Annotated in this window: 84 protein-coding genes (1 of these 84 running past the window's edge); 38 read left to right on the top strand and 46 right to left on the bottom strand. The window is 60.0% G+C overall.

Features of this window, described 5'->3' with window-relative positions:
- Nucleotides 1-420: 420 nt before the first annotated feature.
- The gene (locus JOE34_RS06850; protein WP_209996835.1) at nt 421-1,644 is read right to left on the bottom strand and encodes a CaiB/BaiF CoA-transferase family protein; all 1,224 of its coding nucleotides are present in this window, start codon (nt 1,642-1,644) and stop codon (nt 421-423) included.
- 9 nt (nt 1,645-1,653) lie between these two features.
- Nucleotides 1,654-2,835, bottom strand: a complete 1,182-nt coding sequence (locus tag JOE34_RS06845) for an acyl-CoA dehydrogenase (protein ID WP_003340378.1) — start codon at nt 2,833-2,835, stop codon at nt 1,654-1,656.
- A gap of 153 nt (nt 2,836-2,988) precedes the next feature.
- Here JOE34_RS06845 and JOE34_RS06840 point away from each other — a divergent pair, with 153 nt between their 5' ends.
- The 10 genes from JOE34_RS06840 to JOE34_RS06795 all read left to right on the top strand — a co-directional run bounded on the left by JOE34_RS06840 (nt 2,989) and on the right by JOE34_RS06795 (nt 12,772).
- Nucleotides 2,989-3,912 carry a LysR family transcriptional regulator gene (locus tag JOE34_RS06840; protein WP_209995346.1) on the top strand — a complete coding sequence of 308 codons (924 nt, stop codon included), beginning with the start codon at nt 2,989-2,991 and terminating at the stop codon, nt 3,910-3,912.
- 405 nt (nt 3,913-4,317) lie between these two features.
- Complete coding sequence (locus tag JOE34_RS06835) at nt 4,318-5,439, top strand: Re/Si-specific NAD(P)(+) transhydrogenase subunit alpha (RefSeq protein WP_209995345.1); 1,122 nt, start codon at nt 4,318-4,320, stop codon at nt 5,437-5,439.
- Nucleotides 5,440-5,449: 10 nt separating this feature from the next.
- Nucleotides 5,450-5,773: an NAD(P) transhydrogenase subunit alpha gene (locus JOE34_RS06830; protein WP_002555867.1), complete on the top strand. Its 324-nt coding sequence runs from the start codon at nt 5,450-5,452 to the stop codon at nt 5,771-5,773.
- A complete protein-coding gene (locus JOE34_RS06825) occupies nt 5,770-7,224 on the top strand; it encodes an NAD(P)(+) transhydrogenase (Re/Si-specific) subunit beta (protein WP_209995333.1) in 1,455 nt (484 codons plus the stop codon). Before JOE34_RS06830 ends, JOE34_RS06825 begins: the two co-directional genes overlap by 4 nt.
- Before the next feature lie 179 nt (nt 7,225-7,403).
- The gene (locus tag JOE34_RS06820) at nt 7,404-8,897 is read left to right on the top strand and encodes an acetyl-CoA hydrolase/transferase family protein (RefSeq protein ID WP_003368016.1); all 1,494 of its coding nucleotides are present in this window, start codon (nt 7,404-7,406) and stop codon (nt 8,895-8,897) included.
- 320 nt (nt 8,898-9,217) lie between these two features.
- Nucleotides 9,218-9,433 (top strand): DUF1127 domain-containing protein, encoded by a 216-nt coding sequence (locus tag JOE34_RS06815; RefSeq protein ID WP_002555870.1) that lies wholly within the window; start codon nt 9,218-9,220, stop codon nt 9,431-9,433.
- A 312-nt stretch (nt 9,434-9,745) separates the two neighbouring features.
- Nucleotides 9,746-10,063: a DUF2388 domain-containing protein gene (locus tag JOE34_RS06810; RefSeq protein ID WP_003368015.1), complete on the top strand. Its 318-nt coding sequence runs from the start codon at nt 9,746-9,748 to the stop codon at nt 10,061-10,063.
- An 86-nt stretch (nt 10,064-10,149) separates the two neighbouring features.
- Nucleotides 10,150-10,455, top strand: coding sequence for a DUF2388 domain-containing protein (locus JOE34_RS06805; RefSeq protein ID WP_024649913.1), 306 nt, complete (start codon nt 10,150-10,152; stop codon nt 10,453-10,455).
- Nucleotides 10,456-10,493: 38 nt separating this feature from the next.
- Nucleotides 10,494-10,814 (top strand): DUF2388 domain-containing protein, encoded by a 321-nt coding sequence (locus JOE34_RS06800; protein WP_003316115.1) that lies wholly within the window; start codon nt 10,494-10,496, stop codon nt 10,812-10,814.
- Entirely contained in the window at nt 10,811-12,772 is a 1,962-nt protein-coding gene (locus JOE34_RS06795; RefSeq protein ID WP_024665739.1) for a DUF4105 domain-containing protein, read from the top strand. The genes JOE34_RS06800 and JOE34_RS06795 overlap by 4 nt, the downstream gene beginning before the upstream one ends.
- Here the strand turns inward: JOE34_RS06795 and JOE34_RS06790 are convergent, their stop codons facing one another.
- The 5 genes from JOE34_RS06790 to JOE34_RS06770 form a co-directional block, all read right to left on the bottom strand.
- A complete protein-coding gene (locus JOE34_RS06790; RefSeq protein WP_003421390.1) occupies nt 12,773-13,150 on the bottom strand; it encodes a hypothetical protein in 378 nt (125 codons plus the stop codon). It lies immediately after the preceding gene.
- 165 nt (nt 13,151-13,315) lie between these two features.
- Entirely contained in the window at nt 13,316-13,759 is a 444-nt protein-coding gene (locus JOE34_RS06785) for a hypothetical protein (protein ID WP_003316111.1), read from the bottom strand.
- 247 nt (nt 13,760-14,006) lie between these two features.
- Nucleotides 14,007-14,282, bottom strand: a complete 276-nt coding sequence (locus JOE34_RS06780; protein WP_003316110.1) for an HU family DNA-binding protein — start codon at nt 14,280-14,282, stop codon at nt 14,007-14,009.
- A gap of 191 nt (nt 14,283-14,473) precedes the next feature.
- A complete protein-coding gene (locus JOE34_RS06775) occupies nt 14,474-15,622 on the bottom strand; it encodes an FAD-dependent oxidoreductase (RefSeq protein ID WP_016569328.1) in 1,149 nt (382 codons plus the stop codon).
- Nucleotides 15,623-15,685: 63 nt separating this feature from the next.
- Complete coding sequence (locus JOE34_RS06770; RefSeq protein ID WP_003316106.1) at nt 15,686-15,853, bottom strand: rubredoxin; 168 nt, start codon at nt 15,851-15,853, stop codon at nt 15,686-15,688.
- A 187-nt stretch (nt 15,854-16,040) separates the two neighbouring features.
- Here JOE34_RS06770 and JOE34_RS06765 point away from each other — a divergent pair, with 187 nt between their 5' ends.
- From JOE34_RS06765 to JOE34_RS06745, 5 genes are all read left to right on the top strand, one after another.
- On the top strand, nt 16,041-16,601 hold the full coding sequence (locus JOE34_RS06765) for a chorismate lyase (protein ID WP_046720194.1): 561 nt from the start codon (nt 16,041-16,043) through the stop codon (nt 16,599-16,601).
- Nucleotides 16,601-17,491, top strand: a complete 891-nt coding sequence (gene ubiA / locus JOE34_RS06760) for a 4-hydroxybenzoate octaprenyltransferase (protein WP_074909327.1) — start codon at nt 16,601-16,603, stop codon at nt 17,489-17,491. The genes JOE34_RS06765 and ubiA overlap by 1 nt, the downstream gene beginning before the upstream one ends.
- A 167-nt stretch (nt 17,492-17,658) precedes the next feature.
- On the top strand, nt 17,659-18,348 hold the full coding sequence (gene phoB, locus JOE34_RS06755) for a phosphate regulon transcriptional regulator PhoB (protein WP_002555882.1): 690 nt from the start codon (nt 17,659-17,661) through the stop codon (nt 18,346-18,348).
- Between the two features lie 96 nt (nt 18,349-18,444).
- Nucleotides 18,445-19,731 carry a phosphate regulon sensor histidine kinase PhoR gene (gene phoR / locus JOE34_RS06750; RefSeq protein ID WP_003316098.1) on the top strand — a complete coding sequence of 429 codons (1,287 nt, stop codon included), beginning with the start codon at nt 18,445-18,447 and terminating at the stop codon, nt 19,729-19,731.
- 99 nt (nt 19,732-19,830) lie between these two features.
- Complete coding sequence (locus JOE34_RS06745; RefSeq protein ID WP_003316097.1) at nt 19,831-21,171, top strand: hemolysin family protein; 1,341 nt, start codon at nt 19,831-19,833, stop codon at nt 21,169-21,171.
- Nucleotides 21,172-21,231: 60 nt separating this feature from the next.
- Here the strand turns inward: JOE34_RS06745 and JOE34_RS06740 are convergent, their stop codons facing one another.
- From JOE34_RS06740 to JOE34_RS06705, 8 genes are all read right to left on the bottom strand, one after another.
- Nucleotides 21,232-22,134, bottom strand: coding sequence for a M23 family metallopeptidase (locus JOE34_RS06740; RefSeq protein ID WP_003316096.1), 903 nt, complete (start codon nt 22,132-22,134; stop codon nt 21,232-21,234).
- Nucleotides 22,135-22,324: 190 nt separating this feature from the next.
- Nucleotides 22,325-23,215 carry a response regulator gene (locus tag JOE34_RS06735; RefSeq protein ID WP_003316095.1) on the bottom strand — a complete coding sequence of 297 codons (891 nt, stop codon included), beginning with the start codon at nt 23,213-23,215 and terminating at the stop codon, nt 22,325-22,327.
- A 204-nt stretch (nt 23,216-23,419) separates the two neighbouring features.
- Nucleotides 23,420-24,181, bottom strand: a complete 762-nt coding sequence (gene phoU, locus JOE34_RS06730) for a phosphate signaling complex protein PhoU (RefSeq protein ID WP_003340338.1) — start codon at nt 24,179-24,181, stop codon at nt 23,420-23,422.
- Nucleotides 24,182-24,251: 70 nt separating this feature from the next.
- Complete coding sequence (pstB, locus tag JOE34_RS06725; RefSeq protein WP_024665742.1) at nt 24,252-25,085, bottom strand: phosphate ABC transporter ATP-binding protein PstB; 834 nt, start codon at nt 25,083-25,085, stop codon at nt 24,252-24,254.
- Between the two features lie 66 nt (nt 25,086-25,151).
- Complete coding sequence (gene pstA / locus JOE34_RS06720) at nt 25,152-26,768, bottom strand: phosphate ABC transporter permease PstA (RefSeq protein WP_170855963.1); 1,617 nt, start codon at nt 26,766-26,768, stop codon at nt 25,152-25,154.
- 69 nt (nt 26,769-26,837) lie between these two features.
- Entirely contained in the window at nt 26,838-29,123 is a 2,286-nt protein-coding gene (locus JOE34_RS06715) for an ABC transporter permease subunit (protein ID WP_017278869.1), read from the bottom strand.
- Nucleotides 29,124-29,266: 143 nt separating this feature from the next.
- Entirely contained in the window at nt 29,267-30,265 is a 999-nt protein-coding gene (locus JOE34_RS06710; protein WP_003316088.1) for a phosphate ABC transporter substrate-binding protein PstS, read from the bottom strand.
- A gap of 166 nt (nt 30,266-30,431) precedes the next feature.
- A complete protein-coding gene (locus JOE34_RS06705; protein WP_024663069.1) occupies nt 30,432-31,721 on the bottom strand; it encodes an MFS transporter in 1,290 nt (429 codons plus the stop codon).
- Nucleotides 31,722-32,151: 430 nt separating this feature from the next.
- Between JOE34_RS06705 and JOE34_RS06700 the strand changes: the two genes are divergently transcribed.
- Entirely contained in the window at nt 32,152-32,553 is a 402-nt protein-coding gene (locus JOE34_RS06700) for an acyl-CoA thioesterase (protein WP_003316086.1), read from the top strand.
- Nucleotides 32,554-32,644: 91 nt separating this feature from the next.
- Entirely contained in the window at nt 32,645-33,556 is a 912-nt protein-coding gene (locus JOE34_RS06695; protein ID WP_003316085.1) for a D-hexose-6-phosphate mutarotase, read from the top strand.
- 20 nt (nt 33,557-33,576) lie between these two features.
- Here the strand turns inward: JOE34_RS06695 and JOE34_RS06690 are convergent, their stop codons facing one another.
- The 4 genes from JOE34_RS06690 to purE all read right to left on the bottom strand — a co-directional run bounded on the left by JOE34_RS06690 (nt 33,577) and on the right by purE (nt 36,368).
- Nucleotides 33,577-34,119: a DUF3299 domain-containing protein gene (locus tag JOE34_RS06690; RefSeq protein ID WP_003367971.1), complete on the bottom strand. Its 543-nt coding sequence runs from the start codon at nt 34,117-34,119 to the stop codon at nt 33,577-33,579.
- An 83-nt stretch (nt 34,120-34,202) separates the two neighbouring features.
- Nucleotides 34,203-34,448 (bottom strand): GlsB/YeaQ/YmgE family stress response membrane protein, encoded by a 246-nt coding sequence (locus JOE34_RS06685; protein ID WP_002555896.1) that lies wholly within the window; start codon nt 34,446-34,448, stop codon nt 34,203-34,205.
- Nucleotides 34,449-34,784: 336 nt separating this feature from the next.
- A complete protein-coding gene (locus JOE34_RS06680; protein WP_016569335.1) occupies nt 34,785-35,867 on the bottom strand; it encodes a 5-(carboxyamino)imidazole ribonucleotide synthase in 1,083 nt (360 codons plus the stop codon).
- Between the two features lie 9 nt (nt 35,868-35,876).
- Nucleotides 35,877-36,368 (bottom strand): 5-(carboxyamino)imidazole ribonucleotide mutase, encoded by a 492-nt coding sequence (purE, locus tag JOE34_RS06675; RefSeq protein ID WP_003340324.1) that lies wholly within the window; start codon nt 36,366-36,368, stop codon nt 35,877-35,879.
- Nucleotides 36,369-36,721: 353 nt separating this feature from the next.
- Here purE and JOE34_RS06670 point away from each other — a divergent pair, with 353 nt between their 5' ends.
- The gene (locus JOE34_RS06670) at nt 36,722-37,357 is read left to right on the top strand and encodes a hypothetical protein (protein ID WP_004419251.1); all 636 of its coding nucleotides are present in this window, start codon (nt 36,722-36,724) and stop codon (nt 37,355-37,357) included.
- A gap of 43 nt (nt 37,358-37,400) precedes the next feature.
- On the opposite strand, the gene JOE34_RS06665 is transcribed toward JOE34_RS06670, so the two are convergent.
- Nucleotides 37,401-38,312 carry a LysR substrate-binding domain-containing protein gene (locus JOE34_RS06665; RefSeq protein WP_003316080.1) on the bottom strand — a complete coding sequence of 304 codons (912 nt, stop codon included), beginning with the start codon at nt 38,310-38,312 and terminating at the stop codon, nt 37,401-37,403.
- Between the two features lie 314 nt (nt 38,313-38,626).
- Here JOE34_RS06665 and aspA point away from each other — a divergent pair, with 314 nt between their 5' ends.
- From aspA to JOE34_RS06650, 3 genes are all read left to right on the top strand, one after another.
- The gene (gene aspA / locus JOE34_RS06660) at nt 38,627-40,051 is read left to right on the top strand and encodes an aspartate ammonia-lyase (RefSeq protein ID WP_003432831.1); all 1,425 of its coding nucleotides are present in this window, start codon (nt 38,627-38,629) and stop codon (nt 40,049-40,051) included.
- A gap of 281 nt (nt 40,052-40,332) precedes the next feature.
- Nucleotides 40,333-41,784: an alanine/glycine:cation symporter family protein gene (locus JOE34_RS06655; protein ID WP_024665744.1), complete on the top strand. Its 1,452-nt coding sequence runs from the start codon at nt 40,333-40,335 to the stop codon at nt 41,782-41,784.
- Between the two features lie 29 nt (nt 41,785-41,813).
- Nucleotides 41,814-42,818 (top strand): asparaginase, encoded by a 1,005-nt coding sequence (locus tag JOE34_RS06650; RefSeq protein WP_024665745.1) that lies wholly within the window; start codon nt 41,814-41,816, stop codon nt 42,816-42,818.
- Between the two features lie 55 nt (nt 42,819-42,873).
- Here JOE34_RS06650 and JOE34_RS06645 read toward each other — a convergent pair whose 3' ends face one another.
- The 3 genes from JOE34_RS06645 to JOE34_RS06635 form a co-directional block, all read right to left on the bottom strand.
- The gene (locus tag JOE34_RS06645; protein ID WP_003316074.1) at nt 42,874-43,761 is read right to left on the bottom strand and encodes a bestrophin family ion channel; all 888 of its coding nucleotides are present in this window, start codon (nt 43,759-43,761) and stop codon (nt 42,874-42,876) included.
- Between the two features lie 119 nt (nt 43,762-43,880).
- Nucleotides 43,881-45,092 (bottom strand): YeeE/YedE family protein, encoded by a 1,212-nt coding sequence (locus tag JOE34_RS06640; RefSeq protein WP_024665746.1) that lies wholly within the window; start codon nt 45,090-45,092, stop codon nt 43,881-43,883.
- 54 nt (nt 45,093-45,146) lie between these two features.
- Nucleotides 45,147-46,709, bottom strand: a complete 1,563-nt coding sequence (locus JOE34_RS06635; RefSeq protein WP_003316070.1) for a PLP-dependent aminotransferase family protein — start codon at nt 46,707-46,709, stop codon at nt 45,147-45,149.
- Between the two features lie 89 nt (nt 46,710-46,798).
- On the opposite strand from JOE34_RS06635, the gene JOE34_RS06630 reads away from it, so the two are divergent.
- The 3 genes from JOE34_RS06630 to JOE34_RS06620 are packed head-to-tail and all read left to right on the top strand — an operon-like array spanning nt 46,799 to nt 48,564.
- On the top strand, nt 46,799-47,437 hold the full coding sequence (locus JOE34_RS06630; RefSeq protein ID WP_003316069.1) for an FMN-binding negative transcriptional regulator: 639 nt from the start codon (nt 46,799-46,801) through the stop codon (nt 47,435-47,437).
- Nucleotides 47,434-47,880, top strand: coding sequence for a GNAT family N-acetyltransferase (locus tag JOE34_RS06625; RefSeq protein WP_003316068.1), 447 nt, complete (start codon nt 47,434-47,436; stop codon nt 47,878-47,880). Before JOE34_RS06630 ends, JOE34_RS06625 begins: the two co-directional genes overlap by 4 nt.
- A 15-nt stretch (nt 47,881-47,895) precedes the next feature.
- The gene (locus JOE34_RS06620) at nt 47,896-48,564 is read left to right on the top strand and encodes a GNAT family protein (RefSeq protein ID WP_003316067.1); all 669 of its coding nucleotides are present in this window, start codon (nt 47,896-47,898) and stop codon (nt 48,562-48,564) included.
- Between the two features lie 152 nt (nt 48,565-48,716).
- Here the strand turns inward: JOE34_RS06620 and oadA are convergent, their stop codons facing one another.
- Nucleotides 48,717-50,525, bottom strand: a complete 1,809-nt coding sequence (gene oadA / locus JOE34_RS06615) for a sodium-extruding oxaloacetate decarboxylase subunit alpha (RefSeq protein WP_010422736.1) — start codon at nt 50,523-50,525, stop codon at nt 48,717-48,719.
- A gap of 100 nt (nt 50,526-50,625) precedes the next feature.
- Nucleotides 50,626-52,041 (bottom strand): acetyl-CoA carboxylase biotin carboxylase subunit, encoded by a 1,416-nt coding sequence (locus tag JOE34_RS06610; protein WP_003401293.1) that lies wholly within the window; start codon nt 52,039-52,041, stop codon nt 50,626-50,628.
- A 160-nt stretch (nt 52,042-52,201) separates the two neighbouring features.
- Between JOE34_RS06610 and JOE34_RS06605 the strand changes: the two genes are divergently transcribed.
- The gene (locus JOE34_RS06605) at nt 52,202-53,152 is read left to right on the top strand and encodes a LysR family transcriptional regulator (protein WP_003421437.1); all 951 of its coding nucleotides are present in this window, start codon (nt 52,202-52,204) and stop codon (nt 53,150-53,152) included.
- Here the strand turns inward: JOE34_RS06605 and JOE34_RS06600 are convergent.
- Entirely contained in the window at nt 53,106-53,291 is a 186-nt protein-coding gene (locus tag JOE34_RS06600) for a hypothetical protein (protein ID WP_003316061.1), read from the bottom strand. The two genes, JOE34_RS06605 and JOE34_RS06600, sit on opposite strands and share 47 nt — an antisense overlap.
- Before the next feature lie 144 nt (nt 53,292-53,435).
- On the bottom strand, nt 53,436-54,302 hold the full coding sequence (gene hexR, locus JOE34_RS06595; protein ID WP_003316059.1) for a transcriptional regulator HexR: 867 nt from the start codon (nt 54,300-54,302) through the stop codon (nt 53,436-53,438).
- A gap of 313 nt (nt 54,303-54,615) precedes the next feature.
- Here hexR and uvrD point away from each other — a divergent pair, with 313 nt between their 5' ends.
- From uvrD to JOE34_RS06580, 3 genes are all read left to right on the top strand, one after another.
- A complete protein-coding gene (uvrD, locus tag JOE34_RS06590; protein WP_010422749.1) occupies nt 54,616-56,799 on the top strand; it encodes a DNA helicase II in 2,184 nt (727 codons plus the stop codon).
- Nucleotides 56,800-56,999: 200 nt separating this feature from the next.
- Complete coding sequence (locus JOE34_RS06585; RefSeq protein ID WP_003421439.1) at nt 57,000-57,845, top strand: Tim44 domain-containing protein; 846 nt, start codon at nt 57,000-57,002, stop codon at nt 57,843-57,845.
- A 131-nt stretch (nt 57,846-57,976) separates the two neighbouring features.
- Entirely contained in the window at nt 57,977-58,384 is a 408-nt protein-coding gene (locus tag JOE34_RS06580) for an SMI1/KNR4 family protein (protein ID WP_003316056.1), read from the top strand.
- A gap of 38 nt (nt 58,385-58,422) precedes the next feature.
- On the opposite strand, the gene JOE34_RS06575 is transcribed toward JOE34_RS06580, so the two are convergent.
- The gene (locus tag JOE34_RS06575; protein WP_003421442.1) at nt 58,423-60,186 is read right to left on the bottom strand and encodes a cation:proton antiporter; all 1,764 of its coding nucleotides are present in this window, start codon (nt 60,184-60,186) and stop codon (nt 58,423-58,425) included.
- Between the two features lie 291 nt (nt 60,187-60,477).
- Here JOE34_RS06575 and JOE34_RS06570 point away from each other — a divergent pair, with 291 nt between their 5' ends.
- Entirely contained in the window at nt 60,478-60,963 is a 486-nt protein-coding gene (locus tag JOE34_RS06570; RefSeq protein ID WP_003316052.1) for an acyl-CoA thioesterase, read from the top strand.
- Nucleotides 60,964-61,009: 46 nt separating this feature from the next.
- On the opposite strand, the gene pdxY is transcribed toward JOE34_RS06570, so the two are convergent.
- Nucleotides 61,010-61,876 (bottom strand): pyridoxal kinase PdxY, encoded by an 867-nt coding sequence (pdxY, locus tag JOE34_RS06565; RefSeq protein ID WP_003340274.1) that lies wholly within the window; start codon nt 61,874-61,876, stop codon nt 61,010-61,012.
- 118 nt (nt 61,877-61,994) lie between these two features.
- Between pdxY and JOE34_RS06560 the strand changes: the two genes are divergently transcribed.
- Nucleotides 61,995-62,387 (top strand): DUF3301 domain-containing protein, encoded by a 393-nt coding sequence (locus tag JOE34_RS06560; RefSeq protein WP_003316050.1) that lies wholly within the window; start codon nt 61,995-61,997, stop codon nt 62,385-62,387.
- A 129-nt stretch (nt 62,388-62,516) separates the two neighbouring features.
- On the opposite strand, the gene JOE34_RS06555 is transcribed toward JOE34_RS06560, so the two are convergent.
- Nucleotides 62,517-63,488: a CobW family GTP-binding protein gene (locus tag JOE34_RS06555; RefSeq protein ID WP_209995332.1), complete on the bottom strand. Its 972-nt coding sequence runs from the start codon at nt 63,486-63,488 to the stop codon at nt 62,517-62,519.
- 52 nt (nt 63,489-63,540) lie between these two features.
- Between JOE34_RS06555 and JOE34_RS06550 the strand changes: the two genes are divergently transcribed.
- Complete coding sequence (locus tag JOE34_RS06550) at nt 63,541-63,915, top strand: hypothetical protein (protein WP_010422769.1); 375 nt, start codon at nt 63,541-63,543, stop codon at nt 63,913-63,915.
- A 3-nt stretch (nt 63,916-63,918) separates the two neighbouring features.
- On the opposite strand, the gene JOE34_RS06545 is transcribed toward JOE34_RS06550, so the two are convergent.
- Nucleotides 63,919-64,569, bottom strand: coding sequence for a DUF1826 domain-containing protein (locus tag JOE34_RS06545; RefSeq protein ID WP_010422770.1), 651 nt, complete (start codon nt 64,567-64,569; stop codon nt 63,919-63,921).
- Nucleotides 64,569-65,777, bottom strand: coding sequence for a zinc metallochaperone GTPase ZigA (gene zigA, locus JOE34_RS06540; RefSeq protein ID WP_046266565.1), 1,209 nt, complete (start codon nt 65,775-65,777; stop codon nt 64,569-64,571). Before zigA ends, JOE34_RS06545 begins: the two co-directional genes overlap by 1 nt.
- A 140-nt stretch (nt 65,778-65,917) precedes the next feature.
- On the opposite strand from zigA, the gene JOE34_RS06535 reads away from it, so the two are divergent.
- Nucleotides 65,918-66,301, top strand: coding sequence for a hypothetical protein (locus JOE34_RS06535; RefSeq protein WP_057444958.1), 384 nt, complete (start codon nt 65,918-65,920; stop codon nt 66,299-66,301).
- A gap of 5 nt (nt 66,302-66,306) precedes the next feature.
- On the opposite strand, the gene JOE34_RS06530 is transcribed toward JOE34_RS06535, so the two are convergent.
- Both JOE34_RS06530 and JOE34_RS06525 read right to left on the bottom strand, forming a co-directional pair.
- Nucleotides 66,307-67,533, bottom strand: coding sequence for an N-acetylmuramoyl-L-alanine amidase (locus JOE34_RS06530; protein ID WP_209995329.1), 1,227 nt, complete (start codon nt 67,531-67,533; stop codon nt 66,307-66,309).
- A gap of 200 nt (nt 67,534-67,733) precedes the next feature.
- Nucleotides 67,734-68,255: a DUF3617 domain-containing protein gene (locus JOE34_RS06525; protein WP_003316040.1), complete on the bottom strand. Its 522-nt coding sequence runs from the start codon at nt 68,253-68,255 to the stop codon at nt 67,734-67,736.
- 169 nt (nt 68,256-68,424) lie between these two features.
- On the opposite strand from JOE34_RS06525, the gene cls reads away from it, so the two are divergent.
- The gene (cls, locus tag JOE34_RS06520) at nt 68,425-69,864 is read left to right on the top strand and encodes a cardiolipin synthase (protein ID WP_004403283.1); all 1,440 of its coding nucleotides are present in this window, start codon (nt 68,425-68,427) and stop codon (nt 69,862-69,864) included.
- 46 nt (nt 69,865-69,910) lie between these two features.
- On the opposite strand, the gene cfaB is transcribed toward cls, so the two are convergent.
- The 5 genes from cfaB to JOE34_RS06495 all read right to left on the bottom strand — a co-directional run bounded on the left by cfaB (nt 69,911) and on the right by JOE34_RS06495 (nt 77,358).
- Nucleotides 69,911-71,098 (bottom strand): C17 cyclopropane fatty acid synthase CfaB, encoded by a 1,188-nt coding sequence (cfaB, locus tag JOE34_RS06515; protein ID WP_096133870.1) that lies wholly within the window; start codon nt 71,096-71,098, stop codon nt 69,911-69,913.
- A 236-nt stretch (nt 71,099-71,334) separates the two neighbouring features.
- Nucleotides 71,335-73,299, bottom strand: a complete 1,965-nt coding sequence (locus JOE34_RS06510) for a heavy metal translocating P-type ATPase (protein WP_024693265.1) — start codon at nt 73,297-73,299, stop codon at nt 71,335-71,337.
- Nucleotides 73,296-74,366: a protease modulator HflK gene (locus JOE34_RS06505; RefSeq protein ID WP_016569356.1), complete on the bottom strand. Its 1,071-nt coding sequence runs from the start codon at nt 74,364-74,366 to the stop codon at nt 73,296-73,298. The genes JOE34_RS06510 and JOE34_RS06505 overlap by 4 nt, the downstream gene beginning before the upstream one ends.
- Nucleotides 74,363-75,400 carry a protease modulator HflC gene (locus tag JOE34_RS06500; RefSeq protein WP_011269416.1) on the bottom strand — a complete coding sequence of 346 codons (1,038 nt, stop codon included), beginning with the start codon at nt 75,398-75,400 and terminating at the stop codon, nt 74,363-74,365. Before JOE34_RS06500 ends, JOE34_RS06505 begins: the two co-directional genes overlap by 4 nt.
- 11 nt (nt 75,401-75,411) lie before the next feature.
- Nucleotides 75,412-77,358: a protease modulator HflK gene (locus tag JOE34_RS06495; protein ID WP_110768101.1), complete on the bottom strand. Its 1,947-nt coding sequence runs from the start codon at nt 77,356-77,358 to the stop codon at nt 75,412-75,414.
- Nucleotides 77,359-77,532: 174 nt separating this feature from the next.
- Between JOE34_RS06495 and JOE34_RS06490 the strand changes: the two genes are divergently transcribed.
- The 4 genes from JOE34_RS06490 (at nt 77,533) to JOE34_RS06475 (ending at nt 83,145) form a co-directional block, all read left to right on the top strand.
- Nucleotides 77,533-77,688: a hypothetical protein gene (locus tag JOE34_RS06490; RefSeq protein ID WP_209996896.1), complete on the top strand. Its 156-nt coding sequence runs from the start codon at nt 77,533-77,535 to the stop codon at nt 77,686-77,688.
- A 198-nt stretch (nt 77,689-77,886) separates the two neighbouring features.
- Nucleotides 77,887-79,506, top strand: coding sequence for a glucan biosynthesis protein D (locus tag JOE34_RS06485; protein WP_003316030.1), 1,620 nt, complete (start codon nt 77,887-77,889; stop codon nt 79,504-79,506).
- Between the two features lie 376 nt (nt 79,507-79,882).
- Complete coding sequence (locus tag JOE34_RS06480; protein ID WP_209995327.1) at nt 79,883-81,166, top strand: hypothetical protein; 1,284 nt, start codon at nt 79,883-79,885, stop codon at nt 81,164-81,166.
- Between the two features lie 95 nt (nt 81,167-81,261).
- Complete coding sequence (locus JOE34_RS06475; RefSeq protein WP_161421561.1) at nt 81,262-83,145, top strand: acyltransferase family protein; 1,884 nt, start codon at nt 81,262-81,264, stop codon at nt 83,143-83,145.
- A 99-nt stretch (nt 83,146-83,244) separates the two neighbouring features.
- Here JOE34_RS06475 and JOE34_RS06470 read toward each other — a convergent pair whose 3' ends face one another.
- The 7 genes from JOE34_RS06470 to JOE34_RS06440 form a co-directional block, all read right to left on the bottom strand.
- A complete protein-coding gene (locus JOE34_RS06470) occupies nt 83,245-83,883 on the bottom strand; it encodes a response regulator transcription factor (RefSeq protein WP_003316027.1) in 639 nt (212 codons plus the stop codon).
- The gene (locus tag JOE34_RS06465; RefSeq protein WP_024665760.1) at nt 83,883-84,950 is read right to left on the bottom strand and encodes a sensor histidine kinase; all 1,068 of its coding nucleotides are present in this window, start codon (nt 84,948-84,950) and stop codon (nt 83,883-83,885) included. The genes JOE34_RS06470 and JOE34_RS06465 overlap by 1 nt, the downstream gene beginning before the upstream one ends.
- Nucleotides 84,951-85,001: 51 nt before the next feature.
- Nucleotides 85,002-86,306, bottom strand: coding sequence for a nitrate/sulfonate/bicarbonate ABC transporter ATP-binding protein (locus tag JOE34_RS06460; protein WP_024649883.1), 1,305 nt, complete (start codon nt 86,304-86,306; stop codon nt 85,002-85,004).
- A 22-nt stretch (nt 86,307-86,328) separates the two neighbouring features.
- Complete coding sequence (locus tag JOE34_RS06455; protein WP_024683328.1) at nt 86,329-88,083, bottom strand: ABC transporter permease subunit; 1,755 nt, start codon at nt 88,081-88,083, stop codon at nt 86,329-86,331.
- Nucleotides 88,084-88,561: 478 nt separating this feature from the next.
- Complete coding sequence (locus JOE34_RS06450; RefSeq protein WP_209995325.1) at nt 88,562-90,484, bottom strand: methyl-accepting chemotaxis protein; 1,923 nt, start codon at nt 90,482-90,484, stop codon at nt 88,562-88,564.
- A 181-nt stretch (nt 90,485-90,665) separates the two neighbouring features.
- Nucleotides 90,666-92,696 (bottom strand): methyl-accepting chemotaxis protein, encoded by a 2,031-nt coding sequence (locus JOE34_RS06445; protein ID WP_209995322.1) that lies wholly within the window; start codon nt 92,694-92,696, stop codon nt 90,666-90,668.
- Between the two features lie 425 nt (nt 92,697-93,121).
- Complete coding sequence (locus tag JOE34_RS06440) at nt 93,122-93,346, bottom strand: DUF6555 family protein (protein ID WP_003316018.1); 225 nt, start codon at nt 93,344-93,346, stop codon at nt 93,122-93,124.
- A gap of 427 nt (nt 93,347-93,773) precedes the next feature.
- On the opposite strand from JOE34_RS06440, the gene JOE34_RS06435 reads away from it, so the two are divergent.
- Nucleotides 93,774-94,629: the 5' portion of a manganese catalase family protein gene (locus JOE34_RS06435; RefSeq protein ID WP_209995321.1), read on the top strand. The gene runs 26 nt beyond the window's last position; 856 of the gene's 882 nt are visible here — the first part of the coding sequence; the start codon lies at nt 93,774-93,776; the stop codon falls past the right edge of the window.

Genomic DNA, 94,629 nt, shown 5'->3' with positions numbered 1-94,629 from the left:
AAGATCTTTCGTCTCAACCGAGGCGCGCATTCTACAGCGTCCTCTGTATCTGTCAAGCGGTTATTTTAAGAAGTTTTCAAAGTTTCCTTTGCAACTTCAACCACTTGCGCTGCTATCAACTCTTGAGTTGCTCATCAGCGGGAGGCGAATTCTACAGCGTTACAACCGCGTGTCAAACTCTTTTTTCTCACCGCTGTCGATCAATCCAGACCCGACCTTTTTCCTCGCTGACTCTTCACTCTAAAGCCTTGCAAACTATTGATCTACAAGGCTTTTTCGTTTCCGTCTGCGCCGGAAGTGGGGCGAATTATAGACACCTGACAGAGGGCGTCAACCGTTAATTTCAAAATCCCCGAAATTAACCTTAAAGGCGCCTTGGCTATATAGAAGAGCCCGCCGCAAACGCTTTCTTCTATATAGCTACAGCACCCCTGCCTCGCGCAACAGAGTGAGCTCTTCCTCGCCAATCCCCAGCAGCGCCTGCAGCACTTGCGCCGTATGCTCTCCCAGCAATGGCGGCGCCCTTGTGTATTCGACTGGCGTCTCAGACAGCCGTATAGGGCTGGCCACCTGCGGAACACGCCCGGCCAGCGCATGAGGAAGCTCTATGGCCAGGCCCCGTGCCACCACGTGCGGATCGGCAAACACCTGGGCCAGGTCATTAACCGGCCCGCAAGGCACGCCGGCTGCCTCCAGCTCACTGACCCATTGCGCAGTGGTCTTGAACACCGTCACCTGGCGAATCAACGGAATCAGCTCGGCACGATGAGCCACTCGCAGCTTGTTGGTCAGGAAGCGCGGATCCTCCGCCCACTGCGGCTGCCCCGCCACAGCGGCAAACTTTCTGAACTGACTGTCATTGCCGACGGTAAGGATCAGGTCGCCATCAGCCGTGGGGAAGTCCTGATAGGGCACGATGTTGGGATGAGCATTTCCCAGACGCTTGGGCGCTACTCCCGTCGTCAGGTAGTTCATGGCCTGGTTGGCCAGACAGGCTACTTGTACATCCAGCAGCGCCATATCAATGTACTGGCCGATATCGCTTTGATCACGGTGCGCCAGAGCGGCGAGAATGGCCGTCGTCGAATACAGCCCCGTCAGAATGTCAGTCAATGCGACGCCGACCTTCACCGGCCCGGCACCCTCTTCACCATCCGGCAGACCGGTGAGGCTCATCAAGCCACCCAGCGCCTGGATCATGAAGTCGTAACCCGGACGCCGCGCATACGGCCCGCTTTGCCCAAAGCCGGTAATGGAGCAATAAATCAGCCTCGGGTTAACTGCCTTCAGCGACTCGTAATCCAGTCCGTAAGCCGCCAGCCCGTCGACCTTGAAGTTTTCGATCACGATGTCGGACTTCGCCGCCAGTTCGCGCACCAGCCTTTGCCCTTCAGGACGCGTGAAGTCGATAGTGACTGACTGCTTGTTACGATTGGCGGACAGGTAATAAGCCGCCTCGGTGGTGTTCTGGCCCGCAGCATCCTGAAGGAATGGCGGTCCCCACGAGCGAGTGTCATCGCCACACCCGGGGCGCTCGACCTTGATGACGTCAGCGCCGAGGTCAGCAAGGATCTGCCCGGCCCACGGCCCGGCCAGGACTCTCGACAGATCGAGCACCCGGATATGCGAAAGCGCCCCCATGATCAGCCCTCCTTAATAGAAAGCCTGAATGCCGGTCTGCGCACGCCCCAGAATCAACGCATGCACGTCGTGCGTGCCTTCGTAGGTATTCACAACCTCCAGGTTGACCAGATGCCTGGCGATGCCGAACTCGTCCGAGATGCCATTGCCGCCCAGCATGTCGCGAGCCAGGCGCGCGATATCCAGCGACTTGCCGCACGAGTTGCGCTTCATGATCGAGGTGATCTCCACGGCAGCCGTACCTTCGTCCTTCATGCGCCCCAGACGCAGGCAACCCTGCAAGGCCAGCGTGATTTCGGTCTGCATGTCTGCCAGCTTCTTCTGGATCAGCTGATTGGCCGCCAAAGGACGCCCGAATTGCTGGCGATCCAGGGTGTATTGCCGCGCGGTATGCCAGCAGAACTCTGCGGCACCCAGCGCGCCCCAGGAAATGCCATACCGTGCCGAGTTGAGGCAGGTGAACGGCCCTTTCAGACCGCGCACATCGGGGAAGATGTTCTCTTCGGGCACGAACACGTTATCCATGACGATCTCGCCGGTGATCGATGCGCGCAAACCGACCTTGCCGTGTATGGCCGGAGCGCTCAGGCCTGCCCAGCCTTTTTCGAGAACGAAACCGCGAATATCGCCGGCATCGTCCTTGGCCCACACCACAAACACATCGGCGATCGGGCTGTTGGTGATCCACATCTTGCTGCCGCTCAAGCGGTAACCACCCTCGACGCTCCGGGCACGGGTAATCATCGCTCCGGGGTCGGACCCATGATCGGGCTCGGTCAGGCCGAAGCAGCCGATCCACTCGCCCGAAGCCAGTTTGGGCAGGTACTTCTCTTTCTGGGCCTGCGTACCGAACTCGTTGATCGGTACCATGACCAGCGAGGACTGCACACTCATCATCGAACGGTAGCCCGAATCGATACGCTCGACTTCACGCGCGATCAGCCCATAACACACGTAATTCAGGCCGCTGCCACCGAACTCTTCCGGGATGGTCGCCCCCAACAGCCCCACCTCGCCCATCTCGCGAAAGATGGCCGGGTCGGTTTTCTCGTGACGGAATGCTTCCAGCACGCGCGGGGCCAGCTTGCTCTGGGCGAACTGCTCGGCCGTGTCGCGGACCATGCGCTCTTCTTCCGTGAGCTGTTGATCCAGCAACAAGGGGTCAATCCAGTTGAAGCTTGCCTTACCGCTCATGCCAGTTCCTCGCGTTCAGATGAAATCCTGCAGCGATCCTAGTCCTGGCCCATGCCAGCGACAAACGAGGTTTTATCAAGCATGTGTGCTAATTTCTCACTCCGTGACACAGAACTGCGCTCTAAAACAAAAATATCAGTGAGAAGAAAGTACATGAGACGCAAGATACCCAGCACCACTGCACTGGTCAGTTTCGAGGCAGCCGCCCGTCACGAGAGCTTCACCAAGGCCGCTAATGAGCTCTCCCTCACGCAAGGCGCTGTGTGTCGGCAAATCGGCGGGCTGGAAGAGTTTCTCGGCGTTGAGTTGTTCCGGCGTTCGCGCAGGGGCGTAAAGCTCACGGAAGCCGGGCTGTCCTATAGTCGTCGTGTGTCCCAGCAACTGGACGCGGTCGAGCGCGACACACTGTCGGTCATGGGCCAGCAAGGTGCCAACGCCATCGAACTCGCCGTGGTGCCGACCTTCGGCACTCAATGGCTGCTGCCGCGCCTGAAGGACTTCCAGCACAAGCACCCCGACGTCACGGTCCACCTGACCAACCGCACCCGCCCGTTCCTGTTTGCCGACACCGACTTCGACGCCGCCATCTATTTTGGCGATGCCGACTGGTCCGGCACCCAGTCGCATCGGCTGATGGGCGAAAACTCCATGCCGGTCTGCAGCCCCTCTTTTCTTGAAAGTCGCGACAGCCTGACAGCACGCGAGCTGGCCGAATTGCCGCTGCTGCAACAGACCACCCGGCCCTACGCCTGGCGCCAATGGTTCAATGCGCAGGATCTGGATGTCGCGCGTGACATGACCGGCCCGCGCTACGAACTGTTCTCCATGCTGGCGCAGGCGGCCATGCACGACATGGGCGTTGCTCTGATTCCCCCCTTCCTCATTCAACGCGAACTGCAGGAAAAGCGTCTGGTGATCGCAAAACCCCGCTCACTGCCCGGCAGCAAGGCCTATCACCTGATGATTCCGGAGCGCAAAGTGGAATCGGCATCGCTGACTGCGTTTCGTGACTGGCTGATCGAACAGGCCCGGGCTTACCAGTTGCCCCAGGAAAAATTCGACCAATATCTCAGGTAGCCCATAGCTGCTGACACCTACAGATATAACCTTATGTCGCCCTGAAGTAACTTCCGATCGCTCACAGAAAACGGGACATAACCCTTTATTTATAGGGCCTATGGGTCGATACAGCGCATTTATCGGATTTTCGGCAGAAAAACTTTTATCACCTGTTTTTCGTAAGGAATATCACCACAGCCCTTACAGATAAAGGGCTCTGTCGAATAAGTGCGACAATAGGTCACAGTGTGACTTGTAGTTCATCTATAGTTTCGTTACAGAATGTATTGAAGCCCGCAAACTTCGCCTGCAAAATGCCCCGCCCCTGCTGCAAAGGGGTGTGCTGATTGGCCAAGCCAGACGCACCAGCCGTAGTGCACTGGCCTACATACGAACGATAAAAAATCGCGCAGGAGATTTGTCGTGCACATTGGCGTTCCTCTCGAAACACAAGCGGGCGAAACCCGGGTAGCTGCTACCCCGGAAACCATCAAAAAGCTGATCAGCCAGGGTCACCGGGTTACGGTGCAAAGCGGCGCGGGCCTTCGTGCCAGCGTTCCGGACAGCGCTTACGAGGCAGCTGGCGCAGTGATCGGTGACACCAACGAGACCTACGCGGCCGAACTGATTCTCAAGGTTGTCGCACCTGACGATGAGGCGCTGAGCCTGATCAAAAGTGGCTCGGTCGTCGTCGGCATGCTCAACCCTTTCAACAACGAACTGATCGGCAAGATGGCCGCACGTGGCATTACCGCGTTCGCCCTGGAAGCCGCGCCGCGCACATCCCGGGCGCAAAGCCTTGATGTGCTGTCTTCGCAAGCCAACATTGCGGGCTATAAGGCAGTACTGCTCGCCGCGCATCACTACCCGCGCTTCATGCCCATGCTGATGACCGCTGCCGGTACCGTCAAAGCAGCACGGGTGCTGATCCTGGGCGCCGGCGTTGCCGGTCTGCAGGCCATTGCCACCGCCAAAAGGCTGGGCGCCGTGGTGGAAGCGTCGGATGTGCGTCCGGCAGTGAAGGAGCAGATCGAGTCGCTGGGCGCGAAATTCATCGACGTGCCCTACGAGACCGACGAAGAGCGCGAATGCGCCGAAGGCGTCGGCGGCTACGCGCGCCCTATGCCGGCCAGCTGGATGCAACGCCAGGCCGCAGCCGTGCATGAGCGCGCGAAGCTGTCGGACATCGTCATCACCACCGCGCTCATTCCTGGCCGCAAGGCCCCGGTGCTGCTCGGCGCAGAAACCGTGGCGCAGATGAAGCCCGGCTCGGTGGTGATCGACCTGGCCGCTGCACAGGGCGGCAACTGCCCGCTGACCGTTGCCGATCAAGTGGTTGTCGAGCACGGCGTGACAATCGTCGGCCACACCAACCTGCCCGCCCTGGTCGCAGCCGATGCATCGGCGCTCTACGCCCGCAACCTGCTGGACTTCATGAAGCTGCTGTTCGACAAGGACGGCACATTCTCGATCAACCTCGAAGACGACATCGTCGCCGCATGCCTGATGTGCCGCGACGGGCAAGTTGTCCGCAAGAACGGCTGAGGACACACCAATGGAAGAGCTGATTTCCCCCGGCGTCTACAACCTGATCATTTTCGTACTGGCGATTTATGTCGGCTACCACGTGGTCTGGAATGTCACGCCTGCGCTGCACACGCCGCTCATGGCGGTCACCAATGCCATCTCCGCCATCGTCATCGTCGGCGCCATGCTCGCCGCTGCGCTCACGGTCACCCCGCTGGGCAAGACCATGGGCACGCTGGCGGTCGCACTGGCGGCCGTGAACGTGTTTGGCGGATTTCTGGTCACTCGGCGGATGCTGGAAATGTTCAGGAAAAAGGCCCCCAAGGCAAAGGATGAGGCGCCCAAGTCATGAGCATGAATCTGGTTACCCTGCTGTACCTGATCGCATCGATCTGCTTCATCCAGGCACTCAAAGGCTTGTCGCACCCGACCACCTCGCGCCGTGGCAACCTGTTCGGCATGCTCGGCATGGGCCTGGCGGTCATCACCACGATCGGCCTGGTCTTCAAGCTCGCGGCACTGTCTACCGCTGAAGGGGCCAGCGCGGGGATCGGCTACATCGTAGTCGGCCTGCTGGTGGGCGGAACCGCTGGCTCGATCATGGCCAAGCGCGTCGAAATGACCAAAATGCCGGAGCTGGTGGCGTTCATGCACAGCATGATCGGCCTGGCAGCGGTATTCATCGCTATAGCAGCCGTGGTCGAGCCTCAATCACTGGGCATCGTTCGCAATCTGGGCGATGCGATTCCGGCCGGCAACCGTCTGGAGTTGTTCCTCGGGGCAGCCATTGGTGCGATTACCTTCTCGGGCTCGGTCATCGCGTTTGGCAAACTATCGGGCAAGTACAAATTTCGCCTCTTTCAAGGCGCACCGGTACAGTTTGCCGGCCAGCACACGCTCAATCTGGTCCTCGGCCTGGCCACGCTGTTCTTCGGCCTGACCTTTATGTTCACCGGCAGCCTCACTGCCTTTGCGATCATGCTGGCGCTGGCCTTCGTCATCGGTGTGTTGCTGATCATCCCGATTGGCGGGGCCGACATGCCGGTGGTGGTGTCGATGCTCAACAGCTATTCAGGCTGGGCAGCGGCCGGCATCGGCTTTTCGCTGAACAACTCGATGCTGATCATCGCGGGCTCACTGGTGGGTTCCTCGGGCGCGATCCTCTCCTACATCATGTGCAAGGCGATGAACCGCTCGTTCTTCAACGTGATCGGCGGTGGCTTCGGCGGCGCAACGGACTCGGCAGGCCCGGCGGGTGCGAAGGAAGCACGCCCGGTGAAATCCGGCTCGGCAGACGACGCCACCTTTTTGCTGACCAACGCCGACACCGTAATCATCGTGCCCGGTTACGGCCTGGCAGTGGCTCGTGCGCAGCATGCGCTCAAGGAACTGACCGAGAAGCTCGTCCACCGCGGCGTCACCGTGAAGTACGCCATTCACCCGGTGGCCGGACGCATGCCGGGGCACATGAACGTGCTGCTGGCCGAAGCCGAAGTGCCTTACGACCAGGTGTTCGAGATGGACGACATCAACTCCGAATTCGGTCAGGCCGATGTGGTGCTGGTGCTCGGTGCCAACGACGTGGTCAACCCGGCCGCCAAGAACGATCCGAAATCCCCTATCGCCGGGATGCCCATTCTGGAGGCGTTCAAGGCCAAGACCATCATCGTCAACAAACGCTCGATGGCCAGTGGTTACGCAGGTCTGGATAACGAATTGTTCTACCTGGATAAAACCATGATGGTCTTCGGAGACGCCAAAAAGGTGATCGAGGACATGGTGAAGGCCGTCGAAAACGCCTAGCCTGACCACGCTCCATTGAAGCCCCGGCTCGCTTGGCGACCGGGGCTTTTTACATTCCGCGTAACAGTGTTTTGCGCTGGAACCCGCTAATTAGAGCGTTCAAATGCGACCTTGGTAGCAGGACGAAGCTCGACCAAGGCTCTAGACTTGTCGTTCGCTTCTATCTACGAGACAGACCCATGTACCGTGACCGTATCCGCCGGCCCTCCCTGATGAGCAAGGTTATGAGCGCAGCCGACGCAGCCGCCTTGATTGAAGACGGCATGACCGTCGGCATGAGTGGCTTCACCCGTGCAGGCGAAGCCAAGGCCGTACCCCACGCGCTGGCCGAGCGCGCCAAAGTGACGCCGCTGAAAATCAGCCTGATGACCGGCGCCAGTCTGGGCAATGACCTGGACAAGCAACTGACCGAGTCCGGCGTACTGTCCCGGCGCATGCCCTTTCAGGTCGACAGCACGCTGCGCAAGGCGATCAACAACGGCACGGTGATGTTCATCGATCAGCATTTGTCCGATACGGTCGAGCTGCTGCGCAATCGGCAGATCAAGGCGGTGGACCTGGCCGTGATCGAATGCGTGGCGATCACCGAAGAGGGCCATCTGGTGCTGAGCACCTCCGTGGGTAACTCGGCCAGCTTCGCCATCCTGGCCAAACAGGTCATCGTGGAAATCAACCTGTCCCAGCCACTCGAGCTGGAAGGCCTGCACGATATCTATATACCCAGCTACAGACCGACACGCCTGCCGATTCCGGTCCTGGAGGCCGATTCGCGTATCGGCAGCCACGCGGTGAAGATCGACCCGGCAAAAATAGTCGGCATTGTCATCAGCAACCAGCCTGACTCGCCCTCCACGGTCACACCACCTGATGCGGACACACAGGCCATCGCCAATCATCTGGTGGAGTTCTTCAAGAAAGAAGTGCGCGAAGACCGGCTGACCGACAAGCTGATGCCACTGCAGGCCGGGATAGGCAACATTGCCAACGCGGTGATGCACGGTCTGCTGGCGTCGCCCTTCACGGACCTGACGATGTACTCCGAGGTGCTGCAGGACTCGACATTCGACCTGTTCGATGCAGGCAAACTGACCTTTGCCTCGGGCAGTTCCATGACCTTGTCGGCGGCCAAGCACGCCGAGGTCTTTGCCGACTTCAATCGCTACAAGTCCAGGCTGGTGCTGCGCCCGCAGGAAATCTCCAACCACCCCGAGGTGATCCGTCGCCTGGGTATCATCGGGATCAATACCGCGCTGGAGTTCGACCTGTACGGCAATGTGAACTCCACCCACATCTGCGGCACACGCATGATGAACGGCATTGGCGGCTCCGGAGACTTCTCGCGCAACGCGCACCTGGCAATCTTCGTCACCAAATCGATCGCCAAAGGTGGCGCGATCTCCAGCGTCGTGCCCATGGTCAGCCATGTCGACCACACCGAACACGACGTCGACATCCTGGTCACCGAGCAGGGCCTGGCGGACCTGCGCGGTCTGGCGCCTCGCGAACGCGCCAGAGTGATCATCGATAACTGCGTGCATCCGGATTATCGCGATGCGCTGAACACCTATTTCAGTGCCGCTTGCGCCGTGGGCGGGCATACCCCGCACATCCTGCGCGAAGCACTGAGTTGGCACATCAATCTGGAAGAAACCGGGCGCATGCTGCCAGCCTGAACAGGACAGTTGGAAGTGAGCAAGCGCTTTTCTGATTCACTTTCAGCTGGCACCCAAGGGCTTATGAAAAAACTGTACTGCTGTACCGGTCATAAAACTGCCTTGAAAGGTCAAAATCACCACAATCGATCACAAAATGCACCCTTAAAGTGCAGACCGGTACAGTTGCCCCATTTATGAACAAAACAGTGCCCAATCACAGTTAACTGAACCCTCACAATACAGGTGAACTGTGTCTATGGAAGCTGGACGCGCACGAGGAAAATGGGCACCAGTCAAGCAACTCACTTATCCCGCCACAAGCGGAAGGAAGTCACACCATGGAACGTACAATCAGTTCCGATCTGTTCAGCGAAAGCACCGTTACCACCGCAAAAGCCTCTCTGCCTCTGCGCGTATTCGCCAACCTGATGCTCTGGCAGCGTCGCCTGTCCAGCCGCCACCAGCTGGCCCGTCTGGATGCACGCCTGCTGGCTGACGCCGGTATCAGCGAATCCCAGCGTTACGAAGAGCTGAGCAAGCCGTTCTGGCGCTAAACAAGCGCCCGCTGGTCCTTGACCGTCAGGTCTCCTGCCAGCAACCCGAATTGCTTCATACAAGACCCGTCTCAGGCAGCTGAGACGGGTTTTGTCGTTTCAGGGGGCGGCTTCAGAGAGCCTTGGCTAAACCAGTACAGATTTAAAGAATACGAATATGGCAGGTACAGTTACCAAATATTGCAAACTGTGTAAGTCGAAGCCGTCGACCTTCATGACAACTGCAGTATGGGTGGGATAGTCTAGCGCTCTACCTCAGCCCTTCGGCTTCGCAGGCAGTCTGTGCCCACTTGTCCACAACGGAACTCGATCATGTCTCTGCTACGTAACCTTGGCGCTGTCTTTCTGTTGACCGCCGCAGCCGGTGCAAACGCCTCCAGCTTCATCGTCACCACCGACGCAGTGGTCGATGCCGTCAATGCATCGACCCGCGCGACCTCCAACGTGTCCTCTTCCCTGAAAGACGACAAGATCGTTCTTGCCGCCCGTGACGATGCCGCCAGCTTCGTGGCCAGCTCCGGCGACATCCGCAGCGCTCGCCTTGAAGGCGCGTTGCAGCATATCCGCCAGGTTTTGCCTGAACTGCAAGCCAGCGATAGCCAACTGGCTCAGGCCATTCTGGCCATCTGACCGCTGCGCCCCGGCTACGTGCCGGGGTAGCTCTGGCCCGCGCATTGCGCTAGCCTTGGAGCCTGTTTTGCCGGTTCGTGAAAGTCATGCGTCTAGTGCACCTTCTGTATATCGCTCCCTTTGCCAGCCTGATGTACGTCAGTCAGGTTCAAGCGCTCGATACGACCACGCAAGGCCTGGTCAAGACCGGCTATGCCACCAGTCAGGTCTCGACAGGACCGTTCGATAACAAACTGATCATGGCTGCCCGTGACGATGCTGCTGCATTCATCGCCAGCGGCGGACAAATGCGCGGTGCACGGCTTGAGTCAGCGCTGCACGCCCTGCGTCAGGCAGATGCAAAACTTCATGCCAGCGACCTTGAACTGGCGCAGGCAATCCTCGTCCAATAGCCACTTTCCCCTCTTCGCGTAACTGGAGACGTCACTACATGCGTACCCCGCTGATTGCTGCTTCCCTTGGCCTGCTATTGCTGGCCGATTTTGCCCAGGCCCAGACTGTTGTGGCTACGAGCAACATCATCGTTCGTGCGTTCGGCCGTACCATCGATTTCACTTCCGACACCACCACATCGATCCGCGACTCCAAGGTCGTTCTCCAGGCCAAGGACGATGCTGCCAGTTACGTTGCCACCGGTGGTGATATCCACGGAGCCCAACTGGATGCTGCTTTCGACACGCTGCGTACCCGCGTACCGGAAGCGCGCGGTGCAAGCGATCAGACCCTGGCTGAAGCAATCCTCGCATTGTGAGGCGGTTTCGCGCCTGGCTGCTTGCTGGCGCGCTGTCGCTGGTCGGTACGCATGCCTTTGCCAGCCTGAAGCTGGAACTGCACACCGACGGCCTCGATGCGCCGCAACAGCAAGCCAGCCAGGCGCTGCTCGACGAAGCCCTGCACGCACTACCGCCCAGCTTCGTCGAAGCACTGGACCGCACCGTCGAGGTGAACTGGTCCGCTGACATGCCGCAGAACGCCTACGGTCAGGCTGCAGGTCCCTATCAGCTGTACCTCAACAGCCACCTGCTGGCCTCGTTGACGGACGGCTCGGCAGCCACGGCCCAGACGGGCCGGCCACATGGTACGGTGCGTCGTGAGTTGCTTGCCACTGTCCTGCATGAGCTGACCCACGTCTACGACCGCGCCCGCCTGTGGTCGCCCAGCGAGCGAGCGGCGATTTTTCGCTGCACATCACGCAGCAGTTCGCTGGGCAAGGTCGGCCTGCCTGACAACTGCCGCGGCCAGACCGAGCGACGCTTCACCCTGAGTGATGATCCACGCCTGCTGGACCTGGCGGGCTGGCAGCAATATGTCGGACGTCGCGGCGACCGCGAGGAACATAACGGCCAGGTTGCCCGCAGCCCGGACATCTACGAAACCACCAGCCCGCTGGAATTCGTGGCGGTGAACATGGAGTACTTCCTCCTTGATCCGGCCTACGCCTGCCGTCGCCCTGCCCTGTATGCATATTACAAGGAGCGTTTTGGCTGGGCACCTGCAGCCCATAACGAATGCCCGAAGTTCTACCCCTACCTGAACGCCGGCAGCGACTTCGGCCGAGAGCCGTTGGGCAAGCTGGACCCGGAGCGGGTCTATGCGGTGGATTATCTGCTGGCCGAAGCGAACCAGAACTGGGCAAGCCGCTGGGGCCACAGCATGTTGCGCCTGGTGATCTGCAAACCCGGCCGCCCGCGTGGTCCGGATTGCCGACTGGACCTCGATCAGCACCTGGTGCTGTCGTACCGGGCGTTTGTTGGCGATGTACAGCTGTCCAGCTGGGACGGCCTGATGGGTGCCTACCCGTCGCGCCTGTTCGTTCTGCCACTGGCGCAGGTCATCGATGAATACACCAAGACCGAACTGCGCAGCCTGGCGTCGGTACCAATCAAGCTGTCGCGTCCGGAAATAGAAGGGCTGGTGCAGCACGCCGCCGAGATGCACTGGAGTTACGACGGCAACTATTACTTCCTCTCGAACAACTGCGCCGTTGAAAATCTCAAACTGCTGCGCGCCGGTACGCACAACCCCAAGCTCGTCGGCCTGGACAGCATTTTGCCTAACGGTTTGCTTGAAGTCCTCGAAGGCCGTGGGCTGGCTGACACCAGCGTACTGGACGATCCCAAGGAGGCGCTGCGTCTGGGCTATCGGTTCGACTCCTACCGCGACCGCTATCAGGCGATGTTCGAAGTGCTGAAGAAGCACCTGCCGATCAAACAGAACACCGTGGAAGACTGGATGGCGCTACCCGCCAGTGAGCGCAGCCAGTGGTTCGGCAAAGCCGATCTGCGCACCAGCGCTGCGATTCTGCTGCTGGAGCAGGCCAGCCTGCGCAGGCAACTGTTGTTGGCTCAGGACGAAGTGAAACAGAGCTACCTGGGTGCGCGGGAATTGAAAGACGGCAAAGTCTCCAACGCCACCAAAACGCTGCAGGAAATCCTCGCCAGCAGCGGGTTCCTCAGCCGGCCTGCCGAGCTGCTGGGCAGCGACGGGTACGGTTTGCCACAGGCGGGTGAATGGCAGCGTCTTGAAGCAGAAAGCAGTCAGCGCCAGAAACAGCTCAAGCGCCTGACCGGCGATCTCGACAAGGAAGTGCGAGCCCTGCTGGAGCCTGAGCGTGCCAAAGAGATTGCCGCCAACGAAGCCAATCTCAAACAGGTGTCGGAGCACCTCAGGGCGTTGCACAAGGCTGCAGGCGGGCTGCAGTTGCCGTGATCAGGCCGTTTTCTTTCTCGGTTTGAGATATTTGACCAGGCCCTGGAACCAGATCACCAGGGCCGGGTTGCCCTTGATCTGAATATCCTTGTCCTGAATGCCCTTCATGAACGCCAGCTGCTTGTTCTTCGCCTGAAGGGTATCAAAACCAAAGGCTGCATCACGAAACACGATGGCAAAGGCCGGCTCTGCAACCGTGCCACTTGCACTGCGGATCCGCTGATCGTTGACCACGAAGTGCCGCGCAACCTTGCCATCGGCGGTCTGCAGCTGAAAGGTCAGGTCTTTGCCAGCCAATTGCTGCTGGAACGCCGGGTTGTTACGACTGGCGCGGGCCATCAGCAGGCCCAGCATCCACAAAAGAAAACGAAATTTCATACACGGCCTCTGAACACGCGGTTTCCGACTCGGAATCAGCGTGGCAGTGTAGCGGGTTATCGGCGCAAAACCTGTAGGACAAGAAAGGATTTCGAGGGAGATCGGCACAAAACAGTTACCGAACAGAGGATGCTGCTCCGCGTGGGAAGCAGCATCACACTGACATCAACGAATGCTGCTGATGCTGCCTTTGTTACCCGTGACCTTTACATCGACCTTCTTGAAGATGAAGTAGTCTTTGACGCTGACTTCGTAGCGCGGCGCGACGATCAGATCGGCACCGGAGGATTTCACCGCCTTGAAGGCCGCTGCCGCTTTGGTCGTCGAGACAGGATCAGGCAACGCCAGACCCAGGCCGCCACCGCCACTTGCGCCACCGTAGGTCACGCCGTCGGCGAACTGATTATCGCCGCCGAAGCTCAGGAAATTGAACAGCACGTTGGTGGACGACTCGCCGCTGATGGTGCCGCCAACCTTGACGTCAGCTTTCAGGTCGGTTTTGACCGTGCCTTCCAGCGGCGCGCTTGGCTGGCTGACGTTGTAGCTCACACAACCGCTGGTCGTGGCGATCAGAGCCGCAACAGCAGCAAACTTCCATGGCTTTTTCATTCTGGATTTCCCAAGAGTAATTGAAGGGGTGCAGCAGGGGCGGCACTCTAAGGCAATCAACAGCAAGAAAAAGTCAGGCAAAGCTGGGGCTTTGGAAGGCAATTACACGGAATGGAGTAGGACAATTCTCACAGGAAGCGAGAGGCAGCATCGGCGTCATGCGACAGAAACGAAAAACGGGCACCCAATCCGATTGGTGTGCCCGCCTGTAGGTTGTGCGTCTCCCGCCGAGGCGCACAACAGGGTGTCAAGGATTGACGCTGTCTTTCAGGGCTTTCCCCGGTTTGAAGGCGACCGTGTTGCTTGCCTTGATTTTAACCGGCTCCCCGGTCTGTGGGTTCTTGCCAGTGCGGGCGCCGCGGTGGCGTTGCAGAAAAGTACCGAAACCTACCAGCGTGACACTGTCCTTGCGGTTCAGTGCGCCAGTAATCTCTTCAAGGATGGCATTGAGAACGCGATTGGATTGTTCTTTGGTGAGATCCGCCTTTTCAGCGATGGCGGCTGCAACTTCTGGTTTACGCATATGAAGCCTCTTTTACGGTTTTTTGTTTTTATGTCCCGCGCCGCTTTTGTAAAAAACGGCAACAAGGCGCCGCGACAGCTCTACGTAGCGGCAGACGAGGTCGAGAATGGCATGCCGAACTGACCCGCGCCAGTGCATGAATGCGGTTTATTGGCAGAAATGCAGGGTCAATCCGACAAAATGACGTGAAATCACGCCAATAACGCAGGTAGGACCTTGTTGAGTGCGAGTTTTTCCATAACCGCAGCGCCGGTCAGCGCATAGCCGAGCAGATGGCCGTCAGCGTCATGACACAGCGCCTTGATATCAGCGCCCTGCCCTTCGACGCTCCAGTGGCCATCGCTGCCACGCGGCGGCGGCGAAACCACCAGCGGGCAGGCGGGCGTCTTCACGGTGATCGGCATGGGCCCGTATTTGACGGAAGTCGGGTTTCCGGCCAGCGTCTGGGCCAACGCACGAGCGCAGCTCATCAATGGCATCACGTAGAGCAGGTTCAGGCCATCGACTTCAGCGCAATCACCCAGCGCGTGGATGTTGGCGTGGGAGGTTTGCAACAGGCGGTCGACCAGAATGCCGCGCCCGGTCTGCAAGCCGGCAGCAGCGGCCAGCTCAATGCGAGGACGCAGGCCGATGGCTGACACCACCAGATCGCAGTCCATCACCTGCCCATCCGACAAGTGCGCTTGCAGGCCCTCACCATTGCGGTTCAGGCGGGTCAGCACCGGCCCCAGATGGAAACGTGCGCCCAGGCTTTCCAGACCGGACTTCACCGCAGCCGCGGCCTCAGGGGGCAACAGGGTCGGCATGACCTGTTCGCACGGAGCCACCAGATCCACTTCATAGCCGCCCAGGATCAGGTCGTTGGCGAACTCACAGCCAATGAGCCCTGCGCCGAGAATCAACACCCGACGCTTGCCCGCCGCAGCCGCGCGGAAACGGGCGTAATCCTGAAGATCGTTGATCGGGAAAATCGCGTCGCCTGCGTCGCCTTCCACCGGTACACGAATGGTTTCGGCGCCCCAGGCCAGCACCAGATCACGGTAATACACCGCCTCTTCGCCGATCCACAGGCGTTTGTGGCCAGGATCAATGCCGCTGATCCGCGTATGCGTGCGGACCTCGGCCTTTAGCTGATCGGCCATGGCGCCGGCTTCAGCCATGCTCAGGCCGTCGGCTTCCTTGTTTTTGCCAAAGCCGGTAGAGAGCATCGGCTTGGAGTAGGAACGGCCATCGTCGGCCGTAATCAATAGCAGCGGCGTGTCAGCGTCCAGCTTGCGAAACTCTCGAGCGAGGTTATACCCCGCAAGGCCGGTGCCGATGATGACGACAGGTGCGCTCATTGTTCTTCCCTATTTCACTGTGCCTGGTGCCCGTTGTTGCCAGCTCTTGTTTGCGGGCAGCGATCAACCGATTTCGATCATTTCAAAGTCCATCTTGCCCACGCCGCAATCCGGGCACATCCAGTCTTCCGGCACATCCTGCCAAAGGGTGCCGGGCGCAATTCCGTCATCCGGCCAGCCATCGGCTTCGTTATAAATCAGGCCGCAGACGATGCATTGCCACTTCTTCATGTCAGGTTCTCTCGTTTATCAGGCTCAATAGCGTACGACGGTCAGTTGCCGTCTTCTGAAGGGCGTTGTACTGATCGGCAGGCGCGGATGCAAGTCTGATCTATGACCCGACGTTCTGCCGACCGTCGGTCGAGGCCGGCAATCATGCTAAGCTCGCGGCCTCGTTGGCTGCCGGAACTGGCTTACCGTGACCCAGCAATCCCCCGCATTCATTGGCCCTGCCTGGCTCGGGCGCGAGCAATTGATCGACGCGCCGGACCCGGTAATGCTCGACTGGTTGTTCAATAAGGAGTCCCTTACTCGTCGGTTGGACCGTTTGTCTGACGGTCGTTTCAGCGTATTTCCGCAGTTTGAAGGCTGGCAGCCCTTGCGCCCTGACGAGTGCCTGGCGCTGGGCCTGCCAGAGGCTGGCGAAGGCTGGGTGCGCGAGGTGTACCTGCGCGGTAACGGCAACAACTGGGTGTTCGCGCGCAGTGTCGCCGCCCGCAGCGCGCTGCTGGATGGCGGCCTGAATATGGATGAGTTGGGCACTCGGTCGCTGGGTGAATTGCTGTTCAGTGACCCGGCGTTCGTGCGCGGCACGCTTGAAGTGTGTCATTACCCCGAGGCCTGGCTGCCCGCTGCCGACGCAGCGCGCGGGCTGTGGGCCCGCCGCTCGCGATTCGATCGAGGCGCGTTGAGCGTGCTGGTCGCCGAAGTTTTCCTGCCCGCCCTGTGCACTGCGATCCACGACAAGGACCACGTCTGATGTACCTGTCCCTCCTCAAATCCCTCAATCGTCTGAACCCACGCGCCTGGGACTTCATCCAGCTGACACGCATCGACAAACCCATCGGCGTCTACCTGTTGCTGTGGCCGACCCTGTGGGCGGTCTGGATTGCAGGCAAGGGCGCGCCGTCGCTGCAGACCGTGTTCATTTTTGTGCTCGGCGTCTTTCTGATGCGGGCGGCAGGCTGTGTGATCAATGACTTCGCCGATCGCAAGGTGGACGGCCACGTCAAACGCACCGAGCAGCGTCCGCTGGTCAGCGGCAAAGTCAGCTCCCGGGAAGCGCTGGTGCTGTTTGCGGTGCTGGTCGGCCTGAGCTTTGTGCTGGTGCTGTTTACCAACGCGGCGACCATCTGGCTGTCGGTCGGCGGTCTCGCCCTGGCAGCCAGCTATCCGTTCATGAAGCGCTACACCTATTACCCGCAAGTGGTGCTGGGTGCTGCGTTCTCGTGGGGCATGCCGATGGCCTTCACTGCCGAAACCGGCGAGCTGCCCGCTGCAGCCTGGTTGCTGTACATCGCCAACCTGCTGTGGACTGTGGGCTACGACACCTACTACGCCATGGTCGATCGCGATGACGACCTGAAAATCGGCGTGAAATCCACGGCCGTCCTGTTCGGCGATGCCGACCGGGTCATCATCCTGACCCTGCAGGGACTGGCGCTGGGCTGTCTGATGCTGGCCGGTGCGCGCTTCGAACTGGGCGCGTGCTTCTACATCGGCCTGCTGGCAGCGGCGGGCTGCTTCACCTGGGAATTCTGGAGCACCCGTGAGCGCGAGCGAGACGCCTGCTTCAAGGCCTTTCTGCACAATCACTGGGCCGGACTGGCAATATTCCTGGGCATCGTCGCTGACTACGCGGTGCGCTGAGTACAGCCACCGCCAGCCTGCGCACGACTGAAATAAATTCCGGATCGCGAGGCTTGCGGGCCCCCGCGACCTGTCAGCGTGCTAGCCTCATTCAGACCTGTCACACGACTGCAATAATTCCGTTATCTAATGCGCTCCAAGACAGTTAAATGACAAGAGGTTCGAGCATGGCTGGCAGGAGCATCCTGATCGTTGACGACGAAGCGCCAATTCGCGAAATGATCGCCGTTGCGTTGGAAATGGCTGGATACGACTGTATTGAAGCCGAAAACTCTCAGCAGGCCCACGCGATCATCGTGGACCGCAAGCCTGACCTGATTCTGCTCGACTGGATGCTGCCTGGCACCTCCGGCATCGAACTGGCCCGGCGCCTCAAGCGTGATGAACTGACCGGGGACATCCCGATCATCATGCTCACCGCCAAGGGCGAAGAGGACAACAAGATCCAGGGTCTGGAAGTGGGCGCCGACGATTACATCACCAAGCCTTTCTCGCCGCGCGAGCTGGTGGCACGCCTCAAGGCCGTGCTGCGTCGCGCTGGCCCGACTGACGGCGAAGCGCCCATCGAAGTCGGCGGCCTGCTGCTCGACCCGATCAGCCACCGGGTCACCATCGACGGCAAACCGGCCGAAATGGGCCCGACCGAATACCGTCTGCTGCAGTTCTTCATGACCCACCAGGAGCGCGCCTACACTCGCGGTCAGTTGCTGGATCAGGTGTGGGGCGGCAACGTCTACGTCGAAGAACGCACCGTCGATGTTCACATCCGCCGCCTGCGCAAGGCTTTGGGGGATGCCTATGAAAATCTGGTACAAACCGTGCGCGGCACGGGCTATCGTTTCTCGACCAAGAGCTGAAAACCGCTGCGTCGACGCAGGGCAATGGCCAGTGCAGACCAGACAAGGATTTACCCCTAATTGAATCAAAATTGGCATGGCACTCTGATACGCCACATGTTGTTGCTGGTCACCGCCTGCCTGTTGGTCGGCCTGATCAGTGGGCAGTATGCCTGGAGCCTGGCCGCCGGGCTGGGGCTGTACCTGGCCTGGACCCTCAAGCAGCTGTTACGCCTGCACGACTGGCTGAGCAGCCACAAGGCCGACGAGCCGCCTCCGGACGGTTACGGTCTGTGGGGCGAAGTCTTCGACAGCATCTACCACCTGCAGCGCCGGGACCAGCGCGTTCGTGGTCGCCTTCAAGCCGTTATCGATCGCGTGCAGGAGTCCACCGCCGCGCTGCGTGATGCCGTGATCATGCTCGACAGCGACGGCAACCTGGAGTGGTGGAACCGTGCTGCCGAAACCCTGCTGGGTCTGAAGACGCCGCAGGACAGCGGGCAGCCGGTGACCAATCTGGTGCGGCATCCACGCTTCAAGGAATACTTTGCGTTGGGCGACTACAGCGAGCCGCTGGAAATCCCGTCGCCGACCAACGATCGCCTGCGCATTCAGTTGCTGATCACCCGTTATGGCAACAATGAGCATCTGATGCTGGTGCGCGATGTGACGCGCATTCATCAGCTGGAACAGATGCGCAAAGACTTCGTCGCCAACGTGTCTCACGAGCTGCGCACGCCGCTCACGGTGATCTTCGGCTACCTGGAAACGCTGCTCGATAACGTGGACGAGGTCAACCCGCGCTGGGTCCGTGCGCTGCAACAGATGCATCAGCAAGGCGGGCGCATGCAGACGCTGCTCAATGACCTGCTGTTGCTGGCCAAGCTCGAGGCCACCGATTACCCCTCGGACAACCACCCGGTGATCGTCAATTCCCTGCTCAAGACCATCACCGCCGATGCCAACGCGCTGTCGGGCAGCAAAAACCAGCAGATCCACCTCAGCCTGGAAAGCAACATGCGCCTCAAGGGCAGCGAAAGCGAGCTGCGCAGCGCGTTTTCCAACCTGATCTTCAATGCCGTCAAATACACCCCGGCCGAGGGCGTGATCCGTGTTCGCTGGTGGGCCGACGAACGGGGCGCGCACCTGAGCGTGCAGGATTCGGGGATCGGCATCGAGACCAAACACCTGCCGCGCCTGACCGAGCGCTTCTACCGGGTCGATACCAGCCGCGCCTCCAATACCGGCGGTACAGGGCTCGGGCTGGCCATCGTCAAACACGTGCTGCTGCGCCATCGCGGCAATCTCGAGATCAACAGTGTTCTTGGCAAGGGCAGTGTTTTTACCTGTCACTTTGCCAGCGGTCAGTTGTCCAAACCCGCGAGCGACGATTCAGACTACTAGGCAATCCTGCTTCGAGCCGCTACATTGCCGGGTTCATAGCGTCTTCTCTGGCGTGACACGACCCTCTTCCTGTTAATACGGACCCTGCAAAACCCCATCATGGACCCTTCCCCTAGCTTTAACCTGTCTTCACTCTTCGCCGATTTCGGCATGATTCTGTTTGCTTTGTTCCTGGTCCTGCTCAACGGTTTTTTCGTTGCGGCAGAGTTCGCCATGGTCAAACTGCGCTCGACCAAGGTTGAAGCCATTGCCGACAAGAACGGCTGGCGCGGGCACATTCTGCGCAAGGTCCATGGCCAGCTGGATGCCTACCTTTCGGCCTGCCAGTTGGGTATCACCCTCGCCTCTCTGGGCCTGGGCTGGGTTGGTGAACCGGCCTTCGCGCACCTGCTGGAGCCATTGCTCGCAGCGGTGGGCGTAGACACTCCGGAATTGATCAAGGGCGTGTCGTTCTTTACCGCCTTCTTCATCATTTCCTATCTGCACATCGTGATCGGCGAGCTGGCCCCAAAATCCTGGGCGATCCGCAAGCCGGAGCTGCTGTCGCTGTGGACAGCGGCGCCGTTGTACTTCTTCTATTGGTTGATGTACCCGGCCATCTACCTGCTCAATGCCAGTGCCAACGCCATTCTGCGCATCGCCGGCCAGGGTGAGCCCGGCCCGCACCATGAACACAGCTACAGCCGCGACGAACTGAAACTGATCCTGCACTCCAGCCGTGGCCAGGACCCCAGCGATCAGGGCATGCGCGTGCTGGCGTCGGCGGTGGAAATGGGCGAGCTGGAAGTGGTCGACTGGGCCAACTCCCGCGAAGACATGGTGTCGCTGGACTTCAATGCGCCGCTCAAGGAAATCCTTGCCTTGTTCCGCCGTCACAAATTCAGCCGTTATCCGCTGTATGACGCTGAACGTGGCGAGTTCGTCGGCCTGCTGCACATCAAGGACCTGCTGCTGGAGCTGGCAGCGCTGGACCATATTCCGGAGTCGTTCAACCTCGCCGAGCTGACCCGCCCGCTGGAACGTGTTTCCCGGCACATGCCGCTGTCGCAGTTGCTCGAGCAGTTCCGCAAGGGTGGCGCGCACTTCGCCGTGGTGGAAGAAGCCGACGGCAAGATCGTGGGCTACCTGACCATGGAAGACGTGCTCGAAGTACTGGTGGGCGACATCCAGGACGAACACCGCAAGGTGGAACGCGGCATTCTTGCCTATCAGCCGGGCAAACTGCTGGTACGCGGTGATACGCCATTGTTCAAGATCGAGCGCCTGCTGGGCATCGACCTGGATCACATTGAAGCCGAGACACTGGCCGGTTTGATCTACGACACGCTCAAGCGTGTGCCGGAAGAAGAGGAACAACTGGAAGTCGAAGGCCTGCGCATCATCATCAAAAAGATGAAAGGCCCGAAAATCGTCCTGGCCAAGGTGCTGAAGCTGGACTGACCGATCAGCGCCGCCTTTTCAGGATCGGACGCAGGGCGTGGAGCTATGAATGGCTCCCCCTCAATTCCCGCCGACGGCGAAGTTGGGCAGGCTCTGCACGGGGGTGGCGAATTCGTAGGGGATCGAGATCAGTTCATTGCCCGAGTTGCGCTGCACGACGAAGTGCAGGTGCGGGCCGGTGCTGTTGCCGGTGTTGCCCGACCGCGCCAGTGCTGTTCCGACGCTGACCCGTTGACCTTCCCTGACACTCACTGAGCCGCGCATCAGGTGCAGGTAGACGCCCATCGTGCCGTCCTCGTGCAGAATGCGCACAAAGTTGCCTGACGCATTCGAGCCCCGCCCTGACTGGCTGTTTTCGATCTTCACCACCGTACCGCCGCGCGCGGCAATGATCGGCGTCCCCTCCGGCATGGCGATGTCCATTGCATAGCGCCCCTTGACGCCGTAATGGCTGTATCTGCCATTCGGTCCCTGAGTCAGGCGAAACGGCCCGCCAATCCACGGCAGCGGGTATTTATAGGCCTGCACCGAGCCCTTGGGATCACCCAGGGTTGAACTCAGCACCGAGGCGTAGTTCATCGGCTTGCTCCCCACCTTGGGGCTCAAGACCACCACGCGCTGGTTGCTGCGCGCAGGGATCGTGCGGCGCAGCGTCGCTGACGAGCCAGACACCCCCAGCACGTTGGTCACACTGGAGAGCTTGAGTTCAACTTCGACCGGGGCGTACAGATCGTTGCGCACGTACAGGCTGTGTACGCCCTTTTCACGCCTGACACTCAAATGCACCTGGCCGTCGATACGCTCGACCATGCGGTCGCGAAACACCATGACCGATGCGCCGGGCGTCGGCCGGTCCGAGAAGGACACCACGCCATCGGCATCGGTGAACTTATAAATCGTGACAGCCCCGGCCGACTGCACAGTCAACATCAGGGCAAACAGGATAAGCAGGCGTTCAAGCATCGGGATGGGTCGGGTTCAAGGGCACTGGGTGCCAAGCCTAGCAGCCTTGCAGGCAGAAGAGGACGCAAGGGTATCAATCGGACATGAATGAAGCGTCAAGGAAGGCACGCCAGAGGCCCGGTACGCGGTGTCGAGTAACACCGCGCAAGGCTGACCCGCGTGGGCATGCCATTCAGCTCGCAGGCAGGTATCAGGCGCCCGGGATGAAGTGCTTCTGCGCCGTGCCACGAGCAATCAGACGCGACAGGTAATCGAGCTTCTGCGCGTCGTGATCGACAAAGCGGAAGGTCACTTGCAGCCATTCGCTGTCCGGCTTCTGCTCAAAGGCGGCGACGGAGTGCAGATAGCCGTTCAGGCGTGCAACCTCGTTGTCCTCGCCCTGCTCAAGGTCCAGCACCGCGCTGTCGAGTACCTGTGGCAGGTTTTCGCTGACGCGAATCACCAGTGTGGCGTCTTTCAGGGTGAGGGCCTTGATCACGCATGACTGAGTGCCGTTGGGCAGGCGCAACTGGCCCTGGCCGCGACCGGTCGGCTGTGCCGATCTGACGGGTGCAGGGGCGGGCTTGGGGGCTGCGGCCGCGGCTGCAGCAGGCGCGGCACGAACCACTTCGGCCTTGCCACCGGTCAATGCACTCAGTGAGTCATTGAGCGGCGAGTTCATGCGTGCCGGGGCTGTGGACATGACGGCGTCGAGCTTGCCGACTTTTGCCAGCGCTTTCTTGACCTTGGTCAGCAGCTGTTCATTGGTGAACGGCTTGCCGACAAAATCGGTCACACCGGCCTGAATGGCCTGCACGACGTTCTCCTTGTCGCCACGGCTGGTCACCATGATGAACGGGACGGTTCTCAGGTAATTGTCTTGCTCACGGCACCATGTCAACAGCTCCAGGCCGGACATTTCGGGCATTTCCCAGTCGCACAGAATCAGGTCGAACGCCTCTTTGCCCAGCAACGTCTGAGCCTTGCGACCATTGACCGCGTCCTCGGTATGAATCCCGGGGAAATAATTGCGCAGCCCTTTCTTGACCAAGTCGCGAATGAAAGTCGCGTCATCCACCACCAATACACTGACCTTACTCATCGACGCTCCTGCGGGCGTGTTCACCTGGAGGCGAACTGCGGTATGCCAACACGCCCTTTGTTTCGGCAAGCATAGCGTTGACTGATAGCCAACTGCCATATTGATTGACTGCGCCGCGGCATTTAATCCGCAGGCGACGGGAAATACTGATCTGCGCAACGAAAAACGCCCAGCGCGTGCTGGGCGTTTTTCTCGCAGGCAATCTTACTTATCGTCAGCGTTGCCCGGAACATTAGCGGTTTCGCTCGATATACCCTGCACTTCTTCCTTCATGCGCTTGAGACCCATGTGCCGCACGTCGGTCCCGCGCACCAGGTAGATCACCAGCTCGGAAATGTTGCGTGCATGGTCGCCGATTCGCTCCAGAGAGCGCAGCACCCAGATGACGTCCAGGACCCGGGAGATCGAGCGTGGATCTTCCATCATGTAGGTCGCCAGCTCGCGCAGGGCCGTCTTGTACTCGCGGTCGATGGTCTTGTCGTACTGCGCAACCGACAGGGCCAGCTCGGCGTCGAAACGGGCGAACGAGTCCAGCGCATCACGCACCATGTTGCGCACCTGATCGCCGATGTGACGCACTTCGACGTAGCCGCGTGGTGCCTCGCCCTCTTCGCAGAGCTTGATGGCACGGCGCGCGATCTTGGTCGCTTCATCACCAATGCGCTCCAGGTCGATCACCGACTTGGAAATGCTGATGATCAGGCGCAAGTCGGACGCTGCAGGCTGGCGACGCGCCAGAATGCGCAGACATTCTTCGTCGATGCTGCGCTCCATCTGATTGATCCGGTCGTCGACTTCGCGAACACGTTGGGCAAGGCCAGAGTCGGCCTCGATCAGCGCCGTGACCGAATCGTTCACCTGCTTCTCGACCAGGCCACCCATTTCGAGCAAATGGCTGCGAACGTCTTCGAGTTCAGCGTTGAACTGTTGGGAAATGTGATGCGTATGGCTGTCTTTGTGGATCATGCTGGGTGTCCTTGGAACGTCCGGTTAATTGCGAAAACGCAGCGGTGGTTCAGGGCTGACGAAGCACGTACTACCCGTAACGACCGGTGATGTAGTCTTCTGTCTGTTTTTTTGCCGGGTTGGTGAACAAGGTATCCGTATCACCGAACTCGACAAGTTTGCCCATGTACATAAACGCGGTGTAATCCGACACCCGAGCCGCCTGCTGCATGTTGTGGGTAACGATCACAATGGTGTATTTCGATTTCAGTTCGTAGATCAGTTCTTCGACTTTGAGGGTCGAAATCGGATCGAGTGCCGAACAGGGTTCGTCGAGCAGCAGGACTTCCGGCTCCACGGCGATCGTTCGGGCAATGACCAGACGCTGCTGCTGCCCCCCGGATAAACCCAATGCCGACTCATGCAGTCGATCCTTGACTTCATCCCAGAGCGCAGCGGCTTTCAGCGCCCACTCGACAGCTTCATCGAGCACGCGCTTCTTGTTGATCCCCTGAATGCGTAGCCCGTAGACCACGTTTTCATAAATCGTCTTGGGGAACGGATTGGGCTTCTGAAACACCATGCCGACGCGGCGACGCAACTCGGCGACTTCCTCGCCCTTGGTGTAGATGTTGTGCCCGTACAGGTTAATCGCGCCCTCGACCCGGCAACCATCGACCAGGTCGTTCATGCGGTTGAAGCAGCGCAACAACGTCGATTTGCCACACCCGGACGGACCGATGAATGAGGTCACCTTCTGCTTCGGGATATTCAGGGCGATATCAAACAGCGCCTGCTTGTCGCCATAGAACAGATTCAGGCCCGGCACTTCGATGGCCACGCTTTCGTCGGCCAGATCCAGGCTGTGCTTGTGCCGTCTCAGGGCCGACATGTTCATGCCACTCGTCGAGCTTTCATGCTGCATGGATTGCTCCTGTGCGAACGGTTCGCTTCATCGAACGGCCGCGTTTGCCAAAGGGCGAATTCGGGATCAATTGTCGAGCGCCTTGTACTTTTCCCGCAAATGATTACGGATGCTCACCGCTGACAGATTGAGCAAGGCGATGACCAGTACCAGCAGCAGCGCGGTGGCATACACCAGCGGGCGTGCGGCCTCGACGTTGGGGCTCTGGAAGCCGACGTCGTAAATGTGGAAGCCAAGGTGCATGATCTTTTGATCGAGGTGCAGATAAGGATAGTTGCCGTCCAGCGGCAGCGACGGCGCCAGCTTGACGACGCCCACCAGCATCAAAGGCGCAACCTCGCCGGCGGCACGCGCCACCGCGAGGATCAGCCCGGTCATCATCGCCGGGCTGGCCATCGGCAGTACGATTTTCCACAGCGTCTCGGCCTTGGTTGCACCCAGTGCCAGCGAACCTTCACGCAGGGTCAGCGGAATGCGCGCCAGCCCTTCTTCCGTCGCCACGATCACCACCGGTACGGCGAGCAGTGCCAGGGTCAGCGAAGCCCATAACAGGCCCGGCGTACCGAACGTCGGGGCAGGCAGCGCTTCAGGAAAGAACAGCCGATCCACCGAGCCGCCAAGTACATAGACGAAGAACCCCAGACCGAACACACCGTAGACAATCGCAGGCACACCGGCGAGGTTGTTCACCGCGATGCGAATCAACCGGGTAACCGGACCCTGGCGCGCGTACTCACGCAGGTAGACCGCCGCCAGCACGCCAAACGGCGTGACGATCACGGCCATGATCAGGGTCATCATCACCGTGCCGAAGATCGCCGGGAAGATACCGCCTTCGGTGTTGGCTTCGCGTGGATCGGCGCTGAGAAACTCCCACAGCTTCTCGAAGTAGAAGCCAAGCTTGGTCACCGTGCCCATCGCATTGGGCTGATAGGCACGCACCACTTTGCCCAGGCTGAGTTCGATCTCTTTGCCGTTGCCATCACGCGCGGTCAGGCTGTCGCGATCAAAGGCCTGGTGCAGCCCGTCAAGACGCGCCTCGATAACCTTGTAACGCGCATCCAGCTCGGCCCGCTCGGCAGCCATGTCCGCTTGCGCGGCGGCATCCAGCCGGCCATTGAGTTCCAGCTTGCGGGCCTGTAAACGCAAGCGCTCGATAGCGTGATTGATGGCACCAATGTCTTTCTTTTCCAGGGTGTAGAGTTCGTCAGCCAGCTTTTCGACGCGCTTGATGCGCTCTTGCAGGACCGGCCAGGCCGCGTCGCCTTCGGCCACGACACGCCCGCCTTCCTTGACGTTGACCAGATAGCCGTAGAAATTGCCCCACTCGCGACGCTCGAGCGTCATCAGGTCTGCAGGCCGGCTCTGCCCGGTCAGCCATTCGCCTACCACCCAGTTGAAGTCACTGGGGTTGAGATCGCGATTGCCGACCTTGAACAGCTCGCGGGTCATGAATTCCGGCCCTTGATCAGGCACCGGCAGGCCCGCGCTTTTCAGGCGCGCACGAGGTACTTGCTCCTGCTCGACCCGCTCACCGACCAGAACGCTCGACTCCTGATTGGGGACTGCATACTGTGCGCTCACCAGATCGGCGGGCCAGAAATGCCCAAGGCCACGCACGGCGATCACCGCCAACAGGCCGATGGTCATGATCACAGCGATGGATACGGCGCCCGCACTCATCCAGACGCCGGGGGCGCCACTTTTGAACCAGTTCCTGAGGGAGTTCCGCTTCACCAACGCCTACCTTCCTTACAGCGACGAGTATTGCTTGCGCAGACGCTGACGAATCAGCTCTGCGAGGGTGTTCATCACGAAGGTGAACATCAACAGCACCAACGCCGCCAGAAACAGCACCCGATAATGGCTGCCGCCCACTTCCGACTCCGGCATCTCCACCGCGACGTTGGCCGCCAGCGTACGCATGCCTTCAAACAGGTTCATGTCCATGATCGGCGTATTGCCGGTCGCCATCAGCACAATCATGGTTTCCCCCACGGCCCGGCCCATGCCGATCATCAAGGCAGAAAAGATGCCGGGGCTGGCAGTCAGGATCACCACCCGCGTCAGGGTCTGCCACGGCGTCGCGCCCAGTGCCAGCGAACCCAGCGTGAGGCTGCGCGGCACGCTGAACACGGCGTCTTCGGCAATCGAATAAATGTTGGGGATTACCGCGAACCCCATGGCGATGCCGACCACCAGCGCATTGCGCTGATCGTAGGTGATACCCAGGTGGTCGCGAATCCAGGTGCTCATGTCCCCGGCGAAGAACCAGCTCTCCAGGAGCGGGCTCATGCTCAGCGAGAACCAGCCCACCAACAGCACGACCGGAATCAGAATCGCGCCTTCCCAGCCATCGGGAATACGCAAGCGAAGCGAATCAGGCAGGCGGGTCCAGAAAAAGCCCGCCAGCAAAATGCCGATCGGCGTGAGCAGCAACAGGCTGAAGATGCCGGGCAGATGCCCTTCCAGATACGGGGCCAGGAACAGTCCGGCAAAAAAGCCGAGAATCACCGTCGGCATCGCTTCCATCAACTCGATCACCGGCTTGACCTTGCGGCGCATGCCAGGGGCCATGAAGTAGGCGGTATAGATCGCGGCAGCCACGGCCAGCGGCGCGGCCAACAGCATGGCGTAGAACGCCGCTTTCAGTGTGCCGTAGGTCAACGGTGCCAGGCTCAGCTTGGGCTCGAAATCGGAGTTGGACGCCGTGGACTGCCAGATGTACTTGGGCTCGTCGTAACTCTCGTACCAGACCTTGCCCCACAGCGAACTCCAGGAGACTTCCGGGTGCGGGTTATCCAGCGTCAGCGGCAGCAGTTTGCCAGCGCTTTCAATCAGAATCCTGTTGGCGCGTGGCGATAACGCCAGAATGCCGGGCCCCTCGGCGACCTTGTCGATCAGCAGAGTGCGGTGCGCTGTGCTGTGGAATACGCCCAACTTGCCGGAAGCATCCAGAGCGATGAAGCCCTTGCGGCGCTGCTCGGCCTTGATCTGCATGACAGGTGCGCTGCCCAGGCTGAAATCGCGGATGCGCATCAGGCGCTGCTCGCCGTCAGTGTCCCGGGCCATGAACCACTGGGACATACTGCCCTTGGAGTTGCCGATGATCAGCGAGATGCCGCCAACCAGTTGAGCGCTCGCCGTGATCTCGGCGTTGCCGTCTTCCAGCAATTTATAGCGGCCGTTGAGGCTACGATCGCGCAGGCTGAACACATCCGCCTGCGCGCGCCCGTTGATGACATACAACCATTGCTGGCGCGGGTCGATGTAGATCGCCTTGACCGCAGCGGACATCTGCGGCAACTCGACACGCGTCTGCTCGCGGGTCATCTCGCCGGTCATCATGTTTTCTTTCTGTTCGAGCGAGATGACGTGCAACTGAGTGCCGGTCGCCCCTGCCAGCTTCAGGCTGTCGCCATCGGAGCTGACGGTGACATGCTCGACCGCGCGCCCGGCCTGATCCAGTACCAAGGGTGCCTCGCCGTAGGGCCAGGCCACGCTCGGGGTGATGGTTTTTTGATCGTTAGGGTAGGTCGTCAAGTACGAGTGCCTGAACACCAGCACCTGACCGTTGGACAAGCCCAGGGCTATCAATGGCGCACCGGGCTGATCCTTGCCGATGGACGCGACGGAAACGCCAGCGGGGAGCGGCAAGGCAATGCGCTGCAGCTCTGCGCCGTCATCGATGTTGAAAAAGACCACTTCGCCCTTGTCGGAGATGCGCATGCCGATCTGGTTCTGCTCTTCGATGGTGATCATCATTGGCGCACCGGCGTCCGGCAGCCAGGCGGCATTCAGCGCAGGGTTGGCGGTCAGGCTGGCACCTTTGAAAAGCGGCGCAACCACATAGGCAAGGTAGAAGAAGATCAGCGTGATGGCCGCCAGCACGGCAAGGCCACCAATGGCGACGTACCAGTGAGTGAGCCGGTCCTTCAGCGCGCGGACACGACGCTTTCGCACCATCGCGGGCGTATTGAAATCAATACGCGCTGGAGGCGAGCTCTGGTCCATCGTCGATTTGAACAGCTCATTCATGCGCACACACCGTAGACGCCTTGTATGACAGAAACATTACAGCAAGGTGACGCAAGAAAGCCCACCGCCTGCGAAACCGGCGGCGGACTGTTCAATTTGTGTGCAGGCCAGTCCATTGAGCCTCGCTCGCAACGCGTGCGTGACTATTTTAACGCCACGCCGCTCGCGCCCTGCAGGCCAAGATCGGCCAGCGTCTTCTCCACGACACGGGCAGGGAGTGGGATGTACCCATCCTTCATCACCACTTCCTGGCCCTGTCTCGACAGCACCAGTTTCACAAATTCGGCTTCCAGCGGCGCCAGGGGCTGGTTCGGCGCCTTGTTCACGTACACATAAAGGAAGCGCGACAGTGGATAACTGCCGTTCAGGGTATTGGCTTCGCTGTCTTCGACAAACTCGCCCCCTTCCTTCTTCGCCAGCGGGACCGTCCTGACGTTGGATGTCTTGTAACCGATGCCCGAGTAACCGATGCCGTTAAGCGAATTGCTGATCGCGCTGACCACCGAAGCGGAGCCGGGCTGCTCGTTGACGTTGGCCTTGAAGTCGCCTTTGCACAGGGCTTCTTCCTTGAAGTAACCGTAAGTGCCCGACACCGAGTTACGACCAAACAACTGGATCGGTTTGCCTGCCAGATCGCCGGTCACACCGACATCACCCCAGGTTTTCGCATCTGCCTTGGCACCGCACAGGCGGGTCGCGGAAAAGATCGCGTCCACTTGCTGCAGGGTCAGGCCCTTGATCGGGTTGTCCTTGTGCACGAAAACCGCCAGGGCATCCACCGCGACCGGGATGGCGGTCGGCTTGTAGCCATGCTTCTGCTCGAAAGCCGACAGCTCGCCGTCTTTCATCTTGCGGCTCATCGGGCCCAGATTGGCCGTGCCCTCGGTCAGCGCGGGTGGCGCTGTAGAGGAACCCGCGGCTTGAATCTGGATGTTCACGCTCGGGTATTCTTTCTTGTAGGCCTCGGCCCACAGCGTCATCAGATTTGCCAGGGTATCGGAGCCGACACTGGAGAGATTGCCTGACACACCGGAGGTCTTGGTATAGGCCTGGATGGCAGGGTCGACCGCAGCCAGCGTATTGGCTGCCGTCACTCCGGCGGCAACCAAGGTCAGTGCAGTCATCAAACGCTTGAGTGTCATCCTTGCGCTCCTGGCAGGGTGTGTAGGTGTCCACGAGCCTTTTTCGGCCAGTCTTGTGACTACTCTATGAATTGATTATGACAATAAGATGAAAAGGCTATCGACCTGTGCAGGTAGATAGCCTTTGGCTGTAGCGGTGCCCGAGCGATTCAACAGCGGATGATGATCAGCGCTTTCGGCTCAGCAGAAACACGCCGATGGCCATGCCCAGGCCGCAGAGGATCGCGACGTACCACGCCGGCCCCATCGGACTGCTCTTGAGCATGAAGGTCACAACCATCGGCGTCAGGCCACCAAAAATCGCGTACGCCAGGTTGTAGGAGAACGACAGCCCCGAGAAGCGCACCACAGGCGGGAATGCCTTGACCATGACGTAAGGAACCGCGCCGATCGTACCGACGAACAGGCCCGTCACCGCATACAGCGGGAACAGCACATCCGGATGGCTGCCGAGGATGTGATAGAACGTCCACGAACTGATCAGCAAACCTGCGCTGCCCAGCAGGAACACCCAGCCTGCGCCGAAACGATCCGCCAGTGCGCCCGCAGCGATACAGCCCACGCTCAGGAAGACAATGGCCAGGCTGTTGGCTTTCAGCGCCGTAGCAGCCGGAAAGCCATAAATGGTTTGCAGGATGGTCGGCGTCATCAGGATCACGACGATGATGCCGGCAGACAGCAACCAGGTCATCAGCATCGACAGCGCAACGGCGCCACGATGATCGCGCAGTACCGCCTTGAGCGGCACCTCCTCGGCCAGTGCCTTGCGCAGTTGCAGCTCGGCAAACACCGGCGTTTCATGCAGCAGGCGGCGCAGATACACCGACATCAGGCCGAACACGCCACCCAGCAGGAAAGGGATACGCCATGCGTAATCCGATACCTCGACCGGGGTATAGATGCTATTGATCGCCGTAGCGACCAGCGAGCCCAGCAGGATACCCGCTGTCAGGCCGGCGGTCAGGGTGCCGCAGGCATACCCGACACGACGTGCAGGCACATGCTCGGACACGAACACCCAGGCGCCCGGCACTTCACCGCCAATGGCGGCCCCTTGAATAACGCGCATCAACAGCAGCAGAATCGGCGCCCACATGCCGATCTGCGCGTAGGTCGGCAGCAGACCCATGATCAGCGTCGGCACCGCCATCATGAAAATGCTCAGCGTGAACATTTTCTTGCGCCCCAGCAGATCGCCAAAGTGCGCCATGATAATGCCGCCCAGAGGCCTCGCCAGATAACCGGCGGCGAAAATGCCGAACGTCTGCATCATGCGCAGCCAGTCGGGCATGTCCACCGGGAAAAACAGTTTGCCCACCACCGCCGCGAAAAACACGAAAATGATGAAGTCGTAGAACTCCAGCGCACCACCCAAGGCCGACAGCGAAAGGGTTTTGTAATCGCTGCGAGTCAGAGGCCGCGCAGGCTGCGTGGAACTTGGAGGAACAGATGACATGACAAGGCTTCTCTTTGCTTGTTCTTTGAAAAGGGGCGAGCGACAGCAACGCTGGCTGCTGCGGGGTGCCGTGCAGAAGCGATTGTCGGGAGCAACGGCGCAGATAGGCACCAAAATTGCGTGTACAGGCAGTCTTGTCACCTGTAGAGGTCCAGCAAGATAGCAAATTGCTACAAAAAACACATGGCAGAACTGCCACTGACACAAAATGAAGACCCACGGTCGTTCTATGACGCAACGCCCGATATACTCGCAAGTCGTCAACAGCCTTGGGAAGCTGTGCGAAAACGTCTGAATCAGCGGGTTTCGCAGAGTTTCCCTTTGGGCCACACCGGCGCTGAACACATAATGTTCATGCTCATGGTTTTGAATGGCACCTGTTAACCGCGACATACAATAATGAGAGTCATGGGTCAGAGGCACCCTAGGCATGATCGAGCTCGAACAAGAAGATCCAACCCCGCAAGGCGACCTTGCACTGCAAATCACCGCTCTTCCCCGCGAAACCAACGGCTTTGGCGACATCTTTGGCGGCTGGCTGGTGTCCCAGATGGACCTGGCAGGCACGGCGATGGCCAGCAAAGTCGCGGGTGGCCGTGTGGCGACCGTCGCCATCGATCGCATGGCGTTTCTGGTCCCGGTAGCGGTCGGCGAACAGCTTTCCTTCTATACCCGCACCCTGGAAGTCGGACGCACCTCGATCAAGATGATGGTCGAAGTGTGGAGCGACGACCCGCTCACCAGCGAATGGCGCAAGGTCACGGAGGCTGCGTTCGTGTTCGTCGCCATAGATGCCAGCGGCCGGACGCGCTCGGTTCCCGCGCGACGGTAATTTGTCGCTCGGTCACAGGTTGGCTGCCCGGTTAAACTCGCCCTGCATGAAGCGGTCTATTTTCGTCACGGTCATTGAGTGAGAACTTTGCATGCCAACATCCCCGGTTGAACCCACCGTTGAATCCATCCTTTACGATGAGCTGAACTGCTGGCGTATTTGCCACGGCGAAGCTGAGCTGCTGGTTGCGCAACAAGGCGCACACATCCTCAGCTATCAAGTAGCCGGGCAGCCGCCGCTGGTGTGGCTGAACGAAGAGGCCGTTTTTAAACGCGGCAAACCCATTCGTGCAGGCATGCCGATCTGCTGGCCGTGGTTCGGCAATCTGGAGCGCAACCCGCAAAGCGTGCAGGCGATGCGCGACAGCAGCGAGCCTGCCAAGGCGCATGGCGAGGTGCGAGCGCTGGACTGGCAGTTGTTGGGTATTGGCGCAGATGGCGACGCACTGCTGGTGGAATTCGTGCTTCCCGAGGCCGAAGGCCACTTGCCGGGCTGGCCGCACAACGTCGCCCTGAAACTGAGCATTCGTCTGGACCACGCACTGAATGTCAGTCTGGTCAGCTACAACTGCGGCACTGACACTGTGGTGATCAGCCAGGCGCTGCACACCTATTTCGCCGTCAGCGATGTACGTCAGGTCAGCGTCGAAGGGCTCGACGGCCTGCGTTACATCGAAACCCTGGCAAACTGGGAAGAACGCGAGCAGAGCGGCGACCTGACCTTCACAGGCGAAACCGACCGCATCTACAAGGACACGCCAGGCGTGCTCAGCATCGTCGATCCGGAGTGGCAGCGACGCATCCACATCCGCAGCACGGGCTCTAACTCAGCCATTCTGTGGAACCCGTGGATCGAAAAGACCGCCAGGTTCACCGACATGGCAGCAGACGGCTGGCAGCGCATGGTCTGCGTCGAAACCGCCAACGTGCTGGACGACGTGGTCACGCTGGCTCCGGACCAGATGCATGTTCTGGGTGTGAGTATCTGGAGCGAGGCGCTCTGATCAGCAATTGATCGAGCCCATCAAAGGTCCGACTCAACCACCACACGGACCTTTGACGCATCCATCGCATACGCCGCATCGGCCAGGTCGTTACTGACCTTCTCGATTTTCAGGGTGCCTTCTACCCACAGTGGTGTGTAGATATCATCCAGTTTCAGCCCCTTGGGGTAACGCACCAGCACCAACTGGTTGGGCGGCGGTGGCGGCACGTGGATGCAGGCGCCTGGATAAGGCACGATGAAGAACAGCGTGCTGCGACCCTTGGCGTCGGTTTCGAGAGGCACAGGGTAGCCGCCGAGACGAATCGTCTTGCCGTTCATTGCCGGGACGGTTTTGGTCGAATACATGACTGCAGGCAGACCCTTGCTCTGCTTCAGCCCACCCTTGCTGTCGAACGTGCCCATGGCTTCCGGAGAATTGTGGTCAATCTCGGGCATGGCTTCGAGGGCTTTTTGATCGGACTTGGGCATCAGCTCAAGCCAGTCGGTTTCCGGCAACTGGGCGTATGCGGGACCGCAGAGCGCGGATAACAGCAGAAGAGTCATCAACAGGAAGCGACGCATGATAAAGCTCGGCAAAGGGGTGGACAGTTGCCGAGCATTCTAGCCCTCTGCGCACTGTAAAACAGAGGGCTGACGCATAAGCGTTATTTCTTTTTGATCATGCCGTAGATAACCAGCAGGATGATTGCACCTACCAGCGCGCCGAGGAAACCTGCACCCTCGCCTGCCTGATAGATACCCAGCGCCTGACCACCATAAGTGGCTGCGAGCGAACCGGCGATACCCAGCACGATGGTCATGATCCAGCCCATGCTGTCGTCGCCCGGCTTCAGAAAGCGAGCCAACAGACCAACGATCAGGCCGATAAAGATGGTTCCAATGATACCCATGCCATTTCCCTCTGTATTAAGTGAATATGCCCGGGCTAATAGCAGCCCCGACCTACTGCTATCTGAGAACAGCGACAGGGAATGGTTCCGGCGAAGTGGCCAGTTTGCTTCGGGGTGGAAAATTCTTCATGAATGACGGGGCTGAACCTACCTGAACTGAGGCCAGGCGTCTCGAACAGTGCTTCAACGCGAAGCATAGGCACGACAGTTAGAAGCGCTCGTTCCGCACGCTCTGCGTGGGCATGCAGTTCTCGACGCTCCGCGTCGCAAAAGGACGCGGAGTGTCCTGAAACTGCGTGCCAACGCGGAGCATCAGCACGCTAGCCGTGAGCCTGATCAGCCCTTGATCAGCGCCTCTACCAGCTTCACCTGACGATCCAGCGTGGCACGGTCAGAGCTGCGGACCGTGGCGTGTCCGACCTTGCGGCCAGCCTTGAACGCCTTGCCGTAATGATGCAGGTGGCAGTCTTCGACGGCGACGACCTTGTCCACTGCCGGCACTTCGCCAATGAAGTTGAGCATGGCGCTTTCGCCGACCTTGGCTGTGGAGCCCAGCGGCAGACCGGCAACCGCCCGCAGGTGGTTTTCGAACTGGCTGCACTCGGCGCCTTCGGTGGTCCAGTGACCGGAGTTGTGGACGCGCGGCGCGATCTCGTTGGCCTTCAGGCCACCGTCGACCTCAAAGAATTCGAATGCCAGCACGCCCACGTAATCCAGCTGCTTCAGGACGCGGCCGGCGTAGTCTTCGGCCAACGCCTGCAAAGGATGATCAGTGCTGGCGATGGACAGACGCAGGATGCCGCTGTCATGCGTGTTGTGCACCAGTGGGTAGAACCGGGTCTCGCCATCACGCGCACGCACGGCAATCAACGACACTTCACCGGTGAACGGCACGAAGCCCTCCAGCAGGCATGGCACGCTGCCCAGCTCGGCGAATGTATCGACCACATCGGCCGCCGAACGCAGGACCTTCTGGCCCTTGCCGTCATAACCCAGGGTTCGGGTCTTGAGCACGGCAGGCAGACCTATGCTGGCTACTGCAGCATCCAGGTCGGCCTGCGACTGGATATCGGCGAATGCCGGCGTCGGGATACCCAGGTCCTTGAACATGCTCTTTTCGAACCAGCGATCACGCGCGATGCGCAACGCTTCGGCGCTCGGATAGACCGGTACGAACTGTGCCAGAAACGCCACGGTCTCGGCCGGAACGCTTTCAAACTCGAAGGTCACCAGATCGACTTCATCCGCCAACTGACGCAGATGATCCAGATCACCGTAATCGGCACGCAGATGCTCACCAAGTGCCGCAGCACAGGCGTCCGGCGCGGGATCGAGAAAGGCGAAGTTCATGCCCAGCGGCGTACCTGCCAATGCCAACATGCGGCCCAGCTGGCCGCCACCGATTACACCGATCTTCATGGAAAAACCTCAGGCGTGGCGTGGGTCTGGATTGTCCAGGACGCTGTCTGTCTGTTCAGTGCGAAATTTCTTCAGCGCTGCGTGGAATTGCGGGTGCTTTGCGCCGAGGATGCTTGCTGAAAGCAGCGCTGCGTTGATTGCACCCGCCTTGCCGATGGCCAGGGTCGCGACCGGGATCCCGGCCGGCATCTGCACGATCGACAACAGCGAGTCGACACCCGAGAGCATCGAAGACTGCACCGGAACGCCCAGCACAGGCAGGTGGGTCTTGGCAGCGCACATGCCCGGCAAGTGAGCGGCACCGCCAGCACCGGCGATGATCACTTCAATGCCACGGCCTTCCGCTTCGTCGGCGTACTGGAACAGCAGGTCCGGTGTGCGGTGAGCTGACACCACCTTGACTTCAAAAGGGATGCCGAGCTTTTCCAGCATATCGGCGGTGTGGCTAAGGGTGGACCAATCGGACTTGGAGCCCATGATCACGCCAACCAGTGCGCTCATCGTCGTGCCTCTCATCGGGCGCCCGCAGGCGCGTCTGAAAACAACAAGCCACGCAGGGGAACCGGCGTGGCTTGTTGTACGAATAATGACCGATTTAACCGGCCAAAGGCCGCGCAGTATACCGCAAAGCGCCAGGATGACAGCCCCCATACGCTCAACCGTCCAGGTTTTTATGGCGGGAGGCGGCACGGAAAAATCCGGCAGAGGATCGGCACTTGTACTGCACATCAATCAAACAAGGGCTACTGCGATAGAAGTCGATCCTGATTTCCTGTCAACGCCAGTTGCTATTAGATATCTGGCGTCGGGATAAGCACGCCCGGCCATAATCCACCTACTCAAGGAAGAGTACGATGCTCAAGAAATATACAAGCGGTCTGCTGCTGCTCTGCGCGTTGGCGCTGAGTCATACGGCGTGGGCCAACGATAACGCCTCCAGACAACCATTGACCCTCTACCTGGTTCTGCACGACGACCTTTCGCATCACAACACCCTCGAATTACGCCAGGATTACTTCGCCTGGCTCATCAAGGATCTGGAAAGTTTCACGGATCGTTATGTGCGACTGGCGTTCATTCGCGACGTCCCGGGCCTTACGGATTTCGCTTATCAGAATGATGATGTGGACGAAACCTACTACGCCTGGAAAAACACGATGGATCGTTATGTCATCGACAACGACATGGAACGCAATGCGACCACCAAGTACCTGTTGCTGACTCAGAACAAGATCAACTCGAAGACTCTGGGGGCAAGTGAGGACAAGAGTTACACGGGCATAGCCTCACTGGAAACGTTCGCGATCCCCGCGCACGAACTGGGTCACATGCTCGGCGGCACTCATGAGGCCGCAGAGGTGCTCTATAAGGGTGGATGGTGGTGCCAGACGAACATCATCGAAAGCCACGAAAAAATACGCTCCAACTGCTATGTCTACAGCGACGCGAACAAGCAAATCATGGCTGAGCATCTGAACAGATTTCCCTGAGCAGGCCAGGGTCGCTCTCCGGCATCGCCAGGAGCGGCCCTTGTCACCGGGAATCTGGCGCCGCCGCACCTTCAAGCTTGCGCCACAACAGGCGCACGTTGGCCTTGCGCACCAATGCGCAGCGGTACAGGCGGATCTCCAGCGGCACATGCCACTGCGGTCCGCCACACACCACCAGTTCACCGCGCGCCAGTTCGGCGCGCACGCTCAGTTGTGGCACCCAGGCAATCCCCAATCCTTCCAGCGCCATGCTTTTCAGGCTGTCGGCCATGGCCGTCTCGTAGACCGTGGTGAAGCGCAGATTGCGTTGACGCAGCAACAGGTTCACCGAGCGTCCGAGAAACGCCCCGGTGCTGTAGGCAAGCAGCGGCACACTGCCCTCACCTTCCATATCGAATAACGGCCGCCCCTCTGCATCAGCGGCACAGACCGGCAACATCTCGGTATGCCCCAGATGCAGCGAGGGAAAGATTTCGGCGTCCATCTGCAGCGCGGCATCGGGATCGTAGAACGCCAGCATCAGATCACATCCACCTTCACGCAACGCATGCACCGCATCACCGACGTTGGTCGCCACCAGCCGGGTCGCAATGTTCAGCCCTTCGTTGCGCAACTGGGCGATCCAGCGCGGAAAGAAGCCCAGCGCCAGGGAGTGCGCCGCAGCCACCTGCATGACCTCGCCCTGCCCGCCTTCCAGATGATGCAGATGGCGCACGACTTCGCCCAACTGCTCGACCACCGTCCGGGCCGTGACCAGAAATAATTGTCCGGCAGCGGTCAGCTCGATGGGTGTACGCGAGCGATTGACCAGCGTCAGCCCCAGTGCCGACTCCAGACTGCGAATACGCCGGCTGAATGCCGGCTGGGTCACGAAGCGACGCTCGGCGGCCTGAGAAAAGCTGCGGGTAGCCGCCAGGGCGCTGAAATCCTCCAGCCATTTGCTTTCCAGATTCATCAGGTCCTCCCGGACAATGGATGACGGCTTCGACAGGCCATTACGCATGCCCAATGGCACTGATTTGCAGCGTCACAGTGGGACGCCCGTCGAAGCAGCGCGGATACATGCCCGGGCGGCGCAGCAGCAGCGACCGAAGAAACGCACCGGTGCGACATTTTGCCCCCTTTACGCACTGAACGGAATCCAGGTCACGCCTTGATTATGCCGTTATTGCATAGGTCAGCGTTTAACAGCATTGGTCAATCGAAGGCGGCAAGCCCACTATTCGTGGCGTTCCGGCATTGTCCGTGCCTTTTGAGACTTTTTTTATCATGTCCTCGCCTGCATCATCGCGCATCGAAAAAGACCTGCTTGGTGTTCTCGAAGTACCTGCCAACGCGTATTACGGCATCCAGACCCTGCGAGCGGTGAACAACTTTCACCTCTCCGGCGTGCCGCTTTCGCACTACCCGAAACTGGTAGTCGCGCTGGCCATGGTCAAGCAGGCGGCAGCGGATGCAAACCATCAGCTCGGACACCTCAATGATGCCAAGCATGCGGCGATCAGCGAGGCCTGTGCCCGCCTGATCCGCGGCGACTTCCACGATCAGTTCGTGGTCGACATGATCCAGGGCGGCGCTGGCACGTCGACCAACATGAATGCCAACGAAGTCATCGCCAACATCGCTCTGGAAACCATGGGTTTCGAGAAAGGCGAATACAAACACCTGCACCCCAACAACGATGTCAACATGGCGCAGTCGACCAACGACGCCTACCCCACGGCGATCCGCTTGGGTCTGCTGCTGGGTCACGACGCTCTGCTCGCCAGCCTGTCCAGCCTGATTCAGGCCTTCGCCGCCAAGGGCGAAGAATTCAACCATGTGCTGAAGATGGGCCGCACCCAGTTGCAGGACGCCGTTCCAATGACCCTGGGTCAGGAATTCCGCGCCTTCGCCACCACCCTGACAGAAGACCTGAACCGCCTGCGCAGCCTGGCGCCAGAGCTGTTGACCGAAGTGAACCTCGGCGGAACCGCCATCGGCACCGGCATCAACGCCGACCCTGGCTATCAGAAGCTGGCAGTCGATCGTCTGGCACTCATCAGCGGTCAGCCTCTGGTGCCAGCAGCCGACCTGATCGAAGCGACCTCCGACATGGGCGCCTTCGTGCTGTTCTCGGGCATGCTCAAGCGTACTGCGGTCAAGCTGTCGAAAATCTGCAACGACCTGCGCCTGCTGTCCAGCGGCCCACGCACCGGCATCAACGAAATCAACCTGCCGGCACGCCAGCCAGGCAGCTCGATCATGCCCGGCAAGGTCAACCCGGTGATCCCGGAAGCGGTCAATCAGGTTGCCTTCGAAATCATCGGCAACGACCTGTCGCTGACCATGGCAGCCGAAGGCGGACAATTGCAGCTCAACGTGATGGAGCCGCTGATCGCCTACAAGATCTTCGACTCGATCCGCCTGCTGCAGCGCGCCATGGACATGCTGCGCGAGCACTGCATCGTCGGCATCACAGCCAACGAACAGCGCTGCCGCGAGCTGGTCGAGCATTCGATCGGTCTGGTCACCGCCCTGAACCCTTACATCGGTTACGAGAACTCCACCCGTATCGCCCGCATCGCGCTGGAAACCGGCCGCGGCGTGCTGGAACTGGTGCGTGAGGAAGGTCTGCTCGACGACGCCATGCTCGACGACATCCTGCGCCCGGAAAACATGATCGCTCCGCGTCTGGCCCCCTTGAAGGCCTGACAGGAATGACCTGCGCAACCTGCTCACCAGATTGAGGGCCTAGACACCCCTCAATTTTTTGAGGGTCTGGGAGTGATTCTCCAGACCCTTTTTTTTGCCTGCAGCAAAGGGCTCCGACACTGGACCCAGAGCCTTCGGCACCCCACTTTTGCGGAGCAACCCGTGGAAGTATTCATTCATCGTCGCGAATGAAGAATCAGCCGTCCAAGAAAGCGACTACAGACGTAAAAACTTTGCACCGGTATAGTGCGCCCCCTCAAAAGTAGCGAGGAATAACAAAAATGCTGGAAATGATTAACGACTTTCTCTCCGGTAAGGTACTGATCGTACTTATCGTAGGCCTGGGTAGTTACTTCACGATCCGCTCGCGTTTCGTTCAGTTTCGACATTTTTTCCACATGTTCTCGGTTTTTCGCGACAGTCTGCGCAGCAGCGCCGGCCAGTTGAGTTCGTTTCAGGCGTTGATGCTCAGCCTGGCGGGCCGCGTCGGTGCCGGTAACATCGCAGGCGTCGGCATTGCCGTGACGCTCGGTGGTCCGGGTGCCGTATTCTGGATGTGGGTGACCGCACTGGTCGGCATGGCCAGCAGCTTCATCGAGTGCTCCCTCGCTCAGCTCTACAAACGCAAGGATTCCGAAGGCCAGTTCCGTGGCGGTCCGGCGTTCTATATTCAGTACGGCCTGGGCAAGCGCTGGCTGGGCATGGTCATGGCGGTATTGCTGCTGGTGACCTTCGGCTTTGCCTTCAACGGCCTGCAATCGCACGCTGTGACCGACTCGCTGAAAAGCGCGTTCAACGTCGACACCCGCACCACCGGCATCTGCCTGGTCGTACTGCTGGGCCTGGCCTTCATTGGCGGCATCAAGCGTATCGCGGCCATTTCCGACCTGCTGGTTCCGGTCAAGACCCTGATCTACATCGCGGTGACCATCTACGTGATCGCCCTGCAGATCGACCACGTTCCCGGCATGCTGATGACCATCGTCAGAAGCGCCTTCGGCCTTGATCCGGTATTCGGCGGCCTGATCGGCAGCGCGATCGTGATGGGCGTCAAGCGTGGCGTCTTCGCCAACGAAGCCGGCCTGGGTAGTGCGCCCAACGTGGCTGCCGTGGCACAGGTCGAGCACCCGGTGGCCCAGGGCGTGGTTCAGGCGTTCAGCGTGTTCCTCGATACCTTCGTGATCTGCACCTGCACCGCCTTGCTGATTCTTCTGTCCGGTATCTACGACATCGGCTACGACGGCAACGGTATCGTTCTGGCACAGAACTCGCTGGCAGCCGTGGTCGGTGACTGGGGCAGAGTCTTCATCAGCGTAGCGCTGGCACTGTTCGTCTTCACCTCGATTCTCTACAACTACTACCTGGGCGAAAACAGCCTGCGGTTCCTGTTTGGCGAGAAGATCCAGACCATCATCATCTACCGCATCGCGGTGCTGGTACTGATCATGTGGGGTGCGGTCGTTGACCTGAAAGATGTACTGGCGTTCGCCGACATCACCATGACCATGCTGGCGTTCGTCAACCTGATCGCCCTTGCAATGCTGTTCAAAGTCGTCAAACGCATTTTGAATGACTACGATGCGCAACGTCGGGCCGGGGTCAAGACGCCGGTGTTCGATTCCAGCCAGTTCCCTGATCTGGACCTGGATCGCACCGCATGGCCGGCCAATCCGACCCGTCAGTCGACACAGGATGCCGAAGCGGCAGCCAAGTCTGTACCCGAAGCACGATAATGACCGCGACACTACGCCGGAGAAGAGCCATGCCGCATGACGCACAACAACCCGCACAACGCGTGATGGTTCTTTACACCGGCGGCACCATCGGCATGCAGGCCAGCGCCAATGGTCTGGCTCCGGCCTCCGGTTTCGAGGCGCGAATGGCCGGGCAACTGGCCGAGCACCCGGAACTGGTGGTGCCGCAGTGGCGCTTCCGCGAGATGTCGCCGCTGATCGACAGCGCCAACATGACCCCTTCCTACTGGCTGCGCCTGCGCGAGGCGGTGATCGAGGCGGTTGAGGTCGATGGCTGCGATGCGGTGCTGGTCCTGCATGGCACCGACACCCTGGCGTACAGCGCAGCGGCGATGTGTTTCCAGTTGTTGGGGTTCAGCGCGCCGGTACTGTTCACCGGGTCGATGCTGCCTGCCGGCGTGCAGGACAGCGATGCCTGGGAAAACGTCAACGGCGCCCTGCTGGCGCTGGGTTCGGGTCTGGTGTCAGGCGTGCAGCTGTATTTTCACGGGCAACTGATGGCACCCGTACGCTGCGCGAAAATTCGCAGCTTCGGTCGTCAACCGTTCGCACCGCTGCAACGCTCACGCGGCGGCCATGCGGTGGTTTCGCTCCCTGACGCATTGAACTATCGCCAGACCAAGACACTTACAGAGGTGGCGGTATTGCCGCTGTTTCCCGGTGTCGGTGCTGCCCAGCTTGACGGTCTGATCAACAGTGGTATCCGCGGTCTGGTGCTCGAATGCTTCGGCAGCGGCACGGGCCCCAGTGACGATCCGCAATTTCTGGCCAGTCTGGAGAACGCGCGAGCGCTGGGTGTCTGTGTGGTCGCGATTACCCAGTGCCATGAGGGCGGTGTCGAGCTGGATGTCTACGAAGCGGGCAGCCGTCTGCGAAGTGCAGGCGTACTCTCCGGTGGTGGCATGACCCGTGAAGCAGCGCTGGGCAAACTGCATGCGCTGCTGGGCGCAGACCTGACGACCGAGGAGGTACGGCGCCTGGTCGAACTGGACCTGTGCGGCGAGCTGCGTTAAGCGGCTGCCTCTGCTTTACCCGAGGCGTCACGCAATCGCGCGACGCCTCACCCCTTCATGAAGCCTTGCATTCCTCCTGCGCGCCCCTGAGCATCGAATCCAGATTGCGCTCGATGTTTTCGCACAACGCCGTCATTTGAATCTCATGTTCACTGGCACGGAACGGGCTCTGCAGGTCGGTACCGATCTTCTCGATCGCCAACAGCATGAAACCCACCACCGTCGACGCCAGAGGCGTGAACCAACCCAGGGTCTCCACCAGGCCAATCGGTACGATCAGGCAGAACAGCGTGATGAACAGACGCGGAAAAGCCACGTACGGATAAGGCAACGGTGTATTGGCAATACGCTCCATGCCGCCCTGGCAATTGGAGATATCCACCATGGTCGACTCCAGCCGCGCCAGACGAATGCTGTCCAGCCGCCCGGCCTGATACTCCTTGGCCAATAGCGCAGCCGACGTATTGAGCAGGTCGTTGGGAAAGTTGTTGGTATCGTGACGACGTTCGAATTCCTCGCGAGGAATCAGCATCTGAACTTCATCACCACACTTGGCGCCCTTCAGGTGCGCAGACAGGCACTTCACATACGCGACATGGCGACGCAACAGTGTGGCCTTGACCGGGTTGATCCCGTCGTCATCCTCGACCAGCGTCAGCACTTGCCGAGCGAAGCTGCGTGAACTGTTGACCAGCGCGCCCCATAGCGTCCTGGCTTCCCACCAGCGGTTATAAGCACTTGAATTGCGGAAGCTGGTCAGCACCACCAGCGCCGAGCCCAGCAGGGTCAACGGCATGGACGGCAAGGTGATCTTGCGCTCCAGATAGAGCATGAAGTCAACCGTGACAATCACGTCCCAGATCAACAGCCAGAAAAGCGACCATCCTACATAACCGATGGTCTTGCCGAGAAAACGGATTTTCGAAATGATCGTTTGCTGCAAAAGAACCACCCCATCGAAAAATAAGCGAACCGCATACGCACAGTTACCGCATGGCCTTTGAATACGAAACCGGCGGTTGGTTCGCAAGCGGCCCGCTTATCTCGGGGTTTCAGACGTTTTCAGCAGCCATTAAGAGCCACCTGAGGACGCTCGCCGGTGAAGAAAATCGGCCGCAGGCGGACACCGACGACGTTACCGGCGTAGGCCGCCACCAGCCACAGCCAGCCGTGCAGGCTGCCGGAGGCAATGCCGCTGAAGTACGCACCGATGTTGCAGCCGTAGGCCAGGCGCGAGCCGTAGCCCAGCAGCAAGCCGCCGATGACCGCCGCCACCAGCGAGCGCGTGGGGATATCGAGGCTGGGTGCAAAACGACCTGCCAGACCTGCAGCCAGCAAGGCACCGAGCATGATGCCGATGTCCATCACACTGGTGATGTCTTCCCACACCGGAGCCGCCAGCGCCTTGGCGTTCGCAGCGCTTTGCCAGAACACCCAACTGCTGACGTCCACGCCCAGCCCGCTGGCCGCTTTCGCGCCCCACAGCGCGAACGCCGAGGTGATGCCCCATGGACGACCGGCCAACGCCAGCGTTGCGTAATTGAGCAGCGCCAGCGCGACAGCGCCCCAGACCAGAACCCACGGCCCGCGCAGCACACGACTCAGGCCACGATGATCCGTGGCTGGCGGCGCTTCAAGCTGGCCATGACGGCGCTTTTCGAGCTTGACGGTCACCAGCGCGATCAAGCCGAACAGCGCCAGATTGACCAGCAGCGCAGGCAGCACGCCGAAGGTCTTGACCACCGACACCGCCGGGAACGAAGGCAGGGCAAACCACCAGTCGACGTGATGGGTGGCAATCAGTGAGCCGAGGATGAAAAACAGCAGCGTCACCAGCATCCGCGCGTTGCCACCACCGGCAGTGAACAATGTACCGGACGCACAGCCGCCACCCAGCTGCATGCCGATGCCGAAAATGAACGCGCCGACGACGACCGAAATCCCGACCGGGGCAACCAGGCCAGTGACTGGCTGGCCGAACAGCGTGCCCGCACCGAGTGCCGGGAAAAACAGCACCACAGCGACCGCCAGCATGACCATTTGCGCGCGCAGGCCAGCACCCCGCCGCTCGCGGATGAACACCCGCCACGCCGAGGTGAAACCAAATGCCGCGTGATACAGCGTTACGCCCAACGCCGCGCCGACGATCCACAGCATCACCTGGCGGGTGCCAACACTGAGCAGAAGGAACTGGGCGCCCATCAGTAGCAGGAACAGCGCAGCCAGCGGCGCGCCGAACTTGCGTCCGGGTGTTGCAGTAAGAGAGTTGTTCATGGGTATCTCAAGGACAGGTAACAGAAAGCGCAGATTATACGCCTGCCAACGGGACTACTCGGACCAGACCCCGCGCAGCCTGTTCAATGCCTCGACCATCTCGTCCTCGGGCACTGCGGCAAACCCCAGCACCAGCCCGGCGCGGTTATCCACAGGCTCAGTGGAATCAGGCAGCCAGTAATCACTCAGGGCATTCATTTCGACCCCGACACCATTGGCCTTGGCAATCAGCGCCTGCTCACGCGCCACGCTGTCGACCTTGACCATGACATGCAGCCCGGCAACCACTCTGGGCATTGCCGCGCACCCCGGAATATCGGCCGGCCAGTTATCCAGCAGCACATTGCGACGACTGAGCGCCGCGCGGCGCATGCGACGTATGTGTCGCTGGAAATGACCCGACGCAATGAATTGCGCCATGACCGCCTGAACCCCTATCTCGGTATGACGCATGTCCACGGCCTTGCGCTGGCTGAACACCGGCACCAGTGGCTCTGGCAAAACCAGATACCCGAGGCGCAGCGCCGGGAAGGCGATTTTGCCGAACGTGCCGACGTAGAGCACCCGCGCGTTGCGGTCGAGCGCGGCCAGGGGCGCCAAGGGTGAACCGCTGTAGCGATACTCACCGTCGTAATCATCCTCGACAATCCAGCCCTGGTGTTTCTCGGCCCAGGCCAGCAATTCCAGACGCCGCGCCAGGCTCATCACCACGCCGGTCGGGTATTGGTGTGAAGGCGTCACGTAGGCCAGCCTGCAGTCTGCCTGATCAAGGTCGGCACAACGCATGCCTTCGTTATCCACAGCCACACCGTGCAACCGAGCACCTGCCAGGGCAAACGCATGACCGGCCGCCCGATACCCCGGATTCTCCACAGCAACGCCCTCGCCCGGGGCAAGAAGCAACTGTGCACAAAGGCTGATCGCGTGTTGTGCACCACTGGTGATCACAATTTGCTCAGCGCTGCAATGCAGCCCGCGCGATGAGCGCAGGTAGACCGCAATCAGTTCACGTAACCGCGAGTCTCCCGCAGCCGACCCATAACCGAGCTGAGCAAGGTCCGGCTTGCGCCAAAAAGCGGCATACAGCTTGCCCCACAAGGCAAAGGGGAAAAGATCGAACGCCGGTACGCCGACCCGAAAGGGCCGCGGACGACCCGTCGGCGGTTCATGCAGATGATGTTTTTCCAGCAGCGCTTGCACCGGGCTGTGGATAACTTCACAGGTGGAATCTGACCGTATTTCAGACCCGATTGTGGACAAACCTGTGTGTAACCCTGTGGATACACCTGTGGGTAAGTTGGTGGATAGTTTTTTGCGACCGGTCCGCCGAGGCGCGGTGCCTGGTTCAGAGAGCTGAGCCACATACGTACCGTCGCCAACGCGCCCCTCGATGAAACCCTCGGCATACAGCTGGTCATAGGCCCGGATCACGCTGTTACGGGAGATGCCGAGTGAATGCGCCAAATCGCGACTGGCTGGCAGGCGTGTGCCACTGCTCAGACGCCCGTCGAGAACCTGCTGGCGCAACAAGGCGTAAAGCTGCTTGCTCAGGCCCTGATTTGGGTCCAGCGCGATACCGGTGAGTGTGGGCGGAAACGCAACACTGAGATCAGGCATGTATTGGCCCTGTTAAAATGATCAAAAATGGATCTTACATCAGACCAATGCCTTGCTTACGATCCTGTTATCAGCCAAGGACATTACCCATGTACATCCCTACCGCTTTCAAGAACAACGACACACCGAGCCTGCACGAGCAGATCGAGCAGACGCGCCTGGCGATTCTGGTCACGCACGGCGCAGAAGGATTGCAAGCCACCCACCTGCCATTGCTGTTGCGCCGCGATGAAGGTTCGTATGGCACGCTTTACGGGCACCTGGCCAAAGCCAATCCACAGTGGCAGCAACTTAGCTCCGGCGCCGAGGCACTGGTGATTTTTCCTGGCGGCGATGCCTACGTGAGCCCGTCGTTCTATCCGAGCAAGATAGAGCACGGCAAGGTCGTACCCACGTGGAATTATGTGGCCGTGCATGCTTATGGACAGGCCGAGGTTTTTACCGATGCTGCGCAATTGCATCAGTTGCTGGCTGACCTGACCCATCGCCATGAATCCGACCGGGCGCAACCCTGGTCCATTGACGATGCACCAGCGGACTACATCGCAAAAATGCTCGGGGCGATTGTCGGATTCGCCATTCCGGTGCAACGGCTGCAGGGCAAACGTAAACTCAGTCAGAATCGCAGCGCTGCGGACATGGCCGGTGTGCGCGACGGCCTCGCCGCAAGCCAGGATGCAAATGACCAACACGTCGCTCGCTTGATGAGCGAAGGGAGCAGCTCATGACCGATGTGCGTATTCGCCCCGTTAACGTCGACGACCATCACGCGTGGCTGCCTCTGTGGCAGGCCTATCTGCGCTTCTACAACACCGAGCTGGCCGAAGGCGTCAGCGACATCACCTGGCAACGCCTTGTGGACCCGAGCGAACCGACTCACTCGGCGCTCGCCTGGCGGGGTGACGAGGCGGTGGGCATGGTGAATTTCATCTACCATCGCTCCAACTGGAGCATCAACAACGCCTGTTACCTGCAGGATCTGATCGTCGCCCCCGAAAAACGCGGGACAGGCATCGGCAGGCAACTGATCGAGTTTGTCTACGCCACGGCCAAGGCAGACGGTTGCGACAAGGTGCACTGGCTGACCCACGAAACCAACGCCACGGCCATTCGGTTGTACGAGCGAATCGCCGAACGGCCCGGCCTCATACAATTTCGTAAAGCACTCTGAAACAGGAAGTGACTGATGTCCGACACCCTGCTGGACTGGCAAGCCGCTGCACTGCCCACGGCCCATACACTGACAGGCCGTTTCATACGCCTGGAAAAACTTGATGCCGCGCGTCACGCCGATGACTTGTGGGCGGCACTCGATGGCCCGAATGCGGACCCGAAGCTGTGGGATTATCTGCCATACGGGCCGTTCAGCGACCGTAGCGCCTTCGATAGATGGCTGGCCGGGCATCAGGCGGCCACCGATCCGTGGTTTTACACCGTGGTCGATCAGCAGACCGATAAGGCCGAAGGCGTCATCAGCCTGATGTCGATCGTCGCTGCCCATGGGCGTATCGAGATAGGTCATGTCACCTTCAGCGCGGCCATGCAACGCACGCCCAAAGGCACCGAAGCCATTTACCTGCTGGCCAGAGAGATTTTCGCACTGGGCTATCGTCGCCTGGAGTGGAAATGCAACGCCAACAACGCCCGCTCCAAACGCGCTGCCGAGCGATTCGGCTTCAGCTACGAAGGCACCTTCCGCCAGCACATGGTGGTCAAAGGCCAGAGCCGGGATACCGAGTGGTATTCGATCCTCGACAGCGAATGGCCTGAGCGGCAGAACGCCTTTGAGCGCTGGCTGGCTGTGGATAACTTCACTGACGGGCAACAGATCAAGGGGCTTGAGGCGTTTCGGTAATCCTGAGGACGCAGAGCGTCCAGAACTGCATTCCCACGCTGGAGCGTGCGGAACGATAGTCGTGGCCACTGGCCGCGCCTGCACAGAATAAAAAAAGGGAAGCCACGAGTGCTTCCCTGAGGTAAACCTTTGGATGATGCTCAGGCGTCAGCTCAACCTTCGATCTCGATCAGCACTTCGCCCGGATTGACGCGGTCGCCTTTGGCGACGTGGATGGCGACGACCTTGCCTGCGACCGACGCCTGAACCTCGGTCTCCATCTTCATCGCTTCAGTGATCAGCACTGCCTGACCGGCCTTGACCACATCGCCCTCCTTGACCAGCACATCGACGATGTTGCCGGGCATGGTGGTGCTGACGTCACCCGGTGCGTGGGCTTGTTTGCGTTTGCTGGCCCCGCCGCCGACGAATTCGTTGAGCGGCTCGAACACCACCTCTTCCGGCATGCCGTCTATGGTCAGGTAGAAGTGGCGCTTGCCCTCGGCCTTGACGCCCACACCGGTGATGTCGACCCGATAGGTTTCGCCGTGCACATCAATAACGAACTCGGTCGGTACGCCCTCACCGCCTGCCTTCGCCACGCTTCCGGCTTCGGGAATCGGCAGCAGCACTTCCGGCGCCAGTGTCCCGGCTGCACGTTCCTCAAGGAACTTGCGGCCAATGTCCGGGAACATGGCGAACGTCAGCACGTCCTCTTCGGACTTGGCCAGCGCGCCGATATCGGCCCGTAGCTTGGTCATCTCCGGCTTGAGCAGGTCGGCCGGACGAACATCGATCAGCTCTTCATTGCCGATCGCCTGACGGCGCAGTTTTTCATCCACCTGACCCGGCGCCTTGCCGTAGCCGCCTTGCAGATAAAGCTTCACTTCATTGGTGATGGTTTTGTAACGCTCCCCGGCCAACACATTGAAGAACGCCTGAGTACCGACGATCTGCGAGGTCGGGGTTACCAGCGGCGGATAGCCGAGGTCTTTGCGCACGCGCGGAATTTCAGCCAGCACTTCGCTCATGCGGTTGAGTGCGCCCTGCTCCTTCAACTGATTGGCCAGGTTGGAAATCATCCCGCCCGGCACCTGATTAACCTGTACCCGCGTGTCGACTGCAGTAAATTCGCTTTCGAACTGATGGTATTTCTTACGCACCGCGTAGAAGTACAGACCGATTTCCTGCAGCAGCTCCAGATCCAGGCCGGTGTCGAATTCGCTACCCTTGAGCGCGGCCACCATCGATTCGGTGCCCGGATGGCTGGTGCCCCAGGCAAAGCTGGAGATCGCCGTGTCGATATGGTCCGCGCCGCTTTCGATCGCCTTGAGCTGACACATCGCGGCCAGACCCGCCGTGTCATGCGAGTGGATGAACACCGGCAACGACTGCTCGGCCTTCAGCGCCTTGACCAGCTCACCCGTGGCATAAGGCGTCAACAGGCCGGCCATGTCCTTGATCGCCACCGAGTCACAACCCATGGCTTCCATCTGCCGGGCCTGCGCCACGAAGGCCTCGATGGTGTGCACCGGGCTGGTGGTGTAAGCGATGGTGCCCTGCGCGTGTTTGCCCGCCGCTTTCACCGCCTCGATGGCAACCCGCAGGTTACGCACATCGTTCATGGCATCGAAAATACGGAACACATCAATACCGTTGACCGCCGCCTTGGCGACGAACGCCTTGACCACGTCATCGCTGTAATGCCGATAGCCCAGCAGGTTCTGGCCGCGCAGGAGCATCTGCAACCGGGTATTGGGCAAGGCCGCACGCAGCTGGCGCAGACGTTCCCACGGGTCTTCCTTGAGAAAACGCACGCAGGCATCGAAGGTAGCGCCGCCCCAGACTTCCAGCGACCAGTAGCCGACCTGGTCGAGCTTGTCGCAGATCGGCAGCATGTCTTCGGTGCGCATGCGCGTCGCCAGCAACGATTGGTGAGCGTCACGCAGGATGGTGTCGGTTACAAAGATCTTCTTGGTCATGGGTAGTCCTTTCGAGCTGCAAGTTGTCAGCTGCAAGCTTCAAGTAAGAGCGACTCGGCTTTTACTTGCAGCTTGTAGCTTGAAACTTGCAGCTGCTTATTCATAAGCCTGCATGGGCGGCAATGGCGGCGGCGATGGCCAGGGCCAGCTCTTCGGGTTTGCGTTTGATCGAATAATTGGTCAGCTCGGGGTGGCTCTCGACAAAGCTGGTGTTGAACTCACCGCTGCGAAACTCCGGGTTGCGGAGGATTTCCTGGTAATAGGCAGCCGTGGTCTTGACCCCTTGCAGGCGCATGTCATCGAGCGCACGCAGGCCGCGGTCCATGGCCTCTTCCCAGGTCAACGCCCAGACAATCAGCTTCAGGCACATCGAGTCATAGAACGGCGGAATGGTGTAGCCGGTATAGATCGCCGTGTCGGTACGCACGCCAGGCCCGCCGGGCGCGTAATAACGAGTGATCTTGCCGAAGCTGGGCAGGAAGTTGTTCTTCGGGTCCTCGGCGTTGATCCGGAACTGCAGGGCAAAACCGCGATGGATGATGTCTTCCTGCTTGACCGACAACGGCAGACCGGAGGCGATACGAATCTGCTCGCGAACGATATCAATGCCGGTGATTTCTTCGGTGATGGTGTGCTCGACCTGCACCCGGGTGTTCATCTCCATGAAGTACACCTCGCCCTCGGCGAGCAGAAACTCCACGGTACCGGCATTCTCGTAACCAACTGCCTTGGCCGCACGTACCGACAGATCGCCGATGTAGGCGCGCTGTTCGGGGGTCAATTGCGGGCTGGGAGCAATTTCGATGAGTTTCTGGTTGCGTCGTTGAATCGAACAGTCGCGCTCGAACAGGTGCACCACGTTGCCGAAGCTGTCGCCCAGAATCTGCGCTTCAATGTGCTTGGGATTGACGATGCATTTCTCGAGAAAGACTTCTGCCGAACCGAAGGCCTTGGTCGCTTCGGAAATCACGCGCGGGAAGGCCTGCTCGAGTTCTTCGCGGCTGTTGCAGCGACGGATACCCCGTCCCCCGCCCCCGGAGGTGGCCTTGAGCATCACCGGGTAACCGATGCGCTCGCCCTCGGCCAGCGCCTCGTCGATATCTGCCACGTTGCCTTCGGTGCCGGGCGTGACCGGTACGCCGGCTTTGATCATGCTGCGCCGGGCCTCGGTCTTATCCCCCATGCGACGAATGACTTCTGCTGAGGGGCCGATGAATTTGATCCCTCGCTCGGCGCAGATATCGGCCAGTTCGGCATTCTCGGAAAGAAAGCCATAGCCGGGATGCAACGCATCGCAACCGGTTTCCACTGCCAGATTCACCAATTTACGCGGGTTCAGGTAACCCGCCAGAGGTTCGGCACCAATGCTGTAGGCTTCGTCGGCACGTTTGACATGCAAGGCATGCCGGTCCGCTTCGGAAAAGATCGCCACCGAGCGAATGCCCATCTCGGCGCATGCACGCACGATGCGAACGGCAATCTCCCCGCGGTTGGCGATCAGAATTTTTGTTATCACTGGCGTTTCCCTCGACCCACACTTGCAACCGTGTATGTGACTGAATGTCGCAGGCCCACCCTATGCCGAATCAAGGATTAACAAAAATGAGTAAAAGTTGGAGGGTGCATAAGTAAAAGCTTATAGTTGGCGCTTCAGTCGTATCGCGGAGCCTTTATAAATGCGTAAGTCATTGATGCGTATGACATTGCGTCAGCTGCGCATTTTCAATGAAGTGTGCGATCTGCGCTCATACAGCCGCGCGGCTGAAGAGATGTCGCTGACACAACCCGCTGTCAGCCTGCAGATTCGGCAGCTCGAAGAGCTGATCGGCCAGCCGCTGTTCGAATACGTCAGCAAAAAGCTCTACCTGACCGAAGCGGCGCAAGCGCTGCAACAGGCCAGCCGGGATATTTTCGGGCGCCTGGAAAGCCTGGACATGCAGCTCTCCGACATGCAGGGCTCGCTGCAAGGCCAGCTGAAGCTGGCCGTCGAGTCGAGCTGCAAGTACTTCATCCCTCACCTGTTCGCCGCCTTCAAGCGCCAGCACCCGGAAGTCAGCCTGAGCCTGATGGTGGTCAATCGCGCGCAAGTCATCAGGCGCCTGGCGGATAACCGCGATGATCTTGTGGTGATGTCGGCAGTGCCGCTGGACATGGGTCTGGAGTTCTTGCCGTTCCTGAATAACCCGATTGTCGCCGTAGCGCCGCCTGACCATCCGCTGAGCAGCCGCGCGACGCTGAACCTGAAAGATCTGGAGCCATGGCCATTGCTGACCCGGGAACCAGGATCGGGCACGCGTCGGGCCTGCGAGGAGTTCTTCAAAGATAAGCGCGTGCATTTCACGCAGACGCTGGAAGTCTCTTCCAGCGAAGCACAACGTGAATGCGTGGTAGCCGGGCTGGGCCTGGCGATGCTGACCCGACACGCGGTCTGCCAGGAACTCGCCACAGGCGCCCTGGTCGAGCTGCCCGTGGCGGAGTTGCCACTGTATCGAAGCTGGTGCGTGGCTCAGGCCGGGGACAAACGCCTTTCACCTGTGGCACATGCGTTTCTTGCGTTCATCCGCACCGAACGTGCGCAGATCAGCCAGCTTGTCGAGCGTTTCGACGGTCGACCGCGGGCAACTTGATCGTCTGCCAGACGGCGTTATCCATGCCATCCATGTAGTCACACAACTCCTGATTGAGCTGCCGTGCCTCGCTGTAGCTTTCAATTGCCCGACGAAACTCCATGCGACGCTGATCTTCCTGCTGACGGCGGGTTTTCACGGTGCTGGTAGGTAAATCATCGTAATGCCGAGCCATATCCTGTCTCCCAATACGTTTTGTGGGAGCACCAGAATGGAGCGTGACGGTGACAGTCAGGCGGCACGCAGGTGACAGATCGATGAAATTTGATGTAACGGGATCGGCTCAGTCTTCGTGGGTCTTGATCGATTTTGGTGACAGGCGCAAGCCGCGCAGGCTGCGTTTGACGCTCTTGAGGTGGTTGACCAGACCGGGGCCGCGCGCCATGGCGACGCCCATTGCCAGCACATCGATCACCACCAAATGTGCGATGCGCGAGGTCAGCGGCGTGTAGATTTCGGTGTCTTCGTGCACGTCGATGGCCAGGTTGACCGAAGACAGCTCGGCAAGTGGCGTCTGGCTGGGGCACAGCGTGATCAGCGTCGCGCCGCTCTCGCGGACCAGATTGGCGGTGATCAGCAAATCCTTCGAACGGCCTGACTGCGAAATGCACACCGCGACATCCGTCGGCTTGAGCGTGACAGCTGACATCGCCTGCATGTGCGGATCGGAATACGCCGCAGCGGTCAGCAGTAGACGAAAGAACTTGTGCTGCGCATCAGCGGCCACTGCGCCGGACGCGCCAAACCCATAGAACTCGACCCGATTGGCCCCGGCCATGGCCGTGACTGCCAGTTGCAACGCATGGGGGTCGAGGTTTTCGCGCACTTCCATGAGCGTGTGCAGCGTGGTGTCGAAAATCTTCAGGCTGTAGTCGGCAACCGAATCGTCTTCGTGAATCGCGAACTGTCCAAAACTTGCGCCCGCCGCGAGGCTCTGCGCCAGCTTGAGCTTGAGGTCCTGAAACCCGGAGCAGCCGATGGCGCGGCAGAAACGCACGATGGTCGGCTCACTGATACCGACACTGTGCGCCAGATCTGCCATGGAACTGTGCATCACGGCCGCAGGGTCGAGCAGCACATGGTCGGCTACCTTGAGCTCCGATTTGCGCAGCAAATTACGTGACTGGGCGATGTGTTGCAGCAGATTCAAGGGGCAGACTCGGCAAAAAGAGAGATGGGATGGTTGTAGCTTTCTTGTAGTTATACTACATGACCCGCCAGCCGCCCAGTTAAACGAAGCAGTCACGGGCTGGCTGTGCTGGCTTTATCAGCGGCAATTGTGGGAATAATCCTACATTAGGCCCATTCGCCAGTCAGACCCTGCCTGTTCACCCATATAAGGTAGACGCAACGCATTCGCGCCCGACAACAGGCGACGACCGGTCGTCAGCGCCCCCGCTATTTTTATTGGCTGACGCAAAGCATGGTTTGCCCGTCATCGCGCGGCACCCTAGAATGCGCTGATGCGCGATGATCTCTCTCTTCTTCTGAATTCCCTCAACGATGCCCAACGTCAGGCCGTAGCCGCCTCTCTGGGTCGTCAGTTGGTCCTGGCTGGTGCTGGCTCCGGCAAAACCCGTGTGCTGGTGCATCGCATCGCATGGCTGATGCAGGTCGAGCAAGCCTCCCCGCATTCGGTCCTGTCGGTGACGTTCACCAACAAGGCTGCCGCCGAAATGCGTCACCGTATCGAGCAGCTAATGGGCATCAGCCCTGCTGGCATGTGGGTGGGCACCTTCCACGGTCTGGCCCATCGACTGCTACGTGCGCACTGGCAGGAAGCCGGGCTGGTACAGACCTTCCAGATTCTCGACAGCGATGACCAGCAGCGTCTGGTAAAGCGCGTGATGCGCGAGCTGGGTCTGGACGAACAACGCTGGCCTGCACGTCAGGCCCAGTGGTTCATCAATGGTCAGAAAGACGAAGGCCTGCGCCCGAAACATATTCAGGCCAGCGGCGACCTGTTCCTGACCACCATGAAAAGCGTCTACGAAGCCTACGAGATCGCCTGCCAGCGGGCCGGCGTCATCGACTTCTCCGAGCTGCTGCTGCGCGCACTCGACCTGTGGCGCGATAACCCGGGCTTGCTGGCGCATTATCAGCGCCGTTTCCGTCACGTTCTGGTGGACGAGTTCCAGGACACCAACGCCGTGCAGTACGCCTGGCTGCGCCTGCTCGCCCAGGGGGGCGACAGCCTGATGGTGGTCGGCGACGACGATCAGTCCATTTACGGCTGGCGCGGCGCGAAGATCGAGAACATCCACCAGTATTCCTCGGACTTCCCGGACACCGAAGTCATCCGCCTGGAGCAGAACTACCGCTCCACGGCGAGCATCCTCAAGGCCGCCAACGGTTTGATCATCAATAACAGTGGTCGCCTGGGCAAGGAATTGTGGACCGACGTCGGCGATGGCGAGCTGATCAATCTGTACGCCGCGTTCAACGAGCACGATGAAGCGCGTTACGTGGTCGAGACCATCGAGAGCGCGCTGAAAATTGGTATTTCGCGCAACGACATTGCCATTCTGTACCGCTCCAACGCCCAGTCGCGGGTGCTTGAAGAAGCCCTGCTGCGTGAGCGCATTCCGTACCGCATTTACGGCGGACAGCGCTTCTTCGAACGTGCCGAAATCAAGAACGCGATGGCCTACATGCGCTTGCTGGAAGGCCGTGGCAACGATGCGGCACTGGAGCGGGTGATCAACGTTCCGGCGCGCGGCATCGGTGAAAAAACCGTCGAAGCGATTCGCGAGCATGCGCGTCATGCCGACGTCTCCATGTGGGAAGCCATGCGCCTGCTGGTTGCCAACAAGGGCCTGACCGGACGCGCCGCCACTGCCTTGGGCGGTTTCATCGAGCTGATCGAGAACCTCGCGGCCAAGGTCATGGAAATGCCGCTGCACCTGATGACCCAGACGGTGATCGAACAGTCCGGGCTGATTACCTATCACGAGCAGGAAAAAGGCGAGAAAGGTCAGGCGCGGGTAGAAAACCTTGAGGAACTGGTCAGCGCTGCCCGTGCTTTCGAGAATCACGAAAGCGAAGAAGACCTGACGCCACTGGCCGCGTTTTTGGGGCATGCCTCGCTGGAAGCGGGCGACACCCAGGCGCAGGAGCATGAAGACAGCATTCAGCTGATGACCCTGCACAGCGCCAAGGGCCTGGAATTCCCGCACGTGTTCCTGGTGGGCATGGAGGAAGGGCTGTTCCCGCACAAGATGAGTCTGGAAGAACCGGGCCGTCTTGAAGAGGAACGGCGCCTGGCCTATGTCGGCATCACCCGGGCCATGAAACAGTTGGTGATGACCTACGCCGAAACGCGTCGTCTGTACGGCAGCGAAACCTACAACAAGGTCTCGCGTTTCGTACGCGAAATCCCGCCGGCGCTGATTCAGGAAGTCCGGCTGTCCAACAGCGTCAACCGTCCGTTCGGCGGCACGCCGAAATTCAACAGCAGCAGCCTGTTCAACGGCACCGGCATTCCGGAAACCGAGTTCACCATGGGCCAGCGCGTCCAGCATGCGGTATTCGGCGAAGGTGTGATCCTCAACTTCGAAGGCGCTGGCGCCCAGGCCCGGGTGCAGGTCAACTTCCCCGAGGGCAGCAAGTGGCTGATGATGGGCTACGCGAAGCTGGTGCCGTTGTAGGCCGGTCGATCATCGCCCATACGTCCCTGACTATCGTTCCCACGCTAGCGTGAGGAACGATAATCCTCGTACACATCTTACGAAGCGCGTAGAAAAGTCCTACGCTGTTTATGTAAAAGTCCGAAACACTAACGCGCTGGTCATGTCGCCATCCGCTGTGCAACATGGCGCGCGTGCAATCACAAAACGGGAATACCCTTATGCAACGTTTTCTAAGCATCGCGATGGCGCTGTGCATCGGGCTCACCATGAGCCTGGATGTGAACGCCGCGCGCTTCGGTGGCGGCAAGAGCATGGGCTCGGCGCCTACGCATCAGACTCGTCAGGCCGCGCCTTCCACACCTGCGGCGGCGCCTAACGCTGCGGGTCGTCCTGCCGCTGCGCCAAGCGGTGCTTCGCGCTGGCTGGGCCCATTGGCCGGTATCGCTGCTGGTGGCCTGCTCGCGTCGATGTTCATGGGTGACGGCTTCAACGGCCTGCAACTGTTCGACATCCTGATCATGGGCCTCATTGCCTTTCTGATCTTCCGCTTCATTGCGCGTCGTCGGCAGCAGCAACAGCCGAAAATGGCCGCTGCCGGTGCACCACCGTACCAGCGCGAAACCAGCCAGCCTGCGCAGAACCCGATCTTCGGCAGTTCTTCCCCGGCCTCCACTGCGCCAGTGATCAACGCACCTGCCTGGTTCAATGAACAGCGCTTCCTGGACGCTGCTCGCGGCCACTTCCAGTCGCTGCAGCAGCACTGGGACGCCAACGAGATGGACAAGATCGCCGAGTTCGTCACCCCGCAAATGCTGCAGTTCCTGAAAAAGGAACGTGCGGACCTGGGCGACGGCTTCCAGTCGACCTACATCGAAAACCTTCAGGTCCAGCTGGACGGTGTGGATGATCGTGCCGACAAGACCATCGCCACGCTGACGTTCTCGGGCGTGTCCAAGACGTCGCGTTTCGACCAGGGCGAAGTGTTCAGCGAAAGCTGGAACATGGAACGCCCGCAAGGCGATAACCAGCCCTGGCTGGTGGCAGGAATTCGCCAGAACGGTTGAACCAGAACCCGTTCTCGCGTTCAGAACCCCGGACATATCCGGGGTTTTTTGTTTATCCGTTCGGATAGTTATTTTGAGAAAGGCTTTACGCTACTGTATAACCCGCGCCATCAAGTGAGAGGATCTGTGTCGTGGAAGAAGTCATTGAACAACTGCGTGAAGCAAATGAACCGGTTCCGGTTCCGCTTGAGCTGCCTGACGAAGACCAACTGGTAGAGATCGAGGAACAGCTGTTCATCAACATTCCGTTTGTCTTCAAGGAATTTCTCCTGACAGTCAGCGATGTAGTGTATGGCAGCCTTGAACCCGTCACTGTGACCGACCCGCAGTCGCACACTTACCTGCCTGACGTGGCCGCTACGGCCTGGGATCTGGGCGTGCCACGCGAGCTGATCCCGATCTGTCAGGACGGTGACGACTACTACTGCGTCGAGGAAGACGGCACTGTATTGCTGTGGTCCGCCGAGGAAGAACTGGTCACCGAAGACAGCTGGGAATCGGTCTGGCACTGGGCTCGGGATGTCTGGCTGGAAAGCTGAGACACCTCTGCTGCGCAGTATTCAAGAATCTCCGGGCCTCAGTGCCCGGAGTTCTCTTGATGGTTACCCAGTGTTTCCAGTAACGCAATCTGCATCCGGGTATGCACACGGATCAGCCAGCGCCACAGCAATGCAGCGACCAGCGCAGCAACCAGAGCAACCACCAGCAGCAGTTCGTTGGCCGGCAGAATGCTTGCCGACAGCGCCGCCAGCATCACGAAAATAACCATCAGCGATAACAGCGGAATCACCTCGGCCACGACCTTGCGCACGCGCACGGTATGACGGCCCGCCATCTCGGGCTTCACGCCCATCTCGGCCAGCAGCATCGACAGTGCCTTGAGCTTGCGGTACGCAGCAATCAGAAACGGCAGTGACAGCAGCAGCGCCGCGCCGCAGATCCAGGCTTTCTGATGGCTGACATCGCCCACCCATTCGCTCATGTAGCCGCCAAGACGCTCGGCAAAATAGCCACCGCTGAAAAAGATCGCCATCACCAGTGCCAGGTTGACGCCGACCTGCAAGAGAATCCGCCTGATCATCCCGGCCAGCACTGCACTCTGGCCTTGCGGCTGAATGCTGCGCAGCCACTCGCCGTACATGCCGAACACCCGTGCAACGCGCCGGGGCATGATCGCCGCCAGCTTGAGCGACAACGGGTCTGCGCCGCGAATCAGGTACGGTGTCAGCAGGGTGGTGATGGCGGATACGGCGACTGCCACCGGGTACAGGAAGTCGCTGGTGACCTGCAGGGTCATGCCCAACGCTGCGATGATGAAGGAAAACTCGCCAATCTGTGACAGTCCCATGCCCACGCGCAGCGAGGTACGGCCATCGTTGCCTGCGATAAAGGCGCCCAGGCCGCAGGACAGCATCTTGCCCAGCACCACGGCAACGGTAATGACGGCGATCGGCCAGGCATATTGCAGCAGGATGCCCGGATCGATCATCAAACCGATGGCCACGAAAAAGATGGCGCTGAACATGTCGCGAACCGGTTCGATCAGACGCTCGATCTTCAGCAACTCACGCGACTCGGCCATGATCGCGCCGATCAGGAAGGCGCCCAGTACCATGCTGTATTCCAGCTTGACCACCAGCAGACAGAAGCCGAAACACAGGCCCAGGACGGTGATCAGCAGCATCTCGTTGCTTTCGAATCTGGCGACGTAGGACAGCAGTCGAGGCACCACAAGGATGCCGACCACCAGCGCCACGATCATGAACAGCGACAGCTTGCCGACGGTGGAGAACACTTCCCCGGAACTGACCGAGCCGCTGACGGCGATCCCGGACAGCAGCGCAATGATGCCGATGCCGAGAATGTCTTCCACGATCAACACGCCGAAAATCAACTGGGCAAAGCGCTGGTTCTTCATCTTCAGGTCGTTGAGCGCCTTGACGATGATGGTGGTGGAAGAGATCGCCAGAATCGCGCCGAGAAACAGCGAGTCCATGGTTTTCCAGCCAAAGAACTGCCCGATCTCGTAACCGATCCAGATCATCAGGGCAATTTCCAGAAAGGCCGCGATGAACGCCGTGGCACCGACCTTGAACAGCTTGCGCAGGCTGAACTCCAGCCCGAGGCAGAACATCAGGAAGATCACCCCGAGCTCGGCCAGAATTTTGATGGTGTCTTCGTCGTGGATCAGACTGAATGGCGGGGTGTGCGGACCGATGATGAACCCGGCAACGATATAGCCCAACACGACCGGCTGCCGGAGGCGATGGAACAGAATGGTCACCACACCGGCCACCAGCATGATCACTGCCAGATCCTGAATGAAATTGATGGCATGCATGATGGCGAAGCTCCTTGTGATGATGGCGTTACAAGCCGATATCGCCGTGCCCTTCAGGGCGACAGCTATCCTTTTCGTCACTAAAATCCGATAAAGACGTAGGAAAAAACCCGATCCACAGGTTTTTGCAGGTTAACACCGCCCCCTTCGACATAAAGGCGGTGCAATATATGGAAACAGATAGTTATGACGCGTGACGGCCGCCTGCTGGCCAGCGTCCCGATAACTGTCGCAAGCCCCTTGAGCGCCAGCATAGGCGCCCCTTGAACACCTTGACCGTGTGAGTACGCTATGGAACCCGGAAACGCCCAGCTGTCGATGACTGTATTGATGACCCCGGACATGGCCAACTTCTCTGGCAACGTACACGGCGGCACATTGCTCAAGTACCTGGACGAAGTGGCCTACGCATGTGCCAGCCGCTACGCCGGACGCTACGTGGTGACGCTGTCGGTAGACCAGGTGATTTTCCGTGAGCCGGTGCACGTCGGTGAACTGGTGACCTTTCTCGCCTCGGTCAATTACACCGGCAACACCTCCATGGAGGTGGGCATCAAGGTTGTCACCGAAAATATCCGCGAACGCTCGGTACGTCACTCCAACAGCTGCTTCTTCACCATGGTTGCCGTGGACGACAATCGCAAGCCCGCCAGCGTCCCGCCCCTGGAGCCCGAATCGGCCGATGCCAAGCGGCGTTTCATCCAGGCGCAGCAACGCCGCCAGATTCGTCAGGAACTGGAAAAGCGTTATCAGGACATCAAGGAAGAAGCGTTGTAATTACCCGGCTCGGGCATCGATGCCCGAGCCTTTGATAGCAGATCTATTATAAACGCACGGCTTCGAACTTTACCCGTGGGTGCGCGATGCGATCCTGAGCGCGCACCAGTTCCAGCTCATAGCTGCCACAGGCCTGGGTTTCCAGCAGCACTTCGTGAACGGCGGCCGCAGCGAACTCGAACGCAGCAACCAGATCGTCGCCGAGCAGCACACGCGACAGAAACAACCCGGAGGTCAGATCACCCACGCCGACCGGCTGACGCGGAAATGCCAGTAACGGGCGGCGCAGGTGCCAGCTGGCCTCGGCAGTGACCAGCAGCATTTCAAAACCATCGGCGGCCTTGCCGGGGTAATCGAGGTGTTTCACCACAATCGCCTTGGGACCACGCGCCAGCAAGGCACGCGCCATCGCCAGGCAGTCGTGCAGTGATTCGGGCTTACGCCCCGAGAAACTGTCCAGCTCCAGTTGATTGGGGCACATGAAGTCCGCCATGGCCGCCGCTTCCTGCAGCAGGAAATCACTGACTTCGGGCGCAACGATGCAGCCTTTTTCAGGATGGCCCATCACCGGGTCGCACAGGTACAGCGCTTTCGGATTGGCCGCCTTGATGCGTGCCACGCCCGTGAGGATCGCCCTGCCCTGCGCCGCACTGCCCAGATACCCCGACAGCACCGCGTCGCAGTTGCCCAGCTCGCCGATGGCGGCAATCCCGTCGATCAGCGCAGGAATCTGCTGCGGAGCCAGCACTTCGCCGGTCCACTGCTTGTATTGCGTGTGGTTGGAGAACTGGACCGTGTTGAGCGGCCAGACGTTGACCCCGATACGCTGCATCGGGAACACCGCTGCGCTGTTGCCTGCGTGGCCGAATACCACATGGGACTGGATAGCGAGCAAATGAGGCGTACGTTTCATGGGGGGCGGAATCCTGAACACGATGCAAATGCAATAATGAGAAATATAAGTCGCGCAGTATGGCTGTAAATCACTCAGGACAGTTAAGCTGGCGACTCCTACGCTGGAGCACTCCGTCATGCTGACCCTGGGAAACATCTTCGTGCTGATGCTGTTCGCGAGCGCCGCGGCCTGGTGGTGGCACGCCCATGGTCTGCGCGAAAAGGCGCTGGCACGCGTCAAGCAGCACTGCGAACGCCTTGAGCTGCAATTGCTGGATGACGCGGTTGCCCTGCGCCGCCTGACCTTCGCCCGCGACGCTCAGGGCCGCAAGCGCCTGGCCCGCGTGTATGGCTTCGAGTTCACGGTGACCGGCGAGCAACGTCACCCTGGCACGATCACCATGTTCGGCGCGCACACTGCGCAAATCGAACTGGCACCCTACCCGTTTGAAATCAAAACACCACCGCCCAGCGCTGAAGTTATTCAGATGAGCGAATGGCGTCAATCGCATCAGAAATGGAAGCAGTAACCGCGCACGACTCTTGTTGCCGCGATTCAGCGCTCATGTTCATGCGTAAATCCGGCTGACTAGCGTGCCAAGGCTCCGGGTTGGCATGCCGTCCCGGACGCTCTGCGTGCTGCCCTCAGCTATCACCTGTCACGCCAGACACTCCGCCATCTGCGACTGCAACTTATCCACATCCTGCGCTGTGGAAAAGATCAACTCCAGGCGAGAGTCCTGACGCCATTCGCTGACTTGCCAGGCCAGCGGAGCCCCATTTACCACGTTGCCGGAATACCAGCCGCCCTCGCTGTGGATAACCATCTTCGCCCGCCGCCAATCAAGGCTTTCCAGCCAGTGCAGGATGCGCTGCAGGTCGAAGCGCTGCGAGGGATGCCAGCGCCAGCCGATGCTCCAGCCTTCAGCACTCACCTGACTCAGACAGATCGGCACCTTCGGGTCGGTCCATAGCGCGGGCAAGTGGCCGACCCCGTTGGGCAGCATCAGCTTATCCACAGTCTGTTTATCCACAGCGGTGCCACTGGCGAACCCCGGCACACGGCTCAGGGGCAGCTCGCCGTGTCGGGTCCAGATCAAGGCATGCGGCAGCAACTGTTCGGCCAATGCCTGGCGAGCGACATCATCCAGTTGCTCGGACTTGTTCATGACCACCAGCCCGGCATGCGCCAGGGCTTCCTGCTGAGTACTCGGCAACGGTTGTCCGGCGAGCATTGCCTGCGCGTCCAGCACCACCACGCCGGGCTGAACATCCAGAACGCCGCGCCACGGCGCTTCGCGCAATTGCGTCATCAGTTGCGCGGGATGGCCCAGCCCCGAAGGCTCGATCAACAGACGGTCCGGCCGCGCCTTGCGCAACAAACGCCCCAGACCGATCTGGAACGGCACGCCATTGACGCAACACAGGCAGCCGCCAGCCACTTCGCCAAGTGCGATACCATCGGCATCCGTGGTCAGCAGCGCGGCGTCCAGGCCGATCTGCCCGAACTCATTGATCAATATGGCCCAGCGCTCATGGGCAGGTTTCTGCGCCAGCAGACGCTTGATCAGGCTGGTCTTGCCGGCGCCCAACGGGCCACCGATGACATGCGTCGGTATGTTTTGCAGCATGAGATCACTTTTGGCGAATGCGTTGTTCATTGAAGAGCAAGGAAGGATACCGATGCAAGTAATGCGGCTGTCTGCCCGCCTGGCGTTGATGCTGCTGACAGCGTCTTGCGGCTCGGCGTGGGCCGAAGCGTGTCTGGTCCACAGCCAGGCCGAAAGGCTCGACGTGAAGGTCTGCCAGGAAAATATCAACATTCCAGCAAACCTGTTTCACGACAGCTTCTGCCAGCCGCAACTGGCCGGGCAGAAGACCGAGACCACCTATTCGCAACAATGCCCGGCAGGCGCATTCGGCGTTTGCCGCAATGCGCAGGTTGCCAATATGCCGTATCGCGAGCACATCCACTATTACGGCGTCGCCGGTGACGCGCTGTACCTCAAACCCTTTTGCGAAGGCCAGAGCAAGGGGCAGTGGATAACGCCTGACTGAGCATCACGCCAGCCAGTCCAGCGTCAGAATCAACCTGCGCTCATTGCGCAGCAGTTGCGGCGAGCGATGGATCAGGCCGAAACCTTCATTGCCGTGCCAGCGCTCGCCCTTGAGCAGCGCTACTTCACCACTGTTGATCTGCTGGATATGGGCAGCATCTGTCGGCTCGGCGTCCAGATGCCCCAGTTGTTTGCGGTCCATCACCCCTTCATGCAGCCATTGACTGCCAACCCCGCCGTAAGTGGTGATAAGACGCACCGGCACGTGGTCGACATGGAAGCGCGGGCACATGGCCTTGTCGAGCACCCGCAAGCGCAGGCCAACGCATTCGGCACCCAACAGACAGGCATAGGCGCCGACCAGCCAGGAAACGTCGGCAATGAATCCCTGATAGCCCAGCAGGTCGGAATACCCCGTTGCCAGCGCGCTCAGGTCAGGCTCGACCTCGCCGCCCTGCACCTCCAGGGTCATGGATTCGGCTAAAGGCTCACCCATCGACAGCAGCAAGGCACCGAAGTCTTCTATGTGCGCAGGCAGTTGACGCTTCCAGAGCGCCAGGTTGACGCCATCCTGCAGAATATCGCCCAACACGTCGGGCGTATCGCCCTGTGCCTGTCGGATTGCGGTTTCAGGTTTAAAACGATAAGCCAGCATCAGGCAGCCACCTCTTCATGCCAATCGCCAAACGGATCGGCCAGCGCACGCCAGCGGTCGGCGCCCGCCTCCATCTCCGCATCAGTAAGCAGGCAGTTGTCCAGCTCGGCAGTCAACTGCGCAAAATCAATGTTCTGGCCGATGAACACCAGCTCCTGCCGACAGTCGCCGGTTTCAGTCGACCAGTTCTCCAGAATGGAACTGACGCTTTCCTTGTCCTCAGGCCAGCTGTCGCGGTTCACGAAACGCCACCAGCGCCCGGCAAAACCATGACGCATCAAGCCGCCTGCCTGCGACCAGCTGCCCGCATCCTTGTATTTGCTGGCCAGCCAGAAGAAGCCTTTGGAGCGCAACAGCTTGCCGTTGCTCCAGGGACGATTGATGAAATCGAAAAAGCGCTCCGGATGGAACGGTCGGCGAGCACGATAGGCGGTTGATGCAATGCCGTACTCTTCGGTTTCCGGCAGGTGTTCGCCGCGCATTTCCTTGAGCCAGCCCGGTGCCTGGGAAGCGCGCTGGAAGTCAAAACGCCCGGTGTTGAGAATCGTCGCCAACGGCACCTGGCCCATCACCATCGGCACAATCTCGGCGTCCGGGTTGAGGCGCTTGAGGATCGCCATCAGCTCTTCACGCTCATTGGAGCTGATCAGGTCGATCTTGCTGAGCAGGATGACGTCGGCAAACTCGATCTGCTCGATCAGCAGGTCGGTAATCGAGCGATCATCGTCTTCACCCATGGTTTCACCGCGTGTGGACAAGCCGTCTGCCGCCTCGTAATCGAGCAGGAAGTTCACGCCGTCGACTACGGTGACCATGGTGTCCAGGCGCGCCAGGTCCATCAGGCTTTTGCCGGCCTCGTCGCGGAAGGTGAAGGTTTCGGCCACGGGCAACGGCTCGGAGATTCCTGTGGATTCGATCAATAAGTAATCAAAACGACCGTCCTGAGCCAGACGGCTGACCTCTTCGAGCAGATCCTCGCGCAGGGTGCAGCAAATGCAGCCGTTGCTCATCTCGATCAGTTTTTCTTCGGCACGGTTCAGGCTGACATCACGCTGAACTTCGCTGCCGTCGATGTTGATCTCGCTCATGTCATTGACGATCACCGCAACCCGCAGGTTTTCGCGGTTGCGCAGCACATAATTGAGTAAAGTGCTTTTTCCGGCGCCGAGAAAACCGGACAGTACGGTAACGGGTAGAAGATTTGCCATCAGGATTCTCCAGGCAGCTGCAAGGTTTGAACCTTGTTCATGTCGGCTGCGACGAATCCCTCTGGCAGCCAACTCTAATCACAACAGGATGTTATAGTATAACAGCCGTAAATAGCTATGGCCTTGCTGAAGGGATCTTCATGAGACGGGTTTCGACAGGTTTGATGGCGATGCTGATCAGCACGCATTTGATAGCTGCACCACCAAGACCCTCCGCCGATCTCGCCACCTGCACGCGCAGTGCGACGCTGCTGGCGTGCAACGATGCGCACGGCAATAGCTACAGCGTGGCCACCGCCGGATCAACGACCTGGTTGAAGGGTTACGAGGTACTCGACAAGCGCCGCTGGGCGCAGACCAACAGTCGCTATGGTCAGTTGACGTTTTTTACCGGGCTGGCGTCTGATGGCGAGGCTTGGGTAGGCACTGTGCAGCGCGTAGGCTGGACGACAATCACTCGGGTATCCAGCTCAAGCGGTACGCGCAGCAAGATCACCTGCAGCCGCTTGAACGGCTGCCGCTAAGCCAGTCAGACCGGCTGTTCCTGCTTCTGCGCCTGCAGCCAGGCCATGTGCGAATCCACTGGCGGGTTACGCTGGAAATAGCGCTGCAGGCCATCGAAAAGGCCATCGGCAACGGCCTGTTGATGACGCGCAGTGACCAGACGCTGACTATCGCGGCTGTTGGAGATGAAACCGGTTTCGACCAGAATCGACGGCACGTCCGGTGATTTGAGAACGGCGAACCCGGCCTGTTCAACACGCTTCTGATGCAGCGTGGTGATGCCTTCCAGACTGCCCAGCACGGTGTGACCCAGTTGCAGACTGGCCGCAATGGTGGCGTTCATCGACATGTCGAGAATCACCCCGGCAAGCATCGGGTCCTTGTCCTTCAGATTGAGCAGCGACGTGGCACCCAGCAGGTCCGCGCCGTTTTCCCGCTGAGCCATGAAGCGCGCCGTTGCCGACGTTGCACCTCCTTCGGAAAGAGCGAACACCGACGCACCCGATGCCGTCAGACGAGGCGCAGCATCGGCGTGCACGGAAATGAACATGTCGGCGTTGGACTTGTGCGCGAACTCGACACGCTTGCGCAGCGGTACGAAAAAGTCATCGTTGCGCACCAGACGTACGTCGAAGCCTTTCTCGCGCTTCAAGCGTCGGGCCAGCAATTGAGCGATGGAGAGCACCACATCTTTTTCGCGCTCACCCCTCGAACCCACGGCACCAGGATCCTTGCCGCCATGGCCGGCATCGACCACCACCATGATGTCGCGCCCGGTGTGCGCCTTGCTGGTCGGGATCGGCACAGGCACCGGCGGCGGCAGCTCAGCCATCTGCACAGGCGCATGGGCCGTGGAACTCATATCCAGCACCAGCCGATGCCCCTGCCCGCCTTCCGGGCCGAGCAGGAAACTGTTGAGCCGTACCGGTGCGGTGAGGTCCAGCACGATGCGTGTGTCGTCACCCTGGCCGTAGTGCCCGGAACGAATCGATTTTATGACGGTACGGTCCAGCGCCAACTGGCTGAAGTCGCCGGTCAGCCGTGAACCGCTGACGTCGATGATCAGGCGGTCGGGGGCTGTCAGGGTGAAGGTCTTGTATTGCACCGGGCCGCTCAGGTCGAGGACCAGTCGCAGCTTGTCGTTGGTACGCCAAAGGCGGGCGTTACGGATCTGCGTGGCGAAGGCACCCAACGGCAACGTCAGGGCCGCGCTGGCCAGCAGCATGTTGAGCAACACTTGGCGTCGGTGCATGGAACGTCTCAAAGAGCAAATTGAGCATCCCGGCTCACGAAGGGTTCATCCACATCATTAGTAACAATATAACATGCAGTTACGAGCAAAAGATGAGGCCCTTCATGAAGATTAAGTCATCTGAAACGCTGCCAGAGGCGACAAAAAATCATCACCTCTAGGCAGCGTGTTCCACGTGGAACATAACTCCATGAATTTGATCAGGTACGCGGGGCGACGTTGCCACATTGTGGCCCCAGCCACACTGCACGGGTGTCCATGCTGCCGTTCTGTTGCTGACCGGTAGCGTTGAATGTACCCACAACATTGGTGGTGAACTCACGATCACTCAGGAACTGCGCCTGCCCGGTGCCCTTGGCTTTCGGGCAGCTGAACTGGAAATTCCAGGTCTTGCCGTTACGCGCAGTAATTTTTTGCGTGCATCCGGATGCCGGGTCAGTCAGCGGAATGTCGTCCGACTGTACTTGCGCCTGAGTCAGGCAAGCCCTCACACCTTTGCCGCCCAGGGTGACGCCCTGCTTCTTCATCATCTGTTCCATCATCGCGCGCTGCTCGGGCGGCAGGTTTTGCAACTGCCCCAGCATCAACTGCATGTCCGGTAGCTGTTGTCCGTCCACTTTCATATTGCTGGACGTCAGCTCCCACAACCCCGGTTGCAGCATCTGCGCCTGAGCCAAAGGAGCCGCCAGACAAAACATCCAAGCCAACATGCGTTTGTTCATTTCAAGATTCCTGATCGGGCATTGCGGATGAAAACGAGACTGGAATAATCCAGCCAAAAGATAAACCTTAGACGGCAGACATGTCGCCCAGTTGCACCCGGAATTAAATAGCGACATTCCTGTTCAGCTGTGGTCTGTTAGGCAGCAAAGGCGAGGAGCATTGTTCCACATGGATTATCACGACCCGTACTTTTTCGGTTACGTCCTGGGTTTCATTCATTTACTTGGTACAGGCGCCGCCATCCATGCGTTGCTGACCGTGCGCACCTCTCAAGGCGCGATTGCCTGGGCGATGCCGCTGCTGTTCATTCCCTATTTCACCTTGCTGCCTTACCTGGTGTTCGGCCGAAGCTCATTCGACGCGTACATCAAGGCGCGCCGCCAGGCCAACCAGGAAATGCGGATCGCGATCGGCGACCTCAACTGGCGCCCATGGATGGAAGAAGCTGTGGCTGCGCGTCGATCAGATGCGTATGCGGCGCTGCGTGCAATGCCCAAGCTGGGCAACATGCCGGCGCTGGCCAACAACAAGGTCAAGTTGCTGATCAATGGCGAGGAAACCTTCGGAGCCATTTTTCAGGCCATCCGTGAAGCGAAAAAGACCATCCTGATTCAGTTCTTCATCATTCATGACGACAAACTCGGGCGCGAACTGCAATCGCTGCTGCTGGAAAAAGCCGCCGAAGGCGTGGCGATCTTTGTACTTTACGACCGCATCGGCAGCCACGCTCTGCCAGGTGCCTATATCGATAAGCTACGCGACGGTGGCGTGCAGATAAAAGCCTTCGCCACACGCGGCGGCTGGCTCAATCGCTTTCAGATCAACTTCCGCAACCACCGCAAGATCGTCGTCGTCGATGGCCTGAAAGGCTATATAGGCGGTCATAACGTGGGTGATGAATACATGGGCCTGAAGCCGCCGCTGGCCCCATGGCGCGATACTCACGTGCAAGTCATCGGCCCGGTGGTCGCCTGCTTGCAGGAGTCGTTCGCTGAGGACTGGTTCTGGGCCACTCGCGAACTGCCACCGCTCAGCCTGCCTGATGAATTTCCCGAAGACGGTGTGCTTTGCCAGCTGCTGACCAGTGGCCCGGCTGATGCGCAGGAAACCTGCTCGCTGTTCTTCGTGGAAGCCATCCACGCTGCCGAAGAGCGCGTATGGATCACCAGCCCCTACTTCATCCCGGACGAAGCCGTCACCGCTGCGCTGACTCTGGCAGTGTTGCGCGGCGTGGACGTGCGCCTGCTGCTGCCGTCGCGCCCTGATCACTACGTGGTGTATGCCGCTTCAAGTCTGTACGCCTTTGATGCTGTGCGTGCCGGAGTGCGGGTATTCCGCTACGAACCGGGCTTCCTGCATCAGAAGGTCGTCCTGGTCGACAACGAGATCACCGCCATCGGCAGCGCCAACCTCGACAACCGCTCGTTCCGCCTCAACTTCGAATTGATGCTGCTGACGGTCGACAGCGACTTCTCCAGCCAGGTGGAATCCATGCTCACCGCCGACTTCAACCTCGCACGTGAAATCTCCGTGCAGGAAAGCCACGAAACGCGACGTCTGCATCAACTGGGTATGCGTGTGGCGCGGCTGATTTCACCGATTCTGTGAGACCTGTGCTCGCTACGCTGCTTGCCTTGAAGGGCTAAACGGGACGTCACCCATAAATATCCTCACGCGTCAGCGGTAGCCCGGTCTTGCCGTCGGCGAAGGGTTTTACGGCGAGTATCTGGTGCAGGTTGATCCAGCCTTTGGTGAATCCATAGGCACAGCCTGCGAGGTACAGCCGCCAGATCCGCAGGGTCTGTTCGGGCACGATGCGCGCGGCTTCGTCGAGCCGGGCTTCCAGTCGAGCGCTCCAGTGCTCGAGGGTTTTCGCGTAGTGCGGGCGCAGGCTTTCCACGTCGACCACTTCAAGCCCGGCGTCGCTGATCTGGGCGCTGATCATGGCCAGGTGCGGCAGCTCGCCATTGGGGAAAACATAGCGATCGATGAACTCGCCGGCACCACGCCCGACAGGACGACCGTCGGTATGCCGGGCGGTGATGCCGTGATTCATCACCAGGCCGCCCTCCTTCACCGCACCGAACAGGCGTTGCGCGTACAACGGCAGGTTGGCATGCCCGACGTGCTCGAACATGCCGACACTGACCACCTTGTCGAAGCGCGCATCCTGCGGCAGGTCACGGTAATCGAGCAGTTGCAGGTCGACCTTGTCCTGCAGACCTTCGGCTTGAACCCGCTCGCGAGCCAGCGCCAATTGTTGCTGGCTCAGGGTGATGCCAAAGACCTTCACGCCGTATTCGCGAGCAGCAAAACGCGCCAGCCCGCCCCAGCCGCAGCCGACGTCCAACAGGTACTCACCGCGCTTGAGCCGCAGCTTGCGGCAAAGGTGGTGGAATTTATCCTGCTGCGCCTGCTCCAGCGATTCGTCGCCGGTCTTGAAATACGCGCAGGAGTAGACCATCTCCCTGTCGAGCCAGAGCTGGTAGAAGTCGTTGGAAACATCGTAGTGGTAGGCAATCGACGCCGCGTCAGTATCTTTGTCATGCTCGACCCGGACCGGATTGCCAGCGCTGTCGTCATCGTCCACCAGCGCGTGGGTCAGTTCATCGCAGACCCGGACCACTTCGCTGATTGAACCCTCCAGCTCCAGCCGTCCCTCTACGAACGCGCTGCCAAGCAGGCCCAGACTGGGGTGGCTGAAGTCGGAGACCAGTTGCGGATCCTTGACGACTATCGTGACGCTGGGCGAAGGCCCGAGGTCCATCTGATGACCGTCCCAGAGCTTTAGCCGCAACGGCAGATGGAGATTCTGCAGGGCCGTTGGAAGTTGTGTAAGCATTTCAAAATCACCCCCTTATCCAGAAACTCAAAAAAGAGTAATCCAGCAAGGGCCCCGCAAAAGGGCCCGAAAAGGCATTGGCGACGGCAAAACTGCTATGAATCAACTGCGGGGGAACAGCCTTGTGCCCTCTGATTCGAGCCGAGAGTCAGCCTGAATTTGGATCACACAATGAAACACAGCGCTTAATCTGTAACAGAATTAGTCAAAGCTCAAGCCGTTTGACGCACTGATCATCAGCGCAGGCGTGAGCCCTGATGCTGCACACCCGCGTCGTCGAGCTTGAGCAATGGCTCCTGAAAGCGCAGCAAACGTCCGGCGTTGCCCAATACCAACAGGGTGCTTAGATTGTGCAGGATAGCTGCGACCATCGCACCCGCAGCACCAAGCAGACCAAAGGCGGCCAGTGCCACGATCGCCAGCGTCCAGCCCAGCCCGATGATGACGTTGACTTGCAAGGTCTGACGACACTGGCGGCTGAGTCGCACGCAGGTGCCGAGGCGGCGCAGGTCGCTGCCGATCAGCACGATGTCGGCGGACGCCAGCGCGATATCCGCCCCACCCGCGCCCATCGCCACGCCGACCACGCCCGCCTTCAGGGCCAGCGAATCGTTGACCCCGTCGCCCACCACCATCGGCCGGAACCCTTTGGCAATCTCACCCATGACGCGGTTGAGCTTGTCCTCAGGCAGCGCCTGAGCCTGCACGTCAGCGATGCCGATATCGTGCGCCAGGTTGTCGGCCACGCTCTGCCGATCACCGGTCAACAGCAATTGTCGCCCCAGGCCCAGGCCACGCAATTCGAACAGTGCCGCCTGGGCTTCGGGTTTGACGCTGTCGGCCAGCAGCAGCCAGGCGAGAAAAACACCGTCCAGCGACAGCCCGGCCAGCGGGCCGTCATGTGCAGGGACGGCAGGCGTGATGATGCCCATCTGCGCGAACAACTCCGGGCGGCCCAGTGCCGCATCACCCTGCCCGGTCGAGGCCACCACCCCCAGACCCTGGCGCTCACGGGTGTCGGTCAGCGGCAGCAGTCGGGCATTATCCACCAGCCCGGCCAAGGCCCGACTCACCGGGTGACTGCTGGCAGACCCGAGGCTCGCAGCCAGCTCCAGCAATTGCGGATGCTGCGGCCCTTCAGCCTGCACCGACTGCAAGCGCAGTCGGCCATAGGTCAGGGTGCCGGTTTTATCCACAACCAGTGAGTTGAGGTCAGCCAGTTCTTCAAGAAACGCCGAACTGCGGATCAGAATTCCGTGCCGTGCCGCAACCGCAATACCAGCAATGGCAGTGGCGGGAGCCGAAAGCACCAGCGCGCAGGGACAGGCCGCAACCAGCACCGCCAGCATCGCCTGCGCATCCTGAGTGATAAACCAGGTCAGCGCCGCGATCAGCAAGACCAGTACCATGTAACTGCCTGCGTAGCGCTCCAGCAGACGGGTGATAGGCGGCTTGGAACGCTCCGCGCTCTGCATCAGCGCGATGACCTTGCCCAGCGTGGACTGATCGCCGATGCGGGTCACTTCGATGCGCAGCAGGCCGTCGAGGTTGATGGCGCCACCGAACACCTCGACCCCGACAATGGCTTCCAGCGGGACCGATTCGCCGGTGATCGACGACGTATCCAGACTGGCTTGCCCGGACAGCACCCGACCGTCCGCCGGAACGCGGTCGCCCGCCCGCACCTCCACTTGATCGCCGGCTTTCAGCGTCGCATTGTCGACCTCGCGCACGCTGCCGTCGGCGCCCAGCAAACGCGCCTGGCTGCGGGTCAGGCGTCCCAGCGCTTCGATGGCCTCTTGCGAGCCGATCACACTGCGCTCTTCCAGCACATGGCCGAAGATCATGATGATCGGCAGCAAGGCGGCGGTCATCAGGTCACCGGTGGCCCAGGCACCGAGCATCGCCAGCGCGATCAACTGGTCGGTGATGCCGTGCAGGCTCGGATGCCGCAAGCTGTGCCAGCCGGCGCTGATCACCGGTATTGCCACCAACAATGATGCAGCGCCCAAGAGCAACTGGCTGACACCTTCCTGCTCCGGGGCAAAAAACCGCCAGACCAGTCCCAATCCCAGCAAGCCCAAGGCCAGCATCGCGAGGGTTAGCTGCCGGGCGGCACTGCGCTGTTCTGCGCTGCTCAGCAGACTGCCAGGCGCTTGCGGCTGGTCGGCGTCGTGGGTGTGAACGGCTTCGCCACTCATTGTGGTGCTCCCTGAATGATCAGGCGGGAATCGTCTTTGGGGTCGACCGTGGTCACCGAACCTGCCTGATGCAGAATGGCCGGTACACGTTCACGGTAGAGGCGTTGCATCAGGCCGGGGTCGCTGCGGGTTTCGGCTGATTGGGTCAGGCTGACGACCGTTGCAGTGGCCGCCTGCGCCTTGGCCAGACGCTCGGACGCCTGTGCGTGCGCCACTTGCAGGGTTCGGTCGGCCTGTTGATTGGCGGTCTGGGTCAGCTTTTCGGCATCAGTGCGTGCATTGGCCACGGCCTGATCGGCCTGCTGACTGGCCGTCAGCACGGCATTGAACGCATTGACTGCGGAGGTCGGCAGGCTCGACTGCACATCCACCCGAGCGACCTCGACACCGATGCCCATGCCTGTCGCCTTGAGCTCGGCCAGACGCTGATTGATGCCGCGCACCAGATCGCCACGCAGCCGCTCACGGCGCTCGGCAGCCTGGCTGTCAGCACCGATCAGCTCGGGACGGGCAACCAGAATGGTGTCCAGATCCCGCGCTGCCGTCAGCGCCACAGCACTGCGATTGACCAGTCGGTCCAGCGCGGGCAATACATGCTCGCCTTGCAACACGAAGGCAGTGGGGTCAGTCACTTTGTAAAACACCGTGACGTCCAGTTGCACCACACCGGCATCGCCAGTCAGCAGAAAACCGGAGCCTGCCAGTGCATCACTCATGGGTGCCGACAGGGTCGCGATTTCATCGGCCTTCAACGCGGCAGGCGAACGCAGCAGGGTTTCCACGCGCCGCTCGATCACCCGATCAGCCGAAGGCAGCAGCACCACCTGTTCGAACGGCTGCGGCCAGGCGACCAGCAATCCTGCGTTCTGAACCCGTTCGATCGCGCCGAAGTGCATGACCACCGCGCGGTTCTGTGGGTCGATCTGGCGCACGTTGGACGTCGCCCAGGCCAGCGCGGCGAGCAGTGTCACACCATACAGCCCAATAAACGCCAGACGACTCGCCTGCAACCAGGGGCTGTTCACCGGCGGGCGCTGCGCCACGGCTTCGTCGACCGGCTGGCTCATGGCTGCGTTCCGCTCTTGCCGTCCAGCGTCGGCGGGCCGTCCACCAGCACGCGGAACGGCGCGGCGTCGGTACGCAGTATCAGGCGCGTGCCGGGCGTTACGATGGTGCCCAGCGTGTCCAGCGAGCGCAGCAGGTTGTAGAGCTGCGGCGAGCCCGCATAGGCACGGCCATAGATCTGCGCGGCTTCAACCCGCGACTGTGCTTCAATATCGGCCGCCTTGACCGTGGCATCGGCTTCGACAATTCGTGCGTCGCGCTCGGCGGCCGAACGAATCTGCGCCGCCTCTCGCTTGCCCACCGCGGTGCGCTCGGTGGCGATGGTCTCGCGCTCGGCGCGCATGCGGTCCACGGTAGCGTTGAGCGTCACCGACGGCAGAGTCAGTCGTTCCACGCCGACCTGCAGGACACGCACCCCGTAAGTCGCCAGCAGTTGCTGATCGATCTGCTGGCGCAGCTGATTTTCGAAGGCGGTGATATTCACCTTGCTGGCGTCGGTATTCACCAGGCTGGAGAGGTCGAAACTGCTCGCCGTGGTTTCCAGCGCAGAGCCGACAAAAGTGCGGATCTGCCGCGCCGCTTCGTCGGGCTGGTTCTGTACTGCGCGCATGAAGCGCTGCACGTTGTCGGCGTCGCCCTGCACCTGCCACGCCACGTAGGCCTGAACGATAATGCGCAAGCCATCGCGGGTACCGACGTCCTGCAGACCGCTGGAGGTGGTGCGCAGGCGCAGGTCCACCGGGATGGTCGCCTCGAACGGTGCCGGCCAGCGCCAGTTGAGGCCCGGCTCCAGCAGGACCCGGGACGGGTTGCCGAAGCGCGTGACGACAGTCGCCTCGCCCGAACGCACCTGCACCAGGCTCGCTGCTGCAATCGCAAACGCGATCAGCAGCGCAGCCAGGCTTGCCCGTCGCCAGGGGAACGCTGCCGGGCCGCTCGCGCCATGATGATGGTGGTGATGACCGTGGCCGCCATGGCCGTGACTGTCATGGCTATCGTGGTCGGCGTGATCGTGATGATGATGAAACAGACTCAAGGGACGACTCCTTACTGAACGGCTTTACGCGGCGCCGTTGGGTCTGCCGGTGGGGTGAAGGTACGCAGGTCGATGGTCGGCGCACTGTCGCCGCCCAGACGATGATCAAGTATCAGCAACTTCGCATTGCCCAGGCCCTCGGTCAGTTGGGCCAGGTATTGCTCCAGCAAAAACGCCTGGCCTGCCTTGGCATAGGCCTGACGTTCAGCACTGAAGCGTAGGTCTGCACCCTGTGCGCCGGCCAGAATCTCGCGGGCGGCGGCACTGGCCTGATCACGCGCCACGCTGGCATTGAGCTGCGCCTGATTGGCCTTGTCGCTGGCCGCGCCGCGTTCGCGGGAGATCAGCGCCTGTGCACCGATCTGCGCAGCCTGAACAGCATGATAGGCGTTGGCAGCACCGGCGGGCGGGTGGATGGCTTCAACCACCGTGGCGAGCAATTCGACGCCGCTGTCCAGACGCTGCAAGTCGGCCTGCACGGCCTTGCCGATGTCATCGGCCAGCTCGCTACGCTGTTCGCCGAGCAGTTCATCCAGCGTGCGCGAAGCAAAATCATGCACCAGCACCCGGCTGGCCGTGCTGCGAATCAAGGACGGAATGTCAGCGCTGTTATAGGTCGACGCCATGGCTGCGGCATCTGTCAGGCCAATGCGATAGACGAATCGCACGTCCATGTTGACGATCTGAAAGCTCTGCTTGTCGCCGGCACTGCTGGCAATGACCTGGGATTTTTCGTTGATATGGCTGGCATCCCACAGACGGTTGGCGCTGCCCGGTGGCGGGCCTTCGGCCGGGTCCAGCGTCTGCTCGAAGGTGTCGGCGGCAGAAACGCTGGTCGCCAGCTCATGAACCACGCCGTTTTCAACCGCCAGCACGCGCCCGAACGGCCAGGGCAAACCCACATGCAGACCGGGACCGAATACATCGACCGGCTTGCCGAAGCGCTCATAAATGCCCCGCCCCTGCATGGGGATTTCATGCACGCCGCTCAGTACCCAGCCCAGCGCTGCGACCACCGCCAGCACCGGCAAAAAGGCGCGACGCATGTAGGTAAAGGCCCAGATCTGGCGCAGATCGATGCCGAAACGGTTGTGCAGTTCGTGCTGCAGGGCAAGCAGCGGGCGCGGCGGCCAGCGCAACAGGTCAGCGATGAAACTCGCAGCCAGCAGGCGCGGTTCGCTACGTGGGTTGCGCGGGCTGAACACCGACAGCACAGCGCGCAGCAGGAACTCCAGCGCCACGCCAAGCGGCAGCAGGCCGATCAACACCGCAAGCCGCGCAGGCCAGACACGCTCTGCACTGGAGAAGAACAGGCACAGCGCGCCAATCAGCAGGACGATGAGCGTCATGCGCACCAGTTGCGCCAGCGCTCCGGCCTCCGGCGACTGACTGTCGGACTCGCTGCTCAACTGTCGCTCTATGACCAGCAGCCCGAACGCCAACAGCAGCATAACGCTGCCGGCCAGGCTACCGGCGGTGGAGAGGTCGGCACCGGACAGCGCCAGGTTCCAGAAGGCGCGAACGACGATCAACGCCAGCACCGCCCAACCGGCAAGCCACAGGGCCGAGCTGCCAACGTGCCTGACCAGCGATTTGCCGGAGTCACTCAGCCGTTCAAGCAGGCGCTCGTACCAACCGCTCTCGTCGCCAGCAGACAGGTTTTCGTCGAGCGTATCTGCATTCGGCGAACGCAGCGCGCGAGCCCGCCACAGCGCGACATGTCGCGCCGACTGCAAGCCCGCTGTGAGCAGAAACAACGCCGCCGAGGCGTTGCACAGCACCGCCATCCACAAAGAGCCAGGGGAAAACAGATCGATGGACAACGCCAGCAGCAGCCCGAACGCTCCTGCCCCACCGGTCACATACATCAATCGTCCCAGACGCCGAACCTGTTGCACCGCCATTTGAAAACGCGGCAGGCCTTCAAGGCCTTCGTGCTCATCCAAATCAACCCGCATCACTACCCCGGCACCCGCTTATTTATCGCCCTTTGGAGAGCCCTGCATTGGCATCTGAATGCCAGTGAATCATAGCGTTACGATATAACACGCGGAGTGAAACTTTCGTCAGGACTATTAGCTGAACGAATGTGAGATAGCGGCGCTGCCCAGCGGTCGAATCGAGCTGAAGTCGTGCAGGTGGTGGGCCCGCACGCCAGCAAAATGATTGCTGAATATTGCTTGGCAAAAAAGTTTTTAGCGTCGGCCGAAGGCATCGAGTTGATCGGCGCTTCTTGCCCCGATCGTCTGAAAGCCTTGCGCCAAGCGGCGATGCGCTTAATCGATTAGTCTAAAGCGAGGAAAAAAACAGCGTCATAGCCGTCAATACGCCGGATTCATTACCCATGATCGGCGTTTTTTTTTGGCCGATTTCCGAACCGTATCTCGTCTTTGTTATCTGTTGTGGGTAGTTTGCGTTCGGCAAGGAGTCGTTGGCGCGCCATTTTTTGTGCAGGACGCACAGAATTACTCAGAGGCTTCACCTTTATGAATCGCAGAAATCTCCTGAAAGCGTCCATGGCGTTGGCCGCCTACGGCAGCGTATCGGCCTCAGGGCTTTTTGCTGCGCGGGCACTGGCCGCCGCAGCCGATGGCGAGATCGAACACTTCGATTTTGCAGAGTTGCAGGCGCATGCCAAGAAGCTTGCGAGCAAAGGGTATGTGAGCAACAAGCAGGTGCTGCCACCGGTACTTGCGAACATGACGCCGCAGCAATTCAATGCCATCCGCTACGACCCGAATCACTCACTGTGGAAAGACGTCCACGGCCAGCTCGACGTGCATTTCTTCCACGTCGGCATGGGCTTCAAGACGCCCGTGCGCATGTACAGCGTCGATCCGCAGAGCAAGCAGGCGCGCGAAGTGCACTTCCGCCATGACCTGTTCAACTACGAGAACAGCGGCATCGACAAGAACCAGGTCAAGGGCGACCTGGGCTTTGCCGGTTTCAAGCTGTTCAAGGCGCCTGAAATCGCCATCAATGACGTCGTTTCGTTCCTCGGCGCCAGCTACTTCCGCGCCGTGGACAGCAACAAGCAATACGGCCTCTCGGCCCGCGGCCTGGCCATCGACAGTTACGCCAAGCGTCAGGAAGAATTCCCGGACTTCACCAAGTTCTGGTTCGAAACGCCGGACAAGAACGCGACGCGCTTCGTGGTTTACGCACTGCTCGATTCGCCGAGCGCGACCGGTGCCTACCGCTTCGACATCGACTGTCAGGCCGGCCAGGTGGTCATGGAAATCGACGCGCACGTCAATGCGCGTACCGATATCCAGCAGCTGGGCATTTCGCCGATGACCAGCATGTTCAGCTGCGGCACCCACGAGCGCCGCATGTGCGACACCATCCACCCGCAAATCCACGACTCGGATCGCCTGTCGATGTGGCGCGGCAACGGTGAGTGGATCTGCCGTCCGCTGAACAACCCGGCCAAACCACAATTCAGTGCGTTCTCCGACACCGATCCGAAAGGTTTCGGGCTGGTGCAGAGCGATCACGAATTCTCCAGCTATCAGGACACGGTCGTCTGGTACAGCCGCCGTCCAAGCCTGTGGGTCGAGCCGATCACGGCGTGGGGCGAAGGCGAGGTCAGCCTGCTGGAGCTGCCGACCACCGGCGAGACGATGGACAACATCGTGGTGTTCTGGACACCGAAGACGCCGGTCAAGGCCGGGGATTCGATGAACTTCGGCTACAAGCTGTTCTGGAGCCCGCTGCCGCCGGTGAGCACGCCGCTGGCACAGGTCCACGCGACACGCTCAGGCATGGGCGGCTTCCTCGAAGGCTGGGCACCGGGCGAGCATTACCCGACAACCTGGGCACGCCGCTTTGCGGTGGACTTCAACGGCGGCGGTCTGGATCGCTTGCCGGAAGGCACCGGAATCGAACCCATCGTCACGGTCACTCATGGCAAGGTGCAGGACTTCAACATCCTCGTGCTGCCGGACATCAAGGGCTACCGCGTCACCTTCGACTGGGTACCGGACAGCGACTCGGTCGAGCCGGTCGAAATGCGCATGTTCATCCGCACTGGCGACCGTACGCTGAGCGAGACCTGGCTCTATCAGTACTTCCCGCCTGCACCGGACAAACGTAAATACCCGTAGTCCGCAGATGGGTGACGCAGAGCGTCACGAAGGGCATTCCCACGAGCGTGAGGAACGATAAGTTTCTGGGCTGGAGCGTGAGGAACGATAGGGGTTCTCAGGAACACTATCGTGCCCATGCTCCAGCGTGGGCACGCCGTCCTGGATGCTCCGCGTCCTGTCCCGGGCACGGGTCGTGCAGCGCATAACCATTAATCCTGACTAATTAATTGACAGTTGCCCCAACTGCGACTGATATACCTGTTGTCATGCCGTTGCGAGCGTCCGCTCCAGACCCCCATCTCCCAAAGCCTGCCTGTGTCGACACGTTCCCGTGATCGTCGGGCGGTAGCTTTGTCCGCGCAATTCCCCTGACGTATTTCACAAGGCAGCCAGCATGGCGTTGAATACTGCGAACGGCGTCGACGCCAGGTCGTCGTTAATGTCCTTTGACAAGTCCACGGTGGTCGTGTGGGTCGCCATCAGCCTGATGCTGGTCGAGACATTTTCCGGAGCCTTGCGCTTTTACTTCGATCAGGCAGGCCTCAGTCCCCTGCTCTATCTGCCCAAAGCCGCCTGCATTCTGCTGTTTGCGCTCGAACTGCGCACCTTCAGGGCAGGAAGGCTGTTCTGGACATTCATGATTCTGTGGCTGCTTTCCGGGCTGCTGGCCATGCTGCATCGCGCCAGCGTGCACAACCTGGCGTTCAGCCTGTTCGCGCTGAGCCCGCTGGTGTTCGGCCTGGTATGTGGCCGGCACCTGCTGTATCGCCGCAAGCTGTTGTACCGCGCCATTGGCTTCTGCCTGCTGGCTTCGCTGCTGGGGATTGCCCTGGACAAGCTCACCTCTGTGCCATGGAAGGGCTACAGCTACAGCGTCGGTGAAACCCAGTTGAGCGCCAATACCTCATGGAGTGCGGACGAGGTGGATCGCATTGCCGGTTTCGCCAGAGTGTCCAACGTGCTGTCGATCATGATCGCCTTCTACACGCTGTACCTGATCATGTTCCTGCGCTCGCGCCTGATGATGTTGTTGCTGAGTGCGGTGGCGCTTTACGCCATCGTGCTGACCACCAGCAAAGCGCCAGCCGCGGCCTTCGCGCTGACCATCGTGCTGCTGTTGTTGCGGCGGATGAGCTGGACCTGCCGGACAGTGTGCGCCGTGGTGGTGGGCATCGGTCTGCTATTGCCGGCGCTTGGGCTGATCGCGAGTCCTGATGCCTATGCGGTTAGCAGCGGCGGCTCTCTGGCCTCGCTGTATGACCGCATGATCAACACCTGGCCCGGCCTGATCAATGCGATGAGTCGTGAAGGCTGGATGATCAGCGGCGCAGGCTTCGGCATGGTCGGCAGCACGATGGGGCTGTTTCCGGTGGACGGTGCTGGAGTCTTTCTCGGTATGGACAGCTCCGCCCTGTACCTCTGGGCAATGCTGGGCGTGCTCGGCTTGCTGCTGTATACGCTGCAGATTCCGCTGTTGTTCCGACTGATCGATGATCAGACCCGTGTCGGCCATATGCTGCTGGCAATCAGCTTCTGCTGGTGTCTGATCAGCTGGACCACCGACATGTTCGAGGTCGCTGTCGCCAACCTGTTCATCGGCCTGGCCATTGGTCATGTGATTGCCGGCAGAGAACCGTCTGCGAGCCATACGCCCGGCCTGTCGTCGACTGCACGCTGACCGCCACCCCATCATCACCGCGCTGGCCGCCGACACGTTTCGGCTGATCACCGGCAGCCTCTTCCTCAAGATCAGCCAACGGATGGCTTTCTCAAATGGACTTCAGAAAAGACATCAATGGCCTGCGCGCCATCGCAGTGATTGCAGTGCTGCTCTTCCACTTTCACCCCGGCTGGCTGCCTGGTGGCTTTGCCGGTGTAGACGTGTTTTTCGTGATCTCGGGGTATCTGATCACCGGGATCATCCTGCGCGGCTTGAGGAGCGGTAAGTTCAGGCTGGCGACGTTCTACATGTCACGGGCCAGGCGCCTCGTCCCGGCCCTCGCTGTGCTGTGTTTTGCCTTGCTGCTGCTGGGCTGGTTTTCCCTGCTGCCGCTGGACTACCGCGCGCTGGGCACACACGTGGCGAGCAGCCTGGGGTTCGTTTCCAACATTGTCTATTGGCGTGAGGCGGGGTATTTCACCGCCAGTGCCCATGAGAAATGGCTGCTGCACACCTGGTCGCTGTCGGTGGAATGGCAGTTCTACCTGCTGTACCCGATTGCGCTGCTGATGCTCAGTCGCTTCGTCGCGCTGCACAACCTGCGCTGGTGGGTACTGGGCGCAAGCCTGACAGGCTTTGTAGCGTGCGTGTCTGCCTCCTCGCAATGGCCGGAGGCGGCGTTTTACCTGCTGCCGACCCGCGCCTGGGAGTTGCTGGCAGGTGGCGTCGCCTGTCTGTTCCCGCTGCAATTGAAGGCCCTGCAGCAGCGCGTTCTGGAACACATCGGACTGACGCTGATCGTGGCCGGTTTCTTTCTGCTGTCCGTGCAGGACACATGGCCGGGTTATCTGGTGTTGATGCCGGTGCTGGGGACGTTCGCGGTGATCGTCGCCGCACGCAACGACTCACTGCTGACCTGTAACCCGCTCGCCCAATGGACCGGCACACGGTCGTACTCGCTGTACCTTTGGCATTGGCCGGTGGTGGTGTGGATGAATGACGCCGGGTTACTGGGCGAGACCCGCGCAGTGCTGGTGGGCATCGGCATGGCCGTGACGCTGGGTCTGGTCTCATGGTGGCTGATCGAGCAGCCCGCCAGCAGGCCGTCGTCTGATCAGCGCAGCAGATATGCCACGCTCGGCACGCTGATCGCTCTGGTATCCGTCTGCGGAGCACTGGTGAGTGCGACCGGCGGCGTGGTATCGCCACTGCGACCTGTGAGTGTTTCGGACAAGGCACGTTTCATTCAGGAATACGCTGATCGTCAGCACAACCTGTACGAGCCTTACTGGCTGAAATGTGATGCCTTCTCTGCCCTGACCCAACGCGGCCAATCAGCCATCGACGAAGCCTGCACGCGCAAGCAAGGTGCGGGCGGCGTGTTCCTGTGGGGCGACTCTCACGCGCAGGCGCTGTCGCTCGGCTTGCGTACCTTGCTGACGCACAGCACGCCCTTCTATCAGGTCGCCTCAGCCAGTTGCCGCCCCGCTCTGAGTGACCATCAAGGACGTACCTCTGCGACCAGCAGGGCCTGTGACTACTCCAACAGAACGGCCCTGCAGGGCATCGAAAGGCTGCGTCCGGACATCGTGGTCATCGCGCAGAAGGACGGGCACGACAAGACCGACTGGACGCAGATCGCGATCCGGCTCAAGGGCCTTGGCGTGAAGCATATCGTGCTGATCGGCCCGGTCCCGCAGTGGAACCCGTCGCTGCCCAGCGTCATCGCCAACCGTCATTGGGGGCTGAGCGAATCGCACATCCGCGATCCGGCTCTGGATCAAAGCGTCATGCTGGTGGATCAGGCAACCCGCGCACTGGCCGCATCGGCAGGCATCCAGTTCGTGTCGCTGATCGACAAACTGTGCATCGCCGATGCCTGCCGGGTACGCCTGGAAGACAACCGCTCTCTGCTGCAGATCGACTCGGGGCACTTGAGCGCAGAAGGCTCGTTGTACGTGGTGCGCAACTACGTACTGCCGCAGTTGATGAATTAACAAACGTCCTGTTTATGGAGGCTGTAGCGGCCTCTTCGCGAACAAGCGAAGCGTCGCCCGGTTCGCTACGGGACATGTGCATAAAGATAGGGTCGTCGATCAGTGCAGCTCTTTGAGGCGCTCGGCGAACTTGACGAGGTCGGCGAGGGAATCGGCTTCCATCTTGCGCATCACCGAGCCACGGCGGACCTTGACGGTGATTTCGCTCACGTTCAGCCGGGCTGCAATCTGTTTGTTGAGCAGGCCGCTGACCACCAGCTCCATCACCTGCTGCTCACCGAGATTGAGGCTGGCGTGGCGGCGCTGCAATTCGGCTTCGACGGCGGCACTCTGGCGCCGGCTGCGATCCTGCGCCAACCCCTGCTGAATGGCGTCGAGCAAGTCCTGATCACGGAAGGGCTTGGTCAGAAACTCCACCGCACCGGCCTTCATGGCTCGCACGGACATGGGAATGTCGCCATGCCCGGTGATGAAAATGACCGGCAGGGAAATCCCCGACCTGGCCATGTGTTCCTGAAAATCCAGGCCACTCATGCCCGGCATGCGGATGTCCAGAATCAGGCAGCCCGGCGCATCAGGGCGCGGGGTGTCCAGAAACTCGCGGGTCGAGCCGAACAGCATGCTGCGCAATCCGACCGAGGCCAGCAGGTCCTCCAGCGAGGAGCGCACCGACAGGTCGTCATCGAGGACGTAGATGATCGGCTCTTCGGTCGGTGAGGCGGTGGCGGCTGTGCTCATCAGGTTTCCATCTTTCCGGTGGGCAGGGTGAAGTGAAACGTAGCACCGATTGCAGGGTTGGGCGTGACCCAGATGCGTCCGCCATGAGCTTCGATGATCGAACGACTGATCGCCAGACCGATCCCCATGCCCTCCTCCTTGGTGGTGTAGAACGCGTCGAACAACCGATGGATGTTTTCCGGCTGCACGCCGATACCACTGTCGCTGACCGCAAATCCGATATCGCCGCCGTCATGCCAGCCCACCCGAATCTCCAGTTGCGCCTGATCCGCCTCGAGCTTTTTCATCGCATCGACGCCGTTGAGCATCAGGTTCAGCAACACTTGCTGGATCTGCACGCGATCAGCCAGCAGCGGCGGCAAGCCCTCCGGAACGTCGACCAGCAGTGCGACGCCCTGCCCCTCTATCTCGCTGTGTGCCAGCGCCACGATCTCGGCGACGGTATCGGCCACGCTGATCCACTCCTTGTGAGTGGACGAACGCTTCGCCAAGGCGCGCACCCGCACGATGATGTCGCCTGCGCGGTTCGCGTCACTGATCATGCGGTCGACGGCCTGCCGGGCCTTTTCCAGATTGACCGGCTCGGTGGCCAGCCAGCGCTGGCAGGCATTGCCGCTGGTGACAATGGCCGACAGCGGCTGATTGACCTCGTGGGCAATGGACGCCGTCAGTTCACCCAGTTGATTGACCCGTGCGATCCGCGCCAGCTGTGAGCGCGCCTCATGTACCGAGCGAATGGCCAGCGCCATGCGCAGCGCCAGCCAGGTGGTCATGGCGATGGCCGCCAGGCTGATAATACAATTGATCAGCCCGGACGCCTCACTGCCTCTGGAGGTCGTCATCTCGTAACTGATCACGGTCAGCACCATGCACAGCAACGCCATCGCGATAACGCCTGTGGCCGGCAGGAACCTGACCGCCAGCAGCACCACAACAATCTGGAATACGCCCACGGCGATTTCCAGGTCGGTCAAGGTGTCGGCAACCGCAATGACCAGCGCCAGCATCAGCAACGCGATCAGCCGCACCGCCATAGCGGCCTTGCCGTAGGATTCAGGTTCACGCATGCGCATCATCCCGCTGATTGCAAAAGGGCCGTTGAGTATGTCCTACAAACCTCAGGACGGGTTGTCCAGGCTGAACTGATCGGCCAGTTCGTCATAGGCAAACAACTCCGCGTAGCGCCCCCATTGAATCACTGCGTTGAGGGTCTGCATGGCATCGCTTTCAGACATGAAGTCTTCGAGTTGATCGCGAAAGCGCCGTGCCGGTGCCGTGTGCGTGGGACGATCATCCAGCACCCGCCGAATGTGCGCCACCAGCGGCACGAAGCTCAGCAGGTGCTGGGCGAACAGTTGCTTGCGCTCGTCGACATCCGCCAGCGCATAGCGATTGGCGGCTGGCAGCAGGCGAATGTCGCCGCCCTTCAGTTCAGCGAAGCGCAGTAGTTGCAGCACCTCGGCAATCGGGAACAGCTCGTCGGCATTGTAGTGCAGCGCAGCGGCCAGTTCCGGCAGGTCGGCCTTCAGGCTGTAGGGCGGCGCGTGAATCGCCTCGATCAGCCCGGCCAGTGCGTTGGTGGAAACCTGCGGCAACACCATTCCCAGCCCGGTGCCCGGAAACACGCCCTGACGAATCTCGCCGGCGTCGTTGTCCTGGGTCATCAGCACGTAGATTTCTTCCACCAGCGCCCGGAAGATCGGGTCCTGGCGGTTGCGCGGTTGAGGCAGGTCGACTTTTATCTCGCTGATTACCCGCCCAGGATTGGAGGAGAACAGCAGGATGCGGTCGCACATCAGCACGGCTTCGGCGATGTTATGCGTCACCATCAGGATCGACTTGATGGGCATGCGCCCTTCGCTCCACATGTCCAGCAAGTCAGTGCGCAGGGTTTCGGCGGTGAGCACGTCGAGCGCGGAAAACGGTTCGTCCATCAACAGCACGTCAGGATCGATGACCAGCGCGCGCGCCATACCCACCCGCTGACGCATGCCTCCGGAGAGCTCCTTGGGGTAAGCGCTCTCGAAACCGTCCAGGCCGATCAGATCGATGGCCGCCAGTGCGCGCTTGCGGCGTACCGCAGCGGGCACACCTTGTGCTTCAAGGCCGACTTCGACGTTTTCCAGCACGGTCAGCCAGGGAAACAGCGCAAAGCTCTGGAACACCATGCCCACCGACATCGCCCGCCCTTGCGCACGGCGCGGGAAATTCACCTCACCTTCGGTGGGCACCACCAGCCCGGCGATGGAGCGCAACAGGGTCGACTTGCCCGAGCCGGACCGGCCCAGCAGGCCCACTATTTCGTTCTCGTTGAGCGTCAGTGTCACGTCATCCAGCACAAGGCGCTCTTTGCTGCCTTTGCCGTACACATGTCGGACCTTCTGAACATCTACCAGGCAACGCGTTTCGACAGCCATCATGATGGCGCCCTCCCCTTACACAAGATCAGACAAGACTCAGACGTCGCTCGGCAAACCCGTACAGCGGGCGCCACAGCAACCGGTTGAACGCAATCACGAAGACCGACATGACCACGATGCCCAGCGCGACGCGTGGAAAGTCGCCCGCCTGGGTCGCATTGGCGATGTATGACCCCAGGCCTGCCGCTTCCAGATGCTGATCGCCCCAGGAAACCGCTTCGGCGACGATACTGGCGTTCCACGAACCACCCGACGCGGTCAGCGCACCGGTGATGTAGTAGGGAAACACGCCGGGCAGCGCGACACGGCGCCACCACTGCCAGCCGCGCATGTTGAACATGGTCGCCGCTTCGCGCAGGTCAGTCGGCAAGGCACTGGCCCCGGCGATCACGTTGAACAGGATGTACCACTGGGTGCCGAGCACCATCAGCGGCGACAGCCAGATGTCCGGGTTCAGGTGCAGGCCGACAATCGCGATCACCGCAAAAGGAAACAGAACGTTGGCCGGGAACGCCGCCATGAACTGCGCGATTGGCTGCAAGCGTTCAGCCCAGACCGGACGCAAGCCGATCCAGATACCGACGGGGACCCAGATCAGGCTTGCGATAACGATCAGTACGATCACACGCACCATCGTCGCCAAGCCCAGACCAAAGGCCGTGACCATGTCGCTGGCGCCCAGTGACGCCTCGATGAACCTGAACAGGTACACACTGCCAGCCAGGCAGGCAGCCATGACCAGCCCCAGCCACACGTAGTCGAGCACGCGGGCGACGCCCGGGGTCAGCTTCACTTTCCACAGCCGGGAGAACACGCGCCAGTCGATCAGCATCAGGCATTTCCACGGTGCAGCCAGGACCGAACCCAGCATCGGTGCCACACGGGAGCGGCCCAGCAGGCTGTACATCCATGAGCGCGGACGCTTCGACGATGCGGTTTGCTCAAAGCGGAATTTGTCCGCCCAGGCGACGATCGGCCTGAACAACAACTGGTCATAGGCCAGAATCACCAGCGCCATTGCGCCCACTGCCCAGGCAATCGCAGCCAGATTCTTCTGCTCGATGGCCAGCGCCAGCCAGGACCCAATGCCCGGCAGATTGACCGTGGTATCGCCGACCGAAATGGCCTCGCAGGCGACCACGAAAAACCAGCCGCCAGACATCGACATCATCATGTTCCACACCAGCCCCGGAATGGCGAATGGCAGTTCCAGGCGTGTAAAACGCAGTACCGCAGACAGCCCGAACTGACGGCTGACTTCGTTCAGATCACTCGGCACAGTACGCAGTGACTGATAGAAACTGAACGCGAGATTCCAGGCCTGACTGGTGAAGATGGCAAAGATCGCTGCGCATTCGACGCCCATCTGCCGACCGGGAAACAGGCCCATGAAGAAGGTCACGGTGAACGTCAGAAAACCCAGCACCGGCACCGACTGAAGAATATCCAGCGCCGGGATGATCACCTGCTCGGCCTTGCGACTTTTGGCTGCCAGCGTGGCCACTACAAAAGTGAAGATCAATGAAGCGCCCAGCGCGATGAACATACGCAGCGTGGTGCGCAAGGCATATTCGGGCAGGCGCGCCGGGTCGAGGCTCATGGGGCTGGAATTCAGCACGGTCAGCGGCTGCATCATCTGGCCAAGACCATAAATGAACAGGCCAATGAACAGCGTCAGAATGGCCAGGCAAATACCATCGGCCCAATAAGGCGTGCGAGCACCGGGTTTTACGAAACGGGGCGTCCGCAGGCTTTTACCGAATTCAAATATCGAATGCATTGCTCACCTCGAGCCGGCCGCGCAGACGCAGACCCACCCGTTTTATAAGCAAACAGGCAGTCAGCGATAACAGATAAAGGCCGTGAGTTAATAGTTGCCGTACAGTGAGGTAAAGCTTATAGCGTTTCGATCAACAGTAGAAACCTGCAAAAGTAGCTCATGTTTATCTGTAAGTATGAGTGAGGTATACCAACGTATAGTTATATAACTATCGCCCCGTTATTCGGGCCAGTTTAGCGTCGCGCAAAAAACATTATCGTGCCCATGTTGGAGCGTGAGGAACGATAGGCGCTCGTGAGAACACCTATCGTGCCCATGCTCCGCGTGGGTATGCCGTTCCGGACGCTCCGCGTCCTCTCTTGAGCAGGTGGCGCGACGTGGAGCTGTGACGCAGAGCCTCACCAAATGCATCCCCACGCTGGAGCGTGCGCAACGATAGGTGTCCGTCTGCTCCGCGTGGGCATGACCGTCAGGTGGATCACACCCGGAAGTGGCTGACCATCATCTGCAGCTGGCCACCCAGGCGTGCCAGTTCGACGCTGGAGGCTGCGGTTTCTTCGCTGGCTTCGGCGGTCTGTTCGGAGACGTCGCGAACATTGACGATGCTGCGGCTGATTTCGTCGGCCACCGAACTTTGTTGCTCGGCAGCGGCAGCGATCTGCTGGTTCATCGCCTGGATACTCGAGACGGTCCGGGTGATGCTTTCCAGCGAAGTACCGGCCCTGCGCGTCAGTTCGACACTGCTGTCAGTCAGCGTGCGACTGCCAAGCATGATGCCCGACACCTGACGCGTGCCATTCTGCAATGCCGACACCAGCCCTTCGATTTCTTCGGTGGACTGCTGGGTACGTTGCGCCAGGCCGCGAACTTCGTCGGCCACCACGGCAAAACCTCGGCCGGCTTCCCCGGCACGCGCGGCTTCGATGGCGGCGTTGAGGGCCAGCAGGTTGGTCTGCTCGGCGACCGCCTTGATCACATCCATGACCTTGCCGATCTTGTCACTTTCCTGCTCAAGCACGTTCATTGCGTCAGATGAGCGAACCACCTCGGCGGCCAGACGTTCGATCTGCTGGATCGCCTCGCCCACGACCTTGTCACCGTCACGCGCTTGCTTGTCGGCATCGGAGGCCGCCACGGACGCCTGCTCGGCATTGCGTGCCACTTCATGAACAGTCGCCGACATTTGATGCATGGCGGTGGCCACCTGGTCGGTCTCGACCTTCTGGCTGTTGACCCCTGCACTGGTCTGCTCGGTGACCGCCGACAGTTCTTCGGCCGCGCTGGCAATCTGCGTGACGCCATCGCGAATACCAGAGATCAGTTCACGCAGCGTCGTACCCATGCGCTGGATGCCTTGCTGCAAGACGCCCAGTTCATCGCGTCGGGTGACCGCTTCGGTATGGGTCAGGTCGCCGGAGGCAATACGTTCGACGATGGCCAGCGTATCGCGCAATGGGCGAGTGATCTGACGCGTGATGACCACAGCGGCGAGAATGCCCAGCAGCATGACCAACACCACACACCCCATCTGCAGGCTGCGCGCGTGAGCGGTGTCTTCCTTGCCCATCTGCATCTGCAGGCCATACAACTCTTCGCCCAGCTTGACGATGGTGGCGCCTTGAGTAGTCAGATCCTTGCGCACGCTCGCAGCTGTCTGAGTGGTCGCCTTGAAGGCATCGACCGAGCTGCGGTAATTGCGTAAAGCGCTTTCAAACTGTGCGATCTGTTCGCGGTTGGCAGTGCCAAAAGCGGCCTTGAGCCTGTCCAGATGACTGATCGCGCCATCGAGCTGCTGAAAAGCTGCTGTCTCGGTCTTGTCATTCGGATTGCCGGTATAGCCGCGCACTTCATAACGCACCAGCACCAGGTCTTGCCGAGCGCTGTTTGCCAACTGGGCCAGATCGAAGCGTGCCGGGTCAGAAGGATCTATCTGCATGACCGCATTGTTCAACGACTCGACGGCCTGCATCGCTGCTGTGCCATTGGCGGTCATCTCGTTGCGCACGTTGGCACCGGCCTGGTACGCGGCGCGCATGCTGTTCAGGGATGCTTCATAGTCGCGAGTGACATCGGCCAGTTCGCGCAGCGGCTTGAGGTTGACCGGATTGTTGAAGCTGACGAGCAGTGATTGCTGCTGCGCCTTGAACACATCCAGCTTGCTTTGCATGTTCTGCGCTGCGGTTTCATCGCCGTCCGTCAGCATGTATTGCAGACGCGCGATTCGCAGAGTGGTCAGGTTGTCACTCAGCCTGGTGATATCGCCGATTCGGTCGGTGCGATAGATGAGCTTGTCGAGGCTGGTCCAGCCAACAAGGGCGAGGACAGCCGTGAAGAAAAGAACGGTCCCAAAGCCCAATGCCAACTTCATGTTGACGCTGATATTCGCAAATCTGCTGTTCATAAAATCTCCTGAAAATGCTTTTTTGTGCGCAACGAAAGAGCCGAGATTTGTTTTTATGGACAGCAAACCCGCGCGCCAGAGCTATCGGCCGCAGAAGAGCAAAACTTGATCGAAAAAAGGCAATCCGCGCGAGCGCGCCGATTCGGGAGGGAAATCGGGGGCTGAACAGCCCCCGATTCAATCAGGCAGTCAGTTTGAAACGCGCCACGACATTGCGCATGTCGCTGGCGACCCGCGCCAGTTCATCGGCGGTGACCGCATTGTTATCGATACCCAGCATCAACGTCCCGGAGCTGTTACGAATCTCCATGACATTGCGGTTGATGTCTTCGGAAACCGCATGCTGCTGTACGGCAGCACTGGCGATCTGCGTGTTCATCTCGACGATACGCTCCACGCCCTGACTGATGCTCGACAGGCTGCCCGAGGCATCGCTGGCGGCACTGATACACGCATGAGCCTTCTGCTGCCCGGCCTGCATCTGCTGCACGGCAGCATCGGTGGCGCTTTGCAGTTGCTGGATGATGCCGCGAATTTCTTCGGTCGACGCCTGGGTGCGCGAAGCCAGTGTGCGGACTTCATCAGCCACCACGGCAAATCCGCGACCCTGCTCGCCCGCCCGCGCGGCTTCGATGGCAGCATTGAGGGCCAACAGATTGGTCTGATCGGCAATGGTGCTGATGACCTGGATAACGCCACCAATCGACTGACTGTGCAGGGCCAGCGCCTGGACCTTCTGGGCACTGAGTTCCACTTCTTCGGCCAGCGCCTGAATGGTCGAGTGCGCCTGATGCATGATGCGCAGCCCGTTACGTGACGCAGTGTTCGCTTCATCGGCGGCCAACGCAGCACCTTCGGTGTTCTGCGCCACGTCGGCAACGCTCGCGGTCATCTCGTTGATCGCGGTCGCCACTTGCTCCGTTTCAGCCTGCTGCGCGTTCATTGATTGCTTGGCCAGGCCGATGGATGCGCCCAACCGGGAAGCCACATCAGTCAGTTCGTAAGAGGTGCGGTCCATGTGCGAGATAGAGCTGGCGAAGGCGTCGGCCATCAGGTTCAGGCCGTTGGCGATATCCGCCACTTCGTCCTTGCTGACGACCGCTACGCGGGCACTCAGATCGCCCTCGCCCAGACGGCGGGTAACGCCCAGCAGGCTGTCGATGGTCAGGCGCAAGGCACGGTAGATGCTGCAGAACGCGTAGAGCAGCAGCAAGCCCATGATCACACACATGGCAATGACGACTTCGCGTTGCAGCACCAGAGCGTCGTAGCGCGTATTCAACTCATCCTGAAGCGCAGTCTGAATTTCGTCCTGAGCCTTGTAGAGGCCCGAAACAACGACGTTGCCGCGCGCACTCAGCGCCTGCCCCTGCTGCACCGAGAACTCTGTGCCTTTTACGTACGCGTGCAGGTCGCCGCGAAAGCTGTCCATCGCTGCAGTAGCGGCAGTGATCGGGTCACTGATGCGCGCGGCCAGTTCTGGCGAACGGCGCTTGAGCAGTCGAATGCTTTGCTCCAGCTCCGCACGAAATTGCAGTTCGATCTTCAGCAGGCTCTCGAGCGAGCTACGCATCGATACACTCAGCCCCTGACCGGTTATCAAACCTGCCGTAATACCGCGGATCTGACCGGCGACGTTGATTTCCCGGGGCATACGGATGGTGCTCAGGTCGATCAGAAACAGCGAGGCGTAATCTTCGTCCAGCACCATGCCTGAGGTAGCCGAGACGTAGTAGATAAAGTTGAGTGTCTGGGCCAGTTGCTCGTTCCACTGGGCGAACACTTCATCCTGCGACAGGCCTGGCTTGATACTGTCCATCAGGGAACGGGTGCTTTCGCGCAGGCGCTGTACGCGGTTCTCGGTTTCCAGCTGCTGCCCTTGTCGCGCATCCATGTCGGCAAGGTTAGCAAGAGCAGTCTCGAGCTGAGCGCGGTTGCTGGTCATATCCTGAGCGGCAGAGGCATCGCCGGCCAGCAGACGGTTACTGACCGCACGCTGCAGCATGGAGAGTCGCAGAACGGGGGTGGTCAGTTGCAGGTACTCACGGCCAACGCGCTCTTGCGCGACGGTGTCGATGCTTGCATTCAGGCTGTTGAAAACCCGCAGACCGAGAACGATCAGCGGGATAACGATAATGATGGCTAAAACGGCAAACTTGGCAGGGAAGCGCAGGCGATTGGTCAGGTAGATACCAGGCGAAAGGATGTTCATAGTTTTCTCTTTTTAATTAGGGGTCCAATCCGGGTGGAAAAGCTCCTTTCTTTGCATCACGGGTAATACGGGCCGGCTGTGCTGTGCTGAACGCGGCAATCCATTCAGATAGAGGCACATTGACATCACTTGAGAGCAATGGCCTATCAGGAAGTTCAATGGGTGCTATAGCCTGATACTCGGGCTATCGACCAAGCCACGGTTAACGTGAGGTCAAGATCATCGGGAGGATGGCGGGCTAGAGCGATTTGCCGCTAAGACGCTTGCAGCAGGCATGATCCGAATGAGGGTATTCAGGTGAATCAGGCGGGAAACAACCGTTCATCTGACAGTCTGGCGACCGTAGACTTTGCAAAAGGGTAATACCGTCGTGCGCCACGGTGACGCACGACGGTAAGCGTCGTATCGAGGTGATCGAGGGCTATTCAAGCCCTCGCCCACTCCACGTTCGACAGACCGAGCTTTTCCGCCTGAGGCTTGCTCAGCTTCGGCACCGGGTCGGAACGGTACTTGGGGATCGCACCGAACCCGGCATCCACTGAAGCCCAGTGCCAGGCCTCTTTGTTGTCCATGGCACCTGCCCTTATGTAGAACGTCTTGTAACTGCCATGCAGCAGGTAATCGATACGGTAGTGTTTTTCATCAGCCATTGGGGTGCTCCTGCTTTGTCGACTCGCAAAACAGATCACAACAGTTTCAAAAAATTCAAAATATTAATACCATCATTTAAATGATGTCATATAGCCATAAGCTATGTGTCCTTATAACTGAACTCTGGGGTTTAGTTGACGATAGAGTTTGTTTATAACAGCGCTTTTCACGCTGTTTCCTACCTTGAACAGTGAGCGCCTACAGGTCAGTCCAAGTAGGCTTCTCCGCCACGATGAACGTCCATTCATCGACGCCGGGGGAATAATCAATTTCTATTGAACTGCAGTTTAAACACCGTCGGTCCTTTTTAAAAAAGTTAGCAGTAACGATCGGGCTCTTCAGTCTCTCATAACCTGTGACTGCGTTGAATCGAGCCCATGCACATGGGTTGACGCTTCCCGAGAGATCAAAGCCTGAGGATACGACATGTTCATGTATAACAAGCGACTTCAATATACCGTACGTGTAGCAAGACCCAATCCTGGACTGGCCAACCTTCTGCTTGAGCAGTTCGGCGGGGCTCAGGGTGAACTGGCTGCAGCCGGACGCTATTTCACTCAAGGGTTGAGCGAAGAAGACCCAGGCCGTAAAGACCTGCTGATGGATATCGCCACCGAAGAACTGAGCCACCTTGAAATTGTGGGTTCCATTATTGTCATGCTCAATAAGGGCGCTAAAGGTCAATTGGCTGAAGGCATCGAAAAAGAAGGCGAGTTGTATCGCTCTATCAACGGTAACGGCAATGACTCACATATCACCAGCCTGCTGTACGGCTCCGGTGCGCCGCTGACCAACTCTGCCGGCGTGCCCTTTACAGCGGCTTATATCGATACCATCGGTGAGCCTACAGCAGACTTCCGTTCCAACATCGCCGCAGAATCCAGAGCCAAGATTGTTTACGAGCGATTGATGAACGTGACGGATGACCCGGGCGTTAAAGAAGCGCTGGGCTTTCTCATGACTCGCGAAATTGCGCACCAGTTGTCTTTTGAAAAGGCCCTGCACGCCATCCAGCCCAACTTCCCGCAGGGCAAACTGCCGGGCATGCAGGAATTCACTAACAAGTACTTCAACATGTCCGGCGAACCCAATGTACGCGGCGCCTGGAATCAGGGCGGTGACTGGGAGTATGTGGAATCGCCACAAGCGGCTGTCGATGGCGGCGATGGTACGGCCTCGGTCACGCTGGATAAAAAGGACACCGAGGTGCTGGAAATGATGAAGGAACGGACCCAGTCCGACCCGGCCGCCAAACCGATCACTGGTGCGGACCTGGGTTCTG

This window comes from Pseudomonas sp. PvP028, from assembly GCF_017832255.1.
In the GTDB taxonomy this organism is placed as follows: Bacteria; Pseudomonadota; Gammaproteobacteria; order Pseudomonadales; family Pseudomonadaceae; genus Aquipseudomonas; species Aquipseudomonas syringae.
The sequence above is the reverse complement of the archived record's forward strand: the minus strand, read 5'-3'. Positions and strand labels throughout refer to the sequence as shown.

What these genes read in the sequence shown, in the direction of transcription:
- JOE34_RS06705 (WP_024663069.1), bottom strand. Translation starts at nt 31,721, where the DNA reads ATGTCATCTGTTCCTCCAAGTTCCACGCAGCCTGCGCGGCCTCTGACT.
- JOE34_RS06630 (WP_003316069.1), top strand. Translation starts at nt 46,799, where the DNA reads ATGTACATCCCTACCGCTTTCAAGAACAACGACACACCGAGCCTGCAC.
- JOE34_RS06805 (WP_024649913.1), top strand. Translation starts at nt 10,150, where the DNA reads ATGCGTCTAGTGCACCTTCTGTATATCGCTCCCTTTGCCAGCCTGATG.
- pstA (WP_170855963.1), bottom strand. Translation starts at nt 26,768, where the DNA reads ATGAGTGCGGGCGCCGTATCCATCGCTGTGATCATGACCATCGGCCTG.
- JOE34_RS06505 (WP_016569356.1), bottom strand. Translation starts at nt 74,366, where the DNA reads ATGAGCCAGCCGGTCGACGAAGCCGTGGCGCAGCGCCCGCCGGTGAAC.
- JOE34_RS06715 (WP_017278869.1), bottom strand. Translation starts at nt 29,123, where the DNA reads ATGAATGAGCTGTTCAAATCGACGATGGACCAGAGCTCGCCTCCAGCG.
- JOE34_RS06450 (WP_209995325.1), bottom strand. Translation starts at nt 90,484, where the DNA reads ATGAACAGCAGATTTGCGAATATCAGCGTCAACATGAAGTTGGCATTG.
- JOE34_RS06635 (WP_003316070.1), bottom strand. Translation starts at nt 46,709, where the DNA reads ATGCCTGATCTCAGTGTTGCGTTTCCGCCCACACTCACCGGTATCGCG.
- JOE34_RS06830 (WP_002555867.1), top strand. Translation starts at nt 5,450, where the DNA reads ATGGAAGAGCTGATTTCCCCCGGCGTCTACAACCTGATCATTTTCGTA.
- JOE34_RS06695 (WP_003316085.1), top strand. Translation starts at nt 32,645, where the DNA reads ATGCCAACATCCCCGGTTGAACCCACCGTTGAATCCATCCTTTACGAT.
- JOE34_RS06475 (WP_161421561.1), top strand. Translation starts at nt 81,262, where the DNA reads ATGGACTTCAGAAAAGACATCAATGGCCTGCGCGCCATCGCAGTGATT.
- ubiA (WP_074909327.1), top strand. Translation starts at nt 16,601, where the DNA reads ATGTACCTGTCCCTCCTCAAATCCCTCAATCGTCTGAACCCACGCGCC.
- JOE34_RS06470 (WP_003316027.1), bottom strand. Translation starts at nt 83,883, where the DNA reads ATGAGCACAGCCGCCACCGCCTCACCGACCGAAGAGCCGATCATCTAC.
- JOE34_RS06560 (WP_003316050.1), top strand. Translation starts at nt 61,995, where the DNA reads ATGCTGACCCTGGGAAACATCTTCGTGCTGATGCTGTTCGCGAGCGCC.
- JOE34_RS06445 (WP_209995322.1), bottom strand. Translation starts at nt 92,696, where the DNA reads ATGAACATCCTTTCGCCTGGTATCTACCTGACCAATCGCCTGCGCTTC.
- JOE34_RS06670 (WP_004419251.1), top strand. Translation starts at nt 36,722, where the DNA reads ATGCTCAAGAAATATACAAGCGGTCTGCTGCTGCTCTGCGCGTTGGCG.
- JOE34_RS06575 (WP_003421442.1), bottom strand. Translation starts at nt 60,186, where the DNA reads ATGCATGCCATCAATTTCATTCAGGATCTGGCAGTGATCATGCTGGTG.
- JOE34_RS06780 (WP_003316110.1), bottom strand. Translation starts at nt 14,282, where the DNA reads ATGCGTAAACCAGAAGTTGCAGCCGCCATCGCTGAAAAGGCGGATCTC.
- JOE34_RS06495 (WP_110768101.1), bottom strand. Translation starts at nt 77,358, where the DNA reads ATGCGGGTTGATTTGGATGAGCACGAAGGCCTTGAAGGCCTGCCGCGT.
- JOE34_RS06700 (WP_003316086.1), top strand. Translation starts at nt 32,152, where the DNA reads ATGATCGAGCTCGAACAAGAAGATCCAACCCCGCAAGGCGACCTTGCA.
- JOE34_RS06655 (WP_024665744.1), top strand. Translation starts at nt 40,333, where the DNA reads ATGCTGGAAATGATTAACGACTTTCTCTCCGGTAAGGTACTGATCGTA.
- JOE34_RS06785 (WP_003316111.1), bottom strand. Translation starts at nt 13,759, where the DNA reads ATGAAAAAGCCATGGAAGTTTGCTGCTGTTGCGGCTCTGATCGCCACG.
- JOE34_RS06640 (WP_024665746.1), bottom strand. Translation starts at nt 45,092, where the DNA reads ATGAACAACTCTCTTACTGCAACACCCGGACGCAAGTTCGGCGCGCCG.
- JOE34_RS06665 (WP_003316080.1), bottom strand. Translation starts at nt 38,312, where the DNA reads ATGAATCTGGAAAGCAAATGGCTGGAGGATTTCAGCGCCCTGGCGGCT.
- aspA (WP_003432831.1), top strand. Translation starts at nt 38,627, where the DNA reads ATGTCCTCGCCTGCATCATCGCGCATCGAAAAAGACCTGCTTGGTGTT.
- JOE34_RS06680 (WP_016569335.1), bottom strand. Translation starts at nt 35,867, where the DNA reads ATGAAGATCGGTGTAATCGGTGGCGGCCAGCTGGGCCGCATGTTGGCA.
- JOE34_RS06480 (WP_209995327.1), top strand. Translation starts at nt 79,883, where the DNA reads ATGGCGTTGAATACTGCGAACGGCGTCGACGCCAGGTCGTCGTTAATG.
- JOE34_RS06690 (WP_003367971.1), bottom strand. Translation starts at nt 34,119, where the DNA reads ATGCGTCGCTTCCTGTTGATGACTCTTCTGCTGTTATCCGCGCTCTGC.
- JOE34_RS06800 (WP_003316115.1), top strand. Translation starts at nt 10,494, where the DNA reads ATGCGTACCCCGCTGATTGCTGCTTCCCTTGGCCTGCTATTGCTGGCC.
- JOE34_RS06620 (WP_003316067.1), top strand. Translation starts at nt 47,896, where the DNA reads ATGTCCGACACCCTGCTGGACTGGCAAGCCGCTGCACTGCCCACGGCC.
- oadA (WP_010422736.1), bottom strand. Translation starts at nt 50,525, where the DNA reads ATGACCAAGAAGATCTTTGTAACCGACACCATCCTGCGTGACGCTCAC.
- JOE34_RS06685 (WP_002555896.1), bottom strand. Translation starts at nt 34,448, where the DNA reads ATGGGTATCATTGGAACCATCTTTATCGGCCTGATCGTTGGTCTGTTG.
- JOE34_RS06790 (WP_003421390.1), bottom strand. Translation starts at nt 13,150, where the DNA reads ATGAAATTTCGTTTTCTTTTGTGGATGCTGGGCCTGCTGATGGCCCGC.
- JOE34_RS06535 (WP_057444958.1), top strand. Translation starts at nt 65,918, where the DNA reads ATGAGACGGGTTTCGACAGGTTTGATGGCGATGCTGATCAGCACGCAT.
- JOE34_RS06625 (WP_003316068.1), top strand. Translation starts at nt 47,434, where the DNA reads ATGACCGATGTGCGTATTCGCCCCGTTAACGTCGACGACCATCACGCG.
- JOE34_RS06585 (WP_003421439.1), top strand. Translation starts at nt 57,000, where the DNA reads ATGCAACGTTTTCTAAGCATCGCGATGGCGCTGTGCATCGGGCTCACC.
- JOE34_RS06710 (WP_003316088.1), bottom strand. Translation starts at nt 30,265, where the DNA reads ATGACACTCAAGCGTTTGATGACTGCACTGACCTTGGTTGCCGCCGGA.
- JOE34_RS06485 (WP_003316030.1), top strand. Translation starts at nt 77,887, where the DNA reads ATGAATCGCAGAAATCTCCTGAAAGCGTCCATGGCGTTGGCCGCCTAC.
- JOE34_RS06825 (WP_209995333.1), top strand. Translation starts at nt 5,770, where the DNA reads ATGAGCATGAATCTGGTTACCCTGCTGTACCTGATCGCATCGATCTGC.
- cfaB (WP_096133870.1), bottom strand. Translation starts at nt 71,098, where the DNA reads ATGCTTACACAACTTCCAACGGCCCTGCAGAATCTCCATCTGCCGTTG.
- JOE34_RS06465 (WP_024665760.1), bottom strand. Translation starts at nt 84,950, where the DNA reads ATGCGTGAACCTGAATCCTACGGCAAGGCCGCTATGGCGGTGCGGCTG.
- JOE34_RS06740 (WP_003316096.1), bottom strand. Translation starts at nt 22,134, where the DNA reads ATGCTTGAACGCCTGCTTATCCTGTTTGCCCTGATGTTGACTGTGCAG.
- purE (WP_003340324.1), bottom strand. Translation starts at nt 36,368, where the DNA reads ATGAGCGCACTGGTTGGCGTGATCATGGGCTCCAAGTCCGATTGGTCC.
- uvrD (WP_010422749.1), top strand. Translation starts at nt 54,616, where the DNA reads ATGCGCGATGATCTCTCTCTTCTTCTGAATTCCCTCAACGATGCCCAA.
- JOE34_RS06840 (WP_209995346.1), top strand. Translation starts at nt 2,989, where the DNA reads ATGAGACGCAAGATACCCAGCACCACTGCACTGGTCAGTTTCGAGGCA.
- JOE34_RS06650 (WP_024665745.1), top strand. Translation starts at nt 41,814, where the DNA reads ATGCCGCATGACGCACAACAACCCGCACAACGCGTGATGGTTCTTTAC.
- JOE34_RS06770 (WP_003316106.1), bottom strand. Translation starts at nt 15,853, where the DNA reads ATGAAGAAGTGGCAATGCATCGTCTGCGGCCTGATTTATAACGAAGCC.
- JOE34_RS06605 (WP_003421437.1), top strand. Translation starts at nt 52,202, where the DNA reads ATGCGTAAGTCATTGATGCGTATGACATTGCGTCAGCTGCGCATTTTC.
- JOE34_RS06820 (WP_003368016.1), top strand. Translation starts at nt 7,404, where the DNA reads ATGTACCGTGACCGTATCCGCCGGCCCTCCCTGATGAGCAAGGTTATG.
- pstB (WP_024665742.1), bottom strand. Translation starts at nt 25,085, where the DNA reads ATGCAGCATGAAAGCTCGACGAGTGGCATGAACATGTCGGCCCTGAGA.
- phoR (WP_003316098.1), top strand. Translation starts at nt 18,445, where the DNA reads ATGTTGTTGCTGGTCACCGCCTGCCTGTTGGTCGGCCTGATCAGTGGG.
- JOE34_RS06845 (WP_003340378.1), bottom strand. Translation starts at nt 2,835, where the DNA reads ATGAGCGGTAAGGCAAGCTTCAACTGGATTGACCCCTTGTTGCTGGAT.
- zigA (WP_046266565.1), bottom strand. Translation starts at nt 65,777, where the DNA reads ATGGCAAATCTTCTACCCGTTACCGTACTGTCCGGTTTTCTCGGCGCC.
- cls (WP_004403283.1), top strand. Translation starts at nt 68,425, where the DNA reads ATGGATTATCACGACCCGTACTTTTTCGGTTACGTCCTGGGTTTCATT.
- JOE34_RS06550 (WP_010422769.1), top strand. Translation starts at nt 63,541, where the DNA reads ATGCAAGTAATGCGGCTGTCTGCCCGCCTGGCGTTGATGCTGCTGACA.
- JOE34_RS06570 (WP_003316052.1), top strand. Translation starts at nt 60,478, where the DNA reads ATGGAACCCGGAAACGCCCAGCTGTCGATGACTGTATTGATGACCCCG.
- JOE34_RS06525 (WP_003316040.1), bottom strand. Translation starts at nt 68,255, where the DNA reads ATGAACAAACGCATGTTGGCTTGGATGTTTTGTCTGGCGGCTCCTTTG.
- JOE34_RS06745 (WP_003316097.1), top strand. Translation starts at nt 19,831, where the DNA reads ATGGACCCTTCCCCTAGCTTTAACCTGTCTTCACTCTTCGCCGATTTC.
- JOE34_RS06810 (WP_003368015.1), top strand. Translation starts at nt 9,746, where the DNA reads ATGTCTCTGCTACGTAACCTTGGCGCTGTCTTTCTGTTGACCGCCGCA.
- JOE34_RS06510 (WP_024693265.1), bottom strand. Translation starts at nt 73,299, where the DNA reads ATGAGTGGCGAAGCCGTTCACACCCACGACGCCGACCAGCCGCAAGCG.
- JOE34_RS06815 (WP_002555870.1), top strand. Translation starts at nt 9,218, where the DNA reads ATGGAACGTACAATCAGTTCCGATCTGTTCAGCGAAAGCACCGTTACC.
- JOE34_RS06530 (WP_209995329.1), bottom strand. Translation starts at nt 67,533, where the DNA reads ATGCACCGACGCCAAGTGTTGCTCAACATGCTGCTGGCCAGCGCGGCC.
- JOE34_RS06555 (WP_209995332.1), bottom strand. Translation starts at nt 63,488, where the DNA reads ATGCTGCAAAACATACCGACGCATGTCATCGGTGGCCCGTTGGGCGCC.
- JOE34_RS06455 (WP_024683328.1), bottom strand. Translation starts at nt 88,083, where the DNA reads ATGCATTCGATATTTGAATTCGGTAAAAGCCTGCGGACGCCCCGTTTC.
- JOE34_RS06545 (WP_010422770.1), bottom strand. Translation starts at nt 64,569, where the DNA reads ATGCTGGCTTATCGTTTTAAACCTGAAACCGCAATCCGACAGGCACAG.
- JOE34_RS06775 (WP_016569328.1), bottom strand. Translation starts at nt 15,622, where the DNA reads ATGAGCGCACCTGTCGTCATCATCGGCACCGGCCTTGCGGGGTATAAC.
- JOE34_RS06440 (WP_003316018.1), bottom strand. Translation starts at nt 93,346, where the DNA reads ATGGCTGATGAAAAACACTACCGTATCGATTACCTGCTGCATGGCAGT.
- JOE34_RS06735 (WP_003316095.1), bottom strand. Translation starts at nt 23,215, where the DNA reads ATGAGTAAGGTCAGTGTATTGGTGGTGGATGACGCGACTTTCATTCGC.
- phoB (WP_002555882.1), top strand. Translation starts at nt 17,659, where the DNA reads ATGGCTGGCAGGAGCATCCTGATCGTTGACGACGAAGCGCCAATTCGC.
- phoU (WP_003340338.1), bottom strand. Translation starts at nt 24,181, where the DNA reads ATGATCCACAAAGACAGCCATACGCATCACATTTCCCAACAGTTCAAC.
- pdxY (WP_003340274.1), bottom strand. Translation starts at nt 61,876, where the DNA reads ATGAAACGTACGCCTCATTTGCTCGCTATCCAGTCCCATGTGGTATTC.